Origin of the sequence: Ruegeria alba (genome assembly GCF_022321465.1) — a bacterium.
In the GTDB taxonomy this organism is placed as follows: domain Bacteria; phylum Pseudomonadota; class Alphaproteobacteria; order Rhodobacterales; family Rhodobacteraceae; genus Ruegeria_B; species Ruegeria_B alba.
In genome coordinates, this window is sequence record NZ_JAKOEM010000002.1 from 1 (window position 1) to 115,343 (window position 115,343).

The 115,343-nt window shown below is 63.5% G+C and carries 95 protein-coding genes and 1 tRNA gene; 41 read left to right on the forward strand and 55 right to left on the reverse strand.

The features are described 5' to 3' along the window. Positions 1-182: 182 nt before the first annotated feature. The 16 genes from MB818_RS03725 to MB818_RS03800 form a co-directional block, all read right to left on the reverse strand. A tRNA-Gln gene (locus MB818_RS03725) sits at positions 183-257 on the reverse strand. Positions 258-361: 104 nt separating this feature from the next. Further along, positions 362-1,354, reverse strand: a complete 993-nt coding sequence (locus MB818_RS03730) for an NADPH:quinone reductase (protein ID WP_234176486.1) — start codon at positions 1,352-1,354, stop codon at positions 362-364. Between the two features lie 85 nt (positions 1,355-1,439). Continuing rightward, positions 1,440-2,573, reverse strand: coding sequence for a M56 family metallopeptidase (locus MB818_RS03735; protein WP_234142842.1), 1,134 nt, complete (start codon positions 2,571-2,573; stop codon positions 1,440-1,442). After that, positions 2,563-2,958 carry a BlaI/MecI/CopY family transcriptional regulator gene (locus tag MB818_RS03740; RefSeq protein ID WP_234143020.1) on the reverse strand — a complete coding sequence of 132 codons (396 nt, stop codon included), beginning with the start codon at positions 2,956-2,958 and terminating at the stop codon, positions 2,563-2,565. Before MB818_RS03740 ends, MB818_RS03735 begins: the two co-directional genes overlap by 11 nt. Positions 2,959-3,045: 87 nt before the next feature. Beyond that, entirely contained in the window at positions 3,046-3,324 is a 279-nt protein-coding gene (locus MB818_RS03745) for a DUF2160 domain-containing protein (protein WP_234137455.1), read from the reverse strand. Beyond that, positions 3,324-4,121, reverse strand: coding sequence for a carbohydrate ABC transporter permease (locus tag MB818_RS03750; protein WP_234137454.1), 798 nt, complete (start codon positions 4,119-4,121; stop codon positions 3,324-3,326). The genes MB818_RS03745 and MB818_RS03750 overlap by 1 nt, the downstream gene beginning before the upstream one ends. A gap of 11 nt (positions 4,122-4,132) precedes the next feature. Next, complete coding sequence (locus tag MB818_RS03755) at positions 4,133-4,996, reverse strand: carbohydrate ABC transporter permease (protein WP_234137453.1); 864 nt, start codon at positions 4,994-4,996, stop codon at positions 4,133-4,135. Then, positions 4,993-6,078 (reverse strand): ABC transporter ATP-binding protein, encoded by a 1,086-nt coding sequence (locus MB818_RS03760; protein WP_234142840.1) that lies wholly within the window; start codon positions 6,076-6,078, stop codon positions 4,993-4,995. Before MB818_RS03760 ends, MB818_RS03755 begins: the two co-directional genes overlap by 4 nt. A gap of 7 nt (positions 6,079-6,085) precedes the next feature. Further along, positions 6,086-7,150 (reverse strand): ABC transporter ATP-binding protein, encoded by a 1,065-nt coding sequence (locus MB818_RS03765; protein ID WP_234137451.1) that lies wholly within the window; start codon positions 7,148-7,150, stop codon positions 6,086-6,088. A 112-nt stretch (positions 7,151-7,262) separates the two neighbouring features. Then, positions 7,263-8,996, reverse strand: coding sequence for an ABC transporter substrate-binding protein (locus MB818_RS03770; protein WP_234142839.1), 1,734 nt, complete (start codon positions 8,994-8,996; stop codon positions 7,263-7,265). 158 nt (positions 8,997-9,154) lie between these two features. Further along, entirely contained in the window at positions 9,155-10,180 is a 1,026-nt protein-coding gene (locus MB818_RS03775) for a trans-3-hydroxy-L-proline dehydratase (RefSeq protein ID WP_238904023.1), read from the reverse strand. Between the two features lie 12 nt (positions 10,181-10,192). After that, positions 10,193-11,866, reverse strand: coding sequence for a cis-3-hydroxy-L-proline dehydratase (lhpI, locus tag MB818_RS03780; protein WP_238904025.1), 1,674 nt, complete (start codon positions 11,864-11,866; stop codon positions 10,193-10,195). A 13-nt stretch (positions 11,867-11,879) separates the two neighbouring features. Continuing rightward, positions 11,880-12,881 carry a 4-hydroxyproline epimerase gene (locus MB818_RS03785; protein ID WP_238904027.1) on the reverse strand — a complete coding sequence of 334 codons (1,002 nt, stop codon included), beginning with the start codon at positions 12,879-12,881 and terminating at the stop codon, positions 11,880-11,882. Between the two features lie 6 nt (positions 12,882-12,887). Beyond that, positions 12,888-14,132: an NAD(P)/FAD-dependent oxidoreductase gene (locus MB818_RS03790; protein ID WP_238904029.1), complete on the reverse strand. Its 1,245-nt coding sequence runs from the start codon at positions 14,130-14,132 to the stop codon at positions 12,888-12,890. After that, the gene (locus tag MB818_RS03795; RefSeq protein ID WP_238904031.1) at positions 14,129-15,559 is read right to left on the reverse strand and encodes an aldehyde dehydrogenase family protein; all 1,431 of its coding nucleotides are present in this window, start codon (positions 15,557-15,559) and stop codon (positions 14,129-14,131) included. Before MB818_RS03795 ends, MB818_RS03790 begins: the two co-directional genes overlap by 4 nt. Before the next feature lie 10 nt (positions 15,560-15,569). Next, the gene (locus MB818_RS03800; RefSeq protein WP_234137444.1) at positions 15,570-16,520 is read right to left on the reverse strand and encodes a dihydrodipicolinate synthase family protein; all 951 of its coding nucleotides are present in this window, start codon (positions 16,518-16,520) and stop codon (positions 15,570-15,572) included. A 152-nt stretch (positions 16,521-16,672) separates the two neighbouring features. On the opposite strand from MB818_RS03800, the gene MB818_RS03805 reads away from it, so the two are divergent. The 6 genes from MB818_RS03805 (at position 16,673) to speB (ending at position 23,515) form a co-directional block, all read left to right on the forward strand. After that, the gene (locus tag MB818_RS03805) at positions 16,673-17,341 is read left to right on the forward strand and encodes a GntR family transcriptional regulator (protein WP_234142832.1); all 669 of its coding nucleotides are present in this window, start codon (positions 16,673-16,675) and stop codon (positions 17,339-17,341) included. 233 nt (positions 17,342-17,574) lie between these two features. After that, positions 17,575-19,464: a biosynthetic arginine decarboxylase gene (speA, locus tag MB818_RS03810; RefSeq protein WP_238904033.1), complete on the forward strand. Its 1,890-nt coding sequence runs from the start codon at positions 17,575-17,577 to the stop codon at positions 19,462-19,464. Beyond that, the gene (locus tag MB818_RS03815; RefSeq protein WP_234137441.1) at positions 19,461-20,009 is read left to right on the forward strand and encodes a hypothetical protein; all 549 of its coding nucleotides are present in this window, start codon (positions 19,461-19,463) and stop codon (positions 20,007-20,009) included. The genes speA and MB818_RS03815 overlap by 4 nt, the downstream gene beginning before the upstream one ends. A 175-nt stretch (positions 20,010-20,184) precedes the next feature. Continuing rightward, complete coding sequence (locus MB818_RS03820; protein ID WP_238904035.1) at positions 20,185-21,396, forward strand: saccharopine dehydrogenase family protein; 1,212 nt, start codon at positions 20,185-20,187, stop codon at positions 21,394-21,396. 104 nt (positions 21,397-21,500) lie between these two features. Then, positions 21,501-22,670: a carboxynorspermidine decarboxylase gene (gene nspC, locus MB818_RS03825; RefSeq protein WP_238904037.1), complete on the forward strand. Its 1,170-nt coding sequence runs from the start codon at positions 21,501-21,503 to the stop codon at positions 22,668-22,670. Next, positions 22,667-23,515, forward strand: coding sequence for an agmatinase (speB, locus tag MB818_RS03830; RefSeq protein ID WP_238904039.1), 849 nt, complete (start codon positions 22,667-22,669; stop codon positions 23,513-23,515). Before nspC ends, speB begins: the two co-directional genes overlap by 4 nt. On the opposite strand, the gene MB818_RS03835 is transcribed toward speB, so the two are convergent. The 9 genes from MB818_RS03835 to MB818_RS03875 all read right to left on the reverse strand — a co-directional run bounded on the left by MB818_RS03835 (position 23,485) and on the right by MB818_RS03875 (position 31,479). Further along, on the reverse strand, positions 23,485-24,639 hold the full coding sequence (locus tag MB818_RS03835; protein ID WP_238904041.1) for an alpha-hydroxy acid oxidase: 1,155 nt from the start codon (positions 24,637-24,639) through the stop codon (positions 23,485-23,487). The two genes, speB and MB818_RS03835, sit on opposite strands and share 31 nt — an antisense overlap. Before the next feature lie 43 nt (positions 24,640-24,682). Continuing rightward, positions 24,683-25,087 (reverse strand): universal stress protein, encoded by a 405-nt coding sequence (locus MB818_RS03840; RefSeq protein WP_234142826.1) that lies wholly within the window; start codon positions 25,085-25,087, stop codon positions 24,683-24,685. 3 nt (positions 25,088-25,090) lie between these two features. Beyond that, positions 25,091-26,089 carry a zinc-dependent alcohol dehydrogenase gene (locus tag MB818_RS03845; RefSeq protein ID WP_238904043.1) on the reverse strand — a complete coding sequence of 333 codons (999 nt, stop codon included), beginning with the start codon at positions 26,087-26,089 and terminating at the stop codon, positions 25,091-25,093. Beyond that, complete coding sequence (locus MB818_RS03850; protein ID WP_238904045.1) at positions 26,086-26,847, reverse strand: SDR family NAD(P)-dependent oxidoreductase; 762 nt, start codon at positions 26,845-26,847, stop codon at positions 26,086-26,088. Before MB818_RS03850 ends, MB818_RS03845 begins: the two co-directional genes overlap by 4 nt. Next, complete coding sequence (hisD, locus tag MB818_RS03855; RefSeq protein ID WP_234137433.1) at positions 26,840-28,147, reverse strand: histidinol dehydrogenase; 1,308 nt, start codon at positions 28,145-28,147, stop codon at positions 26,840-26,842. Before hisD ends, MB818_RS03850 begins: the two co-directional genes overlap by 8 nt. 12 nt (positions 28,148-28,159) lie before the next feature. Next, positions 28,160-29,488, reverse strand: a complete 1,329-nt coding sequence (locus MB818_RS03860) for a TRAP transporter large permease (protein WP_234137432.1) — start codon at positions 29,486-29,488, stop codon at positions 28,160-28,162. A gap of 10 nt (positions 29,489-29,498) precedes the next feature. Next, on the reverse strand, positions 29,499-30,041 hold the full coding sequence (locus MB818_RS03865) for a TRAP transporter small permease (RefSeq protein ID WP_234137431.1): 543 nt from the start codon (positions 30,039-30,041) through the stop codon (positions 29,499-29,501). A gap of 80 nt (positions 30,042-30,121) precedes the next feature. Next, positions 30,122-31,267 (reverse strand): TRAP transporter substrate-binding protein, encoded by a 1,146-nt coding sequence (locus tag MB818_RS03870; RefSeq protein WP_234142823.1) that lies wholly within the window; start codon positions 31,265-31,267, stop codon positions 30,122-30,124. A gap of 23 nt (positions 31,268-31,290) precedes the next feature. Further along, positions 31,291-31,479 (reverse strand): hypothetical protein, encoded by a 189-nt coding sequence (locus MB818_RS03875; RefSeq protein ID WP_234137429.1) that lies wholly within the window; start codon positions 31,477-31,479, stop codon positions 31,291-31,293. 144 nt (positions 31,480-31,623) lie between these two features. Between MB818_RS03875 and MB818_RS03880 the strand changes: the two genes are divergently transcribed. Beyond that, positions 31,624-32,652 carry a LacI family DNA-binding transcriptional regulator gene (locus MB818_RS03880; protein WP_238904313.1) on the forward strand — a complete coding sequence of 343 codons (1,029 nt, stop codon included), beginning with the start codon at positions 31,624-31,626 and terminating at the stop codon, positions 32,650-32,652. Between the two features lie 9 nt (positions 32,653-32,661). Here the strand turns inward: MB818_RS03880 and MB818_RS03885 are convergent, their stop codons facing one another. Continuing rightward, positions 32,662-35,880 carry a reductive dehalogenase gene (locus tag MB818_RS03885; protein ID WP_238904047.1) on the reverse strand — a complete coding sequence of 1,073 codons (3,219 nt, stop codon included), beginning with the start codon at positions 35,878-35,880 and terminating at the stop codon, positions 32,662-32,664. 75 nt (positions 35,881-35,955) lie between these two features. On the opposite strand from MB818_RS03885, the gene MB818_RS03890 reads away from it, so the two are divergent. After that, positions 35,956-36,867 (forward strand): LysR family transcriptional regulator, encoded by a 912-nt coding sequence (locus MB818_RS03890; RefSeq protein WP_234142820.1) that lies wholly within the window; start codon positions 35,956-35,958, stop codon positions 36,865-36,867. On the opposite strand, the gene MB818_RS03895 is transcribed toward MB818_RS03890, so the two are convergent. The 4 genes from MB818_RS03895 to MB818_RS03910 are packed head-to-tail and all read right to left on the reverse strand — an operon-like array spanning position 36,861 to position 42,626. Next, positions 36,861-38,138 (reverse strand): NAD(P)/FAD-dependent oxidoreductase, encoded by a 1,278-nt coding sequence (locus MB818_RS03895; protein ID WP_238904049.1) that lies wholly within the window; start codon positions 38,136-38,138, stop codon positions 36,861-36,863. The two genes, MB818_RS03890 and MB818_RS03895, sit on opposite strands and share 7 nt — an antisense overlap. A 43-nt stretch (positions 38,139-38,181) precedes the next feature. Continuing rightward, a complete protein-coding gene (locus MB818_RS03900; protein ID WP_238904051.1) occupies positions 38,182-39,219 on the reverse strand; it encodes an ACP S-malonyltransferase in 1,038 nt (345 codons plus the stop codon). Beyond that, positions 39,216-41,408: a dehydrogenase E1 component subunit alpha/beta gene (locus MB818_RS03905; protein ID WP_234137549.1), complete on the reverse strand. Its 2,193-nt coding sequence runs from the start codon at positions 41,406-41,408 to the stop codon at positions 39,216-39,218. Before MB818_RS03905 ends, MB818_RS03900 begins: the two co-directional genes overlap by 4 nt. 39 nt (positions 41,409-41,447) lie before the next feature. Further along, the gene (locus MB818_RS03910; protein ID WP_439653271.1) at positions 41,448-42,626 is read right to left on the reverse strand and encodes a pyridoxal phosphate-dependent aminotransferase; all 1,179 of its coding nucleotides are present in this window, start codon (positions 42,624-42,626) and stop codon (positions 41,448-41,450) included. Between the two features lie 81 nt (positions 42,627-42,707). Here MB818_RS03910 and MB818_RS03915 point away from each other — a divergent pair, with 81 nt between their 5' ends. Then, complete coding sequence (locus tag MB818_RS03915; RefSeq protein WP_238904053.1) at positions 42,708-43,589, forward strand: LysR substrate-binding domain-containing protein; 882 nt, start codon at positions 42,708-42,710, stop codon at positions 43,587-43,589. A 182-nt stretch (positions 43,590-43,771) separates the two neighbouring features. Here MB818_RS03915 and MB818_RS03920 read toward each other — a convergent pair whose 3' ends face one another. The 6 genes from MB818_RS03920 to MB818_RS03945 form a co-directional block, all read right to left on the reverse strand. Beyond that, entirely contained in the window at positions 43,772-44,929 is a 1,158-nt protein-coding gene (locus MB818_RS03920) for an acyl-CoA dehydrogenase family protein (protein ID WP_234137423.1), read from the reverse strand. Between the two features lie 104 nt (positions 44,930-45,033). After that, complete coding sequence (locus tag MB818_RS03925; protein WP_238904055.1) at positions 45,034-45,825, reverse strand: TIGR03084 family metal-binding protein; 792 nt, start codon at positions 45,823-45,825, stop codon at positions 45,034-45,036. Positions 45,826-45,827: 2 nt separating this feature from the next. Beyond that, complete coding sequence (locus tag MB818_RS03930) at positions 45,828-46,958, reverse strand: NAD(P)H-dependent flavin oxidoreductase (RefSeq protein WP_238904057.1); 1,131 nt, start codon at positions 46,956-46,958, stop codon at positions 45,828-45,830. Continuing rightward, positions 46,955-48,934, reverse strand: a complete 1,980-nt coding sequence (locus MB818_RS03935; protein WP_238904060.1) for an acetyl/propionyl/methylcrotonyl-CoA carboxylase subunit alpha — start codon at positions 48,932-48,934, stop codon at positions 46,955-46,957. Before MB818_RS03935 ends, MB818_RS03930 begins: the two co-directional genes overlap by 4 nt. A 2-nt stretch (positions 48,935-48,936) precedes the next feature. Then, positions 48,937-50,556, reverse strand: coding sequence for an acyl-CoA carboxylase subunit beta (locus MB818_RS03940; protein ID WP_238904062.1), 1,620 nt, complete (start codon positions 50,554-50,556; stop codon positions 48,937-48,939). A 12-nt stretch (positions 50,557-50,568) separates the two neighbouring features. After that, entirely contained in the window at positions 50,569-52,332 is a 1,764-nt protein-coding gene (locus MB818_RS03945) for an acyclic terpene utilization AtuA family protein (protein WP_238904063.1), read from the reverse strand. Positions 52,333-52,445: 113 nt separating this feature from the next. Here MB818_RS03945 and MB818_RS03950 point away from each other — a divergent pair, with 113 nt between their 5' ends. Both MB818_RS03950 and MB818_RS03955 read left to right on the forward strand, forming a co-directional pair. Then, complete coding sequence (locus tag MB818_RS03950; protein WP_234137417.1) at positions 52,446-53,075, forward strand: TetR/AcrR family transcriptional regulator; 630 nt, start codon at positions 52,446-52,448, stop codon at positions 53,073-53,075. Beyond that, positions 53,072-54,229 (forward strand): acyl-CoA dehydrogenase family protein, encoded by a 1,158-nt coding sequence (locus MB818_RS03955; RefSeq protein ID WP_238904065.1) that lies wholly within the window; start codon positions 53,072-53,074, stop codon positions 54,227-54,229. The genes MB818_RS03950 and MB818_RS03955 overlap by 4 nt, the downstream gene beginning before the upstream one ends. A 94-nt stretch (positions 54,230-54,323) precedes the next feature. Here MB818_RS03955 and MB818_RS03960 read toward each other — a convergent pair whose 3' ends face one another. Beyond that, positions 54,324-57,323, reverse strand: coding sequence for a cyclic nucleotide-binding domain-containing protein (locus MB818_RS03960; RefSeq protein WP_234176449.1), 3,000 nt, complete (start codon positions 57,321-57,323; stop codon positions 54,324-54,326). 211 nt (positions 57,324-57,534) lie between these two features. On the opposite strand from MB818_RS03960, the gene MB818_RS03965 reads away from it, so the two are divergent. Continuing rightward, on the forward strand, positions 57,535-57,924 hold the full coding sequence (locus MB818_RS03965; protein WP_234137414.1) for a DUF3307 domain-containing protein: 390 nt from the start codon (positions 57,535-57,537) through the stop codon (positions 57,922-57,924). Between the two features lie 326 nt (positions 57,925-58,250). Here MB818_RS03965 and MB818_RS03970 read toward each other — a convergent pair whose 3' ends face one another. Beyond that, positions 58,251-58,709: an Lrp/AsnC family transcriptional regulator gene (locus MB818_RS03970; RefSeq protein ID WP_234137413.1), complete on the reverse strand. Its 459-nt coding sequence runs from the start codon at positions 58,707-58,709 to the stop codon at positions 58,251-58,253. Between the two features lie 150 nt (positions 58,710-58,859). Between MB818_RS03970 and MB818_RS03975 the strand changes: the two genes are divergently transcribed. Continuing rightward, positions 58,860-62,309 (forward strand): indolepyruvate ferredoxin oxidoreductase family protein, encoded by a 3,450-nt coding sequence (locus MB818_RS03975; protein WP_238904067.1) that lies wholly within the window; start codon positions 58,860-58,862, stop codon positions 62,307-62,309. Positions 62,310-62,492: 183 nt separating this feature from the next. Here MB818_RS03975 and MB818_RS03980 read toward each other — a convergent pair whose 3' ends face one another. From MB818_RS03980 to MB818_RS04005, 6 genes are all read right to left on the reverse strand, one after another. Further along, positions 62,493-63,797 carry an NAD(P)/FAD-dependent oxidoreductase gene (locus tag MB818_RS03980; RefSeq protein ID WP_238904069.1) on the reverse strand — a complete coding sequence of 435 codons (1,305 nt, stop codon included), beginning with the start codon at positions 63,795-63,797 and terminating at the stop codon, positions 62,493-62,495. Next, positions 63,794-64,468 (reverse strand): TetR/AcrR family transcriptional regulator, encoded by a 675-nt coding sequence (locus MB818_RS03985; RefSeq protein ID WP_234137410.1) that lies wholly within the window; start codon positions 64,466-64,468, stop codon positions 63,794-63,796. The genes MB818_RS03980 and MB818_RS03985 overlap by 4 nt, the downstream gene beginning before the upstream one ends. 11 nt (positions 64,469-64,479) lie before the next feature. After that, positions 64,480-66,003 (reverse strand): trimethylamine methyltransferase family protein, encoded by a 1,524-nt coding sequence (locus tag MB818_RS03990; protein WP_238904072.1) that lies wholly within the window; start codon positions 66,001-66,003, stop codon positions 64,480-64,482. Further along, the gene (locus tag MB818_RS03995; RefSeq protein ID WP_238904074.1) at positions 66,000-68,408 is read right to left on the reverse strand and encodes a GcvT family protein; all 2,409 of its coding nucleotides are present in this window, start codon (positions 68,406-68,408) and stop codon (positions 66,000-66,002) included. The genes MB818_RS03990 and MB818_RS03995 overlap by 4 nt, the downstream gene beginning before the upstream one ends. A 191-nt stretch (positions 68,409-68,599) precedes the next feature. Next, entirely contained in the window at positions 68,600-69,229 is a 630-nt protein-coding gene (locus tag MB818_RS04000; RefSeq protein WP_238904076.1) for a glutathione S-transferase family protein, read from the reverse strand. 99 nt (positions 69,230-69,328) lie between these two features. Then, positions 69,329-69,832, reverse strand: a complete 504-nt coding sequence (locus MB818_RS04005) for a class I SAM-dependent methyltransferase (RefSeq protein WP_234137406.1) — start codon at positions 69,830-69,832, stop codon at positions 69,329-69,331. A gap of 241 nt (positions 69,833-70,073) precedes the next feature. Between MB818_RS04005 and MB818_RS04010 the strand changes: the two genes are divergently transcribed. The 4 genes from MB818_RS04010 to MB818_RS04025 are packed head-to-tail and all read left to right on the forward strand — an operon-like array spanning position 70,074 to position 75,944. After that, positions 70,074-71,846 carry an ABC transporter ATP-binding protein gene (locus MB818_RS04010; RefSeq protein WP_234137405.1) on the forward strand — a complete coding sequence of 591 codons (1,773 nt, stop codon included), beginning with the start codon at positions 70,074-70,076 and terminating at the stop codon, positions 71,844-71,846. Next, a complete protein-coding gene (locus MB818_RS04015) occupies positions 71,839-73,755 on the forward strand; it encodes an ABC transporter substrate-binding protein (RefSeq protein WP_439653272.1) in 1,917 nt (638 codons plus the stop codon). Before MB818_RS04010 ends, MB818_RS04015 begins: the two co-directional genes overlap by 8 nt. Positions 73,756-73,767: 12 nt before the next feature. Continuing rightward, entirely contained in the window at positions 73,768-74,796 is a 1,029-nt protein-coding gene (locus MB818_RS04020) for an ABC transporter permease (RefSeq protein ID WP_234137404.1), read from the forward strand. Continuing rightward, positions 74,793-75,944 carry an ABC transporter permease gene (locus tag MB818_RS04025; protein ID WP_234142794.1) on the forward strand — a complete coding sequence of 384 codons (1,152 nt, stop codon included), beginning with the start codon at positions 74,793-74,795 and terminating at the stop codon, positions 75,942-75,944. The genes MB818_RS04020 and MB818_RS04025 overlap by 4 nt, the downstream gene beginning before the upstream one ends. Positions 75,945-76,033: 89 nt before the next feature. Here MB818_RS04025 and MB818_RS04030 read toward each other — a convergent pair whose 3' ends face one another. Then, on the reverse strand, positions 76,034-78,376 hold the full coding sequence (locus MB818_RS04030) for a mechanosensitive ion channel family protein (protein ID WP_234165715.1): 2,343 nt from the start codon (positions 78,374-78,376) through the stop codon (positions 76,034-76,036). Positions 78,377-78,614: 238 nt separating this feature from the next. Between MB818_RS04030 and MB818_RS04035 the strand changes: the two genes are divergently transcribed. Genes MB818_RS04035 through MB818_RS04070 form a run of 8 tightly spaced genes read left to right on the forward strand, consistent with a single transcriptional unit; the run spans position 78,615 to position 86,393 of the window. Next, on the forward strand, positions 78,615-79,895 hold the full coding sequence (locus tag MB818_RS04035; protein ID WP_234137401.1) for a nucleotide sugar dehydrogenase: 1,281 nt from the start codon (positions 78,615-78,617) through the stop codon (positions 79,893-79,895). A 9-nt stretch (positions 79,896-79,904) separates the two neighbouring features. Next, positions 79,905-81,119: a glycosyltransferase family protein gene (locus MB818_RS04040; protein WP_234137400.1), complete on the forward strand. Its 1,215-nt coding sequence runs from the start codon at positions 79,905-79,907 to the stop codon at positions 81,117-81,119. Continuing rightward, positions 81,116-82,360, forward strand: coding sequence for a glycosyltransferase family 4 protein (locus tag MB818_RS04045; protein WP_238904078.1), 1,245 nt, complete (start codon positions 81,116-81,118; stop codon positions 82,358-82,360). Before MB818_RS04040 ends, MB818_RS04045 begins: the two co-directional genes overlap by 4 nt. A gap of 2 nt (positions 82,361-82,362) precedes the next feature. Further along, positions 82,363-83,442 (forward strand): glycosyltransferase family 4 protein, encoded by a 1,080-nt coding sequence (locus MB818_RS04050; RefSeq protein ID WP_234176434.1) that lies wholly within the window; start codon positions 82,363-82,365, stop codon positions 83,440-83,442. After that, positions 83,439-84,023, forward strand: coding sequence for a histidine phosphatase family protein (locus MB818_RS04055; protein WP_234216046.1), 585 nt, complete (start codon positions 83,439-83,441; stop codon positions 84,021-84,023). Before MB818_RS04050 ends, MB818_RS04055 begins: the two co-directional genes overlap by 4 nt. Further along, entirely contained in the window at positions 84,020-85,159 is a 1,140-nt protein-coding gene (locus MB818_RS04060; protein WP_238904080.1) for a glycosyltransferase family protein, read from the forward strand. The genes MB818_RS04055 and MB818_RS04060 overlap by 4 nt, the downstream gene beginning before the upstream one ends. Beyond that, entirely contained in the window at positions 85,156-85,920 is a 765-nt protein-coding gene (locus MB818_RS04065) for a polysaccharide deacetylase family protein (RefSeq protein ID WP_238904082.1), read from the forward strand. Before MB818_RS04060 ends, MB818_RS04065 begins: the two co-directional genes overlap by 4 nt. Continuing rightward, positions 85,917-86,393: a class I SAM-dependent methyltransferase gene (locus tag MB818_RS04070; RefSeq protein WP_234137394.1), complete on the forward strand. Its 477-nt coding sequence runs from the start codon at positions 85,917-85,919 to the stop codon at positions 86,391-86,393. The genes MB818_RS04065 and MB818_RS04070 overlap by 4 nt, the downstream gene beginning before the upstream one ends. A gap of 6 nt (positions 86,394-86,399) precedes the next feature. On the opposite strand, the gene MB818_RS04075 is transcribed toward MB818_RS04070, so the two are convergent. Beyond that, on the reverse strand, positions 86,400-86,663 hold the full coding sequence (locus MB818_RS04075) for a hypothetical protein (RefSeq protein ID WP_234137393.1): 264 nt from the start codon (positions 86,661-86,663) through the stop codon (positions 86,400-86,402). 187 nt (positions 86,664-86,850) lie between these two features. Next, positions 86,851-87,834, reverse strand: coding sequence for a LysR family transcriptional regulator (locus tag MB818_RS04080; RefSeq protein WP_234176428.1), 984 nt, complete (start codon positions 87,832-87,834; stop codon positions 86,851-86,853). Positions 87,835-87,893: 59 nt separating this feature from the next. Here MB818_RS04080 and MB818_RS04085 point away from each other — a divergent pair, with 59 nt between their 5' ends. The 10 genes from MB818_RS04085 (at position 87,894) to alr (ending at position 97,387) form a co-directional block, all read left to right on the forward strand. Then, positions 87,894-88,739, forward strand: a complete 846-nt coding sequence (locus tag MB818_RS04085) for a transporter substrate-binding domain-containing protein (protein WP_234137391.1) — start codon at positions 87,894-87,896, stop codon at positions 88,737-88,739. A gap of 173 nt (positions 88,740-88,912) precedes the next feature. Beyond that, entirely contained in the window at positions 88,913-89,560 is a 648-nt protein-coding gene (locus MB818_RS04090; RefSeq protein ID WP_234137390.1) for an amino acid ABC transporter permease, read from the forward strand. Between the two features lie 17 nt (positions 89,561-89,577). Next, positions 89,578-90,234 (forward strand): amino acid ABC transporter permease, encoded by a 657-nt coding sequence (locus tag MB818_RS04095; protein ID WP_234137389.1) that lies wholly within the window; start codon positions 89,578-89,580, stop codon positions 90,232-90,234. Between the two features lie 16 nt (positions 90,235-90,250). Further along, positions 90,251-91,021 carry an amino acid ABC transporter ATP-binding protein gene (locus MB818_RS04100; protein WP_234137388.1) on the forward strand — a complete coding sequence of 257 codons (771 nt, stop codon included), beginning with the start codon at positions 90,251-90,253 and terminating at the stop codon, positions 91,019-91,021. Next, positions 91,018-92,370 (forward strand): aminotransferase family protein, encoded by a 1,353-nt coding sequence (locus tag MB818_RS04105; RefSeq protein WP_234137387.1) that lies wholly within the window; start codon positions 91,018-91,020, stop codon positions 92,368-92,370. Before MB818_RS04100 ends, MB818_RS04105 begins: the two co-directional genes overlap by 4 nt. Continuing rightward, positions 92,367-93,062 carry a CoA transferase subunit A gene (locus MB818_RS04110; protein WP_234137386.1) on the forward strand — a complete coding sequence of 232 codons (696 nt, stop codon included), beginning with the start codon at positions 92,367-92,369 and terminating at the stop codon, positions 93,060-93,062. The genes MB818_RS04105 and MB818_RS04110 overlap by 4 nt, the downstream gene beginning before the upstream one ends. Continuing rightward, a complete protein-coding gene (locus tag MB818_RS04115) occupies positions 93,046-93,699 on the forward strand; it encodes a 3-oxoacid CoA-transferase subunit B (RefSeq protein WP_234176426.1) in 654 nt (217 codons plus the stop codon). Before MB818_RS04110 ends, MB818_RS04115 begins: the two co-directional genes overlap by 17 nt. Before the next feature lie 8 nt (positions 93,700-93,707). Next, a complete protein-coding gene (locus MB818_RS04120; protein WP_234137384.1) occupies positions 93,708-95,000 on the forward strand; it encodes an ArgE/DapE family deacylase in 1,293 nt (430 codons plus the stop codon). A gap of 117 nt (positions 95,001-95,117) precedes the next feature. Continuing rightward, the gene (locus MB818_RS04125; RefSeq protein ID WP_234162753.1) at positions 95,118-96,269 is read left to right on the forward strand and encodes an amidohydrolase; all 1,152 of its coding nucleotides are present in this window, start codon (positions 95,118-95,120) and stop codon (positions 96,267-96,269) included. A 2-nt stretch (positions 96,270-96,271) separates the two neighbouring features. Continuing rightward, the gene (gene alr, locus MB818_RS04130) at positions 96,272-97,387 is read left to right on the forward strand and encodes an alanine racemase (protein WP_234137382.1); all 1,116 of its coding nucleotides are present in this window, start codon (positions 96,272-96,274) and stop codon (positions 97,385-97,387) included. 101 nt (positions 97,388-97,488) lie between these two features. Here the strand turns inward: alr and MB818_RS04135 are convergent, their stop codons facing one another. Then, on the reverse strand, positions 97,489-98,430 hold the full coding sequence (locus tag MB818_RS04135; RefSeq protein WP_255699897.1) for a response regulator: 942 nt from the start codon (positions 98,428-98,430) through the stop codon (positions 97,489-97,491). A gap of 461 nt (positions 98,431-98,891) precedes the next feature. Here MB818_RS04135 and MB818_RS04140 point away from each other — a divergent pair, with 461 nt between their 5' ends. The 3 genes from MB818_RS04140 (at position 98,892) to MB818_RS04150 (ending at position 103,105) form a co-directional block, all read left to right on the forward strand. Beyond that, complete coding sequence (locus tag MB818_RS04140) at positions 98,892-99,650, forward strand: acyl-homoserine-lactone synthase (protein WP_234137380.1); 759 nt, start codon at positions 98,892-98,894, stop codon at positions 99,648-99,650. A 165-nt stretch (positions 99,651-99,815) separates the two neighbouring features. Next, positions 99,816-101,216: a sensor histidine kinase gene (locus MB818_RS04145; RefSeq protein ID WP_234137379.1), complete on the forward strand. Its 1,401-nt coding sequence runs from the start codon at positions 99,816-99,818 to the stop codon at positions 101,214-101,216. 536 nt (positions 101,217-101,752) lie between these two features. Next, positions 101,753-103,105 (forward strand): cytochrome P450, encoded by a 1,353-nt coding sequence (locus MB818_RS04150; RefSeq protein WP_238904084.1) that lies wholly within the window; start codon positions 101,753-101,755, stop codon positions 103,103-103,105. Positions 103,106-103,139: 34 nt separating this feature from the next. Here MB818_RS04150 and MB818_RS04155 read toward each other — a convergent pair whose 3' ends face one another. The 6 genes from MB818_RS04155 to MB818_RS04180 all read right to left on the reverse strand — a co-directional run bounded on the left by MB818_RS04155 (position 103,140) and on the right by MB818_RS04180 (position 110,492). Beyond that, on the reverse strand, positions 103,140-104,273 hold the full coding sequence (locus MB818_RS04155; RefSeq protein ID WP_234216051.1) for a response regulator: 1,134 nt from the start codon (positions 104,271-104,273) through the stop codon (positions 103,140-103,142). A gap of 624 nt (positions 104,274-104,897) precedes the next feature. Continuing rightward, positions 104,898-105,236, reverse strand: a complete 339-nt coding sequence (locus MB818_RS04160; RefSeq protein WP_234137376.1) for a hypothetical protein — start codon at positions 105,234-105,236, stop codon at positions 104,898-104,900. 416 nt (positions 105,237-105,652) lie between these two features. After that, the gene (locus MB818_RS04165) at positions 105,653-106,282 is read right to left on the reverse strand and encodes a hypothetical protein (protein ID WP_238904086.1); all 630 of its coding nucleotides are present in this window, start codon (positions 106,280-106,282) and stop codon (positions 105,653-105,655) included. A 6-nt stretch (positions 106,283-106,288) separates the two neighbouring features. Beyond that, entirely contained in the window at positions 106,289-108,487 is a 2,199-nt protein-coding gene (uvrB, locus tag MB818_RS04170) for an excinuclease ABC subunit UvrB (RefSeq protein WP_304622094.1), read from the reverse strand. Between the two features lie 84 nt (positions 108,488-108,571). Further along, positions 108,572-109,957: an alpha/beta fold hydrolase gene (locus tag MB818_RS04175; protein WP_238904088.1), complete on the reverse strand. Its 1,386-nt coding sequence runs from the start codon at positions 109,955-109,957 to the stop codon at positions 108,572-108,574. Between the two features lie 43 nt (positions 109,958-110,000). Further along, on the reverse strand, positions 110,001-110,492 hold the full coding sequence (locus tag MB818_RS04180; RefSeq protein ID WP_238904090.1) for a MarR family winged helix-turn-helix transcriptional regulator: 492 nt from the start codon (positions 110,490-110,492) through the stop codon (positions 110,001-110,003). A gap of 85 nt (positions 110,493-110,577) precedes the next feature. Between MB818_RS04180 and MB818_RS04185 the strand changes: the two genes are divergently transcribed. From MB818_RS04185 to MB818_RS04195, 3 genes are all read left to right on the forward strand, one after another. Beyond that, a complete protein-coding gene (locus MB818_RS04185; protein WP_238904092.1) occupies positions 110,578-111,273 on the forward strand; it encodes a glutathione S-transferase family protein in 696 nt (231 codons plus the stop codon). A gap of 27 nt (positions 111,274-111,300) precedes the next feature. Beyond that, on the forward strand, positions 111,301-112,983 hold the full coding sequence (locus MB818_RS04190) for an adenylate/guanylate cyclase domain-containing protein (protein WP_238904094.1): 1,683 nt from the start codon (positions 111,301-111,303) through the stop codon (positions 112,981-112,983). 226 nt (positions 112,984-113,209) lie between these two features. Then, positions 113,210-113,416, forward strand: a complete 207-nt coding sequence (locus MB818_RS04195) for a cold-shock protein (protein WP_234137371.1) — start codon at positions 113,210-113,212, stop codon at positions 113,414-113,416. A gap of 100 nt (positions 113,417-113,516) precedes the next feature. On the opposite strand, the gene MB818_RS04200 is transcribed toward MB818_RS04195, so the two are convergent. After that, positions 113,517-115,283, reverse strand: a complete 1,767-nt coding sequence (locus MB818_RS04200) for an adenylate/guanylate cyclase domain-containing protein (RefSeq protein WP_238904096.1) — start codon at positions 115,281-115,283, stop codon at positions 113,517-113,519. Positions 115,284-115,343 lie beyond the last annotated feature (60 nt).

The following is a 115,343-nucleotide window of genomic DNA, read 5'->3' on the forward strand; positions in this document are numbered from 1 at the left end:
TATCTGCTCAGGGTTCCCTACTCAGGTTCTTCCCTTCTCTCTACTTCCTCTTATCCATTACTTATACCTATTAATGGGGAGGGATAACCCTGGACAAGAGGCCTTCTAGGTGGGGCAAAAACAGGGGCATTCTCAGAACCCTAGGGATGCCTGACTACTTGCCCTGATGATATGGAGAGAAGTGGCTGGGGTGGTAGGATTCGAACCTACGGTACGCGGTACCAAAAACCGTTGCCTTACCACTTGGCTACACCCCAACGGTGAGCGGCTGTCTACGCAACCTCGACAGGCTACGCAAGAGGCTAGCAGCAAAAATCTGAGCACCGCTCACGTTTTTTCTGTCTGGCCGTCGGGGCCCGGATCAGCCCTCGGTCCGTACCAAGATTGCACCGCTGCGTGCACCGCGCTCAACCGCCTCATGCGCGGCAGCGGCGGCATCGAAAGCAAAGATTTTCTGAACTGGACAGGACAGCGCGCCAGCCGTAAGCGCGGCGTGCAGATGGTCGATCGCGGCCTGCCGATTTACAGGATCAAGCAGGTAGACCAGGGCCATTTCCAGTGTCACCGATTTGAACATCAGCGGATAGAATGGCAGCGTCGGTGCCATCACCCGGGCCGAGCCATAGGCATTGATGCGTCCGTTCGGGGCGATCACGGCAGCGTCCACTTCTGCATTGGCTCCGAATTCTACCTCGACGATACGTTCGACGGCGGCCCCGTCGTTGGCCGCCAGCACCGCCGCGGCAAGATCGGGCGCGGCATAGTCTAGAACCGCATCTGCACCAGCCGCGCGCAGGCGCTCGGCGGCCCCGGCGCTGGCGGTGGCGATGACCCGAGCACCGCCCCATTTGGCCAGTTGCACCGCCAGATAGCCCACCGTGCCGGCCCCGCCCTGCACCAGCAAGGTCTTGCCCGAGACAGGACCGCCCGAGAACACCACATGCGCCGCCGTCAGGCCGGGAATGCCCAGCACCGCACCGGTTTCAAGGCTTACCCCCTCCGGCAGCGGCACCGCCTGTTCCGAGGGCAGCGCGATCTGTTCGGCGCAGGTCCCCATGGCGCGGCCCCACTGCCCGTTCCACAACCAGACCCGTTCGCCCACCCGGCCGGCATCGACCCCGTCGCCCACCGAACGGATTACACCGGACCCGTCACTGTGGGGTACGATGGCCGGATAGGGCAGTTCGGTGACGCCGGCGCGCGCACCCGCGCGCGCCTTGACATCCGAGGGGTTCACCCCCGAGAACGCGACATCGACCAGCACCTCGCCCGGACCGGGCCGGGGCGCGGGAAGTTCCTCCAATTGCAGGACATCGCGCGCGGCGCCAAAGGCACGGTAAAGGACGGCTTTCATCTCGGGTCTCCGGTTTCAGATCTGCGACAGCTTAGACGGTTTTCAGTCCAAGCAGAATCGCAAATCCGAAAGCTGGCCCACCGTTTCAGTCCGTCGCCACCACGAAACCACCCTGGAACGGGCTGCTGACGGTCGCATTGCGCTGGGCCATTCGTTCCAGATTGACGATGGTCGACAGCATGATGCGGTCATGGCTCCAGTCCGACGAGCGCTGCATGACCAGCATCGTCGTCAGAACCGAGGCCATCAGCAGCCCCGAAATGAGCAGCCAGACCCCAGGCCCGGCGGTATCCTGACGGGTGGCGGTCAGCGCCACGATGCGGCTTTGCAAGGTAGAGGGACGGCGCGTCTCGCGCCGGTCCACCAGGGCCACCGTGGGGGTGGTGCGAGCAAAAAGCACCGGGTTCTGCGCGGCCACCTGGCAGGCCCGGATGAGGCACTCGCAATAGGCGCGCATGTCGAAATGCGGGCGCACCATCAGCGCCTGGTCACAGGCATATTCCCGCAGCATCCGCACCTGGCGACGCCACAGGAAAAAGGCCGGATTCCAGAACAGCAGCGGGCGCAGCAGTTCAAGCAGGAACTCGCATTCGATGTCACTCTGGCGAAAATGCTGCAACTCGTGTGCGACGGTCATCCGCAGGTCCTGAGGCGCCTCGAGCAGCGCCGAGGGCAGCACCACATAGCGATTGCGCACCCCGCGGGTCGAATAGGCAACGCGGGCGGTGTCGCTGATCAGGAGCTCCACCCGTCCGATGCGTTTCCACAGATGGGCACCGCGCAGGCTGTGGGTCAGTCGCAGCACCGACAGGCCCATATGCAGGGCACAGAACAGCGCACCGGCCAGAAAGGCAACCGCCACGACCTGTGTCCAGACCTCGTGCTGTGCCAGCAGCGCACGAACCATATCCTCGCGCAGACCCAGCAGGGCCTCGAACTGGCTGGCGCTGAGACCGACATTGCCGTGCAGGTACTGCCGTACAAGCAAATCCGGGATATTGGGGGGATGGGCGACAATCCAGGTTGTGATCATCAGCGCCAGCAACGGCGAGGCCACCAGCAGAACGGTCAGCCCGTTCAGGAGCCGCAATTGCGGCAGATAGGCGCTGCCCAGCCGGGTTTTCATCACCGCCCATCGGAGCAGCGACCAAATCGCGACACCCGCGACCAGCAGAAGATTCAGATCGAGATAGGCATTGAGAAGAACTTCACCGTCCATTGTCCCCCAACCTTTCGTTCAGCAAGGCCCGCATGCTTTCGAGCATGTCGTCCGTCACCTCTTCGTCGTCGACAAGCCGGGCAACCAATGCCGCCGGTGCGCCGTCGAAAAGCTTGCTCGAAAGGTCCTTGAGTGTCGTTCGTTGGTAGTCTTCCTTGGGAACGGCCGGGCGGTAGACAAGCGAGCGGTCATGCCGCTCGGAAGTCAGAAAGCCCTTCTGCTCCATGATCTTCAATACCGTCGCAACCGAGGTATAGGCGCGGGTCTGCGCCTTGTTCAACTCGGCCAGAATATCACGCACGGTACCGCTGCCGATTTCCCAGACCACGGTCATGAATTCCAGTTCGACCTCGGTCAGCAGGGAGCGTTCCTGTTTGCGCGCCATCGGCTCGGTTTTCCGCATCGTCCTTGTTCCGATCCATGCTAGGGGCTGAAGAGGCGGTTGAAAACTATTTTCTTAGCAGGCGGGTCCTCACACCTTCCAGAAACAGAAGGTGCCCCAGGCCAGTGCCAGCCCGAGTGGCACCCAGAGCGGCGGGCCCATAAGGCCCAGCCAGGCGAGGAAAATATAGCTGCTGCCCAACAGGCTGATGAACAGCCGATCGCCCCGGGTCGTGGTCAGACCCAGCACCCCCTTGCGGGCATCGCCGCCCGGATGCCGGATTTCAAGCACCACCAGCACCCCGATGGCGCCGAAGATGCCGATGAACAAAAGCGCGGTGGGCCATGTCCAGGCCATCCATGAAAACATCACACCCTCCCCATCGCAAAACCCTTGGCGATGTAGTTGCGGACGAACCAGATCACGATCGCGCCCGGAATGATCGTCAATGTCCCAGCTGCCGCCAGCAGACCCAGTTCATACCCCGCGCTGGACGCGGTCTTGGTCATGGTGGCGGCGATGGGTTTCGCGTCCACTGCGGTCAATGTCTTGGCCAACAGCATCTCGACCCACGAGAACATGAAGCAGAAGAACGCTGCGACGCCGACGCCCGCCTTGATCGACGGGACAAAGATGGTGGCAAAGAAGCGGGGAAAGGAATAGCCGTCGACAAAAGCGGTTTCGTCCAGCTCCTTGGGGATACCGCGCATGAAACCTTCGAGGATCCAGACCGCCAGCGGGATGTTGAACAGGCAATGCGCCAGCGCCACCGCCAGATGGGTATCGAACAGGCCCACCGCCGAATAGAGCTGGAAGAAGGGCAATGCAAACACCGCCGCCGGCGCCATGCGGTTGGTCAGCAGCCAGAAGAACAACTGTTTGTCGCCCAGGAACCGGTACCGGCTGAACGCATAGGCCGCCGGCAGTGACACCGCGACCGAGATCACCGTGTTCATCGTCACATAGAGGATCGAGTTGATATAGCCCCAATACCAGGTCGGATCGGTGAAGATGACCCGGTAATTCTCCAGCGTGAAGGTTTGCGGGAACAGCGAGAACCCGGCCAGGATCTCGTTCGTCGTCTTGAAACTCATCGCCACCAGCCAATAGATCGGCAGCATCAGGAACAGGATATAGACTATGGGGACGAGGGTTCGTTTCTGCATGTCTGTCGTCCTCAGTTCAGGTCGTCCTTGGTCATCAGCGTATAGAACAGCCAGCTGACCAGCAGGGTGATGGCGAAATAGATCAGGCTCATCGCGGCCGCCGGACCCAGGTCGAACTGCCCCAGCGCGATCTTGACCAGGTCGATCGACAAAAGCGTGGTCGAGTTGCCGGGACCGCCCCCGGTCATCACGAAAGGCTCGGTATAGATGTTGAAGCTATCCATGAACCTGAGAAGGATCGCGATGGTCAGAACCGTCTTCATCTTGGGCAGCTGGATGAACCGGAACACCGCCCAGTTCGACGCCCCGTCGATCTTGGCCGCCTGATAATAGGCGTCAGGGATCGACACGAGGCCCGCATAGCTGAGCAGCACCACCAGCGAGGTCCAGTGCCAGACATCCATGGTGACGATGGTGATCCAGGCCGCCAGCGGATCCTGCGTCATGTCATAGTTTATGCCGATGACATGGTTCAGGAAATAGCCCAACAGGCCGATATCGGGCAGGGTAAAGATGTTCCACATCGCGCCCACCACGTTCCACGGTATCAGCATCGGCAGGGCCATAAGCACCAGACAGACCGGCACCCAGAACCCCTTGCGCGGCATCGACAGCGCAATGGCGATGCCCAGCGGCACCTCGATGATCAGGATCAGGAAGGTGAACAGGAACTGCCGCCCCAGCGCCGCGTGAAACCGGTCCGAGCGCAGGATCTGCTCGAACCAACCCAACCCCTGCCAGAAGAACAGGTTGTCGCCGAACGTCTCTTGCACCGAATAATTGACCACCGTCATCATCGGGATCAGCGCGTTGAACGCCACCAACAACAACACCGGCAGGACAAAGAACCAGGCCTTTTGATTTTCGGTCTTCATGCGGCGCCCTCCGCGGCCTCGGTCGCCAGCCAGCCATCGGCATACAGCCGGGTCTGGTCGCGGCGGAAATCCAGTTGCACCATCGCGCCTCGTTCTGGGCCGGGTCCACTGACGATGGCATTGACGCGGCTGCCCGCGACCTCGCATTCGACCACAGTGTGCCGCCCCACATCCGAGACCTTGGTGACCGTCGCAGGCAGGCCGGACTGTCCCAGCGAGACAAATTCGGGGCGGATGCCGATCTCGGTCCGGGCGCCGGGCGCGGCGGTGATCGGCCCTTCAAGCGGGATCGCCTGACCGGCGAACCGCGCCACCCCGTCCGACACGTCGGCGGGCAGGATGTTCATGCCGGGCGAGCCGATGAAATGGCCCACAAAGGTATGGGCGGGCCTGTCGAACAGTTCGACGGGGGTGCCAATCTGCACCACCTCGCCCTCTTGCATCACCACCACCTGATCGGCGAATGTCAGCGCCTCGGTCTGGTCATGGGTGACATAGATCATGGTGGCCCGCACCCGCTGGTGCAGTTCCTTGAGCTTGGAGCGCAGCTTCCACTTCAGATGCGGGTCGATCACGGTCAGCGGCTCGTCGAACATCACCACGTTGACGTCCTGGCGCACCAGCCCGCGCCCCATCGAGATCTTCTGCTTGTTGTCCGGGCTCAGATGCGCGGCCTTGCGGTCGAGCAGGTCGGACAGTTCCAGCATCTCGGCAATCGCGGTCACGCGCTCGCGTACCGTGGCTTCGTCCCGGCCCCGGTTGCGCAGGGGAAAGGCGAGGTTGTCGTAAACGGTCATCGTGTCGTAGATCACCGGAAACTGGAACACCTGCGCGATGTTGCGCTTGTCGGGCGGCAATTCGGTCACGTCCTTCCCGTCGAACAGGATCCGCCCCTCGGACGGGACCAGCAGGCCCGAGATGATGTTCAGCAGCGTGGACTTGCCACAACCCGAGGGGCCAAGCAGCGCATAGGCGCCGCCGTCGGTCCAGTCGAGGTCGATCTCCTTCAGCGCATAATCGTCGGGCGATTTCGGGTTCGGGTAATAGCTGTGCCGCAGCTTGGAGAGGGTAATTTTCGCCATCTGCGCCTCACGCCACGCGGGAGCCATCGGGAGCAAACACATAAGCCGCCGACGGATCCATATGGAAATCATGCATTTCGCCCACCCGGTACGGGTGAACGCCCGGAGCAAGCGACACCCAGCTGCCGCTGCCCGTGTCGAAATGCGCCGAGCTTTCCGAGCCGGACAGCTCGGTCACTTGCACCCGCCCCGACAGGGTGACGGTGGCTTCGGGCGAGGCGACCGGCGACACGTGATGGGGCCGGATCGCAATCATGTATGGCCCGTCCGCCAGACCGGCAGCAGCGCCGGTCAGAGTCCAGGTGACATCGGTGCCCATGCGGGCGGTATCGCCCTGCTTGACGATCTCGGCCGTGTTGATCGGAGGGTCCGAAAACACCCGTGCCGCCAGCACATTTGCCGGATCGCGATAGATCTCGGCGGTGCGGCCGAACTGGGTCACCCGGCCATCCTCCATCAGCGCGGTATGTCCGCCCAACAAGAGCGCCTCTTCGGGTTCCGATGTGGCATAGACCACCACCGCGCCCCGGCCCGCGAAAAGCTCGGGCAACTGGTCACGCAACTCCTCGCGCAGTTTATAGTCGAGATTGGCCAGCGGTTCGTCGAGGAACACCGCGCGGCTTTCCTTGGCAATGGCGCGGGCCAGCGCGGTGCGCTGCTGCTGGCCGCCCGACAGCTCGTGCGGGCGCCGGTGCAGCATCGGGCGCAGCTTCAGGATATCGGCAGCATGTTCCACCCGGCCCTGAATCTCGGATTTCGCCAGGCCCGCCACCTTGAGCGGCGAGGCGATGTTGTCGAACACCGTCATATGCGGGTAGTTGATGAAAAACTGGTGCACCAGGCTGATATTGCGTTTCTGGGTGCTCTGCCCGGTCACGTCCTGACCGTCCATCAGGATCTGTCCGCTGGCCACCGGATCGAGCCCGGCCATCATCTTGATCAGCGAGGTCTTGCCCGCGCCGGTCGCGCCGAGCAGGACATTGAAGTGACCCGTCTCAAGGACCAGCGAGGTCTCCTTGATATGCAGGTCGGCGCCGACGCGCTTGGTTACGTTTCTGAGTTCGAGTGCCATCGTCCCAAAGCTTTCGGCCGGTTCTTTTGGTCAGAGAGGCCCCGGAGACCGGAAGGTTCCCCGGGGCTGAGGGTGGGCGGGCCACACACGCCCCGCCCATCAGGAAGCCAGATCAGTTCTTGGCCCAGCGGGCGACCAGCTCGTCATAGTTGACGGTCTCGCCCTGCGGCTTTTCGTTGTCCAGCTTGGGCTTGGCGCCGCCATTGGCGAACCACCACTCCGCGTCCTTCTCTTCGTTCAGGCGCGGGCCGCAGCCGCCATAGACATTCGCCGCCTCGTCCGCTGCCTGCATCCGGGCCATCACGGTGTCCATTTCGAACGCCAGACGGTCCATCGCCTCTTGCGGGGTAAAGGCACCCGAGTTCACGTCACCGATCTGCTGCCACCAGATCTGGGCCAGCTTGGGATAATCCGGAACGTTGATGCCGGTAGGCGACCAGCGCACCCGGTCGGGCGAGCGGTAGAATTCCACCAGGCCACCCAGTTTCGACGCGCGTTCCGAGAAGCTCTCGTGATTGACCGAGCTGTCGCGGATGAAGGTCAGGCCAACATGGCTTTTCTTCACGTCGACGGTCTTGGAGACCACGAACTGAGCATAGAGCCAGGCCGCCTGTGCACGATCCAGCGGGGTGGAGTTGAGGATGGTCCACGATCCCACGTCCTGATAGCCGACCTTCTGGCCGTCTTCCCAATAGGGGCCGTGCGGGCTGGGCGCCATCCGCCACAGCGGGTTGCCGTCGCCGTCAACGGTGTTGTTGCCTTCGGACTGCGGCTTGACCATGTCGGCGGTAAAGGCGGTGTACCAGAAGATCTGCTGGGCCACGTTGCCTTGGGCCAGCGCCGGCAGCGACTGGTAGAAGTCATAGGACGCCGCACCCGGAGGCGCATATTTGCGCAGCCATTCATCCCATTTGCGGATCGCATAGACCGCCGCCGGGCCGTTTGCCGCGCCGCCACGGGTCACGCTGGCGCCCGCCGGGTTGCACGAGCCCGCTTCCATGCGGATGCCCCATTCGTCGATCGGGATACCGTTGGGTTCCCCCTTGGACCCGGCACCGGCCATCGACAGCCAGGCGTCGGTCATCCGCCAGCCGAGGTCGGGCGCGCGCTTGCCGTAATCCATGTGGCCATAGATCGCGGTGCCGTCGATTTCCTTGACGTCCTCGCTGAAGAACTCGGCGATATCCTCGTAGGCCGACCAGTTGACCGGCACGCCCAGCTCATAGCCGTATTTGGCCTTGAACGCCGCCTTCAGATCCTCGCGGTCGAACCAGTCCTTGCGGAACCAGTAGAGGTTGGCGAATTGCTGGTCGGGCAACTGGTACAGGTCACCATCGGGACCGGTGGTGAACTGAGTGCCCATGAAATCGTCCAGGTCGAGACCGGGGTTGGTCACGTCCTTGAAATCGCCCGCCATCATGTCGGTCAGGTTATAGGCCAGTTGCAGGCGCGAATGGGTGCCGATCAGGTCGGAATCGTTGACATAGGCGTCATACAGGTTCCGCTTGGTCTGCATCTGGGTCTGCACGGCCTGAACGACCTCGCCCTCGCCCAGGATCTGGTGATTCACCTTGATGCCGGTGATTTCCTCGAAGGCCTTGGTCAGCACTTCGGATTCGTAGCTGTGCGTGGGAATGCCCTCGGACAGCACGTTGATTTCCATACCCGCATAAGGTTCGGCCGCCTTGATGAACCATTGCATCTCGGCCATTTGCTCGTCCTTGGACAGGACCGAGGGCTGGAACTCTTCGTCAATCCATTTCTTGGCAGCGGCCTCGTCGGCATAGGCTGCCTGTCCCGCGACCACGGCGCATACCGCGGCTGCGGACAAAAGATACCTGCGCATCTTTTCCTCCCTGTTGTCTGCAATGCCAGAAATGCTCTGCGGCACCTGACTGTCATTTAGCTTTCACATGGGCGCGCAAGTTGTCAAACTAAATTTTTAGTTTCATGTATCGCTTTGTATTTTATAATTTATTTACGAAAACAAAATGAAATCACGTGTCAGACTCCCCAAGTGTCGCGCAGGCGGTATCCCTCGGGCCATGGGTCGTCGGGGTCCAGCATGTGCTGGTGAATGCCAGTGATCCAGCCCCGCCCCGAAATCTCGGGAAGGATTGCCGGGCGGTCGCCGACGCTTGTCAGCCCGGCAATGCGACCGGAGAATTCGGATCCGATGATCGAGGTCGCGACAAACTGTTCCCCCTCGGCCATCTCGCCCCGCGCATGCAGGATCGCCATACGCGCCGACACGGCGGTGCCGGTCGGCGAACGGTCGATCTTTCCGGGCTGGATCGCCACGGCAGAGGCGGCGCGCAAGACCCCGTCCCGCCGTTCGATCTCGCCTGCAAAGAGGCAAAAGGAGATATGCCGCCACTCCGGGTTCTCGGGGTGGTGAAAGCCCAGCTGCGCATTGACCGCATTGGTGATGGCAATCCCCATCTCGGCCAGATCACGCGCCCGGTCTCGGGCGATCTCGACCCCCACATCCTGCGGTCGCACCACAACGAAACTGTCACCGCCAAAGGCGGTATCGACCGTCACCCGCCCCACCCCCGGCACATCCAGCGCAACGTCGAGCTGCGCTGCAAAGGAGGGCAGGTTGCGCACGAATATGCGCTCGGCCTTGCCGTTTCGGCATTCGGCCCGCACATGCACCAGCCCGCCTGGCGCTTCGAGCACCAGTTCGGTCACCGGCTCGACCATTTCCACCAAGCCGCTGTCGAGCAGCACGGTTGACACGCAGATAGAGTTCGACCCCGACATCGGCGGCGTGTCCTCGGGCTCCATGATGATGAAGGCGGCATCGGCGCGCGGGTCCTTGGGCGGCACCAGCAGGTTGACATGCCGGAACACGCCACCACGCGGCTCGTTCAGCATGAAATTCCTCAACCGCCCGTCGCGCGCGATCCAGTTGCGCTGCTCCCACAGGGTCTCGCCCGGCGGCGGCGCGACACCGCCGACGATGACATCGCCCACCTCGCCCTCGGCATGGGCGGAGATCACATGGATGGTCTTGCTGCTGCGCATTTTTCTGCCTTCTCAGCTAATCCAGCCGGGACGCCCCGGCGCATGCCCGCTCACGGCCGCCTCTGCGCACTGCGCAAGGCTGCCGAACCGCATGGCGCGGCCCGAAAGGCCCGGCCCGTAATGGGCGTATTTGCCCGAATTGGTCATGATGGTGCGGGTGGCCGGTGGCAGTACCGGTTCGGTCACCGAACACCAGCAGAGGTCCGGGATCACCTGCACGCCCGAGGCTTGCAGGCGCGCCAGTACCCCGTCGCCCGCCAGCTTGTCGCGCTCGCCCCGGCCGATCGTGACAATGGCGGCGGTTCCTGCGGCGATCCGGCGCCCGTCCAGCAGATCCGCCAGAATTCGGCATTCATTGGCCGAGGCATGGGGGCTGCCGATAGCGACCAGTTCCACCCGCTCGGGTCCGGGGTTGAACTGCACCCACGCGCGGGCGAATTCGCCCGGTTCGATTGCCATACGCGCCGCACCTTCGGCCAGGGCTCCATCAGCTTCGGGCATGACACCCGCCACATGCAGCATCGCCGCCGCCGAAGTGGTCCCGAAGGCAGCGCAGAGCGCCTTGAGGTCATCCTCGGACGGCGCGCTGTCCTCCAGCCCGGTCAGGAGCGGGATGCGGTCCGGCGCCAGCCGCCCGGCCAGATAACCCAGGAGCGGCCAGAACGCATCGTCAGCCCCCTCGGGCCGCTCTACCCGGATCTCCACCTGCGCCTTGCGGTTGGCGTCCAGATAGACCCCTGCCAGCGGCGCGCGCCCGGTGAGCGCCATGCACAGGTCGAGGTAATCGGGATGTTTGATGCTGCGCGCGGCCAGCACGCTGTTGGCATAGACAACCGCGTTCGACTCGGCCCAGGCGATGGCTTCGCCCGCCTGTGGTATGTCCGCCAGCAGATAGGGCGCACAGGTGAAACTGGGCCGCGCGCCCATGCGCAGATAGGCATCGGCCAGCCGGCTGGCCGGCCCGCCGAACGCGGGCGGCACGCCCTGCGCGCGCCAGTTGGCATGATCGACCGAGATCGCGTTCATGGTGGTGGGAATACAGACCCGCCCGCCCATCGCGGCCATATCCTCGGCAAAACGCAGATTGGCCTCGCTGTGATAGATACAGCCGTCGATATGGGCGCGGCTGACATCGGTCAACCGTTCGGCCCCCTGCGCCGCCGCCATGGCGCAGATGATCCGCATCGCCAGCCGCACCGGCGGCGTGGCCGCCTCGGAGAGCATGGCGCGATCCGCAGCACTCAGGTCCAGCACCTCACCCGAGAGCGGTTTCAGCTTGAGCGTCAGCTCCCCTGCCGTCAGCCGGTCAGGCGTCACCTCGGCCAAAGGCTCCTTCGCCAGCGCCTCGTATTCCGCCGCCGACAGGCGCAGCACCGCGACCGGCCGGTCATACATCCAGGCCGCGACCAGGGCGCCCAGCGTCAGGATATCCTCACCCTCGCGGAACACCAGCGCCGCCGGGGCGCGGCCATTCAGCGCCAGCGCCAGCAGCACGCCACTGCCCGAGCATGACCCCCGGCTGGTCGGCATCATCACCACAGCCCCGGCCAGCGCCGCACCGTGCTGCGGGTGGTGCGCGTCGATCACCCGGCCCGTCTCGGGATCGACCCCGCCCCAGAAACTCAACCCCTCGTCACAGACCAGAACCGACCCCGACGCCCGGGCCGCCACGATGCAGTGTGCCATCCCGCCTCCCTGTTCAGGCCACCACGAAACCATGGGCATAGGGGTCGCGCGCGTCAATGAAGATGGTGTTGAAGCCGGTGACCCGCGCCCAGCCGCCAATCGAGGGGATGATACCCGGCCTGCCGCCCACCTCTGCCGCCGCTTCGACCCGGCCATGAAACAGCGAGCCGATGATGGACTCGTGCACGAAATCGTCGCCGGGACGCAACGCGCCCCGCGCCGCAAGCTGCGCCATCCGGGCCGAGGTTCCGGTGCCGCACGGCGACCGGTCAATCGCCTTGTCGCCATAAAACACCGCATTGCGTGCATCGGCGCCGGGCTGGGTCGGTTGCCCGGTCCACAGGATATGCGACAGCCCCCGAATCTCGGGTTTCTCGGGGTGGATGAACTGGTACTTCGCGTTCAGCGCCGCGCGCAGGCGCGGGCTCCACCCCACCAGATCCAGCGCCCGGTGATCGGCAATATCGCGGAACACCGCCTGCGGCTCGACAATGGCATAGAAATTGCCGCCATAGGCCACATCGACCGTGACCTCGCCCAGCCCCTCGACATGGGCGCTCAGACCCGAGGCATGCAGATAGGCGGGCACATTGGTCAGCCGCACCTCTTCGACAAACCGCCCCTCTTGCCGGTACTCCGCCACCACCAACCCGGCGGGCGTGTCGAGCCGCAGCACACCCGGCACACGGGGCGTGACCAGCCCGTGTTCGATGGCGGTTGTCACCGTGCCGATGGTGCCATGCCCGCACATCGGCAGACAGCCCGAGGTCTCGATATAGAGAACCCCCACATCGCAATCCTCGCGGGTCGGCGGATAGAGGATGCTGCCCGACATCTGGTCATGGCCGCGCGGCTCGAACATCAGGCCGGTGCGGATCCAGTCGAACTCGGCCTGGAAATGCGCCCGGCGCTCCAGCATGGTGGCGCCCTCCAGGCGCGGCGCGCCGCCGGTGACCACGCGCACCGGGTTACCGCAGGTGTGGCCGTCGATACAGGAAAAGGTGAACTGGGTCATGATGCCTCAGAAACGGGTTGCAGCATAGGGGGAAAGGTCGATCCGGGGCACGGCCCCGGCGACAAGCGCGGCGACGAGCGCCGCCGTGCCCGCCGATTGGGTCAGGCCCAGATGGCCATGACCAAAGGCATAGGCGACGCGATCCGCGCACGGGGCCGGGCCGATCACCGGCAGGCTGTCGGGCAGCGACGGGCGGAACCCCATCCACTGTGTCCCGCCCTCGACCCGCAGACCGGGCAGGAAACCGCGCGCCTTGTCCAGCAGCACCCCGGCCCGGCGCCAGTTGGGTGGGCGTTTCAACCCGCCCAGCTCGACCGCGCCGCCGACACGCACCCCCTGCCCGATGCGCGAGACGACAAAACCGTGATCGGGAAAGGTGAGATGCGTGCGCAGATCGAAAGCCCCCGCAGGCAGGGTGGTGTTATAGCCGCGCTCGGTTTCCAGCGGGATGCCGTCACCCAGGGTCCGCGCCAAGTGATGCGACCATGCCCCCGCGCAGATCACCGCCCGGTCCGCCCGGCGGGCACCATCGGCACAGTCGAGCGTCACCGTCTCTCCCTCTTGGCGCAACGCGCGGACCTCGGCGATCTCGATCCGACCGCCCCGCGCCCGAAACACATCCGCCAGATGCGCGACCCATTGCGCCGGATCGGTCACATTGCGCCAGCCCGGGGTGAACCCGGCATGGGTGAAGCGCGGCGACAGGCCCGGCTGGATCTCGGCAATCGCCTCGGACCGGTCGAGCAGACGGAAGGCGACGCCATGGGCGGCGCGGGTCTCCCAGCCGGGCAGGCTCGCCTCATAGGCGCGCGACCCTTCGTAGAGTTGCAACTGCCCCTCGTCGCGGACCAGCGCCCGCGCGCCAGTCTCGGCAATCAGCGTGTCCAGCGCCTCGGCGCTGAGCCGCATCAGCGCCGCTTGTGCTGCCAGCGCACTGGTATAGCGGTCGCGCCAACTGGCCCGCCAGAACCGGACCATCCAGGGGGCAATCTGCGCGGCATAGCCGGGCGGCACCGAAAGCGGCCCCAAAGGATCGAGCAGCCATTTCGGCGCCTTGCGCATGATCCCCGGTGTCGCCAGCGGGATCACATCGGCAAAGGCAAAAGCCCCGGCATTGCCCGCCGACGCCTCGGCCGCGACCCCTTTGCGGTCCAGCACCGTGACCACACACCCGGCCCCTTGCAGGGCCAGCGCGCAGGTGATGCCGACCACGCCAGCCCCGATGACGATGACCTCGGCACCGCGTGTCATGGCAGCGTATAGGCGGTCTTGACGGTGGTATAGAACTCGGCGGCATAGGTCCCCTGTTCGCGCGCCCCGTGGCTCGACCCCTTGGTGCCGCCAAAAGGCACATGATAGTCCACCCCAGCCGTGGGCAGGTTGACCATCACCATGCCCGCGCGCGCATTGGCCTTGAAATGGCTCGCTTGTTTCAGCGAGGTGGTGCAGATCCCCGCCGACAGGCCGAATTCGGTATCGTTGGCCACCGCCAAAGCCTCGTCATAATCCCGCACGCGGAGAACCGAGGCGACGGGGCCAAACACCTCTTCGCGGTTGATGCGCATATCGGGCGTGGTCTCGGTCACCAGCGCCGGGGCCATGTAGAACCCGTCCTTGTCCAGCGCCAACCGTTCGCCGCCAGTGACAGTGCCGCCTTCACTTCGCGCGATCTCGATATAGCCCAGGTTCTGCTCCAACTGCCGCGCGTCCACCACCGGCCCCATCTGGGTTGCCGGGTCCAGCGCATCGCCCACCCGAAGATCGCGCATCGCCGCCGCCAGCGCCGCCACGAAACGGTCATGCACGCCCTCGGTCACGATCAACCGCGAAGAGGCAGTGCAGCGCTGGCCGGTGGAAAAGAACGCGCCATTGAGACAGGCGGCCACCGCCAGAACCAGATCGGCATCGTCCAGAACCACCATCGGGTTCTTGCCGCCCATCTCCAGCTGCACCTTCTTCATCGCCGCGCCACAGGCCGCCGCGATACCGCGCCCGGTGGGCACCGACCCGGTGAAGGAAATCGCGTCCACCCGCGCATCGGATACCAGACGCGGACCCAACTCGGACCCGCGCCCCATAACAAGGTTCACCACGCCAGAGGGTAGACCGGAACGCGACAGGATCTCGACCAGCGCATGGGCGCAACCCGGCACCAGGTCGGCGGGTTTCAGCACCACCGCATTGCCATGCGCCAGCGCCGGGGCGATTTTCCAGGCCGGGATGGCGATGGGAAAGTTCCAGGGCGTGATCAGGCCCACCACGCCCACCGGCGCGCGGGTGACTTCGACCTCGACACCGGGCCGAACCGAGGCCAGCCGATCACCGGTCTGGCGCAGCGCCTCACCGGCAAAGAACTTGAAGATCTGCCCGGCCCGCGCCACCTCGCCGATCCCCTCGGCCAGCGTCTTGCCCTCTTCCCGCGACAAGAGCCGCCCCAGCTCCTCCTTGTGGGCCAGCAATTCGGTGCCAGTGAAATCGAGCGCATCGAAGCGCTGTTGCGGGGTCGATGAGGCCCAGATCGGCGCTGCTGCATGGGCGGCTACAATGGCGGCGTCCAACTCCTCCTCTCCGGCCTGCGCCGCGTGACCGATGATGTCGGTCACATCCGAGGGGTTCACATTGGCGCGGCCTGTGCCGCAGGCGACCCAGTCGCCGCCGATGAAATTGCGATACTCCATCCCCGTTGCCTCAGGCCGCCAGGTCGAGCTGCTGCGACCAACCGGCATACCAGGCGCGGAACAGGGCGTATTGCCGCTCGACATAGCCGCGCTGGCTGTCGCTCAGCACATCAGACTCGTTGAAATGCAGGCTGTATTCCGGCTCGCCGTTCAGCACCATCAGGTGCTTGTAGTAAAGGACCAGGTCCGGCCCCTCGTCAAAGGACGACAATACCCCCAGCGCCTCTTCCAGCTCCTGCGCGCGCTGCCGCGCCACCGGATCGCCCGCTGCCGCCTGCTGGCAGAGCGCCACCAGATGCAGCACCTCGCGCGGCAGCGCGTTGCCGATGCCGGTGATCGCCCCTTCGGCCCCACAATTGACGAAGCCATGATAGACGGCGGTATCGACCCCGACCATCAGCGTCACGCCATCGTCCTGCGAGGTGATCGCCTCGGCGGCATAGCGCAAGTCGGCCTTGCCGCCGAACTCCTTGAACCCGATCAGGTTTGGGTGCGAACGGCGCAGGTCAAAGAACAGATCGGCGCGGGTGGCGAAGCCATAATAGGGGCTGTTGTAGATCACTGCCGGCAAGTCGGGCGCCGCCGACAGGATCGCCGCGAAATGGGCGCGCTGCGCCGCCATCGAACTGCCGCGCGACAACACGCGCGGGATCACCATCAGACCGCGCGCGCCGACTTCGGCCGCGTGACGGGCATGGGCAACGGCCGAGGCGGTGTTGACCGCGCCGGTGCCAACGATCACCGGCACCCCGGCGGCAGTCAGGCGCGCGACGCCCTCCATCCGCTCGGCATCGGTCAACAGCGGCCAGTCCCCCATCGAGCCGCAATAGACCACCGCCGACATGCCCGCGGCAATCATCTCGCGCCCCTTGCGCACCAGCGCGTCGAAATCGGGGCGGCGGTCGGGGGTGCAGGGGGTCATCAGCGCCGGCATGGTGCCGGAGAAAACGGTCTGGGTCATGGAATGTCCTTTCATCGCGGATCACCGGACCCGCCCTGAGTCGTGATATTCTCTTGGTATCGGATATTGTATCCAATATTCAATATAAAATTTTTACATCCCCGCCGTGTTGCGTTAGCCTGCGGGAAAAGCGGTAGCTGACAGCGTGGAAAATGGCGAAATTTCAAACCGTTGACATCGGGCGTTCGGCCTCGGCGGCCAGTATCATCTTTGCTGCCCTGCGCCGCGCGATTGTCGAGGGCGACTTGGCCGATGGTGAACCGCTACGGCAGGACGAGATTGCGCGCAGCTTCAACACCAGCCGCATCCCGGTGCGCGAGGCACTGACCATGCTGGAGCAGCAAGGGTTGGTGAAAACCGAACGCTACAAGGGCGCCGTGGTGGCGGGTCTGTCGATGGCCGAGGCGACCGAGATCTTCGATTTCCGCGCGCTGGTCGAGGCCGAGGTGATGCGCCGGGCCGTACCCAACATGACGACCGAGGTGCTGGACACCGCCCGCGCCTGTCTGGAACGCTTCGCCGCCGCCAGCGACCCGATGCACTATGGCGACCTGAACCGCGAGTTTCACGAAACGCTCTACCGCGCCTCGGCCCTGCCCTATCACCTGGGGGTCATCGAAAACGCGATGGACCGGATCGACCGCTATCTGCGCGCGCAGCTGGTGCTGAGCGACGGGATGGAGCGCGCCCGCCGCGAGCATCTGGCCATTCTCGACGCCTGCACCAAGGGAGAGGCCGAACGCGCCGCCGCCCTGACGGCCGAGCATATCCATGGCGCCCGCGACTCGCTGGCCGAGCATATGGAACAGCGCAACGGGTAACATCACGCGCCATCCGCATCCGTTTCCCGGCAAATCGCCACAAACGGTTTCAAGTTGTTGCGATCCTTGGTTATGCTGACCTGAAAACGACCAGGAAAACAGGTCGCGAACGACCCGAAGTCCATTTCGCACGCCTCTTGGCGATCACCGCAAGTTTGGCCTTGGACGAATCGAACCCCGCCTTTAAAGGGCGACCGACACCGGAGCCCCAGCCGCAGGAAAGGCCGACCCGATTGAAACATCCTCTTGACGCACCGCATTCCATCTATGGCGTGGACAAATGGGGCAAGGGCCTGATTGTGGTGACAGAAGAGGGTGAGATCGGGCTGAAAAACCCGCTCCGCCCCGAGGCCGATGCGGTCAGCCTTCCCGGTATCCTGCACGATCTGGAACAGCGCGGCATCCGCGCGCCGATGATCCTGCGGATCAGTTCCTATCTGGAAAACGAGATCGCCCATATCAACGACAGTTTTGCCGATGCCATCAGGCGCTCGGGCTACAAGGGCGCCTATCGCGGCGTGTTCCCGATCAAGGTCAATCAGCAGGCGCAGGTGATCGACCGTATCGTCGAGTTTGGCCATCGCTACAGTTACGGGCTTGAGGCCGGGTCGAAGCCCGAGCTGGTGATCGCGCTGGCGCACAAGCTGGCCCCGGACGCGCTGATCGTGTGCAACGGGGTCAAGGATGCCGAGTTCATCCGGCTGGCCATCCTCAGCCGCAAACTGGGCTTCAACACCGTGATCGTGCTGGAAAGCCCGAAAGAGGCCGATACCGTTATCGAGGTCTATAACGAGCTGGGGATCGAGCCGCTTCTGGGTGTGCGCGTGAAGCTCACCAACCAGCTGAGCGGCAAATGGGAAGAAAGCTCCGGCGACCGCTCCTCGTTCGGGATGAATACCGACCAGTTGGTGCGCGTGGTCGACAAGCTGCGCGATGCCGGGCTGATCCATTGCCTGAAACTGCAACACTCGCATCTGGGCAGCCAGGTGCCCGACGTCAATGACGTGCGCCGCGCCGTGGGCGAGGCCTGCCGCTATTTCACCGAACTCAGCGCCGAGGGCGTGCCGCTCAGCCATCTGGATCTGGGCGGCGGCATGGGCGTCGATTACACCGGCGAGAAGCGCGCCACCGAGAACTCGATCAACTACACGGTCGAGGAATATTGCGCCAATGTGGTGGAAACAGTGGCCTATGCGATGGACGAGGCCGGCATCGCGCATCCCACCATCGTCACCGAAAGCGGCCGCGCGGTGGTGGCAACCTCGTCGCTGCTGGTGTTCAACGTGCTCGAAAGCACGCTGTACGACGCGCCCACCGCGCCGGGCACCGAGCCCGACGATCACCATCTGGTCACCGACCTGGCGGCGGTGAACGGGTACCTGACGCCCGCGCGGCTTCAGGAATGCTGGAACGACGCCACCTTTTATCGCAACGAATTGCGGGCGCTATTCCGCCGTGGCTATGTCGATCTGCGCCAGATGGCCCGGGCCGAACGGATCTATCTGTCGCTGATGGCGCGGATCAAGACCATGGTGGCCGAGGTCGAGGCCGAGACCGATCTGGACGCCCAGATGGAAAAGATCGCCGATATCTACCATTGTAATTTCTCCCTGTTCCAGTCGCTGCCCGATGTCTGGGCCATCGACCAGCTGCACCCGATCGTGCCCTTGCAGATGCTGAATGAGGCGCCCGACCGCCGCGCGGTCCTGTCCGACATCACCTGCGACAGCGACGGCAAGGTCGACCGCTTCATCCTTGCCGATGGCGTGTCGCCGTCCTTGCCTGTGCACTCCCTACCCGAGGATCAGGACTATTACCTCGGCGTTTTCTTTGTCGGCGCCTATCAGGAAACGCTGGGCGATCTGCACAACCTCTTTGGCGACACCAACGTGGTCACCATCGACCTGCGCGCCGATGGCGGGTTCGACCTGCTGCACGAGCAGGAGGGCGACACCATCTCCGAGGTGCTCTCTTACGTCGAATACGACCCGGCCGATTGCGTCGCCGCCTTTCGCAAGCTGGTCGACGGCGCCATTTCGAACGGCTGCCTCAAGGCAAACGAGCGCAAGCTGATCATCGGCGCCTATCGCGACAGCATCAACGGCTATACCTATTACGAATGAAACAAAGACCGACCTGCGACCACGGCGGGCCATCAATCCCTGAGACATTCGGTTTGCGCGATCTGCATGAAGCGGTGGGCGCGCATTTCTTCATGTGGTCGTATCTTGAAGAAGAGTTGAGACAGTCCATCACGCAACTGGAAGACGCCGCGGGGCTTCAGCCGACCCATGGCATCCTTCGTTCATTGGATCGTTGGCAAGACCTGCACAAGACCATCGCGCGACACAAACCCATGCATATGGATGTTATTGACGAGATCCACAGGCAGGTCGCGGGCGGCCTTCACATTCGGAACCGGCTCGCGCACGGGATCAGCGGCTTTCGTGTGAACGACGGTGCACGGACAAGTGTTGTGATCTTTACCATGATGAACGACATCCAAGTGAACCTCACCTTGGCCGAGATTGAGGCAACAACCGAGAGATTGGGTCGCATTGCATCGTTTTTTGATCGAGTAACATATGCCGCCTTGGCTTCCTGCACTACTCAGATGCAGAACATCTACGATGAAATTCTTGCAGGCCTTCATAGAAATGGATCATAGCCATGTTTTTCTTGCTACGCGGAAACACTGAAACTAACTGGGCACGAACAACAGCCAACACCTAATCAGGCACAGTCACAACCGAACCACCTGATTACTCCGCAACGGTGTTAGTCTCGTCCGATAAGAGATACACCTGATTACGAATAACCCACCAGCCAGAGGAGACTTTCCCATGGGCAAAACACTCGTTGTCGGTGCAGGTGGCGTCAGCCACGCCGCCGTTCACAAGATGGCCATGAATTCCGACATCTTTTCCGAGATCACTCTGGCCAGCCGAACCAAGGCGAAATGCGACGCCATCGCCGCCTCGGTCAAGGAGCGCACTGGCGTGACGATCAAGACCGCCGCGCTCGATGCGATGGACGTGGCCGCCACCGTCGCGCTCATCAAGGAGACAGGCGCCGAGATCCTCGTGAACCTCGCCCTGCCCTATCAGGACCTCAAGCTGATGGATGCCTGCCTCGAGGCCGGGTGCCACTACCTCGATACCGCCAACTATGAGCCCGAGGATGTGGCCAAGTTCGAATATCACTGGCAATGGGCCTATCAGGACAAGTTCAAGGCCGCTGGCCTGACCGCCATCCTCGGCTCGGGCTTCGATCCCGGCGTGACCTCGGTCTTTGCCACCTGGCTGAAAAAGCACAAGCTTGCCACCATCCGCCAGATCGACGTGCTGGATGCCAATGGCGGCTCGAACGAGCAGGCATTCGCCACCAATTTCAACCCCGAGATCAACCTGCGCGAGGTTCTGGCCGAGGCGCGGCATTGGGAAAACGGCGCCTGGCAGGTCACGCCCGCGATGACCCACAAGGTCGAGTTCGACTTCCCCGGCATCGGGCCCAAGAACATGTACCTGATGTATCACGAGGAGTTGGAAAGCCTCTCCACCCACTTCCCCGAAATCGAGCGCGCCCGCTTCTGGATGACATTCGGCGATGCCTATATCATGCACGCCCGCGTGCTGGAAAACGTCGGCATGACCCGCATCGACCCGGTCATGCATGACGGCAAGGAAATCATCCCGATCCAGTTCCTCAAAACCCTGCTGCCCGATCCCGGCACGCTGGCCGAGGAAACCAAGGGCAAGGCCTGCATCGGCGATATCGCCACGGGTCAGGCCAAGGACGGATCGGGCGAGAAGACCTATTACATCTACAACATCTGCGACCACGAGGAATGCTTTGCCGAGGTTGGCAGCCAAGCGGTCAGCTACACCACCGGTGTCCCCGCCATGATCGGCGCGGCGCAGGTGCTCAAGGGCAACTGGGTGGAACCGGGCGTGTGGAACATGGAACAGCTCGACCCCGATGACTTCATGGACATGCTGAACAATCACGGCCTGCCGTGGCAGGTCCATGAACTCGACGGTCCGGTCTCTTTCTGACCTTGTGGGCAACGGGCGCCCGCGCCCTTTCTTCTGTTTGAAAATACCTCGGGGGGTCCGGGGGGCAGCGCCCCCCGGCCTCTCCTCCAGCGGAGGCGCCGGAAATGGCAGATGTGATGCAGACCCAGGCAGGAGACGCTGGCGCCTTCCGCCACTTCGACCTCTCCCGCGTGCCTACCCCCTGTTTCGTGGTCGACGAGGTCGCCATCGAGCGCAATCTGGCGATCCTCAAGGATATCTCCGACCGCTCCGGCGCACATGTGCTGTCGGCGCTCAAGGCGTTTTCCATGTTCGCCCTCGCGCCCCTCGTGCGCCAATATCTCGGCGGCACCTGCGCCAGCGGCATCTACGAGGCGCGGCTGGGGCGCGAGGAATATGGCGGCGAGGTCGCCACCTTCTGCGCCGGGTACAAGGAACAGGATATCGACGAGATCCTGTCGCTCAGCGATCACATCATCTTCAACAGCCCGGCGCAAAAGGATCGTTTCCTGACCCGCGCCCAGGCGGTGGGCGTTCAGGTGGGTCTCAGGATCAACCCCGAACATTCCGAAGGCGAGATCGCCAAATACGACCCCTGCGCGCCCTGCTCCCGGCTTGGCACCCCGGTCAGTTTGTTGACGCCCGAGGCGCTAACAGGGGTCGACGGGCTGCACATGCACACGCTCTGCGAACAGGGGTTCGACCCGCTCGCACGCACCTGGGCGGCGGTCGAGGCGAAGCTCGCCGCCTACCTGCCCGGCCTCAAATGGCTCAACTTCGGTGGCGGTCATCACATCACCCGCGCCGATTACGACCGCGATGCGCTGGTGCACTTCATCAAGGGTATCCGGGAAAAACACGGTGTCGACGTCTATCTTGAACCGGGAGAGGCGGTGGCGCTGGATGCGGGTATCCTCGTCGGTGAAATCCTCGACCTGCCGACCAATGGCATGGACCTCGCCATAACCGATATCTCGGCCACCTGCCACATGCCCGATGTGATCGAGGCGCCTTATCGCCCCGCCCTGATGGACGAGGCCGAGAGCGGCCATACCTATCGCCTGGGCGGCCCCTCCTGCCTGGCGGGCGATGTGATCGGCGATTACACCTGGGACCGGCCCCTGACCATCGGCCAGCGCTTCGCCTTTCTCGACCAGGCGCATTACTCGATGGTCAAGACCAACACGTTCAACGGCGTGCCCCTGCCCACGATCGCGCTGTGGAACAGCGACACCGACGCGCTGCGCATCGTGCGCCAATTCGACTATTCCGACTTCAAGGACCGTCTCTCATGAGCATCTTCCTCGACAGCGAACTTTCAGCCGCCGAACGGACCGAGGACGCCCGTTTCCGGATCATCCCCGTTCCGCTGGAACGCACCGTCTCTTACGGCGCGGGCACGGTGGGGGGGCCCGGTGCGATCATCGAAGCGTCAAACGAGCTTGAACGCATCACCAACGGCGCCGAGCCCTGTGCGCAGGGCATCTTCACCGAACCGCCGCTCGACTGCGACGGCCCGCTGCCCGAGGTGATGGAACGCCTCGCCCAACGGACCGAAGCCGCCATCCGCGCAGGCCGGGTGCCGGTGACGCTGGGAGGTGAACATTCGCTCAGCTTCGGCGCGGTGATGGGCGTGGCGCGCGCCCTGGGGCAACCGCTGGGACTGGTACAGATCGACGCCCATGCCGACCTGCGCATCGCCTATCAGGGCGAGAAACACAGCCACGCCTCGGTCATGCACCTGCTCGCCGAGGAGGGTATTCGGCTGGCGCAATTCGGCGTCCGCGCCCTCTGCCAGCAGGAAATGGACGAGCGCGCCAAACACGGCGTGTTCTACAAGGATGCCGAGGAGCTGGTCACAGGCAACATCCACGCCATCGACCTGCCCGAGGATTTCCCCGAGCTGGTCTATGTCAGTTTCGATGTCGACGGGCTGGACCCGGCCCAGATGCCCGCAACCGGAACGCCGGTGCCCGGCGGCCTTGGCTATTATCAGTCACTGCACCTGGTCGAACACGCGCTCAAGGGCCGCAGATGCGTTGGCCTTGACGTGGTGGAACTGGCGCCCGACGGCAATGCCGCCTGGGAATTCACCGCCGCCCAGATCGTCTATCGGCTGATGGCGGCCTGTACAGCCTGATCCCCGTTATGTGGTAGGGCACGCTCGCGCAGCGCGGCCATGTCGGTCAGGCCCAACTGCGCCAATGTCAGGCTGACCTCCTGCGCCAGCACGTCCCACAGCTGGTGCAGCCCTGCCTCGCCCCCCGCCGCCATGGCATACAGAAGCGGGCGGCCGAGGAACACGAAATCGGCCCCCATCGCATAGGCCTTGACCACATCCTCGCCGCTGCGGATGCCACTGTCATAGAACAGCGGATAGGTGGGGCCGACCGCCTGTCGGATCGCGGCCAGCGCCTCGATCGCGGGGGGTGCGGCGTCAAGCTGCCGGCAACCGTGGCTGGAGACCTGGATCGCATCGGCGCCCAGCGCCTTGAGGCGCAGCGCATCATCGGGGTGCAGCACGCCCTTGACCACCAGCTTTCCGGGCCAGGCGGCGCGCAGGCGCTCGAATGTCGTCCAATCGGCGGCGGCACGGCTCTCGGTACGGTCGAAAACATAATCCCGCCCGTCGAAATTGGCCATCTGCGGCCGCCCCCGGATCAGCGTGGACAGGGACCAGCGCGGATGCAGCGCGAAATCGACGAATTGACGGGGACCGATGCGGAACGGCATCTTGAACCCGTGCCGCAGTTCGCGCGGGCGGCGGCCCACCTCGGGCACATCGACGGTCAGCACCAGCGTGCCATAGCCGGCCGCACGGGCGCGCTCGACCAGTTTCATGGTGCCGCTGCCATCGCCGCTGAAATAAAGCTGGAACCAGGCCATGCCGCCCGAGACCTTGAGCAGGGTTTCCATGTCGGTCGAGGCCACGGTCGAGACGCCATGCGGCACCCGGTCCCTTGCGGCCAGCCGGGCCAGCATCAGATCGGCGCCGGGGGTGGACAGGTTGCACATGCCCATCGGGCTGATGCCAAAGGGGCGCACTGCCAGCTTGTCGAAGAGCTGCACCCGCAGCTCTCGCCGGCTGACGTTGCGCAGCACCCGGGGCGTCAGGCGAATATCCTGAATGGCCCGGCGCGCCAGCATCGCGCCATGCTCTTCGCCGGCCGAGCCGTCGATATAGTCGAACACCATCCAGGGCAGGCTCCTGCGCGCCAGCCTGCGGGCGTCCTCGCTGGAATGAATGCCGGTCTGGCGCAGCATGGCCTGGGCTCTTTCCTAGTCGTCCTGCGGGTTGGGCCGTTCCCTAGCGCAGCACCATCACGGTACAGGGCGCGTGGCGAACAACGCGGGCGGCGGTGGTGCCCAGAAAATAGTCGCTGAGGCCGGGCCGGTGCGAGCCGACGATGATCAGGTCGATGCCCATGTCGGTGGCATATTCGGTCAGCGCGCGGCTGGAATGACCGCTCAGCAACACCGGTTCGACCCCGGGCGCATCGGCCACGCGGGCGCGCAACCGCGCCTCGGCATCGGCGCGGGCCTTTGCCACCAGATCGGCGTCCAGATAGGCGCGGACCGCCGGGTTGGGCGGCTCGATCACGTGGACGGCGCGGATGGTGGCGTCCTCGGCGGCCAGGGCGCGGGCGGTTTCGAGCGCCCGCTCGCTGATCCCGTGTTCCAGCGACAGGGCAACAAGGATGCGGTGATACATGGCCTAACTCCTTTCCGGGTCGGTGTCGGGAACCAGCAGGACCTTGGGTGCCGCCACCCGGCCCGCGCGGATATCGGCAAAGGCCTCGGCACCCTGTTCCAGCGGGCGCGCCTCGGTCCAGTCAAGCGGGCCGAGGCGGCTGTCAAAGATTGCCTGCGCGGTCTGGCGGAAATCCTCGGCGGTATAGGTATAGGTCCCGATAAAGGTGATCTCTTGCAGGGTCATCCGCCGGATATCGAGGCCACCGGTATCCTCGCCCAGGCCGATATGGCCGATCACACCGCCGGGGCGCACATGGGCCGAGGCAGCGGCGCGGGTGGCGGCATAGCCCACCCCGTCGATCACCAGATCGAATTGCGACCCCTCTGGCGCAGCGTCGACCGCATGCTGGCCGCAGCGGTCGCTCAGATAGGCGCGGCGGGCGGGGTTCGGCTCGACCACGGTGACTTGCGGCACGCCTTGCGCCGCCAGGCAGAGTGCGGCGCCCAGCCCGATCGCCCCGCCCCCCAGTACCAGCGCCGTGTCGCGCGCACCGGATAGCGCGGCCAGTGACAGGCGCACCGTGTGCCAGCCGCAGGCGATGGGTTCGGCCAGTGCCGCCTTGGCCAGCGGGACGGGGTCGGGAACGGTCACCAGATTGCCCTCGGGCATCGCCACATATTCGGCAAAGCCGCCCTCGCGCGGGGGCATCGAGATGATCTGGCGGGCGGGGCACAGGTTGTCGCGTCCCGTGCGGCAGGCCGGGCAGTCGCCGCAGGTGACCAGCGGGTTCACGGTGACCCGCTCGCCATCGCGCGGCCCACCCACGATCACACCGGCCACCTCGTGACCCAGGATCAGCGGCGCCGGGCGGCGCGCATCGTGGCCCAGATAGGCATGCATGTCCGAGCCGCAGATACCCACCTGCGCGATGCGGATCAGCTGTTCGCCCGGCCCCACCGACGGGTTGGGCATCTCGCGCAGCGCAAGCGTTTCGGGGCCCGTGTAAACCAGCGCCTTCATTTCGCGGTATATCCTCCATCCACCATCAGCACCTGACCGGTGACATAGGCCGACGCCTCGGAGCAAAGGAACAACAACGGCCCGTCCAGATCCTCGGGCTCTCCATTGCGGCCGAGACAGGTCTGCGCCGCGTTGCGCGCCGCGCGCGCGGGATCGGCAAAGACAGGCGCCGTCAGCTCGGTCCGGAAAAAACCCGGCCCCAGCGCGTTGGCGGTAATTCCGTGCGGAGACCAGGCCTCGGCCATGGCGCGGGTCATCTGGGCCACACCGCCCTTGGACGCGCCATAGGCGATGCCGCCGGGAAAGGCGCGGGTTGTCTGGAGCGAGGCGAAATTGACGATCCGACCCCAACCGCGCGCCTTCATCCCCGGGACCAGATACTGGCTGAGGAAGAACGGCACCGACAGGTTCAGTGTCAGGGTGATGTCCCAGCCTTCGGGCGTGACCTCATCGGCGGGCTGGCGGGTGTTGATGCCAGCCGCATGCACCAGAATGTCGGGCGCCCCGAACGGTTCGACCACCTGCCGCGCCAGCCCCTCCAGCCCGTCGCGGTCCGACAGGTCATAGGGAATGGCATGGGTTTCGCCCCCCGCCTCGGCGCGCCATTCGGCCAGCGCATCGGCGCGCCGGGCCACGCCCACCACCCGTGCGCCAGCCTGCGCCAGCACCGTCGCCGCGCGCCGGCCAAGGCCGGAACTGGCGCCGGTGACACAGGCCACCCGGCCCCGCACCGAGAAGAGATAGCCAGAGTCAGCCATTGGCGGTCAGGTCAAAGGTCTCGTCGGGGAAATACTTGGCCAGCCGCACATCGGCGGCGCGGGCATGGCCCTCCATCCCCTCAAGCCGGGCGATGCGGGCGGTGGCCTCGGCCACGGGCTTGTAGCCCTCGCGGGTGCCACGCTGCCAGGTCACGATCTTCATGTATTTGTGCACGCTGAGGCCCCCGGTATAGCTGGCGGCGCCGCTTGTCGGCAGCACGTGGTTGGTGCCCGCCGCCTTGTCGCCATAGCTGACGGTGCTTTCTTCGCCCAGGAACAGCGATCCATAACAGCTGAGCCGGTCGAGCCACCAATCCAGGTCGTCGGCCATCACCGTCAGGTGCTCGGGCGCGTAACGGTCCGAGGTGGCAGCCATCTCCTCGCGGTCGGCGCACAGGATCACTTCGGCATAATCACGCCACGCGGCGGCGGCATTGTCGCGGTTCACCTCGGGCAGGTCGGCGATATAGGCCGGGATCATCTCGATCACCTTTTCCGCCAGCGCGCGATCGTCGGTCACCAGCCAGACGGGCGAGTTGTAGCCATGCTCGGCCTGGCTCACCAGATCGGTGGTCACGATATGCGGATCGGCGGTCTTGTCGGCCAGGATCAGGCTGTCGGTGGGGCCCGCGATCATGTCGATGCCGACACGCCCGAACAGCATCCGCTTGGCCTCGGCCACGAACTGGTTGCCGGGACCGACCAGGATTTTCGCCTTGGGCAGGCCAAACAGGCCAAAGGCCATGGCCGCCACGCCCTGCACACCGCCGATTGCCATGATCGTGTCGGCGCCACAGATATGGGCGGCATAGACGATGGCAGGCGCCACGCCGACACCGGGACGCGGCGGCGAGCAGGCCATGATATGCTTGCACCCCGCCACCTTGGCCGTGGTCACGGTCATGATGGCGCTGGCGATATGGCTATAGCGCCCGCCGGGCACATAGCAGCCCGCCGCATCCACCGGGATCGCCTTTTGCCCGGTGATCACGCCCGGCACCACCTCAAGCTCGACATCGGTCAATGTCGCCTTCTGCGTCTCGGCAAAGCGGCGCACATTGTCATGGGCAAAGCGGATATCGGCCTTGAGCTTTTCCGGCACCAGCGCGCAGGCGGCCTCGATCTCTTCGGGCGACAGGATGATGCTGCCCTCGTAGCGGTCGAACTTGGCGGCATAGTCCAGCGCGACCTGATCCCCGCCCGCCTCGATATCGGCGAGGATCGCGCGCACCGTCTCTTGCACATCCGAGGCATCGGATTTCGAGGTAAGCGAAGCTTTCTTGAGGTATTCGATGGTCATACCGGGGGCGTCCTATTTGTAGATATCGGGCAAGAGGGTGGTGGAAATGGCGGGCAGATAGGCGATGAGCAGCACCACCAGCAGCATGAACAAGACGAAGGGAACGGCGCGGGCGGCGATCTTGAGGATCGACTCGCCGGTGATGCCGGAGACCACGAAAAGGTTCAGCCCCAGCGGCGGCGTGATGAAGCCCACACCCAGCGCGGTGATCATCATGATGCAGAACTGGATCTCGTTCATGCCGATATTGTCGGCCAGCGGCTTCAGGATCGGGGCAAGGATCACGATATTGGGCGTCGTCTCCATGACGCAGCCCGCCGCGATCAGGATACCGATCATCAGCAGGATCAACAGCCAGGGTTCGTCGGTCATGCCGGTGACAGCGGCGACAAATCCCTGCGGCACGCCCATGATCGCCAGCGCCTCCGCCAGCGGCGCCGAAAAGGCGATGATCGGCAGGATAACCCCGTTCACCTTGGCCGAGCTGACCAGCATCGCCGGGAAGTCTGACAGCGACAGGGTGCGCAGGATGAAGCCCATCAGGATGGTGACGACAACAGCGGTGGCACCCGCCTCGGTCGGCGTCAGCCGGCCCGAGAAGATGCCGTAAAAGATGATCCCCGGCACGATGAAGGCATACCAGCCGGATTTCAGCGCCCGGCCCAGATTGCCCAGGTATTCGGCGGCCGAGATATTGCCGCCGCCCTCCCAGCCGTTGATGCGGTTCATCACCACATTGGTGACCAGGATCGAGATCAGGATGCACAGGCCCGGAATGAGCGCGGCCAGAAACAGGGTCGAGGCCGAGATACCCAGCACCAGACCGATGATGATATAGGCGATCGAAGGCGGGATCAGGATGCCGGTACAGGCCCCCGCTGCCACCAGCGCACAGGCATAGGGCCGGGGATAGCCCGACTCGACCAGCCGGTCGATGGTCATCCGGCCCACGGCGGCGGCCCCCGCCGCGTCCGAGCCCGAAATGGCCGCGAACATGCCGCAGACCAGTACCGTGGCCGAGCCGAACCCGCCCTTGGCGAATTGCGTGAGCGCCTCGGCCACGTCCAGGAACTTGCGCGAAAGCCCCGTGCGCACCAGCACGTCACCGGTCAGGATGAACAGCGGCACCGCTGTCAGCGCAAAGGCGTCGATGCCGGTGAACAGGCTCTCGCCCACCGCGCTCAGCGGCATGTCCCCCGACATGATCAACATGGTGATCGCCGCCGCCCCGATGGCGGCCCAGACCGGCACCGCCAGCGCGATGAGGCCCACGAACAGGATCACCGGCAGGTAGAAATCCCAGCCCAGTTCAACCGTCTGATTGAGGGTGTTCCAAAGCATGACCGTCCCCTCAATCGAACAGTTTGTCGCCCTCGTAGACGGGTGTACCGTCACGAAGGCTGCGCAAATCGCGCAGGAAGGATTGCACCAGTCGCAGGATCATCAGCGAGAACCCGACCGGCACCGCCATCAGGAACCACACCATCGAGATGCGCAGGCCGTGACTGACCGATCCGAACTTGGCCGAGACCAGCACCGTTTCGAACGACCAGTACAGCGCGATGACCGCCACCACGAACATCACCAGATCGCCAAAGATATAGAGCAGCGCCTTGGCCCGGCGGCCCAGGTAATGCATCAGCACGTCGATGCGGATATGGCCCCGTTCCTTCACCGCCGAGGCGGCGCCGATCCAGGCGAGGTAGATGAAGGAATAGCGCACGATCTCCTCTCCCCAGATCGAGGAATAGGCGAAGATCTCGCGCCGCAGCACCTCGATGGCCATGGTGACGACAAGCATCACGTAGAACACCAAGAGCGCCCAGCGCTCGGCATTCCGGTTCAGGGCATTCAGGATAAGGCTCACGCGTCCCTCCCTCCGGGCGAGGGGCATCCGTTGCCGGAGGCCCGGTTGATGGCGTCATGCGGGTAAGGAAAGGGCCGGCGCCGTCCCAGGCGCCGGCCAGTGCCCGATCAGGCGTCGTGCACGTAGTAGCGGCCCATGGTGCCGGCGGCCTCTTCGAGGCGTGCAAAGGCATCCATCGACCCGGCCAGTTCGGTCTTGAAGCTGTCCCATTCCGAGCGCTGATAGCCGCCGGTCGCCTGCCATTCGGCCAGTTGGTCGGCGGACAGCGAATGGAACTCGACCCCGGATTTGGTCAGTTCCGACATCGCATAGGCACGCGCGGCGGGCACTTTGGCCAGGTTCTGCTGCGAGGTGACCTCGCCCGCGAACATGATGCCTTCCTGCACGTCTGCCGGAAGCCCGTTGAACCATTCCAGGTTCATCGAGAACACCTGGCTGTCGGGCACCGCCTGGGTAAAGGTCACATGGCTGAGGATGTCCTTGAAGCCAAAGACATAAAGCGCGCCGACCGACGGGTCGAGCGCATCGGCCACGCCCTGCTTGATCGCCGAGGGCGTCTCGCCCCAGGCCACCGGCGTCGGGTTGGCGCCGACCATGCGGTAATACTGTTGCAGCATCTTCGAGCCCGGCACGCGGAACTTGACCCCTGCCAGATCGCCCGGCGTGATCACCGCGTTGCCGCCCTTGCGCACGGCCACGACGCGCGGGTCGATCACGATATAAAACAGCGCCTTGAAGCCCGCGGCCTCGACCTTGGGATGCACCTCGGACTTCCAGGCATCCGACGACACGAGGTTGGTGAACCGCTGGTTCGAGCCGCAGAAATACGGCATGTTGATCAGGTCGACGGCGCTTGCGAAGGGGGCGAAATTCGACAGCGAATGCTGCGCCGCCTGGATGGTGCCGCCCTGCACCTTTTGCACCAGCGCGCCACCGGCACCCAGCTGGCCGCCCGGCGCCAGTTTCACATAGACCTTGCCGTTGGTGGCGTTCTGGATGTTCTCCTTGAGGTCCAGCTGCATGATCGGATAGCTGCGCGACGCGCCCAGCACATAGGCCGTCGCCACCGTCATCACATGCGATGCGGCGGCTTCACGTTCCTTCTCTTCCTTGGCGGTCTGCGCTGCGGCCTCGGTCGACCACAGGGTCCCCGCCGCGCCGGCCACCATGGCGGCGGTAAAGCTGCCGCTGCCGGCCAGTTTCAGAAAGTTGCGGCGTGTCGCGGACGCAAGTCCGGTCCGGTCGTCTTTCATGTATTTCCTCCCATTTGGACAGATCAGGGCCGCTGGTTTGTCTTGCTCTTCGCTGCGGCTTCCCGTTGCAGAATGGCCACCACAAACGCGATTGCAGCGGCGAACAGAACCAGCATTTCACCAACATCCCCCAGCATCGGCCCGACCCCGACAGAGCCAAGGCCCACATTCAGGGCAAACAGGGCAAAGAGTGCGGCCGAGATCAAAAGCATCGGGTCCTCCGGATGGGTAAAAACACGATTCGCCCTAGCAATGTAAGCGCTTACATTTGACGATGCAAGCGCTTACACGCTATGCTGTTCCCAGCGGATGGGATATCGGACCCTACCGCCCTCAACCCGATGGAACCGCTCAGCATGACCGCGCCGCCAACCGAACGCACCCCGACCCTGGCCGATGTGGCCCGGCGCGCGGGCGTGTCGACGGCAACGGTTTCGCGCTGTCTGAACACGCCTGACCGGGTCATCGAGGAGACCCGCAACCGGGTTTTGCAGGCGGTGCGCGACCTTGGATATTCACCCAATTTCGGCGCCCGCGCCCTGGCCGCGAAACGCACCAACACCATCGGCGCCGTGATCCCGACCATGGAGAACGCGATCTTTGCCCGAGGTCTTCAGGCCTTTCAGGAGGAGTTGCGGCTGAAGGGGATCACGTTACTGGTGGCCTCCTCTTCATATCGCGCCGAACTGGAGGAGGAGCAGATTCGCACCCTGGTGGCGCGCGGCGCCGACGGGTTGTTCCTGATCGGCGCCCATCGCGATCCGGCGCTCTACGACTTTCTCAACCGGCGCGGCATTCCGACCCTCGTGGCCTGGGTCCACGACCCGAATGCGCCGGTGCCCACGATCGGGTTCGACAACCATTCCGCAATGCTGGACCTTGCCCGACGGGTGATCGCGGACGGCCATCGCCATATCGGCGTGATCAGCGCCGAACAGGCGGGCAACGACCGCGCCCGCGCCCGGGTGGCCGCAATCCGCGCGGCCATGGACGAGGCGGGACTGGACCCCGACGCGCTGAGCCTTGTGGAAACCGCCTATGGTATCGACGAGGGCGCCGCCGCGTTCGAGGCCCTGATGCAGCGTACGCCCCGCCCAACCGTTGTGATGTGCGGCAATGACGTGCTGGCTGTCGGCGCCATGGGACGGGCCAAGGAGATGGGATATGACGTGCCGGGCGACGTCTCGATCACCGGCTTTGACGATATCGAACTGGCCAAGGTGTGCAGCCCGGGCCTGACCACCGTGCATGTGCCCCATCGACAGATGGGCACCCGCGCTGCGCGTGCCCTGATCTCGATGGTGTCAGAGGGCACACCGGGACAGGGGCAGCGACTGGATACCCGCGTCGTTCTGCGCGGCTCACTGGGGCCACCGCGCGCATAGGCCGCAAGCTTACAGATCGATCTCGACCACCCCGCCCGGTTCTGCCGCGCGGGATTGGCAGAGGATGATCGCGCTCTCGCGCTGTTTCCTTGACAGCACGAAATCGCGATGTTCGACCGCGCCCGCGATCAACCCGCATTTGCAGACGCCGCAGATCCCGTCCGAACATTTCACGTCGATAGGGATCCCGCTCGCGTTCAACACCTGCGCCGCGTCCTGATCCGCGGGCACAGTGATCTCGCGCCCTGACTGGGTGAGTTTCAGCGTAAAGGGGTGGTTTTCATACGCGGGCTGTTCGGGGACCGAGAAGTATTCCAGATGCCGCGCCTCTTCGGGGAAGCCTTGTCGTTCGGCGGCCTGCATCACCCCATCCATGAAACGCTCGGGACCGCAGGTATAAACGTGCCAGCCGGGCCGATACCCCGCCAGAACCGTATCCAGATCGGCGCGCGACCCCTCATCCGAGACATGCAACTGCACATGATGGGCCCAGGGCATCGCGCCAAGATCCTCGAGATATCCGGCGCTGGCGCGGCTGGGGACGGAATAATGCAGCTCGAACTCGGCCCCCAGCGCGTGCAAGCGGTGGGCAAAGGCGATCATCGGGGTGATGCCGATGCCGCCGCCCATCAGGAATGTGCGCGTCGCGCGCTCCTCCAGTTCGAAGTGATTGATCGGTTTCGAGATGAATACCCGCCGGCCCGGCGTAAAGATGCGATGCATCAGCCTTGAGCCGCCCCGCCCCGCATCCTCGCGCAGCACCCCGATCTGATAGGTGGCGCGGTCCTCCGGGTCGCCCGACATCGAATACTGACGCAGGAACTCGGGCGCGACCAGCACATCCAGATGCGCGCCCGCCGTCCATTCGGGCAGCGGCGCGCCGTCTGGGGCGGCAAACTCGTATTTGGTGATCTCAGCCGTCATCTTCTCGGCCCGCGTCACCTCGACCCGGATCACTGGCGCACTGTCCGCATCGGGTACGGTATAACGATGCACCATCGACCGGTCGCCAGATGCCAGCCGCGCCCGGTATTCGTCGGCGCTGATCATCTCCTGATAGGCGGCGATCCCCGCCTCACGGTCCATCGGAAACGGATAGGGCCAGGGATGCGGCGCCAGCGGCGCGGGATAGACGGCCAGTGTCTGATCCTCATATTTCAGGTCCAGATCCCGTTGCAGGTCACGCCGGTTCACTGGCCCGGCGGTCGGGCGATAGGCGCCATCGGACTGCAACTCGATATCCCACCACCATCTCTTGACCTCGTTCAGCCCACCATGGCCCAGCGCATCGTCGAGCCGCGCCAGCGCCGGGGCCGCCGCCGGGATCGTCATCGCAGCCCAGCGAAAGGGTCGTTCGGCAAACAACCCTTCGAGGTTCCACGGGCAGGTCTTCATGCAGCGCCCGCACATGGCACCGCCCTGGGTGGTGATGCGATAGGTGGCGCATTTCTGACTGTCGGATTTCCAGATCTCGTAGCCGTTGAACATCCGCTTGGGCCCGGCGGTGATCGCCCCCGAGGGGCATTCGCGGGCGCATTTGTTGCAGGCCTCGCAGAACCGTTGCAGGCCAAAGTCGATGGGCTTGTCATGGCTCATCGGCATGTCGGTGGTCACCGCCCCCGATTTCAGGCGCGGGCCCAGGAACGGGTTCAGGATCACTTCGCCGATGCGGCTGACCTCGCCCAAACCCGACAGCAGCAGGAGCGGCGGTTGCAACACCTCGCCATCCATCACCGTATGGGCCTTGGCCTTGTAGCCCAGATTGCGGATCTGCTGCGCGATCACGCCCCCCAACAGCGAAAAGCGCAAGTAAGCGCGCATGGATTGCGCCACCGCGATCCAGTCGTCGCCGCTCGATCCTTCCATCGTCTCATAGCCCTGATCGACGATCATGCTGATCGCCTGATCATGCGGCGGGGTAATTGCCTCGCCGGTGGCGTCATGGCTGTACCAGGCCCAGGTCGGGCAGCGGCTGAGGCCGACGGCGTCGATGCCCAGGAAATAGCTCGCCGCCTTGAGGTTGGCGGCATTGCGGCGCGGATCGACCGGGCGGGGCACATCGGCGCTGTCGCCATCCTGAAGCAAGACGAACGCCCCCAGCGCCCGCCGCTGGGCAAAGCTGGGCGCCGCCTTGCGCACATAGTGACCGCCCTTGGCCCCCTCTTGCAGGGCCTTGCCCATATCGCCGAACTGGGCGCGGGCGAACATGTCGGCGCGTTTGGGCACACGGGCCACATTGGCCTCGTCGATATAGGTGGTGGGGGTCTCGACCCGGTGCAGCCGCTCGAACTTGTGTGCCCCGTCCACATAGCGCCGCCGGGCATAGGGGTCGCGGTTCAGCCCGCTTTTGGCGAACCCCTTGCCCAGCCACCAGGCCGGGCCGCGTGTTGCGGCCCAGGACTGCGCGGCCAGTGGCGTCAAGGGGCGGTCGTGGGCCAGTTCCATTTCGGTGGTGACGGCAGCCAGGCCAAAACGGCGCCCCAGCCAGGGCGCGGCCAGTTGCCCGCCTTCAAGCGTCACCAGCCCCGCCGCCAGCGCCAGCCGCCCCAGATCGACATCGCTCGACATGGCGGTATGCGCCCGCGCGTCATAGCCCAGAAGGCGGATGTAATTGGCGATCACCACCGCGTTTTCGCTGGCAAGCAGACAGGCACGATGGTCCTGCGCGTCCCTTATCCACTCTGTTCCCGGTTCGTCCGCCTCGGGGTCGCGGTGATGTTCGTAGAGAAAGACAAGCGCGTGCCGGTGCCCCTCGATCGGGCGTGGCGGCGCCTCCATGCTCTCCTTGAGGTCGGCCATGATCACGTCGATACCCGAGGCCAGCGTCTTGGTCTGCCGGGTCCGCAGCGCCTCGGCCAGCCGGTCGATATCGGGGTTGCGTCGGGGTGCCGGCAACAGCGCCCCGGACGGCAAGGGTCCGCAACCCATCATCGAGGCATCGTTGAAATACCCAAACGCTTTCAGATGGTTGGCGCGCTCCTGTGGATCGGAAGGGATCTCGGCGCGGGCCGGGTTGACCAGCCCGTCGCGGATCGCATCCAGCATCGCCTGAAACTCGCCCATCGCGTTGACGATGCTCTCGGGCTGCTCGGGCCGGTGAAAGCTGAGCACAGGCATTTGCGGAACGCCAGCCAGATCCGCCACGCCATCGCGCCGGGCGAGCCGCTCCAGCGGATAGGGACCCATATGAACGGGCCTATCGCGGTCCGAGAAAAAGCGAATACCCATCCGGCGCCTCCTGAATGCCCGTCCGGCGTAACGTGGAATGGACAGTAAAACCATTCATGTTTAGTCATAAATCTCATGAACAAATTCGATTTTACCGATCTCGATGGCAAGGTGCTGCGCTGCTTTCTGGTCATCCTCGAGGAAAGCTCGGTCTCGCGCGCGGCCGACCGCCTGGGCGTCACCCAATCGGCGGTCAGCCATACGCTGGCCAAGCTGCGCGCGGTGCTGGGTGATCCGCTGTTCGTACGCTCGGGCCAGGGGTTGACGCCCACCGAACGGGCACTGTCCCTGCGCGAACCGGTGCAGCGGGTGCTCGACGGGATCAAGTCGCTGACCGATGCCCGCCCCTTTGACCCGCTGGGCGAAGCGATGCATTTCGACATCGCCGCCAACGACCTGCAACGCGAGCTGATCTTTCCCGAACTGTTGCACCGCGCCCGTTCCGAAGGAGTACGGCTGAGCCTTGGCTTCGTCCCCTCGGGCGTGCCCGATCCGGCCCTGTTGCGCAGCGACCGCTGCCAGCTGGTGCTGACGCCGCTGCCGCCGGATGGGCCCGATATCTATCAACGGCACCTGTTCACCAGCCCGTTGCAAATCTACTATGACGCCAGTCATCGCAGCCCGCCCGACAGCTGGCAGAGCTATTGTGCCGCCGAACATGTCGAGGTGCGATTCAGCGACGGACGCAGCGCCAATGTGGTGATGCGCGGCGTGGATCAAAGCCAGATACGCCCACCCACGGTGATTTTGCCACATTTCGGCGCCATCCCCGCATTTGTCAAAGGCAGTGACCTGATCTCGACCGATACCACTCTGATGAAACTGGGGCCGCTGGCGGCGCTGGATTGCGCGCCGCTGCCCTTTGCCTGCGATCCGGTGTCGATCTACATGGTCTGGCACGAACGCTCGACCGCGGATCCGGCCCATCGCTGGCTGCGCGCCCGGGTCGAGGCAATCGCCGCCCGGCTGCAACGCGGCGCTCAGTAGCCCACGCGCGCCCGGATCAGGTGCATCAGCGTGGCGCCGGTTTCCACATAGGCCTGTTGCAGGGTGGTCCAGCGCTCGGCATGGCGGTCGATGGCGGGGATCGGCAGGTTGGTCTCGTCCCCGCTCAGCAGCGCCTCGGCCATGGCCTTGCCGAACAGGGTGCCCGGCCCGATGCCGCGCCCGGAATAGCCATGCGCCGCCAGCGCGCCGGGGCCGGGGCGGGTGATCTTGGGGATGTGATCGCCGGTCATCGCGATGCGCCCATGCCAGCCGGTGACCAGCGGTTGCCCTGACAAGGCGGGATAGAGCTGCGCCAGCTTGCGCCGCACCCAGGCCCGGTGGATGCCGCTGGCCGGATGGTCCAGCGCCCCCATGCCGCCGATGATCATCCGCCCCGCCCGGTCCAGCCGGAACGAGGTCATGATCAACCCGGTATCCCAACACCCCTCGCCGCCCGGCAGGATCGCGGCACGGATCTCGGCGGGCAGCGGATCGGTGGCATATTGGAAATAGTGCACCGGCACATGGGCAGGCTTTCGTCGGGCCACCCCCCGGTGATAGGCGTTGGTGGCCTGGATCAGCTTGCCCGCGCGGATGCTGCCACCGGGCGTGCGCACCTGCCAGACCCCGTCATTATGTTCCACCTCCAGCGCCGGACTTTGCCCGTGCAGCTGCGCCCCCGCCGCCTGCGCGGCACGGGCCAGCCCGCAGGCATAGGCCAGCGGCTGGATGGTGCCCGCGCGCGGATCAAATAGCGCGCCGTGAAACGCGGCCGACCCGGTACGGCGCGCGGTCTCTGCGGCCGAGAGCAGTTCGACCGGCGCCCCGCTGGCGGTCAGTTGCACATGACGGCGTTTCAGATCGGCGAGGCCCGAGGGCGCATGCGCGCAATGCAGCGTGCCGCCCCGCACCGGCTCGCAGGCGATACCGTGCCGGTCGATCAGATCGAACACCATTCCCGGCGCCCCGGCCAGCAGCGCGATCAACCGGTCGCCCGCCCCGTTGCCCAGATGGGCGCGGATATCGTCGGGCGGCAGCCACAGGCCCGCATTGGCCAGTCCGACATTGCGGCCCGAGCCGCCATGGCCCGGCATCTCGGCCTCGACCAGCCGTACATCGGCGCCCTGCTCCGCGGCATGAAGCGCCGCCGACAGGCCCGTATAGCCGCCACCGATCACCACCAGATCGGCGGTGACATCCCCCGCCAGCGGCGGCGCGGTGACCTGCTCGGCCGAGGTCAGATGCCAGAGGTTGCGGGTATTGTCCGACATGGCCGGGTCTCGTCTGCAAGAGGGATATCTACGTCTTAGGCGCTCAGGCGGCGGTGACAAGCCCACGTTGATCGTCGCGCCCCATCGCCACCAGCAAGGGCGCCTCGGCTTGGCGCGCCTGAAACGTCGCCTTGTCGCTCATGCCACGCCAATCGGCCAGGACCAGCGACTGCGCCACAGCACCGCCCAGCGTGGCACCGGGGCCGGTGACGATAAACAGGTCGGGGGCAAATTCACGCGCGGCGGTCTGCACGGCGCGGGTGAAATCATAGGGTTCGGTCACCTGATGGCCCAGTGTATAGTCCCACAGCGCCCCGGTATCGGTGGCGCCCGGCCACCAGATCTTGCCGCGCCCGTCGATCATCGGACGGGTGGGCTGGGTGAAGAGGCCCGCGCCCAGCCGTTGCCGCCCCTCGGCGGCAACCGGTGCCTGCAAGCGGGTGTGAAAGGCGGCGTGATTGGCCAGCCGCATCGGGAACCGTTCCTGCGCCACCGGCTGCGCGGCCTCGAAGGCCGACAGCCCGGCCTCGTTGCCGGCCAGCACCAGCATTCCGCCCAGTTCGATGGACAGCGCCAGGTCATGCCCCGGCATCGCGTCGATCCGGACCACATCCGCCAGCAACGCCGCCTTGCGCGCCGGGTCATTCGCCCAATCCTCGCCGGTGAAAGGATAGACCAGCTGCCCGCCGATCAACCGTTCCTGCATCAGTGTGCCCATGGTGTTGACCACCCGGAACCCGTTTTCCGGGCTCAGCGCCCCGGCGGCAGTCAGCGCGATATACCAGCCCATCGAATTGCCGGTGACAGCAACCACCTCGATATCCTCGGCCAGCGCCTGCGCATCACCCAGCGCAGCCGCGTAGATCAGCGGCGAGGCCACATCGCCGCGCGAGTATTTGCCCACCGTATACCGCTCGGCCCCGTCCAGCGTGGTCACTGCATCTTGCCCCGCTTCGGCGCGGATCGCGTCAAAGGCGTGGAACATGTCCATCCGGGCGCCGTGGTGGCGGTGCAGATAGCCCAGTTCCGGTTTGTTATAGGTGCCCCGGCCGGGGCAGATCACGACAGCGGTACGGGTCATTTCGCAACTCCGGTCAGGGACAGCGCGGCGGCCACGATGCCGTCCTTGGACGGCAGCGGGGCGGCATAGGCCGGGCCAGTCGCGATAAAGCAATCCTCGGCCACCACGCGGGCGGTCGCGGGGGCGCGACTTTCTTCGCAGAAGAAAGTCATCAGCGCCTCGGACTGGCTGCCGGTACGGCGGCATTCGTCGACGATCAGCACGTGTTTGCACCCTTGCGTGGCCGCGCGCAGCGCCTCGGCGGGCAGCGGCGCCAGCCAGCGCAGGTCGATGATCCGCGCCTTGATCCCTGCCGCCTCGATCTCGGGCAGCGCCTGCTGCGACAGGTAATGCCCGTTGCCATAGGTGACGATGGCCAGATCGGTGCCATCGCCATGCACCCCGACCTCGCCCAGCGCGATGCGCCGGTCGGGCGAGGGATAGGTGGTCATCCAGCCGCCATCCTGCGCCCCGTGCAGATCGCGCATCGGGTAAAGCGCGATGGGTTCGAGGAACACCACCACCCGCTGCTCCTCACGCGCCAGCCGCACGCATTCGCGCAGCATCTGCGCCGCATCCGCCCCGGTCGAGGGGCAGGCGATGATCACACCGGGAATGTCGCGCAGCACCGCGAGCGAGTTGTCATTGTGGAAATGCCCACCGAACCCCTTTTGATACCCCAGCCCCGCGATGCGCAGCACCATCGGGTTGCTGAATTGCCCGTTCGAAAAGAACGGCAGCGTCGCGGCCTCGCCCCGGATCTGGTCCTCGGCATTATGCAGATAGGCGAGGAACTGGATCTCGGGGATCGGCAGGAACCCGTTATGGCCCATGCCGATGGCCAACCCCAGAATGGACTGCTCGTCCAACAGCGTGTCGATCATCCGGTCGGGGCCGAACCGCTGTTGCAGCTTCTGGGTCACGCCATAGACGCCCCCCTTGCGGCCCACATCCTCGCCCATGCAGACGATTTCGCCATGTTCCAGCATCAGATCGGTCAGCGCCCAGTTGATCAGGCGGCTCATCGGTTGCGGCTCGTCCATGGCGCGCAGGTCGCCACCAAATGTGGCTGCCCGCGCCTCGGCGCTGGGGCCATTGGTGGGTTTGCAGTCCCGTTTGGGGGGAATCAGGCTGGCTGCCACCTCACCCGCACTGCCAAGGTGCGGGCGGGTCGCGGCCTCGGCGGCAATGCGGTCGGTTCGCGCGCAGGTCTGTTCATAGATCGCCAGCGCCTCCTCCGGCGACAGCGCCCCGTCCTCGGCGAGCAGCCGCACGCTGTGCAGCAGCGGGTCCATGGCCTCTTCGGCCTCTACCTCGGCGCGGGTCAAATAGGTGGTCGGCACATCCGCCCCGGCATGACCATAGAGCCGCACGGTTTTCAGATGCAGGAAGGCCGGTTTACGCCGGGTGCGGACATAGTCGGCGGCCTCTTCTGCCACCGCATAGGTCTCGTAGATGTCCAGCCCGTTGGCCTGGAAATAGCGGATACCGGGCCGATGCTCCATCGAGGCCTGAATCCAGCCCCGGGGCGTCTTGGTCGAAATGCCGATCCCGTTATCCTCGCAGACAAAGAGCAGCGGCAGCGGGATCGACTGCACGCTGGTCCAGCCCGCCGTGTTGATCGCGCCCTGCGCCGTGGAATGGTTGGCCGAGGCATCACCAAAGGAACAGATGGCAATCCCGTCCTCGGGCAATTGCCGGTGTTCGGGGGGGTGCCGCCGCGCCGCACCCAGGCTATAGGCCGCGCCCACCGCCTTGGGCAGGTGGCTGGCGATTGTCGAAGTCTGCGGCGGGATCATCAGCGCCCTGGACCCCAGCACCTTGTGCCGCCCGCCCGAAGTCGGGTCCTCCTTTGAACAGGCAAAGCTGAGCAGCATGTCCCAGGCGATCTGCTGGCCCGGGACCTGCTCGGCCCGCGCGATCTGGAACGCCGCATCGCGGTAATGCAAGAACGCGATGTCGGTCGGGCGCAGGGCCTGCGCCACCGCCGCCATCCCCTCATGCCCCGACGACCCGATGGTATAGAACCCCTGCCCCGCTTTCTGCATCGCCCGGCTGGTCCGGTCGAGAGCACGACTGAGCACCTGCGAGCGATAAAGAGACACCGCCTGCTCTCGCGACAGACCCGGGCGCGGCGGCGCGCCCGTGGGCAGGTCGCCCGCAGCAACCCGGCTGAGGAAGTTCTCATGTACGATCTGGGCGCGGTCCATGGCTCGGCCTTCTTTCATGCTTGGGGGCGATGCCCCTTGTTACAACGCGGCGGTGGCGCGGGCGATACGGGCAAGCCCCTCTTCCAGACTCTGCCTCGCATAAGCGAAGGAGAGCCGCAAATGCCCCGGCATGCCAAAGGCCCGCCCCGGCACCAGCGCCACCCCGGCATTGTCCAGCAGATAGTGGCAGAATTCATGATCGACCGGCATCTGCGCCGGTGTCTTCGGAAACACATAGAACGCGCCATCCGGCAGCGCACAATCCAGCCCCGCCGCGTTCAACCCCGCAACCACCAGATCGCGCCGCGACCGCATCTCGGCCCTCCGCTCGGCCAGCAGGTCCTGCGGCCCGGTCAGCGCCGCCAGCGCCGCCGCCTGCGCGATGGAGCAGGCGCCCGAGGTGATCTGCCCCTGTACCGCCACCATCGCCTTGATCAGCGGGGCCGGGCCGATACCCCATCCGATGCGCCAGCCGGTCATCGAATAGGCCTTGGACACCCCGTTCACGATCAGGGTGCGATCGGCCAGTTCTGGCACCGCCCGCACAAAGGGGGTGAAGGGCACATAGGCCAGATGTTGGTAAATCTCGTCCGAGATCACCCAGACATGCGGTTGACGCTCCAGCACCGCACCCAGCGCCTGCAACTCGGCCTGAGAATAGATGGCGCCGGTGGGGTTCGATGGCGTGTTGAGCAACAGCCAGCGGGTGCGGGGGGTGATCGCGGCCTCCAACTGCGCGGGCGTCAGCTTGAACCCCTGATCGCCCGGACAATCCAGCACCACCGGCACGCCGCCCGCCAGCCGCACCATATCGGCATAGCTGGTCCAGAACGGCGCCGTCGTGATCACCTCGTCGCCCGGGTCGAGCGTGGCTAGGAACGCGCCCGCCAGCACCTGTTTGGCCCCGGTCGAAACGATCACATTGGCAGGCTCCACCCCCGCATCAGAGGCAATCGCCGCGCGCAGGGCAGGTGTACCCGCCGTGGCCGGATAGCGGCTCTGCCCCGCCAGCGCCGCCCTGTGCGCGGCCTCGATCACATGGGCTGGCGTCGGGAAATCCGGCTCTCCCGTGCTCAGCGCGACGATATCGGCGCCCCCGGCCCGCAACTGCGCCGCCCGTTCCGAGATCTGCACGATCTCGGACAGCTCGATTCCATCAAGACGCCCTGCGCGCCGAAATCCAGATTCGCCGTAACCGTTCATTGCCTTCCCCACCATCAGGAGTTTCCCGCAATAGATCGCGCTGGATCGCGGCAAAAACCAGTGATATTCCAACCAAAAGGTATGAGGAAAACTCAAGTGATTGCTCCCCGCCGCTTTCTCCCCTCGATCTCCTCCCTGCTGGCGCTTGAGGCAGTCGACCGGCTGGGCAGCGCCTCGGCCGCCGCCGAGGAACTGGCCCTGACCCAAAGCGCGATCAGCCGGCAGCTGAAGACGATGGAAGAACAACTGGGCGTCAAATTGATCCAACGCGACCACGTGCGGCTCCACCTGACGCCTGCGGCACAGGAATATGTGCAGACCGCCCGCACCGCGCTGACCCAGCTGGCGCAAGCCTCGCTCAAGCTCAAGGCCAACCCGACCGGCGGCACGCTCAGCCTGTCGATCCTGCCCGCCTTCGGTATGCACTGGCTGGCGCCGCGATTGCAGGATTTCGCCCGCCGCCACCCGGAAGTGTCGGTCAATCTCAGCACCCGGCTGAAACCCTTCGACTTTGCCAGCGAACCCTTCGATGCCGCCATCCATTTCGGACGGCGCGACTGGAGCGGAGTAGATTATCTCAAGATCATGCGCGAGGAGGTTTTGCCGGTCTGCGCGCCTGACTTGCGGCAATCCACCAACGATCCTGGCTGGCTGCGCACGGCTCCGCTTTTACATCTCGACACCCGCCCGGATGCCTGGGAACGCTGGTTCGCGGTCCATGGCCTTGCGGCGCCGGGGCTGCGCGGCATGCTGTTCGACCAGTTCTCGACCATGATCCCGGCAGTGGCCAACGGGCTGGGCGTGGCGCTCTTGCCAAGCTATCTGGTTGAATATGATCTGGCCCGGGGCCGGTTGGTCACTGCCCATGACGGGCCCGCCATAAGCCTGGGGAGCTATTACCTGGTCTGGCCAAAGGAACGCATGATCGCGCCGCCGCTCGACTCGTTCCGAGTATGGCTGCAAGAGGCATTTACATAAGAACAGGGGCGCTGCCCCTCTTGCCCTGCGGGCAATTCACCCCGGAGTATTTCCGACCAGAAAGAAGCGCAAATCCGGCTCTGGCTTCTTTCTGGTTGCAAATACTCCAGGGAGTTTGAGGGACAGCGTCCCTCAACAAAGGATCGAGCGCGCCGCAGGCGCACGATTTGATTGCGAACGGGTCAGACGTCCATGGAGCGGGCGATCAGTTCCTTCATCACCTCGTTGGTGCCGCCATAGATCATCTGCACCCGCGCATCGGCATAGAGCCGCGCGATCGGGTATTCCATCATGAAGCCATAGCCGCCGAAAAGTTGCAGGCATTCATGCATGATCTCGTTCTGCACCTCGGACCCGTAATATTTCACCATCGAGGCCGTGGTGGCGTCGAGCTGCCCGGCCTCCAGCCGCGCGATGCAGTCGTTGACAAAGCTGCGCAGCACCTCGGCCTTGGTCTTGCATTCGGCCAGCTTGAACCGGGTATTCTGGAAATCCATCACCCGCTGGCCGAATGCCTTGCGCTCCTGAACATATTTCACCGTCTCGGAGAGGGCAAAATCGATGGCGCCGAGCGCCATGATGCCGATGGTCAGACGTTCCCAGGGCAGCTGTTTCATCAGCTGGTAGAACCCATGCCCTTCTTCCGGTCCGATCAGGTTGGTCATCGGCACCTTGACGTCTTCGAAGAACAGTTCGGCGGTGTCGTTGGCCTTCATCCCCAGTTTCTTGAGGTTGCGGCCCCGGCGAAAGCCTTCGGCGCCTTCGGTTTCGAGCGCGATCAGCGACACGCCCTTGGACCCCAACGTCTTGTCGGTCTTGGCCACCACGATGATCAGATCGGCGGTCTGGCCGTTGGTAATGAATATCTTGGAGCCGTTGATCCGATAGGAATTGCCGTCTTTCTCGGCGGTGGTGCGCACCGCCTGCAGGTCCGAGCCGGTGCCCGGTTCGGTCATCGCGATGGCGCCCACCATCTCGCCCGAGGCGAGTTTCGGCAACCATTTGGCCTTTTGTTCCTCGCTGCCATAGGCGGTGATGTAGTGCGTGACGATCGACTGGATGCCATAGCCCCAGCCCGCATCCCCGCGCGAGGTTTGTTCATAGATGGTGACCGCGTCGAACCCCATGCCGCCGCCGACGCCGCCGAACTCCTCTGGGATGGCGCCCGCCATCAGCCCGGTCTCACCCGCCTTGCGCCAGAAATCGCGGTCAACCACACCATTGTCGACCCAGGTTTCGATGTTGGGAACCAGTTCGTCATCAAGGAACCGGCCCGCCGCTTCGGCGAACATGCGATGTTCGTCGGTGACCCAGGCGGCGGTGCTGCTGAAAAGGGACATGACATTCTCCAATTTGCGTTTGTGCCCAAGCTACGCGCGCACCCGATTCCCGCCAATCCGGGTGACGCGGCGTTTCGGCGGCGCTACGCTACGTCCTTTTCCACTCAGCCCGCGACGCGGTGGCGCGCGCCCTTGGCGGGCGGGGTTTCCGGCCCGCCCGCGAAACATTGCGCGATGGCCATCCACTCGGTGGCAACCGGGCCTTCGACCACCAGCGAGGTGTCGGCGATGTTGCGGGTCTGGGCCACCACCTGGGCAAACTCGACCGCCGGGCCGGCGATCCGGTTCGCGCCCGGTTCGCCGAAGTCCCACAGCGCGCCCGAGGGGGCGGTCAGCTCCAGCCGGGGCATCATCTCGGGCTGCGGGCGGCCATGTACCTTGAATGACCAGCCAAAGGTGTTCACCCCCAGCACCACGATATTCCTGATCCTGTCGGTCTCGGTCCGGGTGACGCCAAGACAGTCGAACACTTCCTGCCCATGGGCCCAGGTTTCCATCTGCCGCGCGGTGATGGACGAGCGCGCCGACATTTCGGGACCGACCCATTGCAGCCGCTGCTTGGGGTCAAGCGTCGCCCAGCGTTCCGCCATATCCGTGTATTGCGCGGCCCAGGCGGCGCGCAGATCGGCGCCGCGTTCGGTGACCATCGCGTTTTCTGTGGCGCGAAAGCCGTCGCGCCCGATACCCGCCAGGGTCTCGGCGGCGCGGGCCTGAAAGGCGGCCGGATCGGTCAGCGACAGATCCGCCATCCGGTTCCAGAAATGCAGGTGCACCAGCACGTCGTTCAGGGTCCAGCCCTTGAACTGGGTAGGGCGGTCCCAATCGGCGCCGCGCATCCCGTCCAGCACCGCGTCCAGCGCCTGGCATTCGGCCAGAAAATCGCCTGCCTGTTCCATCCTTATCCCTCCAGTGTCGCCATCAGCCGCTCGGTCGCGGCGAGGTAGTCGCGTTTGAATTCCTGCACCACTTCGGCGGCGGATGTGGTCTGGGTCATCAGCCCGACCCCCTGCCCGACCCAATAGGTGGCCAGGTCGGCAGCACCCGCATGGCCGCGCTGGGCCAGCGCCTCGATCCGGGCCAGCGCCGGTTCGGCCACCAGCGATTGCAGCGGCATCGGCAGCGGCGCGGGGCCTTCGGCTTCCCACGCATCGGTCCAGGCCGATTTCAGCTGGCGCGAGGTCTTGCCCGTGCGCGAGCGCGAGCGCACCGTATCCGATGACGAGGCCGCCAGCATCTTGTCCTTGACCACCTGGCTTGGCTCGCCCTCGGCGGTGGTCAGCCAGACCGAGCCGCACCAGGCCCCTGCCGCGCCCATGGCCATCGCCGCCGCCATCTGTCGGCCGGTCACGATGCCACCCGCCGCCAGAACCGGGGTTGCGCCCGCGACCGAGACGACCTCGGGCACCAGCACCATGGTCGAGACCTCGCCGCAATGGCCGCCCGCCTCGCCCCCGGCAGCGACCAGAATGTCGACCCCGGCGGCGACCTGCCGCTGGGCGTGCTGTTTCGACCCCACCAGCGCCGCCACCGGCACCCCCGCCGCACGGGCGCGGTCCAGCATGATCTGCGGCGGCGTGCCCAGCGCGTTTGCAATCAGCCGAATGGGAAAGGAAAAAGCAACATCCAGCATCGTCTCAGCCCCCGCACTATCGAGGTTGCGCGAGATATGCAGCAGCGCGCGGCGGCGCTCGTCCAGATCGTCGGCGCCCACGCCTGCCCGCTCCAGCACCTGTTCGGCAAAGGCCAGATGCTCGGCGGGCAGCCCAGCCAGCAACTGATCGTCGTCCGGCCCGCTGCCCCCCTGCCGCTGGATCGAGGTCGGCACGATCAGGTCCACACCATAGGGTTTGCCGCCGCAATGGGCGTCGATCCATTCCAGCTCGGTCCTGAGCTGTTCGGGCGTATAGAGCACGGCGCCGAACACGCCCATGCCGCCCGCCCGGCTGACGGCGGCCACCACGTCGCGGCAATGGCTGAAGGCAAAGAGCGGAAACTCGATCCCCAGTTTGCGGCACAGGTCGGAATTCATGCGCTCTCTTCCTCTTCGATCTCGAACATCACATCGCCCGCCGCCAGTTGCGCGCCGGGTGCCACATGTTGCCGGGTCACCCGGCCCGCGACCGGGGCGGTGATCTGGTGCTGCATCTTCATCGCCTCAAGCACCGCAAGCGTCTGACCCTTGGCAACCTCGCCCCCCTCGGCCACCGACACCGACTGCACCAGACCGGGCATCGGCGCGGTGACGCGGCCACCGCCCAGCGCCTCGGCATCGGGGGCGCCGGGACACTGGCGGCGCAGGGTCAGTCGCTGTGCGCCAGATGCCATGTACACCGTATCGCCCGCCACATGCGCCAGCAGGTCATGGGTCTCGCCACCCAGCCGCGCCCGCAGACCGTCGCCCCGCTGGTCCAGCTCGATTTCGAACTGCGCGTCCGCAACGCCGATCCGCCAGCCGCCCGGAACGGCGCCCGCGGTGCAGTCAAAGCCCTGCCCGCCGGTCTCGACCCGCAGGCTGCGCGGCAGAACCGGGGCGCTGGTCCAACCCAGAAGCTCGGGCGGGATCGGACCAGCAGCCGCCAGCGCCGTATCGCGGTCATGCTGCATCAGCACCGCCACCATCAGGGCCACGTCGCGCGGCTCGGGCGCGTCTGCGCCGTAGCCCTCGGGATAACTGCGCTCCAAGAGACCGGTGGTGGCGCGGCCCTCGGCGAATTCGGGCAGTGCCAGCAGGTCGGCCAGAAAGGCGCTGTTGGTCGCGGTGCCCAGCAGCACCGTATCGGCCACCGCGCGCGCAAGACGAGCCAGCGCCACCGCGCGGCTAGGGCCATGGGCGATGATCTTGGCCAGCATCGGGTCGTAATGGGGCGCGATCTGCTGCCCCTGCGCGATGCCCGCATCGACACGCAGACCCGCCCCGTCAGCCGGGCGCCAGCGCAGGACAGGACCGATGGCGGGCAAGAAGCCCGCCGCCGGATCCTCGGCATAAAGCCGGACCTCGATCGCGTGGCCGTCGATGCGCAGATCGTCCTGCGTCAGCGGCAGCGGATCGCCCTGCGCCACCTGCAATTGCAGCGCCACCAGATCGAGGCCGGTGACCATCTCGGTCACCGGATGTTCAACCTGGAGCCGGGTGTTCATTTCGAGGAAATAGAAGTTGCCCGACGCGTCCAGCAGGAACTCGACCGTACCAGCGCCGCGATAATCCACCACGCGGGCGGCGGCCACAGCAGCGGCGCCCATCGCCTCGCGCAGATCGGGTGTCATCACCGGGCAGGGCGCCTCTTCGATCACCTTCTGGTGGCGGCGCTGGACCGAGCAGTCCCGCTCGCCCAGATGGATCACCGCACCATGGGCATCGCCAAAGACCTGAAACTCCACATGACGCGGTTCGACGATGGCGCGTTCCAGGATCAACTCGTCCGATCCGAAGGCGCCCAATGCCTCGGCCCGCGCGCGGGCCAGCGCCTCGGTCAGGGTGTCGGAACTCTGCACCAGCCGCATGCCGCGCCCGCCGCCGCCAGCCGCGGCCTTGACCATCAGCGGATAGCCGATCTGTTCGGCCTCGCGCGCCAGCGCGGCATCGGATTGATCGGCCCCCTGATAGCCCGGCACGCAAGGAACCCCGGCGGCCAGCATCAACCGCTTGGCCTCGGCCTTGTTGCCCATCGCCTCGATCGCCGCCGCGTCCGGCCCGACAAAGACCAGCCCCGCCGCCGCCACGGCGCGGGCAAACCCGGCGTTTTCGGACAGGAAACCATAGCCGGGATGGATGGCCCCGGCGCCGCTTTGCCGGGCGGCATCAAGGATGCGCTCGGCATTCAGATAGCTGTCGCGCACCGGCCCCTCGCCGATCCAGACCGCGTGATCGGCCAGCGCCACATGCGGCGCCCCGGCATCGGCGCTGGTGTAGACGGCCACGGTGCGCAGCCCCATCTCGCGGGCGGTGCGGATGATCCGCGCCGCGATTTCGCCCCGGTTGGCAATCAGCAGAGTGTCAAATCGCATCGTCAGAACCTCGCCACCCCGTATGAGCCGGGCTTGACCCGGCGTGCCCGCGCCTCGCGACAGGTGTGCAGGCAGAAGCCCAGCACCCGCCGGGTGTCGCGCGGGTCGATCACCCCGTGATCCAGACAGCGCCCCGAGGTATAGAACGCATCCGACTGGCGGTCGAAATGCGCCGCGATCATCGCCGATTGCTTGGCCAGCCGCGCCTCGTCGAGTTCCTGCCCCTTGCGGGCGGCTCCGGCGCGGGCGACCATGGCCATGGTCCCCGCCGCCTGCTCGCCCCCCATCACGCCTGTGGTGGCGTTGGGCCAGGCAAACAGGAAATCGGGCTCATAGGCATAACCGGACATGCCGTAATTGCCCGCCCCAAAGCTGGCGCCGACATAGAGCGTGATGCGCGGCACATCGACCGAGGTGACCGCCTGGATCATCTTGGCGCCATGCTTGATCATTCCCGCCTGTTCATAGGCCGTGCCGACCATGTAACCGGTCGTGTTGTTGAGAAAGATCAACGGCGTGTCGGATTGCCCGCAGAGCTGGATGAACTGCGCCGCCTTGGTTGCGCCATCGGGGTCGATCGGGCCGTTATTGCCGATGATGCCCACCGCGATCCCGTGGATCGCCGCCTGCAGGCAGACGGTGGAGACACCATAGCGCGGCTTGAAGTCCTGAAAGACCCCGCCATCCACCACCCGCGCCGCCAGTTCGCGCATGTCATAGGGCACCCGGTAATCGACCGGGACCAGCCCGGCCAGGTCCTCGGGGTCGAGCGGCGGGGCGACCGCAGCGGGTGCGGGCCGTGCGGGCAGCGACTTGTTCCAGTCGAGCGCGGCAACCACCTGACGGGCGATCTCGATCCCGTGGGCGTCATCCTCGGCCAGGTATTCCACCAGACCGCTGGTCTGGGCATGCATCTCGGACCCGCCCAGATCGCGGTCATTGGCACGCTCGCCGGTGGCGGCATGCACCAGCGCCGCCCCCGCCAGCGCCGCCATCCCGTTCTTGCGCACGCCCACCACATAATCGGCCAGACCGGGCATATAGGCGCCCCCTGCGGTCGAGGGGCCATGCAACACCGCGATATTGGGAATGCCCGCCGCCGACAGCCGGGCAAGGTTGCGAAACAGCTTGCCGCCATGGGCCCACAGCTCGACCCGGTATTCCATCAGGTTGGCGCCCGCGCTTTCGACCAGATGCAGGAAGGGCAGCCGCTGTTTCAGCGCCACCTCCTGCGCGCTGAGAAAGGCGGCGGCCGTCATCTCGGTCATGGCACCGGCCTTGATGCCGCTGTCATCGACCACCACCATGCAGCGCACGCCCGAGACAAAGCCGATACCGATGATGACCGAGGCCCCGGGAACCGAGGTTTCGGGATCGGCGCTGTCGACCATGTATCCCGCGAGGCTGTGCAGTTGCACGAAAGGCAGACCCGGGTCCAGCAGCCGCGCCAGACGGTCGCGCGGGGTGATCTGGCCGCGCGCCTCCATCCGGGCGCGCCGCTCTTCGCTGAGCGCCATGGGCCGCGCCTCGAGCGCACGGAGCCGATCCACCAGCGCCAGCATATCGGCGCGGTTGCGGCGATAGCTGTCGCTGTCCTTGTCGAGCTGGCTGATAAAACGCATGGTCCCTCTGCCTTAGTTCTTTGCGATCAACCCGACCGGAACAGGTACCGGCAGGGACAGAAGCTCTTGGGCAAAAGCCTTGCCCTGGGCATCGTTTCTGAGGCTGGCCACTCCGCCACCGCCCAGCGCCCCTGTCAGCACGATATTCATGGCATGACAGCCCGGCAGATAGAAACGCTGGATTTGGGCGGGAGATTTTTCGTCGAAAAATCTCATCACCGCCTCGGTCGACAGGGCCGCCCAGATATAGGGCATGTATTCGGGACGGCGGGCCAGCACGCCGATATTGGCGCTGTCGCCCTTGTCGCCGGAGCGGGCCCAGGCCAGCGCTTCAAGTGGCCGCGCCTCCAGCTCAAATTCCATATCCGGCGGCGGCGGACAGGGGGCTGGTGTCGCCTCAACCTCGCGCAGCGGCTGTTCGGGTGGATCGAAGGACAGTTCTCCCCCGTCCAGCACGACGCGGCATCGCACCGCCTCAGCCGGGATCAGGCAGGAGAACAGCGCCACCACCGGCGAGGGCCGGGGTCGCCCGGCACCGGTAAAGAAATGCAGGCCTGGAGGTGTCGCCAGCGCCGCGCCCACAAGTTCCTTGAGAAACAGACCCACCGCGCGTGCATCGTCATGGCGTACCGCCGCCTTGAACGCGATCTCTTCGGGCGCATCCGGGGTCGGGCGCCCGCCAAAGGCCTCGAACGAGACCTCGCGATAGTCTGGCGCGCCCAGCGCCGCCAGCCGCGCCCGCGCCCGGTCAAGCCCGGCCTGGGCAAAGGCCTGCGCCTTGGCCCGCGCGTCGCGCCCGGTCATCTGGAACACCATGCCGCCGCGATAGCCATCGGCCCAGGTGACCGAGACCTTGAGCCGCCCGGTCGGCGCCCGCCCGCGCGCACCGCTGACCCGCACCCGGTCCGGCCCCGCCTGTTCCAACGTCACGCCCGAGAAATCGCAGACCACATCGGGCAGCAGATAGGCGCGCGGATCGCCGATCTCGTACAGCATCTGTTCGCCCACCGTAGCCGGGGTCACCAGCCCGCTGCTGCCCTCGGGCTTGGTCAGGACAAAACCGCCATCGGCGGCGACCTCGGCGATGGGATAGCCGATCCGCGCCAGATCGCCCGCCGCCTCCCAATCGGTGAAATTGCCCCCGGTCGCCTGCGGACCACATTCCAGCAGATGCCCGGCCAGCGACCCCGCCGCCAGCCGGTCATGATCTGACAGGTCCCAGCCAAAGCGGTGCACACAGGCCGCCAGTGTCAGGGCGCTGTCGGCACAGCGCCCGGTCAGCACGATATCCGCCCCCGCCCGCAACGCCGCCACAACCGGCGCCGCGCCCAGATAGGCGTTCATCGAGGCGATCCGCTCGGGCGGTGGCATGGCAGCGCCGGTGAACATCTCGGTGCATGCGGCAAACTCCGAGGCGCGCGCCAGCAGATCGTCGCCGGTCACCACCGCCACCCGCAGGGACAACCCCGCCGCCGCGATCCGCTCTCTCAGCGCCTCTGCGCAGGCCTCGGGGTTCACCCCGCCGGCATTCGACAGCACCCGCACCCCTTGCCTGGCAATGGCCTTCAGGTTCGGTCCCATCGCCTCGGTCACGAAATCGGTGGCATAGCCCTGATCCGGATCCTTCAGCCGCGCGCGCGCCATGATCGACATGGTGATCTCGGCCAGGTAGTCATAAACCAGCACATCGACCCCGGCCGCGAGAAGCTGTGCCGTCGCATGCGGCGCCTCACCCCAGAAACCGCAGGCCCCGCCGATCCTCAACGCTGCTGTCACGCGACGTTCTCTCCCCTGGCTTTCGGCAGCCACTTTACAGACCGCCCGTTCTGTTTTTAAGCTGCCTCCCGAGACCCTCGCGGTCAATCGAAATAAGTGTGACGTGACGGCAGATGCCCGAGACCCTGAAACCGACCCCGCAAGACCGGCGATCCCGATCGACCCAGGCCAAGGTGATCCGGGCCACCATCGCCTGTCTGGATAGGCTGGGCTATGCCGAGACCACCTTTGCCCGCATTCAGGAGCGGGCGGGCGTGTCGCGTGGCGCGATCACCCATCACTTTCCAACCCGGCAGGCGCTGGTCGCGGCCACCGCGATGGAATTGCTGGCACGCGCGCTCGACCCGGTCGAACGCCGCGCCGCGCAGGCCGCCAGCCCCGAACCGGTGCGCGATCTGATCACCCGGGCCTGGGGTCAGGTGGTGAACGCCGCCGGGGGGCGCGCAATGGTCGAGATTCTGGTGGCCTGCCGCACCGATGCCGAGCTTTATCGCCTGCTAGAAACCCGCCTGCACGACTGGGACCGGCAAAGCCGCGCCTCGGTCGCGCGCGCCTATATCGGGGCGGACCCGGCGCCGGACGACGCCGAACTGTTGTGGAGCATGACCCGGAACTTTCTGCGCGGTCTGGTCCTGCACGAACGTTTCGTCACCGACCCTGCCTATCTGGCGCGGATGGTGGAGCGCTTCGCCGGGATGATGGAAAGCCAGTTGACCCCCCTGCCCGCAAAGGATGCGCCATGACCTGCCCCTCTCCCTTCATGACGCCCGAGCGTCAGGCCTTTCGCGACACGCTTGCAGCGTTTTTCGCCACCGAGGTCACCCCGCATGTGGAGGAGTGGGAGGCGGCACAGGCCGTGCCCTGGGAACTGCACCAGAAACTGGGCGAACTGGGCGTGTTCGGCTTTGGCATCCCCGAGGAATATGGCGGGCTGGGCTTCGACGATGCGTTCATGCGCTGCGACTACGCCGAACTGGCCTTTGGCTGCGGTGCCTCGGGGGTGGCCGCGGCGGTCGGTGGTCGGATGATCTCGCTGGGCCCGATGGTCCGGTTCGCGCCCGAAGCATTCCGGCAAAACGTCCTGCCCCGGATCGTCAGGGGCGAGATGAACTCGGCGCTCGCGATCACCGAGCCTGGGGGCGGGTCTGATGTGGCCAATCTGAGCACGCGGGCGGAGCGGGCGGCGGGTGGCTGGGTGCTGAATGGTGCCAAGGCCTATATCACCGGGGGGATGGACGCGCAGTGGTACGTGGTCGGCGCCCGCACCGGCGGACCGGGCCTGGCGGGCATCTCGCTGTTCCTGATCGAGGCGGAAACGCCCGGTTTTTCACGCACCCCGCTAGGCGGCAAGATGGGGTGGCATTGTTCGACCCAGGCCATGCTGCATTTCGACGATTGCCACGTGCCCGAGACGGCGCTGATCGGCCCCGAAAACAAGGGCTTCCTGGCGATCATGAACAACTTCAACCACGAGCGGCTGGCGATGGTGGCGGGCTGCCTCGGCATGATGCGGGTCTGCTATCGTTCCGCGCTTGACTGGGCGCGTGAGCGTCGGACCTTTGGCCAGCGGTTGATCGAACATCAGGTCATCGCCCATAAATTCGCCGAAATGTCAGCGCGGATAGATATGATCGAGGCCTATCTGGAGCGGATTTGCTGGGCGATGAACCAGGGGCTGATGCCTGCGGCCGAGATCGCCAAAGCCAAGGTGCAGGCGACCAAGGCGCTGGAATTCGTGGCCTCGGAAGGAATGCAGATCTTCGGCGGCGCCGGGTATCTGACCGGAAACCCGGTCGAACGGGTCTGGCGCGAGGTCAAGGTGATGGCGATCGGCGGTGGCTCCGAAGAAATCCTGCGCGATCTTGCGGTCCGTCAAATGGGCCTTGCCGGTCAGTAGGGCACGGAATTTTGCAATAATTCCGTTATGGAAAACGAGGTTTTCCAAGCCGTTTTCCGTCGCGGAAAACGGCTCCTGCCGCACGCGCACCGCGTTAGTTCGACACGTAGCCCGCCACCACCTGCAACAGTTTGAACGCGGTCGCGGCATCGTTCTCGACCACTGCCAGGAACTCTTCCTCGCCGATGCGCAAACAGGTGATGTCGGTGGCCGCCACCATGCTCAGCGCGCGCGGCTCCTTGCGGATCAGGCCCAATTCGCCCACAAGGCGGCCTGGCCCGACAGTCACGATCAACTGATCCTCCTGCCCCTCGCGCGGCAGGTATAGCCCGGCCTCGCCCTCGATCATCATATAGGCACCATCGGTGGGTTGATCGTCCTTCAGGAACACCACCTCGCCCGCCTTGGCCGAGTACCAGCGCGCACCAAAGGCAAGCAGCCGCAACTGCCGCCGATCGAGACCGGAAAACAGCGGCGTCTGCTCCAGCGTGCGGACCTTGCGGCTGAGATCGGCCGAGGCGACGCTGTCCTCTTCCTCCTGTTTTTTCGGCACTTCCTCGGTCACGATCCGGCCTTGCTGGACCTCGATATAGAGGTCGAAAACGTCCGGATTCTCGAACGCATCGTTAAGATAGATCAATGTCGTCTCGGGCAGCAACGCGCGAAGATTGCGGTACACAGCGATTTGGGTCTGCATATCATAACTTGCCAGCGCCCGGTCGAGCAGCAGGATGTCGGGCTTCTTGATTGTCGCGCGGGTAAAGGCCAGCGGTTCTGCAAAAATCGCCGGCACATTCTGCCCACCCAGCGTGACGGGCAGATCATAGATCAGCTGGATCACCAGAGGTCGCAGGCCATGTTCGTCCAGCACCTCGGCGATCATCTTGCGCAATTCGTCCGACCGCGCCCCGCCCACCTCGCTTACCTTGCCGAACAGCGCATTCTCCAGCACGTTCAGTCCCGGAGCAAAGGCGTCGGGGTCGAGCGGGGCAAAAACATCGTCCAGACTGCGCATCAGCTCGGCCGAGTGGCTCTTGCGCAGTTCCAAGATGCGCGCCTTGATCTCGTCGGAGAAGGCCGGGCCGATCTGGTCTGCCGAGATCCGGAACGGCACCGCAAGCAGGCTGGCCAGTTGCGCATCCTCCAGCGCCCGAGCGCCGTCGTCGCGGGTCTTTTCCACCAGTTCCAATGCGGTCTCGTAGGTGCGTACATCCAGATTCAGCTTGCGGAACAGCGGGTGGTCGGTGCCGTCCAGCCCGAAGATCTGGCGCAGCATGTCGATCACGTCCTGGGTCAGGCGCACCAACGGCTCGTCCAGCCCGATCTGACGGATCTGGGCCAGAAAATCGGTCTGACCGGCCAGAACCTCGGGCGTGAAGGCCGCGCGCGGGGAGGCAAAAAGCAGGTTTTCGGCCACCGGCAGCGCCGGGTTGTACTGGCCGGGGTCAAAGAAATGCGCCTGCCCGGCAAGTCCCGCGCGCTCTGCCGCCTCCTGAATGACCGGCCGCAGCGCCACCAGCCGCGCCGCCAGTTCGGGGTGATCGGCCTCGGCAAAGACCTGCTCGGCACCGCGACGATAAAGCGCCGCACCCGAACCCAACCCCTCGACCAGCTTCAGCCACCAGTCGCGCAGCGCACGGGCATCATCGAAGCCCGCGAGGCCCGGCTCCAGCCAGTCGCTGTGATAGGGATCGGCGCTGTTGCCCGCACGCAAGGTTTCGGCGTGAAAGCCCGGCTCGCCGCTGTCACCCTGAGGGCGCACCCGGACCGGCATCGTCACGTTTTCCCCGAAGGTGCCCTGGAACAACACCGGGCGCGAGGTTGCATGACCGATCCTTGAGGCCACCACCATCTGGTGCAGATCCGACAGTCCGACCTCGCCGATCCGTACCTGTCCACTGGCCGGCAATACCTCACGCGTGAGCAATTCGGACAGGGCGCGGCGATCCTCTTCGCTGCTGGCGGCGATACCGATCACCTTGCCGCCCGGCAGGGTCAGGTCGAGATCGTCCAGCACCAGATTGCCATCAGCATCACGGACCGAAACCTTGTCGAGCACGATATCGCCGGTCAGGCGCGGGCGCTCTTCGGGGAAACCGCTGAACTTGTCTTCGTCGATCATACCCGGCGGCGCGAACCGGTCCAGGATCACCTCCCAGCGCAACGACATGTCCTGAGTCTGATTGTAGTAGGTCAGCAACTCTTTCCAGGGGCTCGACAAATCCTTGTACGCTGCAAGCGCCGCCACCAGCGCCCCCAGTGACACGCTGCCCTGCAACACCAGATAGCCGCCGATCGAATAGAACAGGAACGGCGTCAGCTGCCCGATGAAGTTGTTCACGAACTTCATGAAGAACTTTTTCTGGTAGATGTCGAAGCGGATGCTGAACAGCCGCCCCAGCTGATAGCTGATCATCGACATCCGCCAGGGCCAGCCGGCATTGGATCGCAGCGTCGCCGCGCCGGCCGCGTTTTCGCCGATCTGCGCGGCGAGAACGCGCACCTCCTGGATGCGCTTCTTGTTGAGCAGGTTGATCTGGCGCTGCATGCGCGGGATCAGCCAGGCCTGAAGCGGGATCAGCGCAACGGCAGCCAGCCCGAACCACGGGCTTTGCAGGAAAAGAAAGGACAGGATCGTGATCATCTGCCCGGCCTGCAAGACCGGCTGGCTGATCGCATCGCCCATCAACCCGCCCATCGGCTCGCTTTCGGCGGTGATCATCGACACCAGCTCACCTTGGCTGACACGCTCGAAATAGGGCTGTGGAAACCGCAGCGCCCGAGTGATCAGCAGATAGCGGAACCGGCGCAACATCCGTTCGGACATCACGCCTTTCATCGTGTTGATCCGCATTTTCATCAGCCCATGCGCAGTGACCGAGATCAGGAAGGCAGCGCAGAGGATGGCCAGGTAGGTTACCTGGTCAAAGGTGAAGCCCCAAACCTCGATGGTGGAACTGGCGGCGCCGATAGCGTCGTTGATGATGCGTTTGGGAAGCTCCAACGTGAGGTAGAGCAGCGGAAACAGCGTCGCCGTCACCATCAGCAGGATCAGCTGATCGCGTCTGGAGTACTTCCAGATAAAACGGAACAAAGTGCGTTCTATGGCTCCGACCCCCAAATCGGACTTGTACTGTTTGACCGTCACCAAAAGGCGGCGCCCCAGTTCGAAGCTATCGCGGCCTAATACGGCCTGGCAATCGCATTTACGTTTGGTCAATCGGCTTTATTTGTGAACGAGTTCCTTTTGCAGCCCCCGAATCCTGCGCTAAGGTGGGTTCAGGAACGCGGATGGAGGAGTGTTCTTGCCTGTTACCATAGCCTCGCTGCTGTTGGTGCTTGGTCTTTTGCAAGTCAAGCATATGTTTGCAGACTTCTTCCTGCAGACACCAAGAATGTTGTCCGGTCGCTGCCAGTATTGGCATTTAGGCCGCGCCCAGCATGCAGGGATCCATGCATTAGGATCGGTCTTGCTTTTCCTGGTGGTCGGCGCGCCGGCGGTGTTCGCATTGGTCATAGCGGTCTTGGAATGGGTGGTTCATTTCAATATCGACTATGGCAAGGCCAGCTACTCTGATCGAAACGCGTTGCAACCCAATCAGGCAAAATACTGGTATGCGATGGGCTTCGACCAGTTTCTGCACCAGCTAACCTATCTGGCCATGGCCTGGGCCTGGGTCGAATTCGCCCACTAAACTCTCGCCCGTTTTCCGGCAGCAAAACCGCGACGGAGAATCTTGGAATTTCCGGGGGCCGGCCAGAACTGCGGGATCAAACCACCCAACGACATCTCGCAAATACGGCGCGAAGGTCGCCAGCCAGCCAGACCATGCAGGCAACGGTTCTACCTTCGAATCGACATACGGACCACAGATCGGGATCATGCTAATACCGGGCGATACCACGAATGGTATTGTCCCGGACTAGGGTATTTTTCTTGTATCGGCGCTTCGAACGGATCGCTTTCGACCCGAGCCTGACCGTCTCCGAAATCTGTTCTCATAGTGGGAACATCAGGTCGTCACAACGTGACCGGACGGCTACGCTTGATCGTTCGCAAAACGACATTCGTCTGGGCGCTGGCCACTGCAGGCAGACGAAACAGGAAGCGTTCCAGAAAGATATTATAGGCCGCCAGATCCGGGCAGAGCACCCGCAGATGATAATCGGCCTGACCGGTGGTGGCGTAACATTCCTGCACCTCGGGCGCGGTCTCGATAGCGCGGATAAAGGCGACGATCCCGTCCGGATCGTGCCGGGTCAGATGCACATGCACGATGGCCTCGAAATCTAGCCCCATCGCCCCCGGATCGACCACCGCGCCATAGCGGGTGATCACCCCCGCCTCTTCAAACGCGCGCACCCGGCGCCACAGCGCCGAGGCCGACATGCCCACCGCCTCGGCCAGATCGGCATTCGAGATACGGCTGTCCTGCTGAAGCAGGGTCAGGATTCGACGGTCACGGTCATCTAATTGCATGGATTCGGTCTGTTGTTTCACATCATTGACCCTTGATGAATAGTTTATCCGGCAGACCCGGGCAAACCCGGAGTTTCTGGCACCGATTTTCGCTCATCCCGGATTATCCTTTCGCGCAGCGCCACCAACCACCGCAATCAGGAAACTCAAATGACCCACCCTGCCCCCGCCCTGCGCAGCTATACGCTGGAGGACCGTTACGACCAGACCACCGGCCGCGTGTTCCTGACCGGAACCCAGGCGCTGGTGCGGATCATGATGGATCAGGCCCGCCGCGACCGCGCTGCCGGGCTGAACACCGCTGGCTTTGTGTCAGGCTATCGCGGCTCGCCGCTGGGTGGGCTGGATCTGGAGATGTGGCGCGCCAAGGCACGGCTGGAGCAAGACCGCATCACCTTCATGCCCGCCGTGAACGAGGATCTGGGCGCCACCGCCGTGCTGGGCGCGCAACAGGCGGTGCTGGACCCCGATTGCCAGCACGAGGGCATCTTTTCGATGTGGTACGGCAAGGGGCCGGGGGTGGACCGCTCGGGCGATGCGCTGAAGCACGGCAACGCCTATGGCAGCGCGCCCAAGGGCGGCGTGCTGGTGGTGGCGGGCGACGACCACGGCTGCGTCTCCAGCTCGATGCCGCACCAGTCCGACGTGGCCTTCATGGCCTGGTTCATGCCGACGCTGAACCCCGCCTCGGTCGAAGAATACCTGGAGTTCGGCGAATACGGCCTGGCGCTGTCGCGCTTCTCGGGCACCTGGGTCGGGTTCAAGGCGATCAGCGAAACGGTGGAAAGCGGCCGCTCGGTCGAACTGCGCCCGGACCGCCAGTTCACCCTGCCACAGATCGACCTGCCCGCGGGTGGCCTGCATGTGCGCCGCGCCGATCTGCCCAGCCCCGAGATCGAGACCCGCATTCAGGCCAAGCTGCGCGCCGTGCGCGCCTTTGCCGAGGAAAACCCGATCGACCGGCGCATCTATGACCTGCCCAACGCGCGCTTTGGCTTTGTCACCACCGGCAAGGGGCATCTCGACCTGATGGAGGCACTGCGCCTCCTGGGTCTGGACGAGGCCAAGTGCCGCGCGCTTGGCATCGACATCTACAAGGTCGGCATGGTCTGGCCGCTGGCCCGCCGCAACGCGCTGCGCTTTGTGCGCGGCAAGCAGGAGGTGCTGGTCGTCGAGGAAAAACGCGGCATCATCGAGAGCCAGTTCAAGGAGTATTTTTATGACTGGCCGGGCGACAAACCGCACCGGATGGTCGGCAAATACGACGAACAGGGCGAACCGCTGATCCCCTGGACCGGCGAGTTGAGCCCGCTGATGCTGGCCCCCGTGGTGGCCGCCCGTCTGGATGCGTTCTTCCCAGAGGAGAACCTGCCCGCCCGCGCCCGCGCGCTGACCGAAACGCCGCCCCCCGTGATCGCGGTGCCCGGCGCCACCCGCACCCCCTATTTCTGCTCGGGATGTCCGCACAACACCTCGACCAAGGTGCCCGAAGGCTCGCGCGCCAACAGCGGCATCGGCTGCCATGTGATGGCCAGCTGGATGAACCGCGACACCGACGGATACGCCCAGATGGGCGGTGAGGGTGTGCCGCACGTGGTGGCCAGCAAATTCAATGGCGGCAAGCATATTTTCCAGAACCTGGGCGAAGGTACCTGGTACCATTCGGGCTCCCTCGCCATCCGGCAGGCGGTCGCCGCAGGCACCAATATCACCTACAAGATCCTCTACAATGACGCGGTTGCGATGACCGGCGGCCAGCCGGTCGACGGGCCGGTTAGCGTCTCGGGCATCGCCCAGACCTGCCGCGCCGAGGGGGTCGCGCGCATCGCGCTGGTCTCGGACGACATCGAGAAATTCTCGCGCGCCGATTTCCCCGCCGGCACCACGTTCCACGACCGGGCCGAGCTGATGCCGGTGCAAAAAGAGCTGCGCGAGATCAAGGGCGTCACCGTGCTGATCTATGAACAGACCTGTGCCACCGAGAAGCGCCGCCGCCGCAAGCGCGGTAAAATCGAGGACCCGGCCCGGTTCGTCTGGATCAACGATCTGGTCTGCGAGGGCTGCGGCGACTGTTCGGTCGCTTCCAACTGCCTGAGCGTCGAGCCGCGCGAAACCCCGCTGGGCCGCAAGCGCAAGATCAACCTCAGCTCCTGCAACAAGGACTTCTCCTGCCTGAACGGGTTCTGCCCCAGCTTTGTGACCGTCGAGGGCGCCACCCGGCGCAAGCGCGCGGTCAAACTGGATCTGGAACAGCTGGAAAGCGGCCTGCCCGAACCGACCCTGCCTGCACTGTCCGATCCGTTCGATCTGCTGGTCACCGGGGTCGGCGGCACCGGCGTCGTGACCGTTGGCGCGCTGATCACCATGGCCGCCCATCTCGAGGGGCTGGGGGCCTCGGTTCTGGATTTCACCGGGTTTGCACAAAAATTCGGCACTGTTCTCAGCTACATACGCCTCGGCGCCTGCCCGGACGCGTTGCACCAGGTGCGTATCGACACCGGTGGCGCTGATGCGGTGATCGGTTGTGACATGGTGGTCAGTTCCGCGCCCAAGGCCTCGGCTCACTACCGCAACGGCACAAAGGTGGTGCTGAACCGGGCCGAGATGCCGACCGGAGACCTGGTTCTGCATCGCGACGCGCAGTTGAAAATCGACACGCGCGAGGCCGCCATCCGCGCCGTGGTCGGCACCGAGAACGTCAGCGGTTTCGACGCCAACCAGACCGCCGAACAGCTGCTGGGCGACGCGGTCTTCGCCAATGTGATGATGCTGGGCTACGCTTGGCAGCGCGGGCTGGTGCCGGTGAGCCGCAGCGCACTGGCACAGGCGATCCTGCTCAACGGCGTGGCGGTAGAAAAGAACCGCCTCGCTTTTGCCGCGGGCCGGGCGCTTGCCGAGGATCCCGCGCGGCTCGACGTCGAAAGCGCCACCCCGGAGGCAGAGGAAACCCTCGACCAGATGCTCGCCCGTCGGGCCACCTTTCTGACCGACTACCAGAATGCCGCCTATGCCGCACGCTTCACCGATCGCATCGCCACGCTACGCCGCGCTCTGCCTCAGGCCCCCGACGCGCTGATCGGTGAGGCCGCGCGCAACCTCTTCCGCTTCATGGCCAGCAAGGACGAGTACGAAGTCGCCCGGCTGCTGACCGCAGACCACTTCCAGCGGGACCTGCAAGAGCAGTTCGAGGGTGACGTCAAACTCACCTACCACCTTGCCCCGCCGTTACTGGCGCATCGCAGGGACGCGCGCGGGCGGCCCCTGAAACGGGGCTTCGGTCCATGGCTGCGCCCTGTCCTCAGCCTGCTCGCCCGCGCCAGACCACTGCGCGGCACCGCGCTCAACCCGTTTGGTTACCATTTCGAGGCTCGCCTGCATCGCGAAACACTGGCCTGGTATCTCGCCCTGCTCGACCGTATGCAGCAGGACTGCACCGCAACGAACGAGGCCGACTGGCAATCCGTCCTGACCCTGGCAGGCGAAATTCGCGGCTATGGCCCGGTCCGGGTTGAAGCGGTCAAACGTGTACAAGCAGACATAGCCAGCCGCCTCGACAAGGGCCGATCCGCAGCGCCTGCACTTGCTGCGACGGCGGATTGAGTATTTGTGACCAGAAAGAAGCAGCATCTTTCCCGCTTCTTTCTGGTCCGAAATACTCCCGCCGGAGGCATCTGACTCTCATCCCCGCTGCACCAGCGCATGACCATCACCTCCCCCACGCTCCGAGGAGGAGGAACGACGACGAGACATTGTCTTGCGCCGAAGGCGCGCCGTTTGACAGCGCTATCCCAGGACCGAGAAGCTGCTCTCCTGATTGACAGGCCGCTTGCGTGAGTAGAAACCCACGTCGATACGGCGCCCGATATAGGGCAGGTCGAGTTGGAGCGGCGCGGCATCGTGATCGCCGCCTTCCTCGCAATAACGCACCAGCGCGGCCATCATCTTGCCCGCGATGGGGGCGTTCTTGTACTGGTTGCCGCTGGTGCCGCAGGCCATGTAGAACCCCGGCAGCGAAGACTTGTCATAGATCGGGATCCAGTCGGTCGAGGCATCGTAGAGATCCACCACGCCGCGCATCCGCGACGGGATACCCAGGCTCGGCACCCGCTGGGCATAGCGCATGGCCTGGGTTGTCCACTGATCGGTGAAGTTGCGATCATAATCCAGATCATCCTCGCACCACTGATGCGGGTCGCAGGCGGGGTCCTCTGACCCTATCAGGATGTGATTGCCTTGCTCCGGCCGGCAATAGCAGGCGATATCGCTGTCCGAGACGATGGTACCCTGCGCTTCGAAATCGAACCCTTCGGGTGCGGGCAGATGCACCACTTCCTGCCGCAGCGGGCGGGTCTGGATGGTCATGTCTCCGGTGACGCCCGCCATGCGATTGACGATGGCCGAGCCCGGTCCCGCCACGTTGATCACCACGGGGGCGTGGACTTCCTCGCCGCTGGCCAGCTTTACCCCGGCCACCCGTCCGCCCGATTGCAGGATCTCCACCACCTCGGCACGGTTGCGCACCGACGCCCCGTATAGACGCGCCGCCTCCATGAGGTTCTGCGCACTTAGCGCCGGATCGGTGACATAACCGCCATTGGGCCAGAACACCGCGCCCCCCATCCGACCACCATTGGGTTTGCCGAACTCCGGATCATCCAACCGCCGGGCAGGCGCATAGCTGTCCATTGCATAAATCGGCAGGCGAGCCTGAACTTCTTCGGCGCTCCATTCCTCGAACGGGATGCCCAGTTCGGCCGAACAGCGGATATGCTTGACCATCTGATCATTGGCCTCGGTCTTCATCACCAGGCAACCGGTCTGGTGGAAGCGTGCCAGATCCGCCCCCTCGGGCAGGCCCAGATACTCGGCCCAGTCGCGCCAATAGTGATAGCCCTCCCAGGCAAGCGCCGTGCCTTCGAAGGTGGAATAATGCATCCGGATGATGGCGCAGGAGCCAGCGGTCGAGCCGTGGCCCACCTGTGCATTGCGGTCCAGCGACAGCGTCTTCCAGCCTGCCTTGGCCATCTCGAATGCAATCGCCGCGCCGATCACGCCTGTGCCGATGATGATTGCGTCGGGGCTGTTCATGGTCGTCGTCCCTCCCAGAAACCGCGAGCGAATGCGCTGAAGGCGGCGACCTCTTCGTCACGGGCCTGCACGCCGGTAAAGACAAACAGATAGTGCCGCACAAAGGACAGCCGCTGATCGATCGGCTCGTTCATCTGCGCCAGGTCATAGCCGATCTGCATGTAATAGAGCACGCGGGCGCGGGTCTCGGCCTCGATCTGGCTGTAACCATAGCGCAGGAACATGGCTGTCAGAGCCTCAAGCCGTCGGCTGTCGGACAGATCCAGCAAGCGCCGCACCTTGCCCGACCGACGCGCCCAGTCGCGCACCGCGAAATCCAGCGCGGTATCGAACAGCGCCGGATCGACAACACAGTGAAACAGGTTGCAGACCGCGGCGGTTATGGTCTCGGCAGGCAGCTCGGTCTGCGCAATCAGGCCTGCGGTATTGGTGGCCTGCCATTTCGCCAGCAGCGCGTCCAGCAGGTCCTGGCGCGACTTGAAATACCAGTAGAACGACGAGCGCGAGACCGCCATCCGCTCGGCCAGGTTCAGGACCTTGACCTGCTCGACCCCGTCCGAGACCAGCACATCCATCGCCACGTTCAGCCAGTCGTCACGCGTCACCTTGATGTTGCCCACCAGTGGCTCGGCGCTGGGATCGTCACGATGCAGGATCGGTTTGCTGCCCATAGCGGGTCTCCTCAGCTTTCGGGCGGGGCGCCCCCTTCGGCGGTTCGGCGCGCGATGAAGTCTTGCAGCGCCGCGACCCGGTCCGGGTCCATGGGCGGTGGTTCGAAATTATCCACGATCCCGCGCCAGATACCAGTGGCGCGATGATTGGCATCGACTGCCCCGCGCTCGGTCCACTGGCCGAAGTTCGACCAGTCTCCCACCAGCGGATCATAGAACTGGGTCTGATAGCGCGCCATCGTGTGTGCAGCACCAAAGAAATGGCCCATCGGCTGCACTTCGCGTAGCGCATCCAGCGCGATATCCGCGTCGGTGGCGGGCGTACCCGCGCAGAGCTCGGCCACCATTTGCAGCACTTCCAGATCGGTGATGATCTTTTCGTATGAGACGGTAAGCCCCCCTTCGAGCCAGCCCGCCGAATGGATCGTCACCGTGGCCCCGGCCAGCAGGCAGCCCCAGAGGCCGAACTGTGTCTCGTTCGCGGCCTGGGCGTCGTTGATATTGGCGGCACTCCCCCCGGCGCAACGCCAGGGCAGGCCGATGCGCCGCGCCAATTGCCCAGCCACCAGAGAAGCGGTGAAATGCTCGGGCGTGCCAAAGGCCGGAGCGCCCGATTTCATGTCCACGTTGCTGGTGAAGGTGCCATAGCAGACCGGCGCGCCGGGCTGCGCCAACTGGCTGAGCGTGATGGCCGCCAGCGCCTCGGCATGGCTGAGCGTCATGGCGCCCGCCACCGTCACCGGCGCCATCGCGCCCATCAGGGTAAAGGGGGTGACAATCGCCAACTGGCCATGGCGGGCAAAGTCGATCAGCCCCTGCGCCATCGGCAGGTCCAGCGTGCGTGGAGAATTGGTGTTGATGATCGTGTAACTCCACGGCTCGGAGCGGAACTCCGCATCCGACAGGCCCCGGAAATCTCGGATCATCTCGAACCCGTCCATCACCTGCGGCGTGCCGCGCGAATAGAGGAAGGGCACCTTGTCGGACTGGGTCAGTTCGACCTCGGTCATTGCCATATGCCGCAGATGCATCGGCACGTCCTGCGCCTCGACCAGCGGCGGCACCATGTGCAGCACGTCGAAACTCTGGGTGATCTGCACCAGTTCGCGGAAATCGGCGATGGTACCGGGGCGGCGGCCGCGCGTCAGGTCGGTGGCATGCGGGCAACCGGCACCGGGCTGAAACGCCATTCGGCCCAATTCCAGCACCACGTCACGGTCGGGCACGGCGCCGCGCATTCGGATGGATTTCGGCGCGCGGATCAGCGCCGCCTCGACCATGTCGCGGCCCATGTAAACCATGTCGCCGTCGATGCGGGCACCACCCTGCCGATAGAGATCGCGCGCGCCGGGATGCAGCACCATGATCCCCAGATCTTCAAGCACGCTCAGCGCCGCCTCGTGCAGCGCCTCGATCCGGTCGTCGGAAAAGGCCGCCATCGGCGGGAACGGGTTGCGCAGGTTGCGGTAATCGACCTGGCGGGCCGGCGCCGGGGCGTCGGTCCGTGCCCGCCTGCCCCGCCGCCCCGCGCTCATCCGCGCATCGCCTTGCCGTCGGGATCATAGGGCGAGGGTGCGATGATCTTGGCGGGTCGTTCGACGCCCACGACATGTACACTGACCTTCGTACCCGGTTGTGCCCTGTCCCGGTCCACCAGCGCCATTGCCAGCGACTTGCCGGTGTAATGGCCATAGGCACCCGAGGTGACAAAACCGATCTGCGTGCCATCCGCCCAGACCGGCTCATAGCCCGAGGCATCGGCGTCGGCCGCTTCGACCTCCAGTGTCACCTGCACCCGGGCCGGGCCATTGCCGTCGCGCTCGGCAATCGCAGCCGCGCGGCCGATGAAATCGCCCTTGTCCCAGGCGATCCAGCGGTCCATGGCGGTCATGCCGGGGGTGCGATCCTGGGTGAATTCCGCCGACCAGATACCAAAGCTCTTTTCGATCCGGGTCGAGAGCAAGGCGTTGAAACCCACCTCGCGGATTCCCTCGCCCGCGCCGGCCTCCAGCAGCATCCGGCGTAGCGCGATGTGCTCGCCATAGCGGCAGTTGATCTCGTAGCCCATCTCGCCGGTGACCGACATGCGGGCGACGCGGGCGCGGACAAGACCGATGTCAAAGTCGCCGCAGCCCATGAATTTCAGGTCCGAGATATCCTGTTCGGCCAGTTTCTCTATCACAGCGCGGGATTTCGGGCCGACAAGAGCAAAACCGCAGATCTCCTCGCCCAGATCACGGACAGCCACCCCATCGTCGAGATGGTCGTTGAACCAGCGCATATGCCAGGCCCGCAGGTAATAGGAGCCCATGATCCACCATGTTCCGTCGCCCCAGTTGAGCAGCGTCAGGTCGCCCTTGAGGCGGCCCGTCTCGCTGAGCATCACGGCAAGGCGCGCGCGCCCCGGCGCGGGCAGCTTGGTGGCAAAAAGCTTATCCAGCCAAGCTTCGGCGTTGGGACCCGAGACCTCGAACCGGGAAAAGCCGGTGATATCCATCAGGCCCACGCCCTCGCGGATCACCCGGCATTCCTCGGCCACGATCGGGTGCGCGTTCGAGCGTTTCAGCGTCAGGTTCTCGACGAAATCCTCGGAGGGCGCGAAGTAGAGCGGCACTTCGAGATCCCAACTGACGCCCCATCGACAGCCCGCGGCCGTCATCGCGTCATGCGCCGGGGCCATTTTCAGCGGTCGACCCGCCGGAAGCTGCTCATTTGGGTAAGACATCACGAAGCGGCGGGAATAGAACTGGCCGGTGGTTTCCCGGATGTAGCGCTTGTTCTGCGCATAGTCGCCATAGCGCGCCACGTCCATCGACCAGGCGTCCGCCTCGGGCTCGCCATGGATCATCCACTCGGCCAGAGTCTTGCCGACGCCGCCACCCTGGAGAAAGCCCGCCATGACCGCGCAAGCCGACCAATAGCCGCGCTTGCCCGGAACCGGGCCGACCAGCGGGTTGCCATCGGGCGAAAAGGTGAAGGCGCCGTTGACCCAGGTCTTGATGCCTACGTCCTGGATCGAGGGGTAGCGGGCAAAGCCCAGCATCAGCTCGTTCTCGATCCGGTCGAGCTGTTCCTGGAACAGCTCCTCACCATAGTTCCAGGGCGCGCCGTCCATCGCCCAATGTTCGTGGTTGATCTCGTAGATACCGACCAGGATGCCCTTCTGGTCCTGCCGCATATAGGTGAAGCCTTCGAGATCGACGGTCATCGGCATTTCGAATTCCGCCGCTGCGACCTCGGGCACCGTATCGGTGATCAGATAGTGGTGTTTCAGCGGAGATACCGGCAGTTCGACGCCCGCCATGCGGCCCACCTGCTTGGCCCAGAGACCGGCGGCATTGACCACATGTTCACAGGTGATCGTACCCTTGTCGGTGACCACCTGCCAGCCATCGGCGGTCTGGATCAGGCGCTCGACCTTGGTGTCCTCGTAATATTCCGCGCCGCGCTTGCGGGCGGCGGTGGCATAGGCCTGCACCGTACCGGTGGTGTCGATATAGCCTTCGCGGTCGGCCCACATCGCGCCCAGAACGCCATCGGTCGACATGATGGGGCATCGGCGCTGCGCCTCTTCAGGGGTCAGAAGCTCGCAGTCGTCGATACCGATGGACTGAAAAATGCGATAGTTCGCCTGCAGCCATTCCCAGCGTTCGGGCGTGCCCGCCAGCGTCAGACCGCCGGTCATGTGCAGCCCGATGTTCTGGCCCGATTCCTTCTCGATCTCGGACAGCAGGTCGATGGTATAGGCCTGCAAGGCCGCCATGTTGGGATCGGCGTTCAGCGCATGGATGCCGCCCGCCGCGTGCCAGGATGATCCGGATGCCAGTCGGCGCCGCTCAAGCATCACCACATCGCTCCAGCCGAACTTGGCCAGGTGATAAAGAACCGAGGCACCGACAACGCCACCTCCTATGACGACAACGCGATAATGGGACTTCATACGACCCTCCCTTGCTCCTCGCCTCAGGCTAGTGCGGGGTTGGGCACCTGTCTAGACATTTATGTACAGTACTACTTGCGCCTTGCTCCCCTATACGACAAAGGCACCGGACCGCACGGCAGGCGCCATTTTCCGTCACGGAAAACGGCCCGGAAAACATGTGTTTTCCGGCTCCAGTCGAAAGGGACCACCTAAATCTGTGCGCTGGGGCGGGCCTTGATTGCTTCGTACCAGGCCTGGGTTGCGCTGTTGCCCTCGGGCACGCGCATCTTGATCACCCGGGCAAAGTCCACGAACACGAATGTCGAGATGTCGGCCAGCGTGAAATGATCACAGGCCACGAACGGGCTTTCGCTCAATCGATCTTCAAGTACATCAAAGAACTGCGCTACCCGCGCGATCCCGCGCTGCGCCAGTTCGGGGATCTGGGCATGGTTGGCGGGGCCCGGGATGGCACGGTCCTTGAACGCCGGATGCCCGTTGCGCAGCGCCTCGGCGACAGGCGCGCCGCCCTGCTGTTCGGCGATGGCGTTCCACATCATCACCAGACCCTTTTCATCGGGCGTGCGCCCCATCAGCGGCGGTTCCGGAAAGCGCGCCTCAAGATAGGCGGCGATACCCAGATTCTCGGTCAAAACCGTGCCCTCGTCGGTCACCAGCACCGGGATCGTCGCGCGCGGGTTCACCGCCCGAAAAGCCGGTTGCAACTGTTCGCCCGCCGCGATCGAGATATCGCGACTTTCGATCTCCAGCCCCTTCTCGGCGATGAACATGCGGGCGCGGCGCGGATTGGGCGCGGTGGAACAGTCGTAAAACAGCATGACGGGATCCTCTGGTGCAGCATGCACCAAGCTTAGGCATCAACCGCGCCGCGCGCCTAGCCGTTCGCGGGCGTGACCCTGCGGCACATCACCCGGACGTCATCCGCGCTGATAGATGAAACACCGCCCCTCAACCGCGCCGGGGGGCAGCGGCAGCTCCACGAGACCATCGAAATACATCCGGTCGCTCGACACCATCAGCCCGCCTTGCGCCAGGTGCGGTTCGATCAGAGGCGAGATCATGCGGGCGAAACGATCGTTCTTTTCCCGGTTGTGACCGCCCAGATCGGCATGGATCAGGCTGGCCGTGGCGCCGAAGCGTTCCAGCGTGGCGGGCAGGGTCTCGCGGATATCGCCCAGGACCAGCGCGGCCTCGGGCGGTGTCGAATCGGGGTGCGAGGCCACCGCGCGTTCGAACACGTAGATATCGCGCCCCCGCACATGTTGGCGCAGGTGGTGATAGGTGCGCCCGTTGCCCAGACCAAGTTCGTAGACCGGACCGGGCAATTCGGCGGTCAATGCGATGGCATGGTCGAGACAGGCCCGTTGCGACACCATCCGGTCGATGAACAGGTCGAGGCGGCTCTGCTCTGGTTGGCTCATGATCTGATATTCCCTTGTCCGCGCGGCGCCGTTCCGGGTGCCGCTTTTGCTCCTCATGCCAAATTCCGCCCCGCTTTGACAGCCATCAGACCGGCAATATCGCGATTTCCCGGCCATCTTTGCGAAATTGAGGTTTGACGAACCGGCGCCCGGCGCGCGAAAGTGCAGGCAAAACAATAAAGACCGTTGGGGGTATTGATAGCGTCATGTCGTTTTCTGGCCAGTCGGGTGGGACACCTGAATGACCCCTTTATTGTCTGTCGAAAACCTCAGCATCGGCTTTGGTCGCGACGAACCCGTGGTGCGGGACGTCAGTTTCGAGGTGATGCCCGGGCAGACTTTGGCGCTGGTAGGTGAATCCGGCTCGGGCAAGACAATCACCTGCCGGGCCGCGTTGCGCATCCTGCCCAAAGCGGCACAAATCCGCTCCGGCCGGATCACGCTGAACGGCGAGGATGGGCCGCTCGCCCTGAACCAGCTTGGCGAGCGGCAGATGCGGTCGATCCGCGGCAACCGCATCTCGATGATCTTCCAGGAGCCGATGCGCTCTCTCTCGCCGCTGCACCGGATCGGCAATCAGGTCAGTGAGGTGCTCTGGCTGCATCGCGGCGCCAGTGAGCGGCAGGCGCGCAAGGCGGTACTGGAACAGTTCGAAAGGGTGGGGTTTCCCGATCCCGAACGCGCCTACAACTCCTATCCGTTCGAATTGTCGGGGGGCATGCGGCAGCGGGCGATGATCGCCATGGCAATGGTGGCCAAACCCGACCTGCTGATCGCGGATGAACCGACCACGGCACTGGATGTGACCACCCAGGCGCAGGTTCTTGGGCTTATCAAGGAGTTGCAGCGCGAAATCGGCATGGCGCTGATCCTGGTTACCCATGATCTGGGCGTGGTGGCCAACATGGCCGAACAGGTGGTTGTCATGCACAAGGGCCGGGTGATGGAAAGCGGCTCTGCCTCCGCCATGCTCAAGGACCCGGCACATCCCTATACACGGCAACTGTTCGATGCCGCGCCCGAGATTCCGGATGTTCAGGCCGTTGGCCTGCCGATGCCGCAGGACGATCTGATCCTCGAGATGAAGGATGTGTCCAAGACCTATACCATGCGCTCTGGCCGGGGCTGGCAGGCCGATAAGCTGATCCACGCGTGCCGGGGCGTCGACTTCCGCTTGGCCCGCGGCAAGACGCTGGCGATCGTGGGTGAAAGCGGCTCAGGCAAGACCACCGCGGCGCGTATCGCGCTGGGCGCCGAACCGCCCGATCCCGGCGGCGAAGTACTGTTCCGCGCCAACCCAGAAGCCGCGCCGCTGACGGTGCATGACATGAGCCGCGCCCAGCGTACCGCGTTCCAGCGTCAGGCGCAGATGGTGTTCCAGGACCCCTACAGCTCGCTCAGCCCGCGCATGCGCATCCAGGACGCGATGACCGAACCACTGGAGATCCACCGGATCGGCACCCGCGCCGAGCAACGCGACAAGGCCGCCGAGGCGCTCGAACGGGTGGGGCTGAACGCCGACATGCTCAAACGCTATCCGCATGCCTTTTCCGGCGGCCAGCGCCAGCGCCTGTCAGTCGCACGCGCGCTGATGCTCGACCCGGCGATGATCGTCTGCGACGAGCCGACCTCGGCGCTGGACGTGTCGGTACAGGACCAGATCCTGACCCTGCTGGAAGAGTTGCAGGAGGGGCTGGGACTCTCTTACCTCTTCATCAGCCACGATCTGGCAGTCGTGGCGCGTATCGCCGACGAGGTGGCGGTGATGCGTCAGGGGCTGGTGGTCGAACAGGCCCCGCCCGAGACATTGTTCCACAATCCCCAACACCCCTATACCAAGGCGCTGATCGCCGCCCAGCCGGAACCCGATATCGACCGGCCGATCAATCTGAAGCTTGTGGCCCTGGGCGCCGGTGCGCCAGACAGCTGGGCCGAGGCCTTTCGTTTCACCGACTCCGTGATACCCTCGCTGGTGGAAATGGAGCCAGGACACAAGGTACGCTGCCATGTTTGAATTGCCCCGACGCACTTTTGCGCTTGCCCTGACCATGGTTCTGGCCGGGGCATTACCGTTGCGCGCTGAAACCGTGCCGACATTACAGGAATCGATCTTTTGGGGGGCCGAGGTGAAATCCGGCGACCTGCCACCCATTGACCAACGCATTCCAGAAGAACCGTTGATCGTCGATCTCGGGGCCAAGGGGCGTGAATTCGGCACACCGGGCGGGGTGATGCGCACCATGATCACCCGTTCCAAGGATATCCGCCAGATGGTCGTCTATGGCTATGCCCGGCTGGTCGGCTATGACGAGAAATACGAACTGGTCCCCGATCTGCTGAAATCCTATGAGGCCGAAGAGGATCGCCGCTTTACCCTGCACCTGCGCAAGGGGCACAAATGGTCGGACGGCGCGCCCTTTACCTCGGCCGATTTCGAATACTGGTGGAAGGATGTGGCCAACAATCCGCTGCTCAGCCCCGCCGGTCCTCCCGATTTCCTGCTGATCGAAGGCCAGCCGCCCCGGGTCAGCTTTCCCGATGCCACCACGGTGGTCTTTGAGTGGGACAAACCCAACCCCAATTTCCTGCAATCGCTGGCGCAGGCGCGTCCGCCCTTCATCTATCGCCCTGCGCATTTCCTGAAACAGTTCCATCAGGATTATGCCGATGCTGCGTCGCTGGCCGCGGCAGTCGAGGAAAACCGGGTCAAGAGCTGGGCGGCGCTGCACAACAAGCTGGACAACATGTACCAGTTCGACAATGCCCAGCTGCCGACCCTGCAACCCTGGATCAATGCCAGCGAAGGCAAGAAGATCCGCCACAATTTCGTGCGCAATCCTTTCTATCACCGGATCGACACGCGCGGGGTGCAGTTGCCCTATATCGACATCGTCGAGATGGAGATCGTGGCGCCCGGCCTTGTCGCGGCCAAGTCGAACGCGGGCGAGGTCGATCTTCAGGGGCGCGGGCTCGACTTTCGTGATGCCTCGATCCTGAAGAAGGGCGAGGCCGATGGCGGCTACAAGACCTATCTTTGGCAAACCGGCGTTGCCTCGCAGATCGCGATCTATCCCAACCTCAACCATAATGATGACGGCTGGCGGGCGGTGCTGCGCGATGCCCGTTTGCGCCGGGCGCTGTCGCTGGCGATCGACCGCGACGCGATCAACCGGGCGCTTTATTTCAAGCTGGCCAAGCCCGGTGCCATGGCGGTGCTGCCGGCCTCGCCCTTCTTCAAGCAGGAGCACCGCGACGCCTGGGCGGCCTATGACGTGGCGCAGGCCAACGCGCTGCTGGACGAGATCGGGCTGGACAAGCGCGATGGCTCGGGCATCCGCCTGCTGCCCGATGGCCGCCCGATGGAACTGGTGATCGAAACGGCGGGCGAGCGGCAGGAGGTCGAGAACGCACTTCAGATCATCACCGACACCTGGCGCGAGATCGGGGTCAAGCTGGTCATGCGCCCGCTGGATCGCGACATCCTGCGCAACCGGGTCTTTGCCGGCACCACCATGGCCTCGGTCTGGTTCGGCTGGGACAACGGCCTGCCTCAGGCCTATACCTCGCCGGCCTATCTGGCGCCCACCGATCAGGTGTTTCTGGCCTGGCCGAAATGGGGGCAGTATTATCAGACCGCCGGCCAGGCGGGTGAGGCGCCCGACCTGCCCGAGGCGCAGCGGCTGATGGAACTGCTGCACGATTGGGAAAGCGCCGCCAACGATCAGGCGCGCGCTGCCGCCTGGAGCGAGATGCTGGCCATCCATGCCGACCAGATCTATGGCATTGGCCTTTTGGCCGAGGCGCCGCAGCCCATCGTGGTCTCGGCCCGGATGCGCAACGTGCCGAAAAAGGGCATGTGGGCGTGGGATCCGGGGGCGCATTTCGGTGTGCACCGGATGGACGAATTCTTTATTCAAGACTGACGGATCGGCGGAATGGCAATCCTGCGCTACGCATTTTACCGGTTCGGAACCATGCTGATGACCCTGCTTGTGGTCTCGGTGCTGGTCTTTGCCATCATCAACCTGCCGCCGGGCGATTACCTGTCCAACCAGATCGCCGAACTCAAGGCCTCGGGCCAGTCCGCTGGCGTGGCCAAGGCCGAGTTCCTGCGCAAGGAATACGCGCTCGACCGGCCGATCTGGGAACAATACATGATCTGGATGGGCTTCATGCCCGGCCCGCACGGGTTTTCCGGCCTGATCCAGGGCAATTTCGGCTGGTCGTTTGAATTCGACCGGCCCGTTTCCGAGATCGTCGGCGACAGCCTTTGGCTGACCGTGCTGGTGAACATGGCGGCCATCGTGTTCGTCTATGCCACGGCCCTGCCCTTGGGCGTGATCGCGGCGGCCAAGGCGCGGACCTGGGCCGACTATACCTCGGCCTTTGTCGGCTATCTGGGACTGGCGACGCCGAACTTTCTGCTGGCGCTGATCCTGTATTATTACGGGCGCAAATATCTGGATATCCCCATCGGCGGTCTGATGGACCCGGCCTTTGAGGGGCAGCCGATGAGCTGGGCCAAGATCCAGTCGGTGCTGGTGCATCTGATCGTGCCGACCATCGTGATCGGCACCGCCGGCGCCTCGGCGATGATGCAGCGCCTGCGTGCCAACATGCTGGACGAACTGGGCAAACCCTATGTGGAAACCGCCATCGCCAAGGGCATGGCGCCCAGCCGGATGCTGGCCAAATACCCGCTGCGCGTGGCGTTCAACCCGTTTGTGGCCGATATCGGCAACCTGCTACCCTCGATGGTGTCGGGCTCGGTTCTGGTCTCGGTGGTGATGGGGCTGCAAACCATCGGTCCGACCCTGCTGACCGCGCTCAAGAGCCAGGACATGTTCCTGTCGGGCTTCGTACTGATGTTCGTGGCGCTGCTGACGCTGATCGGGACAATGATTTCCGATATCCTGCTGGTCATGCTCGACCCGCGCATTCGATACGAGGGGCGCGACGCATGACCCAACTTCCCGACGGACGCTATGTCGACGACGCCCCCTATGATCCGCAACAGTCGATCCAACAGCTGGAGCGGCGCGATCTGGACGCGCCCAACTGGCTGTTGGTCTGGCGCAAGTTCCGTACCCACAAGCTGGGTCTGATCTCGGGCATCTTCCTGCTGCTGAGTTATCTGCTGCTGCCCTTCATGGGGTTCATCGCGCCCTACTCGCCCAATTTCCGCAATGCCGATCACCTCTATGCCCCGCCACAGGCGGTACGCTGGGTGCATGAGGGCGAGTTTCTCGGCCCGTTCATCTATCCGATCACCGCCGAGGCTGATCTGGAAACCTTTCAGTGGACCTTTGTCCCCGATACCGAGAACCCGCAGCGGATCCGGTTCTTTTGCGAAGGGGACAGTTACAAACTGGCCGGGCTGATCGAGAGCGACACACATCTGTTCTGCGCACCCGAGGGGGCGACGCTGTTCCTGTGGGGCTCGGACCGGTTGGGCCGCGACGTGTTCAGCCGCATCCTCTATGGCGCACAGCTGTCACTCACCGTGGGCCTGATCGGCATCTCGGTGTCCTTCGTGCTGGGTATCTTCTTTGGCTCGCTGGCGGGCTATCTGGGCGGCAAGACCGATTGGGTGATCAACCGGGTGATCGAGATCCTGCGCTCGCTGCCGGAACTGCCGCTTTGGCTGGCATTGTCGGCGGCGGTGCCGTCGAACTGGTCGCCGGTGGCGGTGTTCTTCATCATCTCGGTGATCCTTGGGATCCTCGACTGGCCCGGGCTGGCGCGTTCGGTGCGGGCCAAGTTCCTGTCACTGCGCGAAGAGGAATATGTGCGCGCCGCCGAGATGATGGGCGCGGGCAAGGGTCGGGTGATCCGAAAACACCTGCTGCCCAATTTCATGTCGCACCTGATCGCCAGCGCCACGCTGTCGATCCCGGCGATGATCCTGGGCGAGACCGCGCTCAGCTTTCTGGGGCTTGGCCTGCGGGCGCCCGCGGTCAGCTGGGGGGTGATGCTGAACGACGCACAGAACCTGGCCAGCATCGAGCTTTATCCCTGGACCGCGATCCCGATGCTGCCCATCGTGGTGGTGGTGCTGGCCTTCAACTTCCTGGGCGATGGCCTGCGCGACAGCCTCGACCCCTATAGCTGAGCAACAGGCAGGCGGGACCCGAGATTTTTCGTCGAAAAATCTCCATACCCGCGGACCAAGATTTTCCTCGAAAAATCTTGGTCTCCCCCTTACCGGTCGTCATCCATCATGTCGTCCAGCACATCCTCGTCGATGGCGGCCTGAACCGCGCCCGTAACCGCTTCGCGTTGCTGCGGTGTCATGTTGGCGGCCTCCTGGCCGTCGGCCAGACGCACGGTGACTTCGCGATGGGCGAACTTGATGCCTTCGCGGGCAAAAAGCTCACGTATGTCCTGATAAACCCGCTTGCGCACCAGCCATTGATCGCCCGGTTTGGTCATGAACTTGACCCGGATGATCATCGCCGAATCCTGCATCTCGATCACGCCCTGGCTTTTCAGCGGCTGGATGAAATTATCCCCGATCACCGGATCGCTGAGCAGTTCCTGCCCCAGTTTCTTGATCAATTTGCGCACCTTTTCCACGTCGGTGTCATAGGTCACCCGCAAGGGCAGCTTCATGATCACCCAATCGCGCGAGAAGTTGGTCAGCACCTTGATCTCGCCAAAGGGGATCGTGTGCAGCGCGCCCAGATGGTGGCGCAGCTGGAACGAGCGCACCGAGATCTTCTCGACCGTCCCTTTCACATCGCCGATGTCGATATACTCTCCCTTGCGAAACGCGTCATCGAGCAGGAAGAACGCACCCGAAAAGATGTCGCGCACCAGCGTTTGCGAGCCGAAGCCCACCGCCAGGCCAACCACGCCAGCACCGGCAAAGAGCGGGCTGACATTTATCCCAACCTCCATCAGCGCGATCAGCACGATCGAGACGACCACAACGGCCAGGATCGCACCCCGAAACAGCGGCAGCAGCGTTGCCAGGCGGCTGGCGCTGGTACCGCCGCCCTCGTCGCCCAGCTCTCCCTCGGGCACATCCACCGTCTCTTCGGCAATCTTGCTGTCGATCCAGATCCGGAAAAAGTGAAAGACGATGTAACCAAGGAAGATGATCACCATCACGTCCAGCGCCCGGTCGAGCGGCAGTTCGCCGGTCCAGTCCATCCCCGGATTCCAGATCAGGACCAGCGCATAGGTACCCACCACAAAGGCCAGAATGCCCGCGACACGGCGGGCCAGGTCCTCGTAGGTCGCGATGTGGAGCCGCTGCGCGCCCGCTCCTGCCATCGGGTGATTTTCCGCCGCTTCGGCCTCGGCCAGGGCCGCGTTCAGTTCCTTTACCTGCCGGGTGCGATCGAAGTAGCGTTCAAGCAGGTAATTCATCGCGCCATAGGCCACCACGACCGACACGAAGATGCCATAGGTACCGGCCATGAGCGGGATATGAAGCGGCCTCTCCAAGACCAGGTCAAAGGCCAGCTGGAGCCAGCCGAAAGCCATGTAGAACACGACCACAGGCGCCCAGGCGACCGAAACCAGCCGGAGCAACCACGAAACCTCTTCCTTGGTCCGCCCGCCACGAATGGCGTTCGAGATCGCGCGCCCGTTGAACAGCACCATCAGCACGTTGCCCAGGGCGCCGATCCCGGTCAGTACGCCATAGACCATCGCGTAGACATTGTAGTTCAGGCCGAAATCCGCGACCCAGGTCGAAAACAGCTCGCTGGAGATATCGTAGGTCGCCAGCACAGAGGCCCAGAGATACAGCCGCTTGGCGTCGCGATCCGAAAAGGGCGGCAGCCGGTACTGGCTGAGATAGGGCGACAAAACCATCCGCCACAGGTCCGAGGCGGTCCGGGCAAGGAAGAAGGCGGTAAAGATGGCGGTGACGGTGAACTGGATCGACAGATCCTGCATCCTGCCAAAGACCAGAAAGCCGATGATAAAGGCAAAGACCATGGCGAACAGCGTCGCCCCTACCCCCATCACGAAGCGGAACACCAGGAACGGCATCTTCTCGCGATAGCCGCGCGGTGCCTCGCGGATCCGCGACACCACGTGTTTGCGCGCGATGCGCTTGCCGTAGATCTCGATCGACATCCAGCGCCCGATCAGCAGCAGCACGAGGTTGATCGCCAGCACCTCGACATAGGTCGCAATCCGCCCGTCAGGACTGGTCTGGCGCAGGATGTACTGCACCTCGAAGATGGAATAGGGCAGCGCCTCGAACCGCGAGCGCAGCGCGCCGACGAAATCGGCGACCTTTTCCTGCGCCTTCATCAGTTGCGACGCCTCGCCCATCGGATCGACGGGCGCGGTTCCCTCCGCCGCCGGGTCGGTGCCGGTTGCGGCGACCCGGCCGGCGCTGTCGATCACGATGACCGAAGCGCCCGCCTCGGACGCGGCGCGAATGGCCTCGGCAAGGTCCCCGCCCGTGACCTCTTCCGAGCTACCGCCGATCCCGGGATAAAGCGACACCTGCGCCGCCAATGGGAGCGACAGGCAGAGGATCAGGCCAAAACAGGCGAGGAAGAGGCGAAAGACTGCGATCATCAAGAGAACCTGTGGGGGTGTTGCGCTTCGGGGCAGCGTATCGAAGCAACGAAGTGCATTCAAATGGCAAGTGTCGTCCGACGCGAAGCGACTGCCCCGGCGGCACCGCAGAATCGTGTTTCCAAGGCGGCGGGATTTGACTAGTACGGTGCTGCCTGCGGGCCAGGATACCGGATGGCGGCAAAGGGTTGTTCTGCCCGGCCGCACGACGAAACACGCAAGATCGGGAACGCAAGCCATGTCGCGCCAAACGGATCAGGACCGGATCGCCGTGCTTGGGCTGGGCTATGTCGGCCTGCCGCTGACGCTGGGTCTGGCGCGGGCCGGTTTCCAGACGCTGGGCTTTGACACCGATGCCGGGCATATCAGCGCGCTGGGCCGTGGCCATGACCGCAACGGCGAGGTTTCGGAACGCTCGTTGCGCGAGACGCGGGCGCGGTTTTCCTGCGATCCGGCCGATCTGGCAGCCTGCACCGTCTATATCATCGGTGTGCCCACCCCGATCAACGACGCCAAGACGCCCGATCTGGAACCGCTCAAGGGCGCCTGCCGGATGATTGCGCCGCATCTGGCACCGGGTGACATGGTGATCGTGGAAAGCACGGTCTATCCCGGCGTGACCGAAGAGATCTGTGGCCCGGTTCTGGCCGAGGGCAGCGGGCTGGAACTCTATTCCCAGATCAAGCTGGCCTATTCGCCCGAGCGGGTGAACCCCGGCGATGCCGAACACTCGATGGAGAATGTGGTCAAGATCGTTTCGGCCCAGGATGCCGAGACGCTGGACCGCGTCGCCGCCATCTATACCCCGGTGGTCAGGGCCGGTGTGCACCGGGCCAGCTCGATCCGCACCGCCGAGGCGGCCAAGGTGATCGAGAATACCCAGCGCGACCTGAACATCGCCCTGGTCAACGAATTCTCGCTGATCTTCTCGCGGTTGGGCCTCGACACGCTCGAAGTGCTGGAGGCCGCCGGGACCAAATGGAACTTCCTGCCCTTCAAGCCCGGTCTGGTGGGCGGTCACTGTATCGGGGTCGACCCCTATTACCTGACCTATCGGGCCGAGCAGAGCGGCTATCACCCCGAGGTGATCCTGGCGGGACGACGTATCAACGACAACATGGGCCGCCATGTGGCGCAGCAGCTGATCAAGGCACTGATCGCGCGCCGTATCGACCCGGGCCGGGCGCGGGTGCTGGTGATGGGCTTTACCTTCAAGGAGAACTGCGCCGACATCCGCAACACGCGGGTGGCCGACATCCTGTCGGAACTGGCTGAGTTTTCTGTTGCGACCGAGGTCTACGATCCCTGGGTTGACCCCGAGGCGATGACCCGTGAATATGGTGTCACTCCGGTTTCGGAACCGCAGACGGGTGTCTATGACGCGATTGTTGTTGCGGTGGCGCATCGGCAGTTTGTCGAGTTGGGGGCTGCGTCCATTCGGACCTTTGGCCTGCCGGGTGCAGTCCTCTATGATATCAAGGGCATTTTCTCCAAATCCGACGCGGATCTAAGGCTATAGACGGCAGCGATGCAGGGCGAGAGCAGGACAGTCGAAACCAGCCGCGCAGCGCGGGTAATGCTGTACAGCCACGATACGTTCGGGCTGGGACATCTTCGGCGCAGCCGCGCGCTGGCAGCGGCAATCACTCAGGCTGACCCATCAGCCTCGGCGCTGATCCTGACCGGGTCTCCGGTGGCAGGGCGTTTCACCTTTCCGCGCCGGGTAGACCATGTGCGCCTGCCTGGCGTCACCAAGCGCGCCGATGGGTCTTATGCCTCGCAGACGCTGGGGATGGGCATCGACGAGGTAACCGATCTGCGCAGCGGCCTGATCCGCGGCGCGGCCGAGCGCTATGACCCCGATATCCTGATTGTCGACAAGGAACCGACCGGTTTTCGTGGCGAACTGCTGCCGACGCTCGACTGCCTGCAACGGCGCGGGCGCGCCCGGCTGGTGCTGGGGTTGCGCGACGTGTTGGACGAGCCCGAGGTGCTGGCCGCCGAATGGGCCCGCAAGGGCGCGGTGGCGGCAACGGAACGGTTCTATGACGAGATCTGGGTTTACGGGCTGCGCTCGGTCTATGATCCGACTGCGGGCCTGCCCCTCAGCCCCGAGGCGCAGGCGCGCATGTACTGGACCGGCTATCTGCGCCGAGATCTGGGTCCGGTGAGCGCGCCGCCGGAACAGCCCTATGTGCTGATCACCCCCGGCGGCGGCGGCGATGGCGAGGCGATGGTCAGCCTCGTCCTGTCCGCCTATGAACAGGACCCCACCCTGTCGCCGCGCGCGGTTCTGGTCTATGGCCCCTTCCTGTCGGGCGACACCCGAGCGGAATTCGAGCGGCGTGTGGCCGCGCTGAACGGGCGGGTGACGGCGGTCGGTTTCGAAAGCCAGATCGAGACACTCTTTGCCGGTGCCGCCGGCGTTGTCTGCATGGGCGGCTACAACACGTTCTGCGAGGTTCTCTCGTTCGACCAGCGCGCGGTGATCGTACCGCGTACCGTACCGCGTCTGGAACAGTGGATCCGCGCCAGCCGGGCCGAGGAACTGGGCCTGGTGCGGATGCTCGAGGAAAGCCGCGACGGCCTGACCCCCGAAACGATGATCAACGCCATCCGCAACCTGCCGAACCAGCCGCTGCCCAGTCAGGCCATCGGCGAGGGGTTGCTGGACGGGCTTGACCATGTCACCCGCCGTGTCCGCGCACTGCTGAGCAAGACCAGCCACCAGGCGGCGGAATGACCTCAGAAGCGCCGAAACTGGCCGTGGTGGTCAAAGGCTGGCCGCGCCTGTCCGAAACATTCATCGCGCAGGAACTGGTGGCGCTGGAAGAGGCGGGCCATGATTTCGACATCTGGTCGTTGCGCCATCCGACCGACGTGAAACGCCACCCCCTGCACGAGCGGCTGCGCGCGCGGGTGCGCTATCTGCCGGAATATCTGTGGCAGGAACCGGAACGGGTCTGGCGCGCGCGCGCTGCGGCGCAGGCCCTGCCCGGCTACGCCGAGGCCTATCGGGTCTGGCGCGCCGATCTGGCCCGGGACCGCACGCCGAACCGTATCCGCCGGTTCGGACAGGCCTGTGTGATGGCGGCCGAACTGCCCGCCTCGACCCAAGGGCTTTATGCGCATTTCCTGCACACACCCGCCTCGGTCGCGCGTTATGCCGCGATCATGCGCGGCCTGCCGTGGAGCTTTTCGGCCCATGCCAAGGATATCTGGACCTCACCCGATTGGGAAAAAGCCGAGAAACTGAGCGGCGCCAGCCACGGCGCGGCCTTTGGGGCCACCTGCACGGGCGTCGGCGCCGCGCATCTGCGCGGCTTGGCCGATGATCCCGGTCGGGTCGATCTGGTCTATCACGGGCTTGACCTGGCCCGCTTTCCCGATCCGCCCGCGCGCAGCCCGCGCGCAGCGCGTGCCCCGCTGGCCATGTTGTCGGTCGGGCGGCTGGTGGAAAAGAAGGGCTTTGACCGGCTGATCGCCGCCTTTGGCCAGTTGCCGCCCGATCTGGACTGGCACTGGACCCATATCGGCGGGGGCGGCGACTGTGCCGCCCTGGCGACTCAGGCCGAGGCGCTGGGGATCGCAGAGCGCATCACCTGGCGCGGCGCCTGCGACCAGCCCGAGGTCATCGCCGCCATGCGCGCCGCCGACCTGTTTGTCCTGCCCAGCCGGATCGCCGCCGATGGCGACCGCGACGGCCTGCCCAATGTACTGATGGAGGCGGCCTCTCAATTGCTGCCGATCCTGTCTACCCCGGTTTCAGCAATCCCCGAATTCATCACCGACGGCACCCATGGCACCCTGTCGGACGACGCGCCCGAGGCGCTGGCCCGCGCCATAACCACACTGGCCGCCGACCCTGACCGCGCCGCCCGCATGGCCGCAGCCGCGCGCCTGCGCCTGCTGTCCGAATTCACCATGGCCCCGGGCATCGCCCATCTGTCCAACCGGCTGACTGCCCTCTGCGCCGGGGGCTGAGCATGGCCCGCATCGCCTTTTACGCGCCGATGAAATCGCCCGACAGCCCGGTGCCCTCGGGCGATCGCGAACTGGCGCGCAGCCTGCGGGCGATGATCGCCGGGCGCGGCCTGCCGGTCGATCTGGTCTCGGAGTTCAAGAGCCTCGACAAGCAGGGCGATGCCGGGGCGCAGACCCGATTGCGCGCGGGTGCGACAGCAGAGGTTCAGCGGCTGATCCGCGACCTGCCCGACGATTGCGCCCTGTGGGTGACCTATCACAACTATTACAAGGCGCCGGACCTGATCGGCCCCGCCGTCTGTGCCGCCCGCACCATCCCCTATGTGCAGATCGAAAGCACCCGCGCCACCAGCCGCCTGACCGGCCCCTGGGCCGGGTTTGCGCAGGCGGCGCATGATGCCTGCGATGCGGCGCGGGTGATCTTCTACCTTACCGCCAATGACCTGATCACGCTCAAGCGGGAACGGGTCGGCACTCAGGCGCTGGTCGAATTGCCGCCCTTTCTGCCCGACGACACCCTGCCGCCACGCGCGGCATGCGACGGCCCGATGCTGAGCGCCGGCATGATGCGGCCCGGCGACAAGCTTGCCTCGTACCGGGTGATTGCCGAGACACTGGCGCATCTGGGCGGCGACTGGCAGCTCGATATCGCGGGCGATGGCCCGGCCCGGGCCGAGGTCGCGGCGTTGATGGCGCCCTTTGGCGCGCGGGTGCGGTTTCTGGGCCAGCTTGACCGGGCCGGATTGCAGGTTGCCTATGGCCGCTCTTCGCTGTTCTTCTGGCCCGGCGTGAACGAGGCCTTTGGCATGGTCTATCTCGAGGCACAGGCCGCCGGCCTTCCGGTGGTAGCGCAGGACAGGCCCGGCGTGCGCGACGTGCTGCTGCCCGGCCCCGCCTATCCCGCGCCCGAGGCCGGCCCCGAGGCACTGGCCAGGATGATCGACCAGTTGCGCGCCGATCCCGCCCTGCGCCAGCGGATCGGTGCGCAGGCCCGCGACCGTATTGCCACCCGGCATCTGCCCGCCGCGGCAGCGCGGGTGTTCTGGAACGCGGTGACACCGCTGATGGAGACCGCCCGATGAGACGCCTCGCCCTTCTCCGCCATGGTCACACCGGTTGGAACCGCGCCGGTCGCATCCAGGGCCGCAGCGACATCCCGCTGGATGACGCCGCGCGGCACGATCTGGGCGCGCTGGCCCTGCCCGCGCCCTGGGATCGCGCGACGCTCTGGTCCAGCCCGCTCTCGCGGGCGGTGGAAACCGCCGAACTGGTGGCCGGTCACGCACCCCGCACCGCGCCTGCGCTGACCGAGATGAACTGGGGCGACTGGGAGGGGCGGCGCGGGCAAGACCTGCTCGACACGCCCGGCAGCGGCTATCGGCATATCGAGGACTGGGGCTGGGATTTCCGCCCGCCCGCAGGCGAAAGCCCGGCAGAGGTCTGGGCCCGGATCGAACCCTGGCTGGCCGGGCTGACCGGCGACAGCGTCGCGGTCTGCCATATCGGCATCATGCGGGTCATTCTGGCCCGCGCCCATGGCTGGAATTTCGACGGCATCCCGCCCTTCAAGGTCAAGCGCAACCGGCTTTTCGTCGTCTCGCTCGACCCGCTGGCGCCGCTGGGCGAGCCGGTGCGCCTGATCCCGCGTGAGGCCCGCCCATGAGGGTGATGATCGTCGTCACCCATCTGCTGGGCACCGGTCATCTGAGCCGGGCGCTGACACTGGGCCGCGCCTTTGCCACCACCGGTCATCAGGTGCGGCTGGTCTCGGGCGGGATGCCCGCCCCACAGCTCGACCCGGCGGGGCTGGATCTCGTGCAACTGCCCGCGCTCCGCTCGGACGGGGTGGATTTCGCCCGCCTTCTGACCGAAACCGGGGCCGAGGCCGATGCGGAGTTTCACAACGCGCGGCAAGCGGCGCTGCTGGAGGCACTCACCGCCTTTGCCCCCGATGTGCTGATCACCGAGCTTTATCCCTTTGGCCGCCGCAGCTTGCGGGAGGAGTTCCGCGCGCTGCTGGCTGCCGCGCGGGCGCTACCGCATCCGCCGCTGGTGTTGAGTTCGATCCGCGACATCCTTGCCCCACCCTCGAAACCGGCCAAGGCCGAAGCAACCGATCGGGTGATCGCCGGGGCCTATGACGCGGTGCTGGTGCATTCCGATCCTCGTGTCACGCGGTTGGAGGCCAGTTGGCCGGTCAGCGCCGCGCTGGTCGGCAAGCTGCGCTACACCGGCTATGTGGCGCCGCCCCCCGCCGAACCGCACCCGGAGCGCACCGGGGCGGGAGAGATCCTGGTCAGCGCCGGGGGCGGCGCCGTCGGCGGGCCGCTGTTCCGGGTGGCGCTGGAGGCCGCGCGCCGGATGCCCGACCAACGCTGGCGGCTGCTGGTAGGGGGTACGCAGACTGGCGCCGAGGTGGCCGCATTGCAAGCGCAGGCTGGCGATACCCCGATCACGGTGGAACCCGCGCGCCCCGATTTCCGCGCCATGCTGAGCCATGCCGCGGCCTCGGTCAGCATGTGCGGCTACAATACCGCGCTGGACCTGCTGCAAGCTGGCACCCCGGCCGTGCTGATCCCCTTTGACGCGGGCAAGGAGGTCGAACAGGGCCTGCGCGCCCAAGCCCTGACCGCCCTGCCCGGCTTTGCCACGGTGACCAGCGCCGAGCTGACCCCCGAAACCCTGGTCCGGGCCTTGCGTCAGGTGATGACCGATCCGCGCCGCGAAACGTCCGCCTTGCGCTTTGATGGCGCGGCCGAGGCGGTACGGATCGTCGAGAAGATGGAGGCGGCACGATGACCCCGGACTGGACCCCGCTCGATGCCGAACTGGCGCTATGGGCAGCGGAGGGGCTGACCCTGCCGCTCTGGTGGCGTGACGATGACGCGGTGACCACGACACCACAGCTGGATCAGTTGACCGCGCTGGCCGAGGATCTGGATCTGCCGGTGCATCTGGCGGTGATCCCCGCCGGGGCCGAAACCGCGCTCGCTGACCATGTCGCGGCGCATCCGCATCTGGTCCCGGTCGTGCATGGCTGGGCGCATCAGAACCATGCCCCCGCGACCGAGAAGAAGGCCGAGTTTCGCGCCCACCGCCCACTGCCCGAGATCCTGGCCGAGGCCGGGCAAGGCAAGGCGCGGTTGCAGGCGCTGTTCGGCGCCGCGCTGCGCCCGATGTTCGTGCCACCCTGGAACCGGATCACACCCGAGGTCGCCTCCGGCCTGCCCGCCCTGGGGTTCCGGGCACTCTCTACCGCCACGCCGCGCCGCAACCCGATGGCCGCGCCGGGGCTGGCGCAGGTCAACACCCATCTCGACCCGATCGACTGGCGCGGCAGCCGAGGCCTGATGTCGCCACAGAACCTGATCGCCCAGACCGCCACGCTGCTGGCGGATCGGCGCGAGGGTCGCGCCGATGCCACCGAGCCCTTTGGCATCCTGACCCACCATCTGGTGCATGACGATGAAATCTGGCAATTCACCCGGGCGCTGCTGACGCGGCTCTTGGCCGGACCGTCACAGCCCTGGACCATGCCCCCCGAGGAGATCCAACAATGAGCCGACTGGATTCGATGCTGCGCCGCCTGACCGCTCAGCGAGACGGGCTGAACTGGGCCGCCCAGCAGATTGCCGACATGCCCGGTGAGGTGCTCGACATGGGTCTGGGCAACGGGCGCACCTATGACCACCTGCGAGAGATCCTGCCCGACCGGCGCATCCGGGTGATGGACCGGGTGCTTCAATGCCACCCCTCGTGCACCCCGCCCGAAGCGGATTTCCTGATGGGCGAGGCGGAACCTATGCTGGAACGTCTGGCCGCCGAGGGCGCCCCGATCGTTCTGGCCCATTACGATTTCGGTATGGGTATCAAGGCCGATGACGTGGCCGAGGCCGCGCGTCTCAGCCCATTGATCGCCCGCGTCATGGTACCCGGCGGCCTGATCATCTCGGGTCAGCCGCTGGTCGGGTTCACAGCCATCGCCGCCCCCGACAGCATCCCGCCCGAACGCTACCTGTTCTACCGCGCCTGAGGCGGATCAGACCACGTAGGTAATGGTGAAGAGGAGCAACAGAAGTGCGGGCACCAGCGACAGACCCAACGCCCACTTCATCCCCCGCCCGGTGATGGCCAGGATCAGCGCCGGAATGACAAAGATTGCCGTCGTTCCCATGCCGATGGTCAGAAAGCCCAACGCCATCCCCCGCCCCGCCGCGTCACCCCCGGCTTTGACGGTCTCGACCCAGTTCCAGCCGAAGAACAGAGCATAAGCAAGGCAAATGGCGAAAACGGCGACACGCATACGGAACAGATTACTGCGTGCCCCCGTCCCTGCCAAGCCACGCAAGACCGTTCGCGACGATCAAGGTGCAGGCGTTTCCCTGGGACGATATCCCGCAAGGGTTTCGGGCCGTTTTCTTTGCGAGAAAACGTTTTGCCTTCGCCCGAAGTGTTCTTCAGCCGAGCCAAGAAACGCAAGCCAGAACGGTTCACTGCACGTTGAAGTCGCGAGGATAGGTGCGCTCTGCGATGTCGATCCTGGCAAACTCGGCTTCGCAGGCGGCTAGAAAGGCTGCTTCGGCATCCGTCTGACGACGCACTGGATTGGTGATCAGATAGATTTTCACCATCGGCAATTCATCATACGGCGGCAGTTGCCGGATGTGCCCACAATCCACATCCTGCTGGGCCACATGCAACGGCAGGGCGCCTATTCCGATGTTCGCCATGATCATCCGGCGAATCTCGTTCAGGCTGGAGGAAACGCCACGCCAGCTATTGGCCAATCCTGCCCGGGCCCGAAGATGGGAAACAGCCTCTAGCGGGCCACCTTCTGCCTCGGTCTGAAACGCAACAAACGGCTCGCCCTCCATCTGCCTTGGGTCGATAGACTCGGCATTGAACAGGGGGTGGCGCGCGCCGCAATACAAGCCGAAAAACTCTCGGTACAGGACGAGGGTGTTCAGGTTCTGTGGAATCTTCGACAAAAGGCAGATCCCGAAACTGGCCCGGTTCTTTGCGATCATCATCTCCACATCCCCACTTTCATTCACCGAAAAGGAGTAGGTGACATGCGGGTGCGCCTGAGAAAACTTGTTCAGGAAATCATCGAAATGGTCAGAAATCACTGAACTGGTGATGGCAATGGACAGATGCCCGCGCAACTCGGCCTTGTCGGCATCGAGAAGCGAAGGGAGCTGAGAGATAGAACCGAAGATTTTGGCACACTCAGCATAGAGCGCCTGACCTGACCTAGTGATAGTGAATTCGTGCGGCTTGCGGATGATAAGCTGCTTGCCGGTTGAGTGCTCCAACCGCTTAAGCGCGGCGGAAACCGTTGGTTGCTTCAACCCCAGAAAGTCAGCTGCCTTGGATATCCCGCGCTGCTCAACCACGACCATGAAGGTGCGCAGCAGGTTCCAGTCGAGGTTCCAAGGAAAGCGTTGCTGTCGGGCGATACTCATAGATTTCATCTATATTGAAGCTAGTATATATTTATTTGCACGATGGTGATCGTCATGCAACTCTTTGCTTGAACCGGCCAACCCGCCGCTTTCGCTCGGGCAACGAACCCGGCGTGACCGACAACAGGGAGAAAGAAATGACTGTTCGCCGCACTATCCTGAAATCCACTCTGGCCGCCGCTGGCTTGGCACTCTTCGGTATATCCGCCGTCGCTGCGGATGAGCTCGACGCGTTGAAGGAAAAAGGGGTAATCCGGATAGCGATGTCCGGCGCCTATCCTCCGTTCAACTTCGTCAACGACGAAAACAAGGTTGTCGGATTCGACCCCGCAATCGGCACCGAAATCGCAAAGCGTATGGGTATGGAGGCGGAAATCGTCACCACTGCCTGGGATGGCATCATCGGAGGGCTCCTTGCCAATAAATACGACGCAATCGTCGGCTCGATGACGATCACGGCCGAACGTGACGAAGTTGTTGATTTCGTCGGCCCCTACTATTCGGACAAGCGCGCGATCTTCACGAAGCCGGGCTCGGGCATCGCCAGCCTCGCGGATTTGGAGGGCAAGAAAGTTGGTCTGACATTGGGCGAAACCCACGAGGACTGGGCCCGCGAGAAAGGCTATGACATCAACACCTACAAAGGTCTGCCGGAACTGCTTCTCGAGCTGGAAAACGGACGCGTCGATGCAATCGTCAACGACTCGATCGCGGCCATTCTGGCGATGACCGAAAAGGGGCAGGAATTCGAAATGTTCGCTGACCCGACCACCGAGCCATTTGGCGCCGGCATTGCCATTCGTCAAGGCAACCCCAAACTGGCAGCAGAAATGCAAAAGGCGCTGGATTCGATCATGGAAGACGGCACCTACCTTGCGCTAGCCGAGGAATGGATCGGAGCCGATATCCGCTAAGCGACTTCCTCCTGCCGCCCCGTTCAACGGCAGGAGAACCGCTGGGCCAATCCACTGGTTGGTCGACCTTTCTTCGCAGGTCTGCGCGCGGCTCGCGCCCCTGTTTCGGATCTGTCCTACTCTTGGCGGGGCCAACCACGCATCGCCGACAGCGATTAGACAAAGGGTGAGTCATGGATTTCGACCTGATGTTGAAGGTTTACCCGTTTTTCCTTGAGGCGGCATTGACCACCATCGTCCTCTCGGTCCTTACCGCAATCCTGGGCCTGTTTTGTGGAGCGCTGGGGGCCGCTGCACGCTTGTCACGCTTTGCCCTGCTGCGTTTTGCCGGCGCGGCCTATGTCAGCCTGTTCCGGGGCACACCTGCGCTGCTCCAACTGTTCATCTTGTACTTTGGTGGCCCACAGATCGGGATCCAGCTGGATGCCTTCGAAGCTGGCGTGATCGGGCTCGGCATCAATGCCGGAGCCTATATGACCGAGACGATCCGCGGATCGATCATTTCCATCGACAAGGGTCAGCGCGAGGCCGCCCGCACTCTTGGACTGAGCCGCTGGCAAGCCACTTACAAGGTGATCCTACCACAAGCCGCGCGTCTGATGGTTCGCCCACTTGGCGTGAACCTGAACATGCTGGTCAAGGCCACAGCCCTGGTGGCTGCTATCTCGGTGGTTGAGCTGACCTACACGGCGCAGCGCTATATTGGCTCGACCTACAAGCCATTCGAAATGTTCCTGCTCGCAGGGGTTCTCTACATGATCATCATCTACGCGGTAGGTCGGGGCGTGGCCTGGCTGGACCGCAAGGTACAGATCACCTGATCAGGAAGGGCAGATAGATGGGTCTCGATTTTACAATTATTCCCAAATACATGGACATCATCCTGCTCGGCGTGGCCTGGACCATCGGGATCACGGTGTCGGCGGCATTGCTGAGTTTCATCGGCGGCATTCTCTTTGCCGTGATCGCGCTTTATGCGCCGTGGATCATCCGCCAGCCCTTTCGCCTGGTCGAAGGGGTGTTTATGGGTACACCGCTGCTGTTGCAGCTATTCCTGATCTATTTCGGATTGGTGCAGATCGGCATCGACCTGCCTGCTTTCGTCGCCGGGATCATAGGACTGGGGCTGCATTTCGCCGTCTACAACTCGGAATTGATCCAGACCGCCATTCTGGCAGTGGACAAGGGCCAGATGGAAGCTGCCCGCACTCTTGGCCTGAGCCGTAGTCAGGCGCTGCGCAAGGTGGTCATCCCCCAGGCGATCCGTGATGTGATCCCGCCTATCGGAAACAACATGATCGCCCTGCTGAAGGACAGTGCACTGGTCTCGGTGATCGGGGTGAGCGAGCTGACCCTGTCTGCCCAGAGGGTAATCGGCAAGACCTATCGTCCGTTCGAATTCTACATCCTCGCGGCGGCCCTCTACTACATCATCAACCTAGGCATGGAATGGGTACAGCGCCGTATCGAACGCCGCATCTCCGTCTCCCGCTGATTTGAAGAGGTCCCACATGAGCGAACCGCTGCATTTTGTCGAAATCCGTCACGCCCAGAAATCCTTTGGTGCGGTCGAGGTTCTCAAGGATATCAGCCTGAATGTCGAACGCGGGCAGATCGTCGGTATCATCGGCTCGTCCGGGTCCGGCAAATCCACCCTGTTGCGGGCGATCAACGATCTGGACCCGCTGACAGGCGGAGAGATCTGGCTGGACGGTGTGCAAGTGAACAAGGCGCTGCCTCACCGGCAATATGAAAAACACATCAATGCCATGCGGCAACAGGTTGGGATGGTGTTCCAACACTTCAACCTGTTTCCGCATATGACTGCGCGCGAGAATGTCACGATGGCGCCGAAGCTTCTAAAGGGTTTGTCGCAGAGCGATGCCGACAAACTGGCCGAGGAGCAGCTCGACAAGGTCGGCATGCTGGAGCGGATTGACTATTACCCCTCGCAACTGTCCGGCGGGCAAAAGCAGCGTGTGGCCATCGCCCGCGCCCTGGCGATGAAACCCAAGATGATGCTGTTCGACGAGGCCACCTCGGCGCTCGACCCGGAATTGGTCGAAGAGGTGAACCTGGTGATGAAGAAGCTCGCCGAAGAGCACATGACCATGATCATCGTGACACACGAGATGGATTTTGCCGCGTCGGTCTGCGATCGGGTGCTGTTCATGGACAAAGGCATTGTGGTCGAAGAAGGCCCGCCAGAGATCCTCTTCAAGAACCCGAGCAAGGAACGCACGCGGGAATTTCTCCGCAAACATATCGAAGGTGCAAAGTGACCGACGCTCGCTCATACCTGTTCTATCAAAGCCGAAACCCGCGCCCATTCTTGGACCGGGGAGAGGGAATCTATTTGATCGACGAGGCCGGCAAACGCTATATCGACGGATCGTCGGGGGCGATGGTGTCGAATATCGGTCATTCCAACCCACGTGTCTTGGACAAGATAAAGACCCAGATGGACAAGGCGACATTTGGCTATAGGCTGCATTTCCGCACGCATCCGTCCGAGGATCTGGCTGCAAAGACCGTTGCCATGACCCCTGAGGGACTGGATCGCGTGTTTTTTGTCTCTGGCGGTTCCGAGGCCGTCGAAAGCGCGGTGAAACTGGCACGGCAATATGCCCTGACGCAGGGCCAGGGCACGCGCTACAAGGTAATTTCGCGGTTTCCCTCATATCATGGCTCGACTTTCGGGGCGCTTGAGCTGACGGGATACGATCCGCTGCGCAAACCCTTTGTGCCGATGTTGGCGGCGATGCCAAAAATCGCGGCGCCCACAACCTATCTTGACCGTGACAACCTGACCGAAGAGGCGCGCGGGCTGAAATATGCCGAAATGCTGCGCGACAAGATCCTCGAAGAAGGCCCCGACACCGTCCTTGCCTTTCTGATGGAGCCCATAGGAGGCGCCTCGACCGGCGCCCTTGTAGCCCCGGACAGCTACTATGCCAGGGTCCGAGAGATCTGTGACGAGTTCGGTGTTCTGCTGATCTATGACGAGGTCATGACCGGTGCCGGTCGAACGGGAAAGTTCCTGGCTGCCGAGCATTGGGATATCACGCCGGATATCGTTGCGATGTCCAAAGGGTTCGGAGCGGGCTATGCACCGTTAGGCGCGATCGTTGCGCGGGCCGCTCTGGTCGAACCGGTTTTAGATGCCGGCGGCTTTCTGCACGGCTTCACATATGCGGGCAATCCGCTGGCCTGTTCAGCCGGTCTGGCAGTTCTTGAAGAACTGGAGGAGCAGGGTCTGATCGCGCATGCCGCTGCAATGGGAGATGTCCTGATGCGGGAATTGCGAGCGTTGATGGATAATTATCCGTTCATCGGAGACGTGCGCGGCAAGGGCTTGTTGACCGCGTTCGAATTCGTTGCCAACCGAGAGACCATGGAGCCCCTGCCAAAGGAGCTGGACGCGCATGCCCGGTTGGTCGAGCTTGCCTATGAGCGCGGCCTGATCATCTATTCGCGGCGCACGCGCGGGGGCACCTCGGGTGATCACTTCCTGATCGCCCCCCCCCTGATCATCAGCGAGGCACAGATCGGCGAGATGATGTCGATCCTGCGCGACGCGCTGGACGCTTTTGCCGCGGAGGCGGGGCTGCCGGTCGTGGTGGCAGCATGAAACTGCCTGACAAACAATGTTCGCTGGAGGGCGCTATCGCCAGGATACGCGATGGCGATACGGTGATGATCGGTGGGTTCGGCGTGCCGGGGACACCGATGGCACTGATCCATGCGCTTGTCGCCCATGGGGCGCGGGAGCTGACCATCGTCAAGAACGATGCAAACGAACCCGGCATGGGCGTCGATCACTTGCTGCAAAGCGGGCAGATATCGCGTTTGATCACCACCCATCTGGGTCTGAACAGTCGCGCGATCGACATGATGAACGCAGGCCGGATCACGGTCGAATTCAACGCTCAGGGCATATTGGCCGAACGCATCCGCGCCGGCGGCGCCGGGGTTGGAGCGGTGCTGACCGATATCGGCATCGGGACCGAACTGGCGAACGGCAAACAGGTGGTCGAACTCGCCGGCAAGCCGCATATCGTCGAAACCGCGCTCAGGGCTGATGTAGCACTCATACACGCCGCCGCCGCCGATCGGTTTGGCAACCTGGCCTTTGTCGCGACAGCGCGAAACTTCAACCCCTTGATGGCAATGGCCGCCGATTGCGTAATCGCAGAGGCCGAGACGCTGCTGCCCTTGGGTGGATTAACCGCAGATGCCATCCATACCGCTGGGGTGTTTGTCGATCACGTCACCGAACTGGGTACATTGTCGAAGGAATACGATGTTGTCCGACGCAAATGACCGCATGCTCGCCCGCGCCGCGCGCGAGATTGCGCCCGGTATGGTGGTCAATCTTGGCATTGGCCTGCCCACGAAGGTCATCAACCACCTGCCCGCAGACTTGCCGGTATGCCTGCACACGGAAAACGGGCTGACCGGAATCGGCCCGACCTTGCCGCCCGAACGCGCCGATCGCAATCTGATCGACGCGGGCGGCGCCTATGTATCGACCGTGCCGGGATCGGCCTTTTTCGATAGCGCCACCAGCTTTGCGATGGTGCGGTCGGGGCGACTGGACCTGACCATGCTGGGCGCTTTCGAAGTGGCCAGCAATGGCGATCTGGCCAATTGGAAGATCCCCGGCCGGTTCAGCCCCGGTGTAGGCGGCGGCATCGAGCTTGCGCAAAAGGCGCGACGCGTGGTGGTTCTGACCACTCATACAGATCGCAAGGGCAACCCCAAACTCAAGAGGCAATGCACCTTGCCCCTGACCGCACGCGGTTGTGTGGCGCGGGTCTTTACGGACCTGGCCGTCATCGACATATCTGATCGGGGTTTTGTCCTGGTCGAGACGCGAGACGGGATCACCGCCGCCGAGGTGGCCGATGCCACCGGCGCTCCGTTGGTTCTCCCCAACGCAACGCCCCCGACATTCTGAGGTGCCCCATGCAAGACGATCTGAACTCCCGCCTCTCTGACGCCGTCGACGCAGCCTTCGACCGGCAGGTTGACTTTCTTTCAAAGCTGACTGCGCATCCGTCAACCCGGGGAAACGAACAATCGGCGCAGAATTTCATGGCCCGCGAATTAGGCATACGCGGCCTGGAACTCGACCGCTGGCAAATCGATCTGGAAGAGATACAGCACCTCCCCGGTTTTTCACCGGTGCTGACCCCGTATGAGGACGCGGTGAATGTGGTGGGAACGCACCGTTCGCGTGAACGTTCGGGCCGGTCGCTGATCCTGAACGGACATATCGACGTCGTGCCTGCCGGACCGCTGGAGATGTGGGACAGTCCGCCCTTTGAGCCACGCGTCGCAGACGGCTGGCTCTATGGCCGCGGCGGTGGCGACATGAAGGCTGGTCTGGCGTCAAACCTGTTTGCGCTCGACGCACTTGCTTCATTGGGGCTGGCGCCGGCAGCTGATGTATTCTTTCAATCCGTTGTCGAAGAAGAGTGTACCGGGAATGGAGCGTTAGCCTGTCTGGCTCGCGGGTATCGCGCGGATGCGGCGCTGATCCCCGAACCCTTTGCCGAACGTCTGGTGACCGCTCAATTGGGGGTGATCTGGTTTCAGGTTCAACTCAAAGGACGGCCGACCCATGTTGCTTATGCAGGCAGTGGTGCAAACGCGATCGAGGCTGCCATTCCGCTGATCAAAGCCTTGCACGCAATGGAACATCGCTGGAATGCCGCTGAACAGCGCCCAGCAGACTACACCCATATGGATCATGCGCTGAACCTGAATGTCGGCAAGATCGAGGGCGGCGACTGGGCCAGCTCGGTGCCTGCCTGGTGCGTGTTCGACGTGCGTATGGCGATCTTCCCAGAGCAATCGATCAAGGAGGCCAAAGCCGAGATTGAACAAGTCATTCTGGACGCCGCGCGCAGCAATGATTTCCTGCGTAATGCATTGCCCGAGATTGTCTATCACGGCTTTCACGCCGAAGGTTATGCGCTGTCTCGGGACGGCTCGGTCAATGCTGCCTCGGCCATCGACGCACTCGAACGCGCGCATCGGTCTGTTACCGGGGTGAAACTGGAGCGCGAGGCGATCACCGCCACCACCGATGCTCGGTTCTTTGGGCTTTACGCAAATACGCCCGCGCTGGTCTATGGCCCACGGGCCGAAGCGATTCACGGATTCAACGAGCGTGTCGATCTGGACAGCATGCGCCGCGTGACCAAGGCCACCGCCATGTTCATCGCCGATTGGTGCGGAGTAGAAGAGAGTTAGGCGCCACGCAAATGCGGCAAAGACCTCCTGCTTCGGCTCAAGTTTTGGTCTCGCAGACATTGCCAAGGAACACGCGCAGCTGTCGAGATCGACACCTGCCGAGAGGAAAGGATGCACATGCTTTCTCCGGAACAAATTGACCAGCTGATCAACATTCGCCAGCATCTTCACCGCCACCCCGAAGTCTCTGGTGACGAGCGCGCGACAGCTGCCCGCATCACCTCGGAACTCATCTCTCTTGGCGCTGATCGTCTTTGGCAGGGACTTGGTGGGCATGGGGTCGCCGCCGAATTCAGAGGCGCTGAAGACGGGCCAACGGTTCTGCTGCGATGCGAGCTGGACGGCTTGCCGATCCGGGAGATCTCTGACTTGCCTTATAAATCCGAGATCGAGGGCAAGGGGCATCTCTGCGGCCATGACGGGCACATGGTCTCGCTGTTGGGCGTGGCAATGCGCCTTGCCAGACGGCCGGCCAAAGGGCGGGTAATCCTGTTATTCCAGCCCGCCGAAGAGACCGGGGCCGGTGCCAAAGCGGTGATCGCGGATCCTCGCTGGCCCGAGATACGACCGGACTATGCCTTTGCCTGTCACAATGTCCCCGGTCGCCCGCTGGGTGAGATCGGATTGCGGTCAGGGCCGGGAAATTGCGCCTCGCGCGGAATGAAGCTTCATCTCGAAGGCAAGAGCTCACACGCGGCGGCGCCGGAAGACGGACTCTCTCCCGGCGCGGCGATGGCTGGTCTGATGACCGCACTGCCTGCTCTGAGCAAGGGGCGGATCGGCGATGATGCTTTCGCCCTTGCAACCCTGACCCATGCCAAGCTTGGCGAACCGAGTTTCGGGATTGCGCCCGGAGACGGCGAGTTGCGTGTGACGCTACGCTCGATGACAAATGCGCGGATGGAGGCGCTGGTTCTCGACGCGCTGGCGCAGGTTGAGGCGCACTCCGATCGCCTCACGGCCGACATCTCGTGGCACGATGTTTTTCGATCGGTTGTGAATGACGAACAGGCCACGAGCATTGCGCGACATGCGGCAAGCATGCGTGGGATGGTTTGTTACGAAATGCCGATCCCCATGCGCTGGTCCGAGGATTTCGGGCGATTTGGTGATGATGGCGCAAAGGCTGCCCTGATGTACATCGGTGCGGGCGAGGACCATCCGCAGCTTCACAATCCAGACTATGATTTCCCCGACGCTTTGCTGCCTGTGGTAACGGACCTGTTCTGTAGCATTCTGCGCGAATTGCTCGGATTTCCGCAGAATTGACTATGCCAGCTTCTTACCCAGCCTCTTGGTGTACCATCCACCGTGACCGTATCTCGCGCAATCTCGAGCTTGCGCTTGGGCTCGTGCCCAACGGTCGCCGTTTCTGTGCGGTGTTGAAGGCGGACGCCTATGGGCACGGCATCATGCAGGTGGTGCCCCTTGTCCAAGAGCAGGGTGTGACCACTATTGGTATAACGTCGAACGCCGAGGCCGACGCCGTGCGCAAGGCCGGTTTCAAGGGCACCATTATCCGATTACGGGCGGCAACACCTTTGGAAATCGAGACGGCGCTTGAAAACCATGTCGAAGAGCAAGTCGCCTCGCTCAGCACCGCAGAACAGATCGCAGCGCTGACAGCCTCGGGCCGGTTCACCTCTCGCCTGCACCTTTCGTTGAACGCAGCAGGTATGGCGCGCGACGGTCTGGAGATCTCGACGACGAAGGGGCAAGACACGTGCCGCCAAATCATCGATACCGCGGGCAGCAGGATCGGTGGCATCTGCTCTCACTTCTCTTCGAACGCACCTGGGGACCTGCGGCAGAGCTCGGAGCTGTTTCAACAACAGGCCGCGTGGGTTCTTGCAAACAGCGACCTGAAGCGCGAACAAATTCTGGTGCATGCGGGCAGTTCACTGACATTGGTTTCTGGCGTCGACATCGACACGGACATGTATCGCTGTGGCGCCATTCTCTACGGCATTCTGAAGCCTGAGCTCGGCTTTCGTCCGACGATGGATGTCGAGGCCCGCGTGGTCAGCCTTCAGACGTATCCCGGCGGTGCGAGTGTCGGTTATGACCGGAGCAGCCATCTGGACCGCGACCGACGCTTGGCCTGTATCTCGATCGGATATGAGAACGGGTACCGGCGCCTAGTCCAAGGTGGCGGTGTCGTGGCGGTCCGGGACGCCTTGGCGCCGGTCCTGGGCAAGGTGTCGATGAACGCGATCGTCGCCGATGTCACCGATCTCGATCAGGTCGAAGTCGGCGATACGGTCCGTGTGTTTGGAGAGAGCAAAACAGCCACGATCCGACCGTCGATGGTGGAACGCCAGTTCGAGACAATCATGGCAGATCTTTATACCGACTGGGGTCAGCGAAACGCGCGGGTCTATCGCTGACCGCCTCCACTCCTCGACCGCCACTTACGCCGCGTATGTGGGTTGCCGAGCTTTGCTACGCTAGTCGACCTGTGCTAATCGCTCAGGCCATTCAGTGCAACTCAACTGACCAGCGTCATAGGTTGAAAGGGTGCGTCGGCACTTTCGACCGCTTTGTCGATCAGATGCATTGCTTCCAGTTTGGTGGAGGCACGCAAAGGGATTATGTCACCGATCCGGCACGAGATGCTATTGGTTGGTACACCATCACCACTCGTTGGCCTGACCAATTTTTCCAAACGGATACCCAGAGCCTGTAAATCCAGCAACTTGCCGCTGTCGAGTACGACCAGAAAGACACCGTTACCCCAGTATGTCGCCAGGCTCCGCGCACCATTGGTCGCCGATATGATCTCGCGACCGACCGAAGCCAAGGTCGATCGGAAAACCTCCGCGCTCGATTCCTGGAAGAGCTGTTCCACCTCTTCCAGTTTGATGGCCAGAATCGACGCATTGAGAGGGTGCGAAACAGCGATCTTGCGAACGTAGTTTTCGAACTCGGCCAATCCGTAAAAACCTGACACCGCATCAAGCAAAACAGGATCACTCAACTGGAAGCCATGCGCTTCCCTGCCCACGGTCTGCACATCTTGGAATGCTTCCATCGCCAGGATCGCGGCCTTTCGCTCTTCGGCCAGCCGATGGGCATCTGCAAGTCTTTGCTTGAGATCATCGAATTCGAAAGGCTTGGTCACATAATCCGAAGCGCCCACTTCGAATGCGTCGTCGATGTACTGCTTCTGAACCATCGCTGTGACCATGATTATGGGTGTAAAGCGATAATCTGGGAGATTGCGAACCTCTTCGCAAAGATCAATCCCGTTCATCTGAGGCATCTGCACATCAAAAAGCAGACATTCAAATGGTTTTGCCGCATCGCGCAGAATCTCAAGCGCTTCGCGTCCGTTCGGGGCGGTAACCACTTCATCATACCCGAAAACCGACAGAATCTGGGTCAACAGCTCCAGGATGCTCGGCTCGTCATCTACTGCTAGAATTCGCATAGTTTTACACCTGGGTTTTCGTATCGCTCGGACAACTCGCGATACGGGTACATTTTGAACCCGTTTTCCAACGGGTCCATCGCATTTTCATAGAACTGTCAGGCAAAAGCGGCAATTTAATGACCCACCGAAGGCAAGGGCAAGACTCTGCAACGCGGGCTTTTTCCTCGGCGTCACCGGTCCCAGAAGCATAAAGTTCGACCACCGAACAAAATTCTGAGGCCTCCAAGAGGCTGGAGTCGCACCTCAGGGTTGCTTTTTGCCCGAAGTTAACCTCAAATGGTTGTCAAGAGAGATGATGCGCCGCAATATACCGTTTCCCGTACAGAGACGACCAGTTCGTCGCTACTGTTCAAGTGCTAATTAGTCACACCCCATGTACAACCCGGAGGCGAAGGCACGCCGAAAGTAGACTTGAAACCTGTTTTCTTGGCAAAAAGACGGAAAAACAAGAGCAGAAAATGGACCAAACCTTTAGGCTGGTGGACCCATACCCCGCTGCGATGGTGTTTCCCGAGCTGGAACCCGTCGAGCGTAAGCTGTTGCGCCGCGACGTCCGGGAGCCTATCAAACGCCGGCTTCTCAGGAAAGAGCGTTCCATTGCACCACAGCCCAGGCAGTCGCGTGGCAGCATTCACGCGACCACCATGAGCTTTCGCAACATGCACGAGCATGGCAACCTGTTGACCAAGTATCTGGAAGCTCGGAAGTCAATCTTCATCGACCGCCTCCATTGGCATGTCGCCGAGGCAGACGGGATGGAATTCGATCAATATGACACGCCTGCCTGCCACTGGATCGTTCTACACGAATACGGAGAAGTCCTGGGCGGGGTGCGTCTGCTCCCGACAACTGCACGTTGCGGCATATACAGCTACATGCTGCGTGACGCCCAAAATGGCCTTCTTGCTGGCTTGCCCAGGGACGTCTTGTTTTTCGAAGCTCCCGTTAAACCTTCTGTCTGGGAAGCTACACGGTTCTTTGTCACTGATGCGGTTCCAACGGCACGCCGGGTGGACGTCCAACAGAAACTGTTCGACAGCATGGCGGTAACCGCTGCCAAGAACGGTGCAACGCGCATTCTTGGTATTGTTCCTGCCGTATGGTCGCGATGGGCACGTCGCCTGGGCGCTGGTGCGACGCCGATTGGAGCGCAGTTTTCGATCGACGGCACGACGAGCCAGTCGGTCCTGTTCAATACGCGCGATTACCTGACCTGACCCAGCCTAGAAATTGGCTCTGTTGCGCTTGCGCTTGAGCTAACGGGCAGTATCCCACGGGTTGCCGATCTATGCTTCGGTCAAACTGCGACCGCATTTCCGGCCCAATAGTTCCTCATTGATGCGGTAAATCAATGACCAGACAACACCAATGCAGTTTGACAAATGACAGCAATTGACTCGCAAAGGATTGAGCCGGCCCCTGAAATGCCGGTCGATCAGTTGCTTCAGAATATGAAGGACTACACTGCCATGAGCTTCGAGCTCATCTGGCAGCGGCAGGCTATTTTTCTCGCTACCACAATTCTTACCGCGTTTTTCTTCGACCCGTTCAACGCGGTTCTCTTCTACGCCACGATCATGATTTGCGAGGGGCAGGACCTGCTACTCGCCAAGCGTGTAGAGCGCTTGACCCGGCACCAGCGCAAGGCAATCGCAGAAACCTTGGTTTGGATCCTTCTGAACACGATACTGCATTCCGCGGCGATCTGCCTCTATGCTGTGTTCGTCGCATTCGAACAACCGTCTGGCGGACATTTTACACCGCTGTTTTTCCTGTTCGCGGCTGCCCTTTTCGCCGCAATGAACAACCACCAGATCGTCTGGGCGATGATCATCCGCCTGACCATGTACGGCATTTCCTTCATGGTTATTGTCGTCAAGGATATCTGGGTTGAACGGCCAGACCTGTCATCGGAATTGTGGTTGCATTTCTTTACCGTTGTCTTCGTGATGTATTTTCTGATCGACTGCGCCCTGGTTTTTCTGCGGCTCTACAGAACCAATCTTGCCCAGCTGGAAAAGCTGAAGGAAGAGCACGAGCGGACAAAGGCCGCCTACATTGCCAAGTCACAGTTTGTCTCGACGGTCAGCCACGAACTGCGCACGCCCCTAACCTCGATCAAAGGCTCTCTCGACCTGATCAACACCGGTGCTTTGGGCGAGGTTCCCGAAAAAATGCAGGGCCTAATCGACATGGCCAGCAAAAACAGCCGGCGATTGTCCACGCTGATCAATGACATCTTGGACATCCAAAAGATGGAGGCGGGTGAAATGGTCTATCGGATCCAGCCCGTGAACGTCCACTCTATTGTCAGCGAGTCCATCGCAAGCAATCTTGGTTATGCCAGCGCACATAACGTTAGTATCACCGAGGACTGCCCGGGCGAAACAGATCTATTCATCTCAGCCGATGCATCAAGATTGATGCAAGTCCTGTCCAACATGATCTCGAATGCGGCAAAGTTCTCGTTCGAGGGCGGCACCGTCACTGTCGGGTTTAAGAAGATGGGCGAACGCGTCCGCATTTACGTACAGGACCAAGGTATCGGGATTCCAAGTGGCAGCCGCGACAAGGTTTTTGATCGCTTTTCTCAGATAGACTCTTCGGATGAACGGCACGCGGGTGGTACGGGCCTGGGCATGAACATCTCAAAAGAAATTGTCGAGCATTTCGGCGGCCTTATCGACTATGAAAGCACGCTGGGCGCAGGGTCGACCTTTTTCGTAGAGTTTGCTCTACTTGCCGAGGAGACGCTGGCCGAAACCATACGGAGACGCGGTTAAGCGCCCCCTCGATACCCGGTGCCACATGCGCAAGACCCGGTGACGATTGCGCGCGGCAGTTTCTGGCCCTTCTTCCGCTGGTCTGACAGTTTTCACCACCCTGAGTGAACATGTCGCTTCTTTGCAATTTGCCAATCCCAAGGGAGCCCAACCACCCGTTTGCTTGATACCGAGACTTCGGACCGGCAGTGCCCCGCTGAGCCGCCACTCGTTACGTTAGTTGCAGCTATCGGACTTTCCTCAAACGACTACGCATTATCCAGGCCTGCAACCTCGTCCCGGTCGTTGCCGTTCTGAGACACAAAGGACCTGTTGCGCGCGCGAAAGCATGTGCAAGGTTTCAATCCTTTGCACCGCAGGGATACTGGTTTGGCATCTAGGCTGTCTTTTGTCGGATGCGGGGTGTTCGTGTTCAGTGTTCTTTCGGTAGGAAAGCTCGGGGGTCCGGGGGCCGATTGGCCCCTTTGGCATACCAATAACGAAAGGTGCACAGCGTGTGATCGCGCGGCTGCCTGAACGGGACGGGAACCAAAACGGTGGACAAGAAACAAAGCAACCAAACGCCGGTCTCGGCCAGACTTGCGGAAAAACCTGTTGGACTGCTTCAGTTCGCCAAATCGGCAGGCCGCAACATGCTCGAAGTCATTCCCGCAGAAACGCTGACCCAAACCTATGTCAAGGGTCCGCTCAATATCCATTACTTCTGCGATCCCGAAATGGTAACGGATCTTCTCGTGGGACAGGGGCGTTCCTTTCCGAAAGCGAAGTTCACCAAGGACATCATCGGCTCTGCCGTTGGCAACGGTCTTATCCTCTCGGAAGGAGAAAAGTGGCGGCAACAAAGAAGGCGTTACTCTCCACTCTTTGCAGCTCGAAACCTTCCGACCCTGGCCCGCTATTTTGCGGAAACGGGCGACGAGGTCGCAGAGTCCCTGGCTGAGCACGAAGGGCCGGTAGATGTTGCGCAGGTCGCGCCGGCGTCGACCTTGACGAATATCTCAAGGGTGATCTTTTCCGGCAATGAAGAGGTCAGCTCTGAACAGATCCGCGTCGGATTGATCGCATATTTCAAATATATCTCCGATATCTCTCTTTTTGACCTCATGGGGCTTCCCAAATGGCTCCCGCGAAAGAAATGGCTGAGCAGCAAAGCCCCCGTCACAAAAATGCGTGATTTGGCACGAAAGGTGATCGAGCAGCGTCGCGCAGAGGACCGTGACGTTCCCCGCGACTTCTTGGATTTCATGATCGAAGCGCTCAAGACCGATTTCGAGGACGCCGAGACAACGATCGACAACTTGCTGACCTTTGTCGTAGCGGGGCATGAGACCTCGGCCAACGCGATAAGCTGGGGGCTCTATCTGCTTGCGCTAAATCCAACTGAGCAGACAAGAATTCGCGAAGAGATATTATCTGTCCGCCCAAAGGGTGAGATAACCTTCGAAGACTTGCAGCAGCTTCCGTTGTTACGGGCGCATATTAGGGAAACACTGCGTCTCTATCCTTCGGCAGCGTTTTTCGCGAGGGATGCGTCAGAAGAGATCACAGTAAAGGGTATCAAGATAAAAAGGGGTGATGCCTTGTTCTTTCCCGTTTACTCGCTGCATAGAAACCAGCAGCTTTGGGACGATCCCGATCAGTACAGGCCGGAACGGTTTCTTGGTACTTCGCTTCCGCGCGGACAGTACATTCCCTTTGGTGATGGCCCCAGGATCTGTATCGGTGCGCAGTATGCTGAAACCGAAATCATGGTCTTGATGGCTTCTGTCTTGCGGCGCGTCGAATTCTCGCTTTCATCCCAGCCACTACCTGAACCGGTCCTGACATTCACAATGCGCTCTAGCGGCCCGCTGGTTTTGAACGTCAAAGCAGTTTCCAATGCTAATTGACGGTGTTCCTAGTGCCATGGCGCCAAACCACGTTTCACTTCTGCGCCAGGTAACAGTCCTTTCCGAACAGTTCGAGCATGACACGTTCATAAACACGGCGGCGCTCCTTTTCCTGCTCCACCGGTTCAAAGTACTCGTCAGTCGCGACCGGCGTATCAGCGTCGTTACGTAGAGACAGTTCTCGGGCGTCGACGTTCGCAATTGCCTTGTTCAGCGCAGAGAATGCCCCTGCCTTTGACAGCGATCGCAGTGACACACGCTCTCCGACCAGCGCACGCAACCAGCCAGAGGCGCGGCGATTGCCCAGTATTGTCTGGAACACTTGGTTCAGTCGCTCCTCGCTGGGCAGCGCATTGGTCGCCTCCTTGCCATGTGTGACCAGCAGAAAAACACCGCTGCCTCTGTAGGAGAAAATAGCCTCTGCATCTTTTGTGGTTTTCTGAATTGCGGCGCCGATATCGGTAATCGCGCGCCGAAAATCCCCGCAGTTACTCAAGTCGAAATAGAACTCGGCATCTTGCAGTTTGACAGCGGTTGCCCAGGCATCGAACAGCCGACCGCGGGACAACTGCTCAATGTAGTTGTCAAACTCCACATATCTCAGGGCCCGGTTCAAACCTTCGATTGTCAGGGGATCTTCCAGATTGAACTGCTGGTTATAGTCGAGTTCTTCGCGCAGATGCTGCGCCGACTCCATGGTTTTTTGCGCCTTAAGACGCTCTTGAACCAATAGATGCGCCGAATTGATCCGGCTACGTAATTCGAGAAAATCGAAGGGTTTTGTCACATAGTCGGTGGCGCCTTCAAGGAAGGCTTCTTCGACGTATTTACGATCACTCATCGCCGTAAGCATGATCACTGGGGTTTCGGAGTATCGCGGAACGCTGCGGATCCGGCGCAACAGTTCGATGCCGTTCATGTTCGGCATCTGGATATCCAGCAGAAAACACTCGAAAGGAACCTCGGCCGACTCCACGAGCTTGAGAGCGCTCGCTGCGGAACTGGCCGCCGTGGCCTTGCAGTTTCCAAAAGAGTCCAACGCGGTCTTGAGTAGTTCAAGAATGCTCGGCTCGTCATCAACGATCAAAACCTTTAGAGCCCGCTGCTTCAGAGCGCGGAGTTCGAGCTTCTTTTGAAACTGATCTCTGCCAGGATTTGAATGTTTCATCAGTTGGCAACCGATAATTGTTGAGGTTTATTGAATATTTTTAGGTAACGACTGGGTCAAAACAGTGGCGCTTGCTAAGAAAAATCGAGAAAATGTGGCCAATGTTGGGAAATATTTGGGCGGCGGTTTCCATCCACCACCCAATACCCGAAAATCGCCCTGATTGTCTCCACTTCAGCCAGAAAAGCTCTCAAAGCAGTTGCTCCCCCAGACTCATTGTTCTGGTAGAGAATCGGGACACGCCTTTATGCCAGCCTTGGAGCATTCATTGACCATAGCGTCAAGCTCTTTGCCGCAAACGCAAAACAACTTTAGCCTGTTTCATGCCTTGTCCGGTCTTCGTAAGAACTGGCGCAACGCGATCAGTCATCGGTGACGACATCGGTTGGCGACCGACCGAGGAACTGCAAGCAATCAGATGCCAGGGCGAACAGTTCGGTGGGGCAACAACTCATTTGCATTTGACACTCGAAGTACACCCGGCGTGCAGCGCCTGGTAGAGTGCCAGACACGCCGCGCCCCTCCACCATCGAACCATGGCAAGCGGCCCATCGGTGCGGCGGTTGGCGTCAGATGAGAGGGTGGGATCGTGGGCAACATAACCCACCCTACGGTTGTAGCGGATCAGGTGACCCTGATCAACAGCACGACCGCAAGGACCGCGCAGGTCAGCCCGGCCATTTCGCGCAACCGCATAGGATCGCCATAGACCAGCGCCCCGACCGCGCAGAGCGCGACCAGGCTAAACATCGTGTAGGCCACGCTGGCTTGCATGAGCGAGACATATCGCATGGACAGAAACCAGATGACCGCCGAGGCGACGTAAAGCGCGCTGGCAAGGCCGACCTCGGGCGAGGCGGTTTCGGCACCATTGACCGAAGCCTGTTTCAATATGACATCTGCGATGATGATGACGGTCGCGCAAATCAGAACAAGGCCGTAACCGGCGGCAATCTGTACCATGGAAACTCCTGACGGTAGAATTCGTCGAAAAATTCGGCCCCAAGGCCGGGAAATTGGAAATGCCTCAGTCTAACCGACAGAGGGGCAAGCCCAAAGTCCGGATTTCCCTGCTTTGCGGGACAGACAGGGACATGCCGGCGCCGTCAAACGGCGCTCGGTCGCCCAGATTGCGCGGGGGACACAATCGCTGTCGCCGATCCCTGCGGGATCGCCGGTGCCGAGGGCCAAGGCATTGCGCAGGGTGGCAAAAGCACCGGGCTGGCCCAGCGCGTCCCGGTCCCTGGCAAGGGCAAGGCCCCGCAGCAGGCAGAGGATCGGGGCAAGCAATCTCGTAGGGTGGGCAGTTTACCCACCCACGCAGCGGGTGGAGGCAATACTCGATGGTGGGATGGTGGGCAGGGCTGCCCAGCCTACGGTTACTTTTCACGGACAGAACATGCACGGGCGCGCCAAACGCTAAGATAGTAGGCTATCGACGACAGAAGCACCTCTGCTTCTCTTGGATCGTGCCGCGTTGAACGACTTGAAGGCATCTGAAGCACTTCCTTTATCACCGAAAGCGTATCGTCGAGCGTTTCAAGCAACCAGCTCTCATAGTAGCCGGAGAGCATTGGTCTTGGGTGAGCGAGAAAGTCACGCATTTTCTTCAAGTGACTAACCCCGCGGCTTGGACGCTCTAAACTGTCAATATTGCTCGCTCTAACTCTTGCATTAGATCCCAGATTTGCGCGCTCGAGCAACTTACCTATTCCTGCCAGGTTTTCTTTGGAGGATTTTTCACAGAGAGCCTCGAAGTCCGGTGATGATGAAGCCTGTCCTGTTCCATAAAATTTGTAAGCTTCGGCTTCGAACTTATCGTTGAAGACGCCAAAGCCATCTGTTCGCGTCAGTTTTTCGATCAGGATAGCGTAGAGTGCGTCATGTAAGCCGACGACGATCCAGCGAACACTGTTTTCGTCCTTAAGTTTTTGGCGGAGGTGGTGATCCACCATTTGAAGACAACCAGTAAAATGCACGCCTTCATTGTAAACGATAAGTGTAGCCATTAATCCTCACCGCCCCCGTCGCCTCACATTCCCGCCCCGCTGCCCGGGCCTGCCCGCCGTCGACCGCCCCTTGGACTTCACCGCCTCTTCCGAGGCTTTCTCGACCGCCCATTGCCGGGCCATGGGGTCGTCGGCGATGGCGAGGTCCACCGCTTCGAGCCGCTTGACCTCGTCGCGTAGACGCGCGGCCTCTTCGAATTCGAGGTTCTCGGCGGCCTTGCGCATGTCGGCGCGCAACCCGTCCAGCACCGCCTCGAGATTGCCGCCATGCAGCGGCTTGTCGATCTTGGCCGTCACGCGGGACATGTCGGTGTCGCCCTGGTAGAGGCCGGCCAGCACGTCCTCGACATTCTTTTTCACCGTCGCGGGGGTGATCCCGTGCGCCTCGTTGTAAGCGATCTGCTTGGCGCGGCGGCGGTCGGTCTCGCCCAATGCGCGCTCCATGCTGCCGGTGATGCGGTCGGCATACATGATGACGCGGCCATCGGCGTTGCGGGCGGCGCGGCCGATGGTCTGGATCAGCGAGGTTTCCGAGCGCAGGAAGCCTTCCTTGTCCGCGTCCAGAATGGCGACCAGGCCGCATTCGGGGATATCCAGCCCCTCGCGCAGCAGGTTGATGCCCACCAGCACGTCAAAGGCGCCCAGGCGCAGGTCGCGCAGAATCTCGATCCGTTCGATCGTGTCGATGTCGGAATGCATGTAGCGCACGCGGATGCCCTGTTCGTGCAGGTATTCGGTCAGATCCTCGGCCATGCGTTTGGTCAGCGTGGTGACAAGGGTGCGATAGCCGTTGGCGGCCACCTTGCGCACCTCGTCCAGCAGGTCGTCGACCTGCATGCTGACGGGGCGGATTTCGACCTGCGGGTCGAGAAGACCGGTGGGGCGGATCACCTGTTCGGTAAAGACGCCGCCCGATTGCTCCATCTCCCAGGATGCGGGCGTGGCAGAGACAAAGACCGATTGCGGGCGCATGGCGTCCCATTCCTCGAACTTCAGCGGTCGGTTGTCCATGCAACTGGGCAGGCGGAAGCCGTGTTCGGCCAGCGTGAACTTGCGCCGGTAGTCGCCCCGGTACATGCCGCCGATCTGCGGCACCGAGACATGGGATTCGTCGGCGAAGACGATGGCATGGTCGGGGATGAATTCGAACAGCGTTGGCGGTGGTTCGCCGGGTGCGCGCCCCGTCAGGTAGCGGGAATAGTTCTCGATCCCGTTGCAGACACCGGTCGCCTCGAGCATTTCCAGATCGAAATTGGTGCGCTGTTCCAGCCGCTGCGCCTCCAGGAGCTTGCCCTCGCCCACCAGCTGGTCGAGCCGCTGGCGCAGCTCTTTCTTGATACCGATGATGGCCTGCTGCATCGTCGGCTTGGGTGTGACGTAGTGGGAATTGGCGTAGACGCGGATCTGGTCGAACGTGTCGGTTTTCTGGCCGGTGAGGGGGTCGAACTCGGTGATCGCCTCCAGCTCCTCGCCGAAGAACGACAGTTTCCAGGCGCGGTCCTCGAGGTGGGCGGGCCAGATCTCAAGACTGTCGCCGCGCACCCGGAAGCTGCCCCGCTGGAACGCCTGATCGTTGCGGCGGTATTGCTGGGAGACCAGATCGGCGATGATGTGGCGCTGGTCGTATTCGCCGCCGACCTTGAGGTCCTGGGTCATGGCGCCATAGGTCTCGACCGAGCCGATACCGTAGATGCAGGAGACCGAGGCGATGATGATCACATCGTCGCGTTCGAGCAGAGCCCGCGTGGCCGAGTGGCGCATGCGGTCGATCTGTTCGTTGATCTGGGATTCCTTTTCTATGTAGGTGTCCGAGCGCGCCACATAGGCCTCGGGCTGGTAATAGTCGTAATAGCTGACGAAGTATTCGACCGCGTTATCGGGGAAGAAGCCTTTGAATTCGCCATACAATTGCGCCGCCAGCGTCTTGTTGGGGGCCAGGATGATGGCGGGGCGCTGGGTTTCCTCGATCACCTTGGCCATGGTGAAGGTCTTGCCCGTACCGGTCGCGCCCAAGAGGACCTGATTGCGCTCGCCCTCGTTGACACCCTGCGAGAGTTCCGCGATGGCGGTGGGCTGGTCGCCCGCCGGCTGGAACTCGGTCTGCATGACGAACCGGCGGCCGCCTTCGAGCTTGGGGCGCGCCTTCACGTCCGGCGCGGGGGCATGCATCAGCGCCTCGGACTTGTCGGAATGGGCATAGGGCATCGGGGGGATTCCTTTCGCCCCCGATCTTGGTCCGTTTTTGTTCCGGTTCAAGGGGGTGTGGCGGGCTGATGCCGGAAACTGGCATCAGCCGGGCGCGGTCTCGTCGGGAATGGTGGAGAGAAAATCCTCGATCTCGCGCAGCGCCCTGGGCCATTCGGGGTCGTAATCGGGCATGGTGTTGTTGGCGGTGTCGAGGCTGACAAAGCGCGCGTTGCGGATACCGGCGGCCAGGCGCTGGCCCTGATCCTTGAAGTGCAGCCGCTCGCGGTCGGAATGCAGCACCAGCGCGGGGCAGCAAATGTCGGGCAGCAGCGGTTCGATATCGACCACGTCGACGGAATCACCAACGCGCAGGTAATCCGCATGGGTCATCGCCATCTTGATGAAGCGGGCGTATCTGTCCTGATCCTGCGGGCTGGATTCGGGGAAGAAGGCCTGGGCAAACAGGTGCCGGCCCGAGGGATACCCGTCGTCCCAGCTGTCCCGCGACAGATCCATCATCGCGTGCCCCAGCGCCAGGTCCTGCGGCCGGTTTCGTTTGCCCAATCCCTTGACGAAACCGCTCATCAGGATCAGGCTGGATACCCGATCGGGGTGGCGTGCCGCAAAGGCCGCGGCGACCGCCGCCCCCAGCGATACGCCGAACACAGGTGCCCGTTCCAGGCCCGCTGCGTCGAACATCGCTTTCAGATCGTCGACAAAGCGGTCGAACGACACATCCTGAACGCCCCGGTCCGACAAGCCGTTGTTGCGCCCGTCGCACCGGATCAGCCGATAGTGGTTGCTCAGATGAGGCAGCCACCCATCCATCGGGTTCTGCGTCCAGTCGTATTCCAGATGCTGCACCCAGTTGGGCGCCTTGACCAATGTCCGGCCCTTGCCGGTTTCGGTCCAGGCGATGCGGGTTCCGTCCCGCGAGGTGGCAAAGCGGATCACCTGCCGCGCGGATTGCCGCGCGCGTTCGGCTTGGTCATCTGCGCCCGACAGGTCGAGCGACAGGACTTCGAGCGGGGCAGAAAGCCCTTTGAGGCTCATAGCGCCTTCGGATTTCAGTGGAATGCCGACGGTGCCGCCCGCGATCTGGCGGGTCACGCGGCTGATGAGGCAGCCACCGGGCGGTGCGGCCGCCTGAAGCCGCGACGCGATGTTGACCGCGTCGCCGAACACATCCTCGCCATTGATGGTGACGTCGCCCACATGCACGCCCGCGCGCAGCTGCACCGGCTTGCCCAGCATCGCCTTCTGAATGGCGTGGGCGGTGGCAATTGCCTCGGTCGCGGTGCCAAAGCGCACCAGCGCGCCATCGCCCATCAGCTTGAAGATGCGGCCATTGCCGATCTTCACGCTTGGGCGGATGACCTGCTCGAAGATCTGGTTGAGTTCGGCCATCGTGGTGTCGGGGTTCGCGGCCATACGGGCAGTGAACCCCACCACGTCAAGCGAGAGTATGGCCGCGATCTGTCTTGCCATGTGGACGGGTCCCCGATCCGGCGCACCCTTGCACCAACTCGGATTAGGACGTGGAAGGGCCTGCCTGTCCAGTGTCTTGGTGCGCGGTGGACGCGTCGCCGGGGCGGGTGAGCTTGCTCAGCAGATCCGCCAGGCGGCGCGCCTCGCCTTTGGCGAGGTGAGCGCCGATGGCCTGTTGCATGGCGGCGGAATAGACCACCCACATGGCGGCGCGCACCCGCGCGCCTTCGGGCGTCAGCACCAGAACCTGCCCGCGCCCGTCCTCGTCGCAAGCGCTGCGGGTCAGGTGCCCGGCGCGGGCCAGCCGGTCGACCAGCCGCGACACGCCGTATTGCGGCAGCAGCAGCCGGCCCTGCAATTCGAAGGGCCGCAGGCCATCTGGCCCGGCCTGTTCCAGCTCCCACAGGATGTCGTAACGGTCGAGCCCCGGCAGGCCCGCCGATTTCAACGCCGCCTCGACATGGGTCAGTATGGCCTTGTGCGCACGGGCCAGCGGCAGCCAGACGGCAAAGGGATCGGGGGTGGGTTTGCTCATGTGGAGAAAGTAAATGCATGTGCATTGACTTTCAATCAAGAATATCCAGATCATCTACATGCAACTGCATCCACATGAGGTTCCCATGACCGACCCGCATCTGATCAGCCATCACCTGTGCCCCTATGTGCAGCGCGCGGTGATCGTGCTGAGCGAAAAGGACATTGCCCACAAACGCAGCTATATCGACCTGTCGAACAAGCCCGACTGGTTCCGCGCCCTGTCACCGCTGGGCCGGGTGCCGGCGCTCGAAACCGGCGGCAGGGTGCTGTTCGAAAGCCAGGTGATCGCCGAATACCTGGACGAGATCACCCCCGGCTCGCTGCACCCTGACGACCCGCTGGAAAAGGCGCGGCACCGGGCGTGGATCGAATATGCCTCGGCCACGCTGGCCGAGATCGCGGGGTTCTATAACGCCCCCGATGCCGCGACCTTCGAGAGCCGCAGGCAGGCCCTGCGCGACCGGCTGGCGCGGGTGGCGCCCGAAGTGCAAGGTCCGTTTTTCGCGGGCGAGCGGTTTCACATGATCGACGGTGTCTGGGGTACGGTGTTCCGCTATCTCGACACATTCGAGGCGATCGGCGCGTTTGGCTTGATGCCCGATGACACCGGCATGGCGCGCTGGCGCGCAGCGGTGGCAGCGCGCCCTTCGGTCCGGGATGCCCCGCCCGAGGGCTATCCAGCGCGGCTGCTGGCGTTCCTGCGAGCACGATCCTCGCATCTGGGAGAGCTGGCGCGGTCCATGGACGGGAAAGCTTTACAGGAGGCCACGATCCCATAGACTTGTACGACACGACAGGGAGAGCCGATGCACAGCCAGCTTGCCGTCCTGATGTTCGCTGATATCGTCGGCTATTCCGCTATGATGGAGGCCGATCAGCAGCAGACGATCGACGCGGTCCGAGGCCTGCGAGTGGACATGCTGGAGCCTGTTGTCGCAGCCCATTCGGGCCGCGTTCTGAAACGCCTTGGCGACGGCTGGATCATCTCTTTCAGCAGCGTCGCCGCCTGCGTCGACTGCGCGATGAATATACAGAGAAAGCTCCAGGCCGGGACCCCGCTGAAACTGCGAATCGGCGCCCATATCGGTGAGATCGTCTCGGATGGCGAGGATTTCTATGGCTCGGGACTGAACATCGCGCAGCGGATCGAGGCCGAGGCACCCCCTGGCGGGCTGATGATATCCGAAGACCTGTTCCGGCAATTGTCCGGCCCGCTGGCAAGTGACCTCAAGGATGCCGGTACCTTCCGGCTGAAAAACATCGCCCAGCCGGTGCGGCTGTATCAGTGGCGGCCCAAGCACAAGCGCAAGATCGACCCGGACCAGATCACTTCGATCGCGATAGCCGCCATCGAATACGCCCCGCTGGATGCCGAAACCGCCGCACTGGCGGGCGACCTGCACGATCAGCTGGTGATCCGCCTGTCCCGGCGGCAGGGTGTCGTCGTGCTGGACGCCGCGAACCGGCCTGTCGAGAACGCCACCTATGACCTGCGCAGCAGGCTGCGCGTCGCGGGCGGGCGCGGGCGGTTGAGCCTGTCACTGGTCCTGCGCTCCGAAGGGCGGCCGGTCTGGTCCGAAAGCTATGACCGCGAAACGGCCGACATTTTCGATTTCTGCGACGTGGTGCTGGAACGCGCCGAGGCCGATCTGCGCATCCAGACCAACGCCTTTGACGGCGACCGCCTGGCCCATATCCCCGAAGAGGAGCTGAGCGTCTCGGAACTGCGGGCGCGGGCGGCCAATGCCTATTACCGGCTGACCTACGAGGACTGGATCGACGGTCTGCGACTGATGAAACGCGCGATCCGGATGAACCCGCGCGACGGCGTGTCGCTGGCGATGCGCACCGAAGCCGAGATCATGACGCATTCCGCGCGCTACAGGCGCCTGTCCCAGGACCTGCTGACGGAGCTGGCAGACGACCTTGATACCGCGATCGAACAGAACCCCGGCAGCGACTATGTGTTCTGGACACGCGGTCTCTATCGGATCAACTGCCTGTCGGATGTGGCGGGCGCGCGTGCCGATCTGATCCGAAGTCGCGACCTGAACCCGGCCTATGCCGAAAGTCACGAACTCGAAGCGCATATCCTGATGGTAGAGGGAGAGTTCGATCAGGCCGCCGAGAAGTTTGGACTGTTGCTGCAACGGCAGGTGCACAATCCGATGATCCCGTATCGACGCTTCTTGCGCGCGGCGGCCTATTATTGTGGCGGCCGCTATGATCTGGCCGCCGAGGATGCACGTCTTGCGGCGGATACCCGACCCAAGGAACGGGCGATGTATGTCCTGCGCGGGCTCGCCTTGCAGGCCGACGGCAAGACCGAGGCCGCCCAAAGCGTGTTCCAGCGCGCGGCGGGGCTTGCGCCACAGCCCAATATCTGCTCGCGCTGCCCCGTCCTACCGGCGTCACACCAACATCTGGCCGATGCGCTGGCGAGCGCGGTCCGTAGCCCACAGGGGCAACTGGACGGGTTGGAGACCTGAGGTCGCTTTCCACCCCACAAAACGCCGGTGTCCAGCGACGCCCCGAGATTCTTTTGCTGTTTCAGGCGAATTCCCTTGATTTGTGTGCCACAAGGGACCATGTCCAGCATGCTACGTATTTCTATCTCGACCTACTGTTCTCCAATATGGCCACAGTCCTCGATTTCGAACTGACAGGCCGGGTTGCCGCATTCCGCGGGCAACGAAACATAATGGAGACATCACAATGGCCAATGGCACTGTGAAATGGTTCAACGCAACTAAAGGCTTCGGCTTCATCGCGCCCGAGGGCGGTTCCAAGGACGTGTTCGTGCACATCACCGCACTGGAACGCGCCGGCATTCGTTCGCTGGATGACGGTCAGAAAGTGACCTTCGACCTGGAATCCGGCCGCGATGGCCGCGAGAGCGCGACCAACCTGCAACTGGCCTGAGCCGGTTCAACCACCGGACACATGCGCCGGTGGTTTTCGCGAGTTTATGAGGAAGCCCCCAAGCGGGGGCTTTTTCTTTGCCGGGCCGATCCCGGCGCCTTCAGCTGTCCGCAAGCAGACCGGCCTTTTCCAGTCCCTGCAAAATCAACCGCTCGTGGGCGGGGTCGGTCAGGGTCAGCCGGGCCAGCCGCGTCCGGATGTCGAATGCCGGATTGATCTCCAGCATCTCCTGCCAGACCTGACGCGCCTCCTCCACCTCGCCCAGATGCCCCAGCGCCGAGGCCAGCCAGGCGCGCCCGATATCGGTGTCCTTCACCAGGAAGACCCGTTCCTTCAGAAACAGTGCCGCGGTCTCGAAGCTGCCCTTGAGGAAATGGGCCATGGCGAGGAATTGCATGAACTGGTGCCGGAACGACGGATCCAGCCGGATCGCGCGTTCGAGATGTTCGATCGCATCGTCGAGCTTGCCCTGGGCGATCTCGATCTCGCCCCGTGTGAACCAGCCCATCGCGTAATCCGCGCTTTTGGCCATGGCCCGGTCCAGCGCCGGCAGGGCTTCGTCCAGTTTACCCTGCCACCGCGAAATGGCGGCATAGGCGTTGTTGGGCCAGATATTGTCCGGGCCAAGCTCCAGGCTGCGCCGCACCAGGGTGTCCGCTTTTTGCATCGCCTCTTCCGAAGGCGCGCCAGACCAGTGGTTGTGATAGTCCAGCAGGTGCATGAGGGCCAGCATGCCATAGGCGTCGGCATAGCCGGGGTCGCGGGCAATCGCGCGCTCACCATAGGCGACGGCCTTGCGCCAGCCTTCGGCATTCATGCCGGGAAAGAACAGGAAGCCGCGCATGCGCATGTAATCTTCATGCGCCTCGATATTCGATGTGCCGACATCGGCGATATTCGCTCGTTCGCGAGAGGATAGCGACACCTTCAGCGCCTTGACGATTTCCAGCGTCACCTCGTCCTGCACCGCGAAGATATCGGTCAGGTCCCGGTCGTAGCGGTCGGCCCAGACATGGCTGCCGTCTTTGGTGTCGATCAGCTGGGCAGTGATACGCACGCGCTGGCCCGCACGCCGGACGCTGCCTTCGAGAACATGGGTGACACCCAGCTCGCGCCCGACCACCCGCAGGTCGATGGACCTGCCCTTGTAGGCAAAGCTGGAGTTGCGGGCGATGACGGTCAGGCCCGAGACCTTGGACAGGTCGGTGATGATATCCTCGCTGATCCCGTCCGAGAAATACTCCTGCTCGGGGTCGCCCGACATGTTGTCCAGCGGCAGAACGGCGATGGCATAGCCGGGTTCGTGCGGTTTTTCGGGTATTACAGTTCCCCTTGGCAGCGGCGGGGCATCCTGCGGATGCCAGTGATAGACGCGCAAGGCGCGGTCGATGTTCTTGACCGAGACCTGCCCGCCGTCCTGAAAGGTGATCCCGAGACGACCGCCAACGCTTTCCTGCACCACCGAAGAGACGCAAACGCCGCCCGGCTGCGCCAACTGCTCCAGCCGGCTAGCGACGTTGACGCCATCGCCAAAGATGTCGTCATCCTGCAGGATGACGTCGCCCAGGTTGACGCCGATCCTGAGGGAGATTCCCCCGGCGTCGTCCATGTCGGCCATGGTTCGCTGGATCTCGGTGGCGCATTGCACGGCATTGGACACGCTCAGGAATTCAACAAGCGCACCATCGCCCATCAGCTTGACGATACGACCGTTGTGGCGGGAAACGCAGGGGTCGAACACCTCGCGCCGGTGCCGGTTCAGCGCGTTCAGGGTCGCGGATTCGTCCTCGGCCATCAGCCGCGAATATCCGACGATATCAGCGGCCAGAATGGCAGAAAGGCGTCGGGATACCCGTTCATTGTCCATGCTTGATTGGTAGGACAGATCATCGGGCCGGTCTAGCTGGCTGTGCAAAAACGGTTCGTG

What these genes read in the sequence shown, in the direction of transcription:
- MB818_RS03730 (WP_234176486.1), bottom strand. Translation starts at nt 1,354, where the DNA reads ATGAAAGCCGTCCTTTACCGTGCCTTTGGCGCCGCGCGCGATGTCCTG.
- MB818_RS03735 (WP_234142842.1), bottom strand. Translation starts at nt 2,573, where the DNA reads ATGGACGGTGAAGTTCTTCTCAATGCCTATCTCGATCTGAATCTTCTG.
- MB818_RS03740 (WP_234143020.1), bottom strand. Translation starts at nt 2,958, where the DNA reads ATGGCGCGCAAACAGGAACGCTCCCTGCTGACCGAGGTCGAACTGGAA.
- MB818_RS03745 (WP_234137455.1), bottom strand. Translation starts at nt 3,324, where the DNA reads ATGTTTTCATGGATGGCCTGGACATGGCCCACCGCGCTTTTGTTCATC.
- MB818_RS03750 (WP_234137454.1), bottom strand. Translation starts at nt 4,121, where the DNA reads ATGCAGAAACGAACCCTCGTCCCCATAGTCTATATCCTGTTCCTGATG.
- MB818_RS03755 (WP_234137453.1), bottom strand. Translation starts at nt 4,996, where the DNA reads ATGAAGACCGAAAATCAAAAGGCCTGGTTCTTTGTCCTGCCGGTGTTG.
- MB818_RS03760 (WP_234142840.1), bottom strand. Translation starts at nt 6,078, where the DNA reads ATGGCGAAAATTACCCTCTCCAAGCTGCGGCACAGCTATTACCCGAAC.
- MB818_RS03765 (WP_234137451.1), bottom strand. Translation starts at nt 7,150, where the DNA reads ATGGCACTCGAACTCAGAAACGTAACCAAGCGCGTCGGCGCCGACCTG.
- MB818_RS03770 (WP_234142839.1), bottom strand. Translation starts at nt 8,996, where the DNA reads ATGCGCAGGTATCTTTTGTCCGCAGCCGCGGTATGCGCCGTGGTCGCG.
- MB818_RS03775 (WP_238904023.1), bottom strand. Translation starts at nt 10,180, where the DNA reads ATGCGCAGCAGCAAGACCATCCATGTGATCTCCGCCCATGCCGAGGGC.
- lhpI (WP_238904025.1), bottom strand. Translation starts at nt 11,866, where the DNA reads ATGGCACACTGCATCGTGGCGGCCCGGGCGTCGGGGTCGGTTCTGGTC.
- MB818_RS03785 (WP_238904027.1), bottom strand. Translation starts at nt 12,881, where the DNA reads ATGACCCAGTTCACCTTTTCCTGTATCGACGGCCACACCTGCGGTAAC.
- MB818_RS03790 (WP_238904029.1), bottom strand. Translation starts at nt 14,132, where the DNA reads ATGACACGCGGTGCCGAGGTCATCGTCATCGGGGCTGGCGTGGTCGGC.
- MB818_RS03795 (WP_238904031.1), bottom strand. Translation starts at nt 15,559, where the DNA reads ATGGAGTATCGCAATTTCATCGGCGGCGACTGGGTCGCCTGCGGCACA.
- MB818_RS03800 (WP_234137444.1), bottom strand. Translation starts at nt 16,520, where the DNA reads ATGACCCAGACCGTTTTCTCCGGCACCATGCCGGCGCTGATGACCCCC.
- MB818_RS03805 (WP_234142832.1), top strand. Translation starts at nt 16,673, where the DNA reads ATGGCGAAATTTCAAACCGTTGACATCGGGCGTTCGGCCTCGGCGGCC.
- MB818_RS03815 (WP_234137441.1), top strand. Translation starts at nt 19,461, where the DNA reads ATGAAACAAAGACCGACCTGCGACCACGGCGGGCCATCAATCCCTGAG.
- MB818_RS03820 (WP_238904035.1), top strand. Translation starts at nt 20,185, where the DNA reads ATGGGCAAAACACTCGTTGTCGGTGCAGGTGGCGTCAGCCACGCCGCC.
- nspC (WP_238904037.1), top strand. Translation starts at nt 21,501, where the DNA reads ATGGCAGATGTGATGCAGACCCAGGCAGGAGACGCTGGCGCCTTCCGC.
- speB (WP_238904039.1), top strand. Translation starts at nt 22,667, where the DNA reads ATGAGCATCTTCCTCGACAGCGAACTTTCAGCCGCCGAACGGACCGAG.
- MB818_RS03835 (WP_238904041.1), bottom strand. Translation starts at nt 24,639, where the DNA reads ATGCTGCGCCAGACCGGCATTCATTCCAGCGAGGACGCCCGCAGGCTG.
- MB818_RS03840 (WP_234142826.1), bottom strand. Translation starts at nt 25,087, where the DNA reads ATGTATCACCGCATCCTTGTTGCCCTGTCGCTGGAACACGGGATCAGC.
- MB818_RS03845 (WP_238904043.1), bottom strand. Translation starts at nt 26,089, where the DNA reads ATGAAGGCGCTGGTTTACACGGGCCCCGAAACGCTTGCGCTGCGCGAG.
- MB818_RS03850 (WP_238904045.1), bottom strand. Translation starts at nt 26,847, where the DNA reads ATGGCTGACTCTGGCTATCTCTTCTCGGTGCGGGGCCGGGTGGCCTGT.
- hisD (WP_234137433.1), bottom strand. Translation starts at nt 28,147, where the DNA reads ATGACCATCGAATACCTCAAGAAAGCTTCGCTTACCTCGAAATCCGAT.
- MB818_RS03860 (WP_234137432.1), bottom strand. Translation starts at nt 29,488, where the DNA reads ATGCTTTGGAACACCCTCAATCAGACGGTTGAACTGGGCTGGGATTTC.
- MB818_RS03865 (WP_234137431.1), bottom strand. Translation starts at nt 30,041, where the DNA reads ATGCCCCTCGCCCGGAGGGAGGGACGCGTGAGCCTTATCCTGAATGCC.
- MB818_RS03870 (WP_234142823.1), bottom strand. Translation starts at nt 31,267, where the DNA reads ATGAAAGACGACCGGACCGGACTTGCGTCCGCGACACGCCGCAACTTT.
- MB818_RS03875 (WP_234137429.1), bottom strand. Translation starts at nt 31,479, where the DNA reads ATGCTTTTGATCTCGGCCGCACTCTTTGCCCTGTTTGCCCTGAATGTG.
- MB818_RS03880 (WP_238904313.1), top strand. Translation starts at nt 31,624, where the DNA reads ATGACCGCGCCGCCAACCGAACGCACCCCGACCCTGGCCGATGTGGCC.
- MB818_RS03885 (WP_238904047.1), bottom strand. Translation starts at nt 35,880, where the DNA reads ATGGGTATTCGCTTTTTCTCGGACCGCGATAGGCCCGTTCATATGGGT.
- MB818_RS03890 (WP_234142820.1), top strand. Translation starts at nt 35,956, where the DNA reads ATGAACAAATTCGATTTTACCGATCTCGATGGCAAGGTGCTGCGCTGC.
- MB818_RS03895 (WP_238904049.1), bottom strand. Translation starts at nt 38,138, where the DNA reads ATGTCGGACAATACCCGCAACCTCTGGCATCTGACCTCGGCCGAGCAG.
- MB818_RS03900 (WP_238904051.1), bottom strand. Translation starts at nt 39,219, where the DNA reads ATGACCCGTACCGCTGTCGTGATCTGCCCCGGCCGGGGCACCTATAAC.
- MB818_RS03905 (WP_234137549.1), bottom strand. Translation starts at nt 41,408, where the DNA reads ATGGACCGCGCCCAGATCGTACATGAGAACTTCCTCAGCCGGGTTGCT.
- MB818_RS03910 (WP_439653271.1), bottom strand. Translation starts at nt 42,626, where the DNA reads ATGGTGGGGAAGGCAATGAACGGTTACGGCGAATCTGGATTTCGGCGC.
- MB818_RS03920 (WP_234137423.1), bottom strand. Translation starts at nt 44,929, where the DNA reads ATGTCCCTTTTCAGCAGCACCGCCGCCTGGGTCACCGACGAACATCGC.
- MB818_RS03925 (WP_238904055.1), bottom strand. Translation starts at nt 45,825, where the DNA reads ATGGAACAGGCAGGCGATTTTCTGGCCGAATGCCAGGCGCTGGACGCG.
- MB818_RS03930 (WP_238904057.1), bottom strand. Translation starts at nt 46,958, where the DNA reads ATGAATTCCGACCTGTGCCGCAAACTGGGGATCGAGTTTCCGCTCTTT.
- MB818_RS03935 (WP_238904060.1), bottom strand. Translation starts at nt 48,934, where the DNA reads ATGCGATTTGACACTCTGCTGATTGCCAACCGGGGCGAAATCGCGGCG.
- MB818_RS03940 (WP_238904062.1), bottom strand. Translation starts at nt 50,556, where the DNA reads ATGCGTTTTATCAGCCAGCTCGACAAGGACAGCGACAGCTATCGCCGC.
- MB818_RS03950 (WP_234137417.1), top strand. Translation starts at nt 52,446, where the DNA reads ATGCCCGAGACCCTGAAACCGACCCCGCAAGACCGGCGATCCCGATCG.
- MB818_RS03955 (WP_238904065.1), top strand. Translation starts at nt 53,072, where the DNA reads ATGACCTGCCCCTCTCCCTTCATGACGCCCGAGCGTCAGGCCTTTCGC.
- MB818_RS03970 (WP_234137413.1), bottom strand. Translation starts at nt 58,709, where the DNA reads ATGCAATTAGATGACCGTGACCGTCGAATCCTGACCCTGCTTCAGCAG.
- MB818_RS03975 (WP_238904067.1), top strand. Translation starts at nt 58,860, where the DNA reads ATGACCCACCCTGCCCCCGCCCTGCGCAGCTATACGCTGGAGGACCGT.
- MB818_RS03980 (WP_238904069.1), bottom strand. Translation starts at nt 63,797, where the DNA reads ATGAACAGCCCCGACGCAATCATCATCGGCACAGGCGTGATCGGCGCG.
- MB818_RS03985 (WP_234137410.1), bottom strand. Translation starts at nt 64,468, where the DNA reads ATGGGCAGCAAACCGATCCTGCATCGTGACGATCCCAGCGCCGAGCCA.
- MB818_RS03990 (WP_238904072.1), bottom strand. Translation starts at nt 66,003, where the DNA reads ATGAGCGCGGGGCGGCGGGGCAGGCGGGCACGGACCGACGCCCCGGCG.
- MB818_RS03995 (WP_238904074.1), bottom strand. Translation starts at nt 68,408, where the DNA reads ATGAAGTCCCATTATCGCGTTGTCGTCATAGGAGGTGGCGTTGTCGGT.
- MB818_RS04000 (WP_238904076.1), bottom strand. Translation starts at nt 69,229, where the DNA reads ATGCTGTTTTACGACTGTTCCACCGCGCCCAATCCGCGCCGCGCCCGC.
- MB818_RS04005 (WP_234137406.1), bottom strand. Translation starts at nt 69,832, where the DNA reads ATGAGCCAACCAGAGCAGAGCCGCCTCGACCTGTTCATCGACCGGATG.
- MB818_RS04010 (WP_234137405.1), top strand. Translation starts at nt 70,074, where the DNA reads ATGACCCCTTTATTGTCTGTCGAAAACCTCAGCATCGGCTTTGGTCGC.
- MB818_RS04015 (WP_439653272.1), top strand. Translation starts at nt 71,839, where the DNA reads ATGTTTGAATTGCCCCGACGCACTTTTGCGCTTGCCCTGACCATGGTT.
- MB818_RS04020 (WP_234137404.1), top strand. Translation starts at nt 73,768, where the DNA reads ATGGCAATCCTGCGCTACGCATTTTACCGGTTCGGAACCATGCTGATG.
- MB818_RS04025 (WP_234142794.1), top strand. Translation starts at nt 74,793, where the DNA reads ATGACCCAACTTCCCGACGGACGCTATGTCGACGACGCCCCCTATGAT.
- MB818_RS04030 (WP_234165715.1), bottom strand. Translation starts at nt 78,376, where the DNA reads ATGATCGCAGTCTTTCGCCTCTTCCTCGCCTGTTTTGGCCTGATCCTC.
- MB818_RS04035 (WP_234137401.1), top strand. Translation starts at nt 78,615, where the DNA reads ATGTCGCGCCAAACGGATCAGGACCGGATCGCCGTGCTTGGGCTGGGC.
- MB818_RS04040 (WP_234137400.1), top strand. Translation starts at nt 79,905, where the DNA reads ATGCAGGGCGAGAGCAGGACAGTCGAAACCAGCCGCGCAGCGCGGGTA.
- MB818_RS04045 (WP_238904078.1), top strand. Translation starts at nt 81,116, where the DNA reads ATGACCTCAGAAGCGCCGAAACTGGCCGTGGTGGTCAAAGGCTGGCCG.
- MB818_RS04050 (WP_234176434.1), top strand. Translation starts at nt 82,363, where the DNA reads ATGGCCCGCATCGCCTTTTACGCGCCGATGAAATCGCCCGACAGCCCG.
- MB818_RS04055 (WP_234216046.1), top strand. Translation starts at nt 83,439, where the DNA reads ATGAGACGCCTCGCCCTTCTCCGCCATGGTCACACCGGTTGGAACCGC.
- MB818_RS04060 (WP_238904080.1), top strand. Translation starts at nt 84,020, where the DNA reads ATGAGGGTGATGATCGTCGTCACCCATCTGCTGGGCACCGGTCATCTG.
- MB818_RS04065 (WP_238904082.1), top strand. Translation starts at nt 85,156, where the DNA reads ATGACCCCGGACTGGACCCCGCTCGATGCCGAACTGGCGCTATGGGCA.
- MB818_RS04070 (WP_234137394.1), top strand. Translation starts at nt 85,917, where the DNA reads ATGAGCCGACTGGATTCGATGCTGCGCCGCCTGACCGCTCAGCGAGAC.
- MB818_RS04075 (WP_234137393.1), bottom strand. Translation starts at nt 86,663, where the DNA reads ATGCGTGTCGCCGTTTTCGCCATTTGCCTTGCTTATGCTCTGTTCTTC.
- MB818_RS04080 (WP_234176428.1), bottom strand. Translation starts at nt 87,834, where the DNA reads ATGAAATCTATGAGTATCGCCCGACAGCAACGCTTTCCTTGGAACCTC.
- MB818_RS04090 (WP_234137390.1), top strand. Translation starts at nt 88,913, where the DNA reads ATGGATTTCGACCTGATGTTGAAGGTTTACCCGTTTTTCCTTGAGGCG.
- MB818_RS04095 (WP_234137389.1), top strand. Translation starts at nt 89,578, where the DNA reads ATGGGTCTCGATTTTACAATTATTCCCAAATACATGGACATCATCCTG.
- MB818_RS04100 (WP_234137388.1), top strand. Translation starts at nt 90,251, where the DNA reads ATGAGCGAACCGCTGCATTTTGTCGAAATCCGTCACGCCCAGAAATCC.
- MB818_RS04110 (WP_234137386.1), top strand. Translation starts at nt 92,367, where the DNA reads ATGAAACTGCCTGACAAACAATGTTCGCTGGAGGGCGCTATCGCCAGG.
- MB818_RS04120 (WP_234137384.1), top strand. Translation starts at nt 93,708, where the DNA reads ATGCAAGACGATCTGAACTCCCGCCTCTCTGACGCCGTCGACGCAGCC.
- MB818_RS04125 (WP_234162753.1), top strand. Translation starts at nt 95,118, where the DNA reads ATGCTTTCTCCGGAACAAATTGACCAGCTGATCAACATTCGCCAGCAT.
- alr (WP_234137382.1), top strand. Translation starts at nt 96,272, where the DNA reads ATGCCAGCTTCTTACCCAGCCTCTTGGTGTACCATCCACCGTGACCGT.
- MB818_RS04135 (WP_255699897.1), bottom strand. Translation starts at nt 98,430, where the DNA reads ATGCGAATTCTAGCAGTAGATGACGAGCCGAGCATCCTGGAGCTGTTG.
- MB818_RS04140 (WP_234137380.1), top strand. Translation starts at nt 98,892, where the DNA reads ATGGACCAAACCTTTAGGCTGGTGGACCCATACCCCGCTGCGATGGTG.
- MB818_RS04145 (WP_234137379.1), top strand. Translation starts at nt 99,816, where the DNA reads ATGACAGCAATTGACTCGCAAAGGATTGAGCCGGCCCCTGAAATGCCG.
- MB818_RS04155 (WP_234216051.1), bottom strand. Translation starts at nt 104,273, where the DNA reads ATGAAACATTCAAATCCTGGCAGAGATCAGTTTCAAAAGAAGCTCGAA.
- MB818_RS04160 (WP_234137376.1), bottom strand. Translation starts at nt 105,236, where the DNA reads ATGGTACAGATTGCCGCCGGTTACGGCCTTGTTCTGATTTGCGCGACC.
- MB818_RS04165 (WP_238904086.1), bottom strand. Translation starts at nt 106,282, where the DNA reads ATGGCTACACTTATCGTTTACAATGAAGGCGTGCATTTTACTGGTTGT.
- uvrB (WP_304622094.1), bottom strand. Translation starts at nt 108,487, where the DNA reads ATGCCCTATGCCCATTCCGACAAGTCCGAGGCGCTGATGCATGCCCCC.
- MB818_RS04175 (WP_238904088.1), bottom strand. Translation starts at nt 109,957, where the DNA reads ATGGCAAGACAGATCGCGGCCATACTCTCGCTTGACGTGGTGGGGTTC.
- MB818_RS04180 (WP_238904090.1), bottom strand. Translation starts at nt 110,492, where the DNA reads ATGAGCAAACCCACCCCCGATCCCTTTGCCGTCTGGCTGCCGCTGGCC.
- MB818_RS04185 (WP_238904092.1), top strand. Translation starts at nt 110,578, where the DNA reads ATGACCGACCCGCATCTGATCAGCCATCACCTGTGCCCCTATGTGCAG.
- MB818_RS04190 (WP_238904094.1), top strand. Translation starts at nt 111,301, where the DNA reads ATGCACAGCCAGCTTGCCGTCCTGATGTTCGCTGATATCGTCGGCTAT.
- MB818_RS04195 (WP_234137371.1), top strand. Translation starts at nt 113,210, where the DNA reads ATGGCCAATGGCACTGTGAAATGGTTCAACGCAACTAAAGGCTTCGGC.
- MB818_RS04200 (WP_238904096.1), bottom strand. Translation starts at nt 115,283, where the DNA reads ATGGACAATGAACGGGTATCCCGACGCCTTTCTGCCATTCTGGCCGCT.